Origin of the sequence: Streptomyces sp. NPDC005566 (assembly GCF_040605575.1) — a bacterium.
Lineage (GTDB): Bacteria > Actinomycetota > Actinomycetes > Streptomycetales > Streptomycetaceae > Streptomyces.
Genome location: NZ_JBEXDB010000003.1, coordinates 171,047 through 285,494 on the forward strand (window position 1 = coordinate 171,047; position 114,448 = coordinate 285,494).

At 70.9% G+C, this 114,448-nt stretch carries 102 protein-coding genes, 1 tRNA gene and 1 pseudogene (2 of these 104 cut by a window edge); 44 read left to right on the forward strand and 60 right to left on the reverse strand.

The window, feature by feature from the left end; translation table 11 throughout:
• Positions 1–267 carry the 5' portion of a nuclear transport factor 2 family protein gene (locus ABZS61_RS06090; RefSeq protein WP_356417156.1) on the reverse strand. The gene continues 93 nt to the left of window position 1, outside the view, so the window shows 267 of its 360 coding nt (coding positions 1–267); its start codon is at positions 265–267; the stop codon falls past the left edge of the window.
• A 158-nt stretch (positions 268–425) separates the two neighbouring features.
• On the reverse strand, positions 426–1,262 hold the full coding sequence (locus ABZS61_RS06095) for a class I SAM-dependent methyltransferase (RefSeq protein WP_356416784.1): 837 nt from the start codon (positions 1,260–1,262) through the stop codon (positions 426–428).
• Positions 1,263–1,352: 90 nt separating this feature from the next.
• On the opposite strand from ABZS61_RS06095, the gene ABZS61_RS06100 reads away from it, so the two are divergent.
• Together ABZS61_RS06100 and ABZS61_RS06105 are read left to right on the forward strand one after the other, a co-directional pair.
• Complete coding sequence (locus ABZS61_RS06100; protein ID WP_356416786.1) at positions 1,353–3,167, forward strand: prolyl oligopeptidase family serine peptidase; 1,815 nt, start codon at positions 1,353–1,355, stop codon at positions 3,165–3,167.
• A 224-nt stretch (positions 3,168–3,391) separates the two neighbouring features.
• Positions 3,392–4,171: an SURF1 family protein gene (locus ABZS61_RS06105; RefSeq protein WP_356416788.1), complete on the forward strand. Its 780-nt coding sequence runs from the start codon at positions 3,392–3,394 to the stop codon at positions 4,169–4,171.
• 128 nt (positions 4,172–4,299) lie between these two features.
• Here ABZS61_RS06105 and ABZS61_RS06110 read toward each other — a convergent pair whose 3' ends face one another.
• The 7 genes from ABZS61_RS06110 to ABZS61_RS06140 all read right to left on the reverse strand — a co-directional run bounded on the left by ABZS61_RS06110 (position 4,300) and on the right by ABZS61_RS06140 (position 10,837).
• The gene (locus tag ABZS61_RS06110; protein WP_356416790.1) at positions 4,300–5,634 is read right to left on the reverse strand and encodes a hypothetical protein; all 1,335 of its coding nucleotides are present in this window, start codon (positions 5,632–5,634) and stop codon (positions 4,300–4,302) included.
• Complete coding sequence (locus ABZS61_RS06115; protein ID WP_329215230.1) at positions 5,631–6,206, reverse strand: SigE family RNA polymerase sigma factor; 576 nt, start codon at positions 6,204–6,206, stop codon at positions 5,631–5,633. The genes ABZS61_RS06110 and ABZS61_RS06115 overlap by 4 nt, the downstream gene beginning before the upstream one ends.
• 359 nt (positions 6,207–6,565) lie before the next feature.
• The gene (locus tag ABZS61_RS06120; protein ID WP_356416793.1) at positions 6,566–7,630 is read right to left on the reverse strand and encodes an aspartate-semialdehyde dehydrogenase; all 1,065 of its coding nucleotides are present in this window, start codon (positions 7,628–7,630) and stop codon (positions 6,566–6,568) included.
• Positions 7,627–8,898: an aspartate kinase gene (locus ABZS61_RS06125; RefSeq protein ID WP_351173913.1), complete on the reverse strand. Its 1,272-nt coding sequence runs from the start codon at positions 8,896–8,898 to the stop codon at positions 7,627–7,629. Before ABZS61_RS06125 ends, ABZS61_RS06120 begins: the two co-directional genes overlap by 4 nt.
• A 198-nt stretch (positions 8,899–9,096) precedes the next feature.
• On the reverse strand, positions 9,097–9,756 hold the full coding sequence (locus ABZS61_RS06130) for a DUF5063 domain-containing protein (RefSeq protein ID WP_356416795.1): 660 nt from the start codon (positions 9,754–9,756) through the stop codon (positions 9,097–9,099).
• Positions 9,757–9,827: 71 nt separating this feature from the next.
• Positions 9,828–10,427, reverse strand: coding sequence for a recombination mediator RecR (recR, locus tag ABZS61_RS06135; RefSeq protein ID WP_356416797.1), 600 nt, complete (start codon positions 10,425–10,427; stop codon positions 9,828–9,830).
• Between the two features lie 74 nt (positions 10,428–10,501).
• Positions 10,502–10,837, reverse strand: a complete 336-nt coding sequence (locus tag ABZS61_RS06140; protein WP_277329769.1) for a YbaB/EbfC family nucleoid-associated protein — start codon at positions 10,835–10,837, stop codon at positions 10,502–10,504.
• A gap of 368 nt (positions 10,838–11,205) precedes the next feature.
• On the opposite strand from ABZS61_RS06140, the gene ABZS61_RS06145 reads away from it, so the two are divergent.
• Entirely contained in the window at positions 11,206–11,991 is a 786-nt protein-coding gene (locus ABZS61_RS06145; RefSeq protein WP_356416800.1) for an SLATT domain-containing protein, read from the forward strand.
• A gap of 165 nt (positions 11,992–12,156) precedes the next feature.
• On the opposite strand, the gene ABZS61_RS06150 is transcribed toward ABZS61_RS06145, so the two are convergent.
• The 3 genes from ABZS61_RS06150 to ABZS61_RS06160 all read right to left on the reverse strand — a co-directional run bounded on the left by ABZS61_RS06150 (position 12,157) and on the right by ABZS61_RS06160 (position 15,112).
• Positions 12,157–12,807, reverse strand: coding sequence for a hypothetical protein (locus ABZS61_RS06150; protein ID WP_356416802.1), 651 nt, complete (start codon positions 12,805–12,807; stop codon positions 12,157–12,159).
• A gap of 78 nt (positions 12,808–12,885) precedes the next feature.
• Entirely contained in the window at positions 12,886–13,599 is a 714-nt protein-coding gene (locus tag ABZS61_RS06155; RefSeq protein ID WP_356416804.1) for a GntR family transcriptional regulator, read from the reverse strand.
• 139 nt (positions 13,600–13,738) lie between these two features.
• Positions 13,739–15,112 carry an aspartate aminotransferase family protein gene (locus tag ABZS61_RS06160; protein ID WP_356416806.1) on the reverse strand — a complete coding sequence of 458 codons (1,374 nt, stop codon included), beginning with the start codon at positions 15,110–15,112 and terminating at the stop codon, positions 13,739–13,741.
• A gap of 250 nt (positions 15,113–15,362) precedes the next feature.
• Between ABZS61_RS06160 and ABZS61_RS06165 the strand changes: the two genes are divergently transcribed.
• From ABZS61_RS06165 to ABZS61_RS06175, 3 genes are all read left to right on the forward strand, one after another.
• Complete coding sequence (locus ABZS61_RS06165; protein ID WP_356416808.1) at positions 15,363–15,974, forward strand: DJ-1/PfpI family protein; 612 nt, start codon at positions 15,363–15,365, stop codon at positions 15,972–15,974.
• Positions 15,971–16,441 (forward strand): MarR family transcriptional regulator, encoded by a 471-nt coding sequence (locus tag ABZS61_RS06170; RefSeq protein ID WP_356416810.1) that lies wholly within the window; start codon positions 15,971–15,973, stop codon positions 16,439–16,441. Before ABZS61_RS06165 ends, ABZS61_RS06170 begins: the two co-directional genes overlap by 4 nt.
• Before the next feature lie 88 nt (positions 16,442–16,529).
• Positions 16,530–18,503: a protein kinase gene (locus tag ABZS61_RS06175; protein ID WP_356416812.1), complete on the forward strand. Its 1,974-nt coding sequence runs from the start codon at positions 16,530–16,532 to the stop codon at positions 18,501–18,503.
• Here ABZS61_RS06175 and ABZS61_RS06180 read toward each other — a convergent pair whose 3' ends face one another.
• A complete protein-coding gene (locus ABZS61_RS06180) occupies positions 18,504–20,015 on the reverse strand; it encodes a helix-turn-helix domain-containing protein (RefSeq protein ID WP_356416815.1) in 1,512 nt (503 codons plus the stop codon).
• Between the two features lie 351 nt (positions 20,016–20,366).
• Between ABZS61_RS06180 and dnaN the strand changes: the two genes are divergently transcribed.
• A complete protein-coding gene (gene dnaN, locus ABZS61_RS06185) occupies positions 20,367–21,476 on the forward strand; it encodes a DNA polymerase III subunit beta (RefSeq protein ID WP_356416817.1) in 1,110 nt (369 codons plus the stop codon).
• 28 nt (positions 21,477–21,504) lie between these two features.
• Here dnaN and ABZS61_RS06190 read toward each other — a convergent pair whose 3' ends face one another.
• Positions 21,505–22,017 (reverse strand): hypothetical protein, encoded by a 513-nt coding sequence (locus ABZS61_RS06190; protein WP_356416819.1) that lies wholly within the window; start codon positions 22,015–22,017, stop codon positions 21,505–21,507.
• A 99-nt stretch (positions 22,018–22,116) separates the two neighbouring features.
• Positions 22,117–23,004, reverse strand: coding sequence for a glycoside hydrolase family 19 protein (locus ABZS61_RS06195; RefSeq protein ID WP_356416821.1), 888 nt, complete (start codon positions 23,002–23,004; stop codon positions 22,117–22,119).
• Positions 23,005–23,272: 268 nt separating this feature from the next.
• On the opposite strand from ABZS61_RS06195, the gene ABZS61_RS06200 reads away from it, so the two are divergent.
• Positions 23,273–24,799 carry a substrate-binding domain-containing protein gene (locus tag ABZS61_RS06200; protein WP_356416823.1) on the forward strand — a complete coding sequence of 509 codons (1,527 nt, stop codon included), beginning with the start codon at positions 23,273–23,275 and terminating at the stop codon, positions 24,797–24,799.
• An 89-nt stretch (positions 24,800–24,888) separates the two neighbouring features.
• Here the strand turns inward: ABZS61_RS06200 and ABZS61_RS06205 are convergent, their stop codons facing one another.
• Positions 24,889–26,172, reverse strand: coding sequence for an adenylosuccinate synthase (locus tag ABZS61_RS06205; protein ID WP_356416825.1), 1,284 nt, complete (start codon positions 26,170–26,172; stop codon positions 24,889–24,891).
• Between the two features lie 186 nt (positions 26,173–26,358).
• Between ABZS61_RS06205 and ABZS61_RS06210 the strand changes: the two genes are divergently transcribed.
• Entirely contained in the window at positions 26,359–27,216 is an 858-nt protein-coding gene (locus ABZS61_RS06210; protein ID WP_356416827.1) for a diacylglycerol kinase, read from the forward strand.
• Between the two features lie 335 nt (positions 27,217–27,551).
• Here the strand turns inward: ABZS61_RS06210 and ABZS61_RS06215 are convergent, their stop codons facing one another.
• From ABZS61_RS06215 to ABZS61_RS06290, 16 genes are all read right to left on the reverse strand, one after another.
• Entirely contained in the window at positions 27,552–28,757 is a 1,206-nt protein-coding gene (locus ABZS61_RS06215; protein WP_356416829.1) for a cytochrome P450, read from the reverse strand.
• Between the two features lie 10 nt (positions 28,758–28,767).
• Positions 28,768–29,436, reverse strand: coding sequence for a response regulator transcription factor (locus ABZS61_RS06220; RefSeq protein WP_329209540.1), 669 nt, complete (start codon positions 29,434–29,436; stop codon positions 28,768–28,770).
• The gene (locus tag ABZS61_RS06225; RefSeq protein WP_356416832.1) at positions 29,433–30,749 is read right to left on the reverse strand and encodes a histidine kinase; all 1,317 of its coding nucleotides are present in this window, start codon (positions 30,747–30,749) and stop codon (positions 29,433–29,435) included. The genes ABZS61_RS06220 and ABZS61_RS06225 overlap by 4 nt, the downstream gene beginning before the upstream one ends.
• Positions 30,750–30,823: 74 nt before the next feature.
• Complete coding sequence (locus tag ABZS61_RS06230; protein WP_356416834.1) at positions 30,824–31,699, reverse strand: alpha/beta hydrolase; 876 nt, start codon at positions 31,697–31,699, stop codon at positions 30,824–30,826.
• Between the two features lie 138 nt (positions 31,700–31,837).
• Positions 31,838–33,034 carry a kynureninase gene (gene kynU, locus ABZS61_RS06235; RefSeq protein ID WP_356416836.1) on the reverse strand — a complete coding sequence of 399 codons (1,197 nt, stop codon included), beginning with the start codon at positions 33,032–33,034 and terminating at the stop codon, positions 31,838–31,840.
• Positions 33,027–33,875 (reverse strand): tryptophan 2,3-dioxygenase family protein, encoded by an 849-nt coding sequence (locus ABZS61_RS06240; protein ID WP_356416838.1) that lies wholly within the window; start codon positions 33,873–33,875, stop codon positions 33,027–33,029. The genes kynU and ABZS61_RS06240 overlap by 8 nt, the downstream gene beginning before the upstream one ends.
• A 162-nt stretch (positions 33,876–34,037) precedes the next feature.
• Positions 34,038–34,451, reverse strand: coding sequence for a DUF3151 domain-containing protein (locus ABZS61_RS06245; RefSeq protein ID WP_329209531.1), 414 nt, complete (start codon positions 34,449–34,451; stop codon positions 34,038–34,040).
• Positions 34,452–34,497: 46 nt separating this feature from the next.
• Entirely contained in the window at positions 34,498–36,009 is a 1,512-nt protein-coding gene (locus ABZS61_RS06250) for an MFS transporter (protein ID WP_356416841.1), read from the reverse strand.
• A gap of 189 nt (positions 36,010–36,198) precedes the next feature.
• Positions 36,199–37,359, reverse strand: a complete 1,161-nt coding sequence (locus ABZS61_RS06255; protein WP_356416843.1) for a MalY/PatB family protein — start codon at positions 37,357–37,359, stop codon at positions 36,199–36,201.
• An 85-nt stretch (positions 37,360–37,444) separates the two neighbouring features.
• Positions 37,445–38,476, reverse strand: a complete 1,032-nt coding sequence (gene fbaA / locus ABZS61_RS06260) for a class II fructose-bisphosphate aldolase (protein WP_356416845.1) — start codon at positions 38,474–38,476, stop codon at positions 37,445–37,447.
• A 189-nt stretch (positions 38,477–38,665) separates the two neighbouring features.
• A complete protein-coding gene (pyrE, locus tag ABZS61_RS06265; RefSeq protein ID WP_329209525.1) occupies positions 38,666–39,205 on the reverse strand; it encodes an orotate phosphoribosyltransferase in 540 nt (179 codons plus the stop codon).
• Positions 39,206–39,249: 44 nt separating this feature from the next.
• On the reverse strand, positions 39,250–40,044 hold the full coding sequence (locus ABZS61_RS06270; protein ID WP_356416848.1) for an aldose 1-epimerase: 795 nt from the start codon (positions 40,042–40,044) through the stop codon (positions 39,250–39,252).
• A gap of 105 nt (positions 40,045–40,149) precedes the next feature.
• Positions 40,150–41,136, reverse strand: coding sequence for an SRPBCC domain-containing protein (locus tag ABZS61_RS06275; protein ID WP_356416850.1), 987 nt, complete (start codon positions 41,134–41,136; stop codon positions 40,150–40,152).
• Positions 41,137–41,220: 84 nt separating this feature from the next.
• Positions 41,221–42,819 carry a polyamine aminopropyltransferase gene (locus tag ABZS61_RS06280; protein WP_356416852.1) on the reverse strand — a complete coding sequence of 533 codons (1,599 nt, stop codon included), beginning with the start codon at positions 42,817–42,819 and terminating at the stop codon, positions 41,221–41,223.
• Positions 42,820–42,981: 162 nt separating this feature from the next.
• Complete coding sequence (locus ABZS61_RS06285) at positions 42,982–43,503, reverse strand: DUF2617 family protein (protein ID WP_356416854.1); 522 nt, start codon at positions 43,501–43,503, stop codon at positions 42,982–42,984.
• 314 nt (positions 43,504–43,817) lie between these two features.
• Positions 43,818–44,087, reverse strand: a complete 270-nt coding sequence (locus ABZS61_RS06290) for a hypothetical protein (protein ID WP_356416856.1) — start codon at positions 44,085–44,087, stop codon at positions 43,818–43,820.
• A gap of 127 nt (positions 44,088–44,214) precedes the next feature.
• Here ABZS61_RS06290 and ABZS61_RS06295 point away from each other — a divergent pair, with 127 nt between their 5' ends.
• Entirely contained in the window at positions 44,215–45,396 is a 1,182-nt protein-coding gene (locus ABZS61_RS06295) for a pyridoxal phosphate-dependent aminotransferase (RefSeq protein WP_356416858.1), read from the forward strand.
• A gap of 99 nt (positions 45,397–45,495) precedes the next feature.
• On the opposite strand, the gene ABZS61_RS06300 is transcribed toward ABZS61_RS06295, so the two are convergent.
• The 3 genes from ABZS61_RS06300 to clpB form a co-directional block, all read right to left on the reverse strand.
• Entirely contained in the window at positions 45,496–46,041 is a 546-nt protein-coding gene (locus tag ABZS61_RS06300; RefSeq protein ID WP_356416860.1) for a YbjN domain-containing protein, read from the reverse strand.
• Positions 46,042–46,112: 71 nt separating this feature from the next.
• Positions 46,113–47,378: an MFS transporter gene (locus ABZS61_RS06305; RefSeq protein ID WP_356416863.1), complete on the reverse strand. Its 1,266-nt coding sequence runs from the start codon at positions 47,376–47,378 to the stop codon at positions 46,113–46,115.
• A gap of 387 nt (positions 47,379–47,765) precedes the next feature.
• On the reverse strand, positions 47,766–50,366 hold the full coding sequence (clpB, locus tag ABZS61_RS06310) for an ATP-dependent chaperone ClpB (protein WP_356417157.1): 2,601 nt from the start codon (positions 50,364–50,366) through the stop codon (positions 47,766–47,768).
• Positions 50,367–50,503: 137 nt separating this feature from the next.
• Here clpB and ABZS61_RS06315 point away from each other — a divergent pair, with 137 nt between their 5' ends.
• Positions 50,504–50,905, forward strand: coding sequence for a TIGR03618 family F420-dependent PPOX class oxidoreductase (locus ABZS61_RS06315; RefSeq protein WP_356416865.1), 402 nt, complete (start codon positions 50,504–50,506; stop codon positions 50,903–50,905).
• Between the two features lie 103 nt (positions 50,906–51,008).
• Here ABZS61_RS06315 and ABZS61_RS06320 read toward each other — a convergent pair whose 3' ends face one another.
• Together ABZS61_RS06320 and ABZS61_RS06325 are read right to left on the reverse strand one after the other, a co-directional pair.
• Positions 51,009–51,329 carry a (2Fe-2S)-binding protein gene (locus ABZS61_RS06320; protein ID WP_329209504.1) on the reverse strand — a complete coding sequence of 107 codons (321 nt, stop codon included), beginning with the start codon at positions 51,327–51,329 and terminating at the stop codon, positions 51,009–51,011.
• Positions 51,326–51,586: a 5'-nucleotidase gene (locus tag ABZS61_RS06325; protein ID WP_356416868.1), complete on the reverse strand. Its 261-nt coding sequence runs from the start codon at positions 51,584–51,586 to the stop codon at positions 51,326–51,328. The genes ABZS61_RS06320 and ABZS61_RS06325 overlap by 4 nt, the downstream gene beginning before the upstream one ends.
• A gap of 152 nt (positions 51,587–51,738) precedes the next feature.
• Here ABZS61_RS06325 and ABZS61_RS06330 point away from each other — a divergent pair, with 152 nt between their 5' ends.
• A complete protein-coding gene (locus tag ABZS61_RS06330; protein WP_356416870.1) occupies positions 51,739–52,746 on the forward strand; it encodes a helix-turn-helix transcriptional regulator in 1,008 nt (335 codons plus the stop codon).
• A gap of 85 nt (positions 52,747–52,831) precedes the next feature.
• Positions 52,832–53,839, forward strand: coding sequence for a helix-turn-helix transcriptional regulator (locus tag ABZS61_RS06335; RefSeq protein ID WP_356417158.1), 1,008 nt, complete (start codon positions 52,832–52,834; stop codon positions 53,837–53,839).
• A 40-nt stretch (positions 53,840–53,879) separates the two neighbouring features.
• Here the strand turns inward: ABZS61_RS06335 and ABZS61_RS06340 are convergent, their stop codons facing one another.
• The 4 genes from ABZS61_RS06340 to dnaK all read right to left on the reverse strand — a co-directional run bounded on the left by ABZS61_RS06340 (position 53,880) and on the right by dnaK (position 58,106).
• Positions 53,880–54,326 (reverse strand): helix-turn-helix domain-containing protein, encoded by a 447-nt coding sequence (locus tag ABZS61_RS06340; protein WP_356416872.1) that lies wholly within the window; start codon positions 54,324–54,326, stop codon positions 53,880–53,882.
• Between the two features lies 1 nt (position 54,327).
• Positions 54,328–55,512 carry a molecular chaperone DnaJ gene (dnaJ, locus tag ABZS61_RS06345; RefSeq protein ID WP_356416874.1) on the reverse strand — a complete coding sequence of 395 codons (1,185 nt, stop codon included), beginning with the start codon at positions 55,510–55,512 and terminating at the stop codon, positions 54,328–54,330.
• 93 nt (positions 55,513–55,605) lie between these two features.
• Positions 55,606–56,256 carry a nucleotide exchange factor GrpE gene (gene grpE / locus ABZS61_RS06350; protein ID WP_356416876.1) on the reverse strand — a complete coding sequence of 217 codons (651 nt, stop codon included), beginning with the start codon at positions 56,254–56,256 and terminating at the stop codon, positions 55,606–55,608.
• Complete coding sequence (gene dnaK / locus ABZS61_RS06355; protein WP_356416878.1) at positions 56,253–58,106, reverse strand: molecular chaperone DnaK; 1,854 nt, start codon at positions 58,104–58,106, stop codon at positions 56,253–56,255. Before dnaK ends, grpE begins: the two co-directional genes overlap by 4 nt.
• A 288-nt stretch (positions 58,107–58,394) precedes the next feature.
• Here dnaK and ABZS61_RS06360 point away from each other — a divergent pair, with 288 nt between their 5' ends.
• From ABZS61_RS06360 to ABZS61_RS06375, 4 genes are all read left to right on the forward strand, one after another.
• Entirely contained in the window at positions 58,395–59,066 is a 672-nt protein-coding gene (locus ABZS61_RS06360; RefSeq protein ID WP_356416880.1) for a sugar transferase, read from the forward strand.
• Between the two features lie 74 nt (positions 59,067–59,140).
• Entirely contained in the window at positions 59,141–61,408 is a 2,268-nt protein-coding gene (locus ABZS61_RS06365) for a (Fe-S)-binding protein (RefSeq protein WP_356416882.1), read from the forward strand.
• A gap of 194 nt (positions 61,409–61,602) precedes the next feature.
• Entirely contained in the window at positions 61,603–62,688 is a 1,086-nt protein-coding gene (locus ABZS61_RS06370) for a VCBS repeat-containing protein (protein WP_356417159.1), read from the forward strand.
• A 115-nt stretch (positions 62,689–62,803) separates the two neighbouring features.
• Positions 62,804–63,694 carry a Yip1 family protein gene (locus tag ABZS61_RS06375; protein WP_356416884.1) on the forward strand — a complete coding sequence of 297 codons (891 nt, stop codon included), beginning with the start codon at positions 62,804–62,806 and terminating at the stop codon, positions 63,692–63,694.
• Between the two features lie 68 nt (positions 63,695–63,762).
• On the opposite strand, the gene ABZS61_RS06380 is transcribed toward ABZS61_RS06375, so the two are convergent.
• A complete protein-coding gene (locus ABZS61_RS06380; protein ID WP_356416886.1) occupies positions 63,763–64,263 on the reverse strand; it encodes a phosphoribosyltransferase in 501 nt (166 codons plus the stop codon).
• 6 nt (positions 64,264–64,269) lie between these two features.
• The gene (gene dcd, locus ABZS61_RS06385; protein ID WP_329209486.1) at positions 64,270–64,845 is read right to left on the reverse strand and encodes a dCTP deaminase; all 576 of its coding nucleotides are present in this window, start codon (positions 64,843–64,845) and stop codon (positions 64,270–64,272) included.
• A gap of 476 nt (positions 64,846–65,321) precedes the next feature.
• On the opposite strand from dcd, the gene ABZS61_RS06390 reads away from it, so the two are divergent.
• Positions 65,322–65,395, forward strand: a tRNA-Gly gene (locus tag ABZS61_RS06390).
• Positions 65,396–65,446: 51 nt separating this feature from the next.
• Here ABZS61_RS06390 and ABZS61_RS06395 read toward each other — a convergent pair.
• Positions 65,447–65,617, reverse strand: a pseudogene (locus ABZS61_RS06395) (site-specific integrase); the annotation flags it as partial.
• A gap of 65 nt (positions 65,618–65,682) precedes the next feature.
• Between ABZS61_RS06395 and ABZS61_RS06400 the strand changes: the two are divergent.
• Positions 65,683–66,054, forward strand: coding sequence for a DUF6193 family natural product biosynthesis protein (locus tag ABZS61_RS06400; RefSeq protein WP_356416889.1), 372 nt, complete (start codon positions 65,683–65,685; stop codon positions 66,052–66,054).
• A gap of 335 nt (positions 66,055–66,389) precedes the next feature.
• Here ABZS61_RS06400 and ABZS61_RS06405 read toward each other — a convergent pair whose 3' ends face one another.
• Positions 66,390–67,313 carry a LysR family transcriptional regulator gene (locus ABZS61_RS06405; RefSeq protein ID WP_356416891.1) on the reverse strand — a complete coding sequence of 308 codons (924 nt, stop codon included), beginning with the start codon at positions 67,311–67,313 and terminating at the stop codon, positions 66,390–66,392.
• Between the two features lie 148 nt (positions 67,314–67,461).
• On the opposite strand from ABZS61_RS06405, the gene ABZS61_RS06410 reads away from it, so the two are divergent.
• Positions 67,462–68,586 (forward strand): alkene reductase, encoded by a 1,125-nt coding sequence (locus tag ABZS61_RS06410; protein ID WP_356416893.1) that lies wholly within the window; start codon positions 67,462–67,464, stop codon positions 68,584–68,586.
• A gap of 219 nt (positions 68,587–68,805) precedes the next feature.
• Here ABZS61_RS06410 and ABZS61_RS06415 read toward each other — a convergent pair whose 3' ends face one another.
• Positions 68,806–69,267, reverse strand: a complete 462-nt coding sequence (locus ABZS61_RS06415; protein ID WP_356416895.1) for a hypothetical protein — start codon at positions 69,265–69,267, stop codon at positions 68,806–68,808.
• A gap of 618 nt (positions 69,268–69,885) precedes the next feature.
• Here ABZS61_RS06415 and ABZS61_RS06420 point away from each other — a divergent pair.
• The 3 genes from ABZS61_RS06420 to ABZS61_RS06430 all read left to right on the forward strand — a co-directional run bounded on the left by ABZS61_RS06420 (position 69,886) and on the right by ABZS61_RS06430 (position 72,222).
• A complete protein-coding gene (locus tag ABZS61_RS06420; RefSeq protein ID WP_356416897.1) occupies positions 69,886–70,341 on the forward strand; it encodes a hypothetical protein in 456 nt (151 codons plus the stop codon).
• 196 nt (positions 70,342–70,537) lie between these two features.
• Positions 70,538–71,149 carry a hypothetical protein gene (locus tag ABZS61_RS06425; RefSeq protein ID WP_356416899.1) on the forward strand — a complete coding sequence of 204 codons (612 nt, stop codon included), beginning with the start codon at positions 70,538–70,540 and terminating at the stop codon, positions 71,147–71,149.
• Positions 71,146–72,222, forward strand: a complete 1,077-nt coding sequence (locus tag ABZS61_RS06430; RefSeq protein ID WP_356416901.1) for a nucleotidyl transferase AbiEii/AbiGii toxin family protein — start codon at positions 71,146–71,148, stop codon at positions 72,220–72,222. Before ABZS61_RS06425 ends, ABZS61_RS06430 begins: the two co-directional genes overlap by 4 nt.
• 71 nt (positions 72,223–72,293) lie before the next feature.
• On the opposite strand, the gene ABZS61_RS06435 is transcribed toward ABZS61_RS06430, so the two are convergent.
• Entirely contained in the window at positions 72,294–73,052 is a 759-nt protein-coding gene (locus ABZS61_RS06435; RefSeq protein WP_356416903.1) for a polysaccharide deacetylase family protein, read from the reverse strand.
• 256 nt (positions 73,053–73,308) lie between these two features.
• On the opposite strand from ABZS61_RS06435, the gene ABZS61_RS06440 reads away from it, so the two are divergent.
• Together ABZS61_RS06440 and ABZS61_RS06445 are read left to right on the forward strand one after the other, a co-directional pair.
• The gene (locus tag ABZS61_RS06440; protein WP_356416905.1) at positions 73,309–73,875 is read left to right on the forward strand and encodes a YcxB family protein; all 567 of its coding nucleotides are present in this window, start codon (positions 73,309–73,311) and stop codon (positions 73,873–73,875) included.
• Positions 73,876–74,121: 246 nt separating this feature from the next.
• A complete protein-coding gene (locus ABZS61_RS06445) occupies positions 74,122–75,345 on the forward strand; it encodes a cation:proton antiporter (protein ID WP_356416907.1) in 1,224 nt (407 codons plus the stop codon).
• Between the two features lie 15 nt (positions 75,346–75,360).
• Here ABZS61_RS06445 and ABZS61_RS06450 read toward each other — a convergent pair whose 3' ends face one another.
• Entirely contained in the window at positions 75,361–76,200 is an 840-nt protein-coding gene (locus ABZS61_RS06450) for a hypothetical protein (RefSeq protein WP_356416909.1), read from the reverse strand.
• Positions 76,201–76,469: 269 nt separating this feature from the next.
• Here ABZS61_RS06450 and dacB point away from each other — a divergent pair, with 269 nt between their 5' ends.
• The 3 genes from dacB to ABZS61_RS06465 all read left to right on the forward strand — a co-directional run bounded on the left by dacB (position 76,470) and on the right by ABZS61_RS06465 (position 79,746).
• Complete coding sequence (dacB, locus tag ABZS61_RS06455) at positions 76,470–78,086, forward strand: D-alanyl-D-alanine carboxypeptidase/D-alanyl-D-alanine-endopeptidase (protein WP_356416911.1); 1,617 nt, start codon at positions 76,470–76,472, stop codon at positions 78,084–78,086.
• A 104-nt stretch (positions 78,087–78,190) separates the two neighbouring features.
• Positions 78,191–78,937 carry a DUF1838 family protein gene (locus ABZS61_RS06460; protein WP_356416913.1) on the forward strand — a complete coding sequence of 249 codons (747 nt, stop codon included), beginning with the start codon at positions 78,191–78,193 and terminating at the stop codon, positions 78,935–78,937.
• A 251-nt stretch (positions 78,938–79,188) separates the two neighbouring features.
• Complete coding sequence (locus tag ABZS61_RS06465; RefSeq protein WP_356416915.1) at positions 79,189–79,746, forward strand: DUF1062 domain-containing protein; 558 nt, start codon at positions 79,189–79,191, stop codon at positions 79,744–79,746.
• A gap of 314 nt (positions 79,747–80,060) precedes the next feature.
• Here the strand turns inward: ABZS61_RS06465 and ABZS61_RS06470 are convergent, their stop codons facing one another.
• Positions 80,061–80,654 carry an MBL fold metallo-hydrolase gene (locus ABZS61_RS06470; protein WP_356416917.1) on the reverse strand — a complete coding sequence of 198 codons (594 nt, stop codon included), beginning with the start codon at positions 80,652–80,654 and terminating at the stop codon, positions 80,061–80,063.
• Between the two features lie 82 nt (positions 80,655–80,736).
• On the opposite strand from ABZS61_RS06470, the gene ABZS61_RS06475 reads away from it, so the two are divergent.
• Positions 80,737–81,693 carry a helix-turn-helix domain-containing protein gene (locus ABZS61_RS06475; protein WP_356416919.1) on the forward strand — a complete coding sequence of 319 codons (957 nt, stop codon included), beginning with the start codon at positions 80,737–80,739 and terminating at the stop codon, positions 81,691–81,693.
• Between the two features lie 59 nt (positions 81,694–81,752).
• Here the strand turns inward: ABZS61_RS06475 and ABZS61_RS06480 are convergent, their stop codons facing one another.
• Entirely contained in the window at positions 81,753–82,892 is a 1,140-nt protein-coding gene (locus tag ABZS61_RS06480) for an endo-1,4-beta-xylanase (RefSeq protein ID WP_356416921.1), read from the reverse strand.
• Between the two features lie 338 nt (positions 82,893–83,230).
• Complete coding sequence (locus ABZS61_RS06485; protein ID WP_356416923.1) at positions 83,231–86,542, reverse strand: BTAD domain-containing putative transcriptional regulator; 3,312 nt, start codon at positions 86,540–86,542, stop codon at positions 83,231–83,233.
• A 184-nt stretch (positions 86,543–86,726) separates the two neighbouring features.
• Here ABZS61_RS06485 and ABZS61_RS06490 point away from each other — a divergent pair, with 184 nt between their 5' ends.
• The 4 genes from ABZS61_RS06490 (at position 86,727) to ABZS61_RS06505 (ending at position 91,391) form a co-directional block, all read left to right on the forward strand.
• A complete protein-coding gene (locus ABZS61_RS06490) occupies positions 86,727–87,176 on the forward strand; it encodes an SDR family NAD(P)-dependent oxidoreductase (RefSeq protein ID WP_356416925.1) in 450 nt (149 codons plus the stop codon).
• A 151-nt stretch (positions 87,177–87,327) separates the two neighbouring features.
• Positions 87,328–88,617 carry an MFS transporter gene (locus ABZS61_RS06495; protein ID WP_356416927.1) on the forward strand — a complete coding sequence of 430 codons (1,290 nt, stop codon included), beginning with the start codon at positions 87,328–87,330 and terminating at the stop codon, positions 88,615–88,617.
• Between the two features lie 105 nt (positions 88,618–88,722).
• A complete protein-coding gene (locus ABZS61_RS06500) occupies positions 88,723–90,162 on the forward strand; it encodes an NtaA/DmoA family FMN-dependent monooxygenase (protein WP_356416929.1) in 1,440 nt (479 codons plus the stop codon).
• Entirely contained in the window at positions 90,159–91,391 is a 1,233-nt protein-coding gene (locus ABZS61_RS06505; protein ID WP_356416931.1) for an LLM class flavin-dependent oxidoreductase, read from the forward strand. Before ABZS61_RS06500 ends, ABZS61_RS06505 begins: the two co-directional genes overlap by 4 nt.
• A 31-nt stretch (positions 91,392–91,422) precedes the next feature.
• On the opposite strand, the gene ABZS61_RS06510 is transcribed toward ABZS61_RS06505, so the two are convergent.
• On the reverse strand, positions 91,423–91,950 hold the full coding sequence (locus ABZS61_RS06510; RefSeq protein WP_356416933.1) for a GNAT family N-acetyltransferase: 528 nt from the start codon (positions 91,948–91,950) through the stop codon (positions 91,423–91,425).
• 216 nt (positions 91,951–92,166) lie between these two features.
• Between ABZS61_RS06510 and ABZS61_RS06515 the strand changes: the two genes are divergently transcribed.
• Positions 92,167–92,616: a TetR family transcriptional regulator gene (locus ABZS61_RS06515; RefSeq protein ID WP_356416935.1), complete on the forward strand. Its 450-nt coding sequence runs from the start codon at positions 92,167–92,169 to the stop codon at positions 92,614–92,616.
• Between the two features lie 62 nt (positions 92,617–92,678).
• Positions 92,679–97,322, forward strand: coding sequence for a HEAT repeat domain-containing protein (locus ABZS61_RS06520; protein ID WP_356417160.1), 4,644 nt, complete (start codon positions 92,679–92,681; stop codon positions 97,320–97,322).
• Positions 97,323–97,343: 21 nt separating this feature from the next.
• On the opposite strand, the gene ABZS61_RS06525 is transcribed toward ABZS61_RS06520, so the two are convergent.
• Complete coding sequence (locus ABZS61_RS06525; RefSeq protein WP_356416937.1) at positions 97,344–97,580, reverse strand: hypothetical protein; 237 nt, start codon at positions 97,578–97,580, stop codon at positions 97,344–97,346.
• A 102-nt stretch (positions 97,581–97,682) separates the two neighbouring features.
• Positions 97,683–98,618, reverse strand: a complete 936-nt coding sequence (locus ABZS61_RS06530) for a glycoside hydrolase family 11 protein (protein ID WP_356417161.1) — start codon at positions 98,616–98,618, stop codon at positions 97,683–97,685.
• Positions 98,619–99,284: 666 nt separating this feature from the next.
• On the opposite strand from ABZS61_RS06530, the gene ABZS61_RS06535 reads away from it, so the two are divergent.
• Entirely contained in the window at positions 99,285–100,028 is a 744-nt protein-coding gene (locus ABZS61_RS06535) for an aminoglycoside 3'-phosphotransferase (protein ID WP_356416939.1), read from the forward strand.
• Between the two features lie 216 nt (positions 100,029–100,244).
• Positions 100,245–102,059 carry an alkyl sulfatase dimerization domain-containing protein gene (locus tag ABZS61_RS06540; RefSeq protein ID WP_356416942.1) on the forward strand — a complete coding sequence of 605 codons (1,815 nt, stop codon included), beginning with the start codon at positions 100,245–100,247 and terminating at the stop codon, positions 102,057–102,059.
• 45 nt (positions 102,060–102,104) lie between these two features.
• Here ABZS61_RS06540 and ABZS61_RS06545 read toward each other — a convergent pair whose 3' ends face one another.
• On the reverse strand, positions 102,105–103,439 hold the full coding sequence (locus ABZS61_RS06545; protein WP_356416944.1) for an SGNH/GDSL hydrolase family protein: 1,335 nt from the start codon (positions 103,437–103,439) through the stop codon (positions 102,105–102,107).
• 52 nt (positions 103,440–103,491) lie between these two features.
• Positions 103,492–104,235 (reverse strand): polysaccharide deacetylase family protein, encoded by a 744-nt coding sequence (locus ABZS61_RS06550; RefSeq protein ID WP_356416946.1) that lies wholly within the window; start codon positions 104,233–104,235, stop codon positions 103,492–103,494.
• Positions 104,236–104,557: 322 nt separating this feature from the next.
• Here ABZS61_RS06550 and ABZS61_RS06555 point away from each other — a divergent pair, with 322 nt between their 5' ends.
• Positions 104,558–105,514: an alpha/beta hydrolase gene (locus ABZS61_RS06555; protein ID WP_356416948.1), complete on the forward strand. Its 957-nt coding sequence runs from the start codon at positions 104,558–104,560 to the stop codon at positions 105,512–105,514.
• 12 nt (positions 105,515–105,526) lie between these two features.
• Here ABZS61_RS06555 and ABZS61_RS06560 read toward each other — a convergent pair whose 3' ends face one another.
• Positions 105,527–106,729: a helix-turn-helix domain-containing protein gene (locus ABZS61_RS06560; RefSeq protein ID WP_356416950.1), complete on the reverse strand. Its 1,203-nt coding sequence runs from the start codon at positions 106,727–106,729 to the stop codon at positions 105,527–105,529.
• Positions 106,730–106,770: 41 nt separating this feature from the next.
• Here ABZS61_RS06560 and ABZS61_RS06565 point away from each other — a divergent pair, with 41 nt between their 5' ends.
• The 5 genes from ABZS61_RS06565 (at position 106,771) to ABZS61_RS06585 (ending at position 111,718) form a co-directional block, all read left to right on the forward strand.
• Positions 106,771–108,093: a PHB depolymerase family esterase gene (locus tag ABZS61_RS06565; protein WP_356416952.1), complete on the forward strand. Its 1,323-nt coding sequence runs from the start codon at positions 106,771–106,773 to the stop codon at positions 108,091–108,093.
• 347 nt (positions 108,094–108,440) lie between these two features.
• On the forward strand, positions 108,441–110,102 hold the full coding sequence (locus ABZS61_RS06570; protein ID WP_356416954.1) for an ATP-binding cassette domain-containing protein: 1,662 nt from the start codon (positions 108,441–108,443) through the stop codon (positions 110,100–110,102).
• Between the two features lie 111 nt (positions 110,103–110,213).
• Positions 110,214–110,930: a class E sortase gene (locus ABZS61_RS06575; RefSeq protein ID WP_356416956.1), complete on the forward strand. Its 717-nt coding sequence runs from the start codon at positions 110,214–110,216 to the stop codon at positions 110,928–110,930.
• Between the two features lie 23 nt (positions 110,931–110,953).
• On the forward strand, positions 110,954–111,421 hold the full coding sequence (locus tag ABZS61_RS06580; protein WP_356416958.1) for a cyclic nucleotide-binding domain-containing protein: 468 nt from the start codon (positions 110,954–110,956) through the stop codon (positions 111,419–111,421).
• A gap of 54 nt (positions 111,422–111,475) precedes the next feature.
• Positions 111,476–111,718, forward strand: coding sequence for a hypothetical protein (locus tag ABZS61_RS06585; RefSeq protein ID WP_356416960.1), 243 nt, complete (start codon positions 111,476–111,478; stop codon positions 111,716–111,718).
• A 28-nt stretch (positions 111,719–111,746) separates the two neighbouring features.
• Here the strand turns inward: ABZS61_RS06585 and ABZS61_RS06590 are convergent, their stop codons facing one another.
• Entirely contained in the window at positions 111,747–112,547 is an 801-nt protein-coding gene (locus tag ABZS61_RS06590; RefSeq protein ID WP_356416962.1) for a transglycosylase family protein, read from the reverse strand.
• Positions 112,548–112,671: 124 nt separating this feature from the next.
• On the opposite strand from ABZS61_RS06590, the gene ABZS61_RS06595 reads away from it, so the two are divergent.
• A complete protein-coding gene (locus ABZS61_RS06595) occupies positions 112,672–113,037 on the forward strand; it encodes a PH domain-containing protein (protein WP_356416964.1) in 366 nt (121 codons plus the stop codon).
• A 46-nt stretch (positions 113,038–113,083) separates the two neighbouring features.
• Here the strand turns inward: ABZS61_RS06595 and ABZS61_RS06600 are convergent, their stop codons facing one another.
• Together ABZS61_RS06600 and ABZS61_RS06605 are read right to left on the reverse strand one after the other, a co-directional pair.
• A complete protein-coding gene (locus ABZS61_RS06600; RefSeq protein WP_356416966.1) occupies positions 113,084–113,821 on the reverse strand; it encodes an N-acetylmuramoyl-L-alanine amidase in 738 nt (245 codons plus the stop codon).
• A gap of 73 nt (positions 113,822–113,894) precedes the next feature.
• A protein-coding gene (locus ABZS61_RS06605; RefSeq protein WP_356416968.1) for a ScbR family autoregulator-binding transcription factor crosses the window boundary here: on the reverse strand, positions 113,895–114,448 show its 3' portion. It continues 91 nt past the right edge of the window; 554 of the gene's 645 nt are visible here — the last part of the coding sequence; its start codon lies off the right edge, out of view — the gene reads right to left on this strand; it ends in the stop codon at positions 113,895–113,897.

Sequence of the window (114,448 nt, forward strand, 5' to 3'; positions counted from 1 at the left end):
GAACGTGAAGAAGTGGATGGCGTGCATCCGGTCGGGGCCGTCCGTGACCAGCGTCCGGGCGGCGGCCTGCAGCCCCTCCCCGTCGGCCACGATCCGTTCGATCCGGACGTGCCAGTCCCCCGGATAGTCCCGGTTGAACGCGACGTACCGCTCCTTGCCGCGGATCCGCTCGCAGCTCTGCGGCAGGTCGTAGACCACGTCGTCGGCGAGCGTCGCGGCGAAGGCGTCCCAGTCGCGGGCGTCGGCCGCGGCCCAGTACGCCTCCACCGCTTCCCGCACCTCGGCCGTACCGACAGCCCCGCCGTCGCTGCTTCCGGAACCGCCCGCGGCGCCCGCCCTGTCAGTCGTGCCGACTGTGCCGGCCGTGTCAGTCATGGAACGAGTGTGACCCCCGCCACTGACAATCGGCCGGAAGTCCGGACCGGTCAGCCGCTGACCGGGCGCGATGCCTTGACCGAGTACATCATCGGGATCCGCGGACGGTCCGCCGCGAATCGGTAGTAGCCGTCCGCGTGCCGCTTCAGCGCCGGGTAGCGCGCGAAGAGCGAGGCGTCGTGCTCGTGCAGGAAGTCGATCCGCAGCCCGGCCGCCGCCAGCGCCGAAACCACCTCGCCGACCGGGTGCTGCCATTCGACGCTGCGGTTGTGGACGGTCTGGGCATCGAAGTCGGCGTAGGTGCCCGGCGTCTCGTCCACCCAGGGATCACGGCTGAAGTAGTCGTACGTGATCGTCGAGCCGGTCTCGTCGTCGAGGCAGTCGGTCAGCGGATGGAACTCGGCGAGGTAGAGAAAGCCGCCCGGCGCGACCAGCGAAGCGGCGATCTCCGCCCAACGGTCCACGTCCGGCAACCAGTTCAGCGCACCGAGCCCGGTGTAGACGATGTCGTACGAGGAGTCGGGTACGGCCTGCGCCGCGTCGTACACGTCGGCGGCCACGAACGCCGCTCGCTCCGGCGCCAGTCCCAGCGACCGGGCCAGCCCGCGGGCGGTCTCGACGGCGGGTTCGGAGAAGTCCAGGCCGACGACGTGCGCGGCGCCGTGGCGGGCCCAGGACAGGGTGTCGAGACCGATGTGGCACTGCAGGTGCAGCAGCGTCCGGCCGGTGACGTCTCCGACCTCGGCGAGCTCGAAGTCGCGCAGGGCGTCCTTGCCTGCGCGGAAGGCATCGAGGTCGTAGTAGTCGCCGGCGGCGTGAATGGCCACGCGTTCGTCCCAGCGCGCACGGTTCGCTTCGTGCCAGTCGTCAGGCGTCGGTGCATACATGCCGGGAAAGTTACCCACAGGCTGGGGTGCGTGCGAACAGTTATCCACAGGCCGGCCCGGCTCCGCAGCCGAATCGGGTTGGATGGGGTCATGAGCGACACACAGAACGACGCGTCCGTACCTGAGTGGGAGCAGCGTTTCCGCGCTGCCCGCGTGTCCCTGCCCGACTGGGCGGAGGACGCTCCCGACCGCTCGCTCTTCGTCTCCAACGCGACCGGCACGTACGAGCTGTACGCATGGGACCGGGCGACCGGGGAGCAGCGTCAGGTCACGGACCGGCCCAACGGGACGACCGACGGCGTGCTGACGCCGGACGGTGAGGCCGTCTGGTGGTTCGCCGACACCGACGGCGACGAGTTCGGCGTGTGGATGCGGCAGCCCTTCGGCGGCGGTGCGGACGCGCCGGCCGCACCCGGTCTGGAGCCCTCCTACCCGGCCGGTCTCGCGATCGGCCGCGACGGGACAGCAGTGGTCGGCAGGTCCACGGACGAGGACGGCACGACCGTTCACCTCGTGCGTCCGGGGTCCGAGCCGTCCGTGATCTACCGGCACCGGGAGTCCGCCGGGGTCGGAGACCTGTCGCACGACGGCAGCCTGATCGCCCTCGAGCACACCGAACACGGGGACGCGATGCACTCCGCGCTGCGGGTCGTGCGACCGGACGGTTCGACGGTCGCCGAGCTGGACGACACCGAGGGCGGCACGAAGGAGCTCGGCCTGTCCGTCCTGGGCTTCGCCCCCGTGGCCGGTGACACCCGGCTTCTCGTCGGGCATCAGCGCCGCGGCCGCTGGGAGCCGATGATCTGGGATCCGGTGGCCGGGACGGAGACGGATCTGCCGGTCGACCTGCCCGGCGACGTGGGTGCCGAGTGGTATCCGGACGGGTCCGCGCTGCTGATCGAGCACGACTTCGAGGCACGCAGCGAACTGTGGAGGTACGAGCCGGGAGCGAAGGGCCCGGTGCGCGTCGAGACCCCCGCCGGTACGGTGTCGGGCGCCACCGCCCGCCCTGACGGCACGGTGGAGTACCTGTGGTCGTCGGCCGCCCAGCCGCCCACCGTACGGGCCACGACGGGCGCGGTCGTCCTCGATCCGCCCGGCGCGAAGGCTCCGGCTTCCGTACCCGTGCAGGACGCCTGGGTGGACGGGCCCGGAGGCCGCATCCACGCCCTGGTGCAGACGCCCGCCACCGGTGACGGGCCGTTCCCCACGATCTTCGAGATACACGGCGGGCCCACCTGGCACGACAGCGACGCGTTCGCGTCCGGTCCGGCCGCGTGGGTGGACCACGGTTTCGCCGTCGTTCGGGTCAACTACCGCGGGTCGACCGGGTACGGGCGCGCCTGGACGGACGCGCTCAAGCACCGGGTCGGCCTGATCGAGCTGGAGGACATCGCGGCGGTCCGGGACTGGGCGGTGAAGTCAGGGCTCTCGGACCCTGCGCGGCTGGTCCTCGCCGGCGGCTCGTGGGGCGGCTATCTGACCCTGCTCGGGCTCGGCACGCAGCCGGACTCCTGGGCGCTGGGGCTGGCGGCGGTCCCGGTCGCCGACTACGTCACCGCGTACCACGACGAGATGGAGGCTCTGAAGGCGATGGACCGCACGCTGCTGGGCGGAACACCGGAGGAGGTGCCGGAGCGGTTCGAGGCGTCGTCACCGCTGACGTACGTGGATGCCGTACGTGCCCCGGTCTACATCTCGGCGGGAGTCAACGACCCGCGCTGCCCCATCCGTCAGGTGGAGAACTACGTGGACCGCCTCGCCGCGCGCGGCGCCGTCCACGAGGTGTACCGGTACGACGCGGGGCACGGCTCGCTCGTCGTGGAGGAACGGATCAAGCAGGTCCGGCTGGAGCTCGACTTCGCGCTGAGGCATCTGGGACAGGCCGCCGGAACGGGCAGCTGAAACGGACAGGAGATGCAGGCGCCGCGGACGGGCAACTCAGACGCGCAACGCATGCGGGCAACGCACGCGCGCAACGCATTTGCGGGCAACGCAGGCGGACGAGTCGGAGGGTAACCGCGGCAGACACCTGCGAGGGGTAACTGAGCAGCCCGGCAGGAGTAGGACGCGCATAAATGGGGCACCCCGCTCCGGGCGCCCGGAGCGGGGAACCGTACCGTAGAGGGGTGTACCGGTTCCTGCTGACCCCGCGATGGTGGGGGATCAACCTTTTCGTCGTGCTGGCCATCCCGTTCTGCGTGTTCATGGGCACCTGGCAGCTCGGCCGCTTCGAGGACCGCGTGCAGTCGCACGAGGAGGCCGAGAAGCAGCCCGATCCGGGCACCCGGACCGCTGAGCCGCTCGCCGAGCTGCTGCCCGTGGACCAGAAGACCTCCGGCCGGCCCGCCGTCACGACCGGGACGTACGCCGACCAGTTCCTGGTCCCCGGGCGCAAGCTCGACGACCGTGACGGCTTCTACGTGCTGAATCTGCTGCGTACCGACAGCGGCAAGGCCCTCCCGGTCGTACGCGGCTGGCTGCCCGGCACCGCGGGTCGCACGGATGTGCCCGCGGCCCCGGCCGGTGAGGTCACCGTCACCGGCGATCTGCAGGCCTCCGAGAACACCGGCAGCGACGGTGTCAGCACCAGGGGCGGGCTGCCCGAGGGCCAGCTCGGCATGATCAGCGCCGCATCCCTGGTGAACCTCGTCCCGTACGACGTGTACGACGCCTGGGTGACCCTGACCGAGCCCGAGGCGGGTGGATCGGGCGCTCCGATGAAGCCTGTGCCCGCCGCGGCCGCGCAGGGCAGCGGGCTCGATCTGAAGGCCTTCCAGAACCTCGGCTACACCGGCGAGTGGTTCGTCTTCGGCGGCTTCGTTCTGTTCATGTGGTTCAGGCTGGTGCGCCGCGAGGCCGAGGCCGCGCGCGACGTGCAGCTGGGACTCGCGGCCGACGCCGACTGAGAGTACGGGTGCACGAGGTACGCGAGAGGCCCGCCGGTTCCTGTCCGGCGGGCCTCTCGACGTATGTTCAGTCGTTCAGTCGTTCAGTCGTTCAGTCGTTCAGTCGTTCAGTCGTTCAGTCGTGCGGGCTACGAGGCGTTCAGTACGCCCGTGCGGTAGATCGTTCCCGCGCAGGCGTGGGGAATCGTGGTCTCCGCCGTCGGTGCTCCCGCCTCCGGGGTGTGCGTCACCGCGACACTGCCGTCCGCCGGACCATCGTCCGCACTGCCGAACTGCGGGGCCATGTCCGCCGTCGTCCCCGCTCCTGCGGCACTGCCGCCTCCGTCGCCCTCGGTGGGCGTCGGGCTGGGCGAACCGCCGGTGGTGGGGCAGTTCTCCTTCGGCACCCAGGCGAACTGCACCTCGTACGCCATCGTCGGCTTCAGCAGCACCGTGCCCGGCTCCAGCGACGGATCGGGCAGCCCGGCCGCCGGGTCACCCACGGCGTACTGCACGACCGCGATCTTCTGCGGGTCGGCGGCACCCGTCGCCTGGAAGCCGACCGTGCCGTCGCTGGTCACCGAACAGCCCTTGTCGGACCCGTTGGCAATCCTGAAGGTGCCGTACACCGTGCCGTCCGCTCCCGCCTCGCCCGACTGGGCGGAGATGACGCGGAGCTGGCTGGGTTCGCAGGCCGGCAGGGCCGCCACCTCGGAGTGCGGCAGGTCGTCGATGCCCGTCCCGCTGCCCTCGGTGTCCGAGCCCTCGTCCTGCGACGGCGCCGTGGAATTGCCGGATTCGCCGTCGCTGCCCTCGATCTGCTGATCGGCGGGGCCGGCGTTCGGATCGCTGTCGGACCCGGCACCGGAATCATCACCGTTGCCGCCCTGGGCCTGCTCCCCGTGGCCGGCGATGGCCGGATTGGCGCTGTTCGAGCCGTCCGAATTCGCCACGTGGACGAATGCGGGCACCGCCGTACCGATCAGCAACGCCGCGGCCGCCGCGCCCACAACGGCCTGACGCCGCTTGGCGCGCCGGGCGGGCACCGCACGCTGCAGACGGGTGAGCGCGCTGTCCGGGGGTTCGAGGCTGCGGACCGCGCCGTGGAGCATGCGGCGCAGCGCGACCTCGTCCAGGTCCGTACCGCCGCGGCCGCTCCCGAAGAGCTCGGTCAGCGTGCCGCCCGCGCCGGACGCACCGGCACCGGCCGCGCCGGGCTTTACCGCCCTGGCTGAGGCGCCGGCCCCGTTCGAGGCGCCGTCCCTACCGGACCTGCCGGTGGTATCGGCTCCGTCCGGGGCGTCGGCCCCGTCCTTCGCGTCGGTCCCGCCGGGGGCGGCGACGCCCTCGCCCGCGACCACGTTCTTTTCCTGCTCCCCCTGGCCGCCGTGCTCCGGCTCGGTGTTCGGGGTCTTCTCCGGCCCGTGGTTCACAATTCCGTTTCCAGTCCGGTCATCGTCGTGCCTGTGCTCGGGTCCGCTCATGCCTGCGCCTCCATCACGACGCGCAGTGCCGCAATTCCCCGGGAGCCGTACGCCTTCACCGAACCGAGCGATATGCCCAGCGTCTCCGCGACCTGGGCCTCCGTCATGTCCGAGAAGTAGCGCAGCACCAGCACCTCGCGCTGACGGCGCTGCAGCCCCTTCATCGCCTTGATCAGCGCGTCGCGCTCCAGCTGGTCGTAAGCCCCCTCCTCGGCGCTCGCCATGTCCGGCATCGGCTTGGACAGCAGCTTCAGCCCGAGGATGCGGCGGCGCAGCGCGGACCGGGAGAGGTTGACCACCGTCTGACGGAGGTACGCGAGCGTCTTCTCCGGATCGCGCACCCGGTTGCGCGCCGAGTGCACGCGGATGAACGCCTCCTGCACCACGTCCTCGCAGGACGCGGTGTCGTCCAGAAGGAGGGCCGCGAGGCCCAGCAGCGAACGGTAGTGGGCGCGATAGGTCTCGGTGAGATGGTCGACCGTTGTTCCTGCCGCCACCGTCTCGTCAGCGCCCTCGCGCTGCGACGGCAGCGCGGTGGGTCGCGCAGCGGGCATGGGCGCAATCACCGGCATACCGCCGGCTGCGCGGGGCCGCCGGAGCGGGCGCACCGAAGCGCCTCGCAACGGGCCCACCACTGTGATGTCGAGAACCTCTGCCACGCCAGTTGGACACGCTTCCCCCCGTCAGGGTTGTACGCCAACGGCACCGCGTTCGATGCTGTGCGACATGCCCTCATTCGTACCTGCTCTTCCCCAAATGCCCCGAAAACGCATCCAGCCACGCAAGAAGTGACGGCATAGACGCGCCGCATCCGGCTAGCGGTTGCAGGGGGCCAGGAGATCATCGTCGGATATGGCAATGCCCCAGCTCAAGACGTCCAGACCAGCAAGTTGCTCACAGGGCGCACACAGATCCTACAAAACGGGTTCGCTCAGACCCGAGGGAATTCTTTGGCCACGGCTTCGGCGATCTGCGCCACGTTGAGAGCTGCCCCTTTTCGGAGGTTGTCTCCGCAGATGAACATCTCGACGGCCCGCGGATCGTCCATCGACTGCCGTACCCGCCCCACCCAGGTCGGGTCGGTGCCCACCACATCGGACGGCGTGGGAAAGTCGCCGGCCGCCGGACTGTCGAAGAGCACCACTCCGGGCGCGGTCGCCAGGATCTCGTGGGCCCGGTCCACCGCCACCTCGTTCTCGAAGCGCGCGTGGACGGACATGGAGTGCGTCGCGATGACGGGGACGTACACGCAGGTCGCCGTGACCTTCAGCTCCGGCAGGCCCAGGACCTTGCGGCACTCCCGGCGGATCGCGAGCTCCTCGGACGACCAGCCGTCACCGGCGTCGGCGCCCGCCCACGGCACCACGTTCAGCGCGACAGGGGCCGCGAACGGGCTCTTCTCCCCGTCGCCCAGCGCCCGGCGTACGTCCCCGGGGCGGGTACCCAGCTCCGTGCCCGCCACCAGCGACAGCTGCTCGCGGAGCGCGGCGACGCCGTCGCGGCCCGCGCCGCTCACCGCCTGGTAGGAGGAGACGATCAGCTCCCGCAGCCCGAACTCGGCATGCAGCGCACCGACCGCGACGATCAGCGACAGCGTCGTGCAGTTCGGGGACGCGACGATGCCGCGCGGCCTCAGCCGCGCGGCGTGCGGGTTGATCTCGGGGACGACCATGGGCACGTCGTCGTCCAGACGGAATGCCGCCGAGTCGTCGATGACCACGGCACCCTTCGATGCGGCGACCGGGCCCCACTGCGCGGACACCTCGTCCGGGACGAGGAACAGGGCCACGTCCACCCCGTCGAACACGTCCTCGCCGAGCGCGAGGACCTCCGTCTCCTCACCGCGTACGACCAGCTTGCGGCCGGCCGAACGCGGAGAGGCGATCAGCTTCACCTCGCCCCAGACATCCGCGTGCTCGGAGAGGATCTGGAGCATGACGCCACCGATCGCCCCGGTCGCGCCTACGACCGCGAGCGAAGGGCGGCGCTGCGTCATCGGCCGGTGCCCCCGTACACGACAGCCTCGTCGGAGTCGCTGTCGAGACCGAAGGCGGTGTGCACGGCGCGCACGGCCTCGTTGACGTCGTCGACGCGGGTGACGACCGAGATGCGGATCTCGGACGTCGAGATCAGCTCGATGTTCACGCCGACGTCGGACAGCGCCTCGAAGAACAGCGCGGTGACACCCGGGTTGGTCTTCATACCGGCGCCGACCAGGGAGATCTTGGCGATCTGGTCGTCGTAGCGCAGCGACTCGAAGCCGATGCCCGCCCGGCTGCGCTCCAGGGCGTCGATGGCCTTGCGGCCCTCCGCCTTGGGCAGCGTGAACGTGATGTCGGTCAGACCGGTCGACGCGGCGGAGACGTTCTGGACGACCATGTCCATGTTGATCTCGGCGTCCGCGATCGCACGGAAGATCGCTGCGGCCTCGCCGGGCTTGTCCGGCACGCCGACGACCGTGACCTTGGCCTCGGAGACGTCGTGGGCGACTCCGGAGATGATGGCGTGCTCCACCTGCTGGTCCCCTTGCGGCTCGTTGCTGACCCAGGTGCCGCGCAGTCCGGAGAAGGACGAGCGCACGTGGATCGGGATGTTGTAACGGCGTGCGTACTCGACGCAGCGGTGCAGCAGCACCTTGGAGCCGGACGCGGCCAGCTCCAGCATGTCCTCGAAGGAGATCCAGTCGATCTTCTGGGCCTTCTTCACGACCCGGGGGTCGGCGGTGAAGACACCGTCCACATCGGTGTAGATCTCACAGACCTCGGCGTCCAGCGCTGCGGCCAGCGCCACAGCGGTGGTGTCGGACCCGCCGCGGCCGAGGGTGGTGATGTTCTTGCCCTCCTGGCTCACGCCCTGGAACCCGGCGACGATGGCGATGTTGCCCTCGTCGATCGAGGTCCTGATGCGGCCCGGCGTGACATCGATGATGCGCGCTTTGTTGTGGACCGAGTCGGTGATGACACCTGCCTGGCTGCCCGTGAACGACTGGGCCTCGTGGCCCAGGTTTTTGATCGCCATGGCCAGCAGGGCCATGGAGATCCGCTCTCCGGCGGTCAGCAGCATGTCGAACTCACGCCCGGCAGGCATCGGGGATACCTGCTCGGCGAGATCGATCAACTCGTCCGTCGTGTCGCCCATCGCAGACACCACGACAACCACCTGGTTGCCGTTCTTCTTGGCATCGACGACTCGCTTGGCGACGCGCTTGATGCCCTCGGCATCGGCTACGGAGGAGCCTCCGTACTTCTGCACGACAAGGCCCACGTGCGCTCCTCGCTCAATAATGGTGCGGTCGGCTCAGTTTAACGAGCAGCCCGGAATCGACCCGCTCCTACCAGATGGTGAGATGTCCCGCCCACCACGTGGTCCGGCGTGTCGCTCCGAACTGCTCGTATCGGTCTGCTGCCCATTGCCGTGCTCCGCACGCCCGTTTGTGTCTCAGGCCACAGGAGTGGCCCGGAGTCACTTGACCGGGCGCATGCCCAGGGGTCCCGCGATCTCCTCCGCCATCACGCGGCCCGCCTCCTCGGCCAGGTCGTCCTCGCCCGGGTCCTGGTCCGTGTCCAGGCCGTCGAGCTCCTGGAGGGGCTGGTTCAGCCGGATGTGGGCGATCAGCGACTGGAGGGCACGCAGGGCCGCCGACGCGGTGGAGCCCCAGTTGGAGAAGTACGAGAACTGCCACCACCACATGGCCTCGGCGGTGCGGTCCGCCTCGTAGTGGGCCAGGCCGTGGCCGAGGTCCGTGACCAGGTCGGCCAGGTCGTCGGAGATGCGGTGCGGGACGGGAGATTTGCGGGGCTCGTACGGGTCGAAGACCTCGGAGTAGATGTCGATCGGCTCCAGGAGGGCCGCGAAGCGCTCGCGCAGGCCGTCGGCGTCCGGTTCGGGGCCGAGATCCGGCTCGTAGCGCTCGTCCGGGAGGATGTCCTCGTACGCGCCGAGCCTGCCGCCCGCCAGGAGGAGCTGGGAGACCTGGAGGAGCAGGACGGGGACGGCCTCCTCCGGCTCCTCGGCCTTGGACACCTCGGTGACCGCGACGATGAACGTCTTGATCTGGTCCGCGATCTGGACGGCGAAGTCGTCCGGGTCCTGCGTGACGGAGTTCAGCGTGGCGTCAGACATCGAGGAGACCTCCCGTGGGCACGGTCGCGAACGGTGGGTAGAACATAGCGTCGCCGTACGTAAAGCCGCCGTCAGACATCGAGCAGCCGCCTCCCCTCGAACGCGCGGCCGAGGGTGACCTCGTCCGCGTACTCCAGGTCGCCGCCCACCGGCAGGCCGCTCGCCAGCCGCGTCACCCGCAGGCCCATCGGCTTGACCATCCGCGCCAGGTACGTCGCGGTCGCCTCGCCCTCCAGGTTGGGGTCCGTCGCCAGGATCAGCTCCGTGATGGAGCCGTCCGCGAGCCGGGCCAGCAGCTCCCTGATGCGCAGATCGTCGGGGCCGACGCCCTCGATCGGGCTGATCGCGCCGCCGAGGACGTGGTAGCGGCCCCGGAACTCACGGGTCCGCTCGACCGCGACGACGTCCTTGGGCTCCTCGACCACGCAGATGACCGTGCGGTCGCGGCGCGCGTCCCGGCAGATCCCGCACTGCTCCTGCTGGGCTACGTTGCCGCAGATCTCGCAGAAGCGGACCTTGTCCTTGACCTCGAGGAGGGCATGGGCGAGACGGCGTACGTCGGTGGGCTCCGCCTGCAGGATGTGGAAGGCGATCCGCTGCGCGCTCTTGGGGCCGACGCCGGGCAGCCTGCCCAGTTCGTCGATGAGCTCCTGAACCACGCCTTCGTACAACGGAAAAGCCTTTCCCTATTCGTGCTCGTACCGTAGCCCGTACGCCCGGGTAGCCACAGGTCCCCGCGTGGAGGTCAGAAGGGGAGACCGGGCATGCCGCCCAGGCCCTGCGCCAGCGGGCCCAGCTTCTGCTGCTGGAGCTGCTGGGCGTTCTCGTTCGCCGCCTGCACCGCGGCCACCACCAGGTCGGCGAGTGTCTCCGTGTCCTCCGGGTCCACCGCCTTGGGGTCGATCACCAGGGCGCGGAGCTCGCCGGACCCGGTCACGGTGGCCTTCACCAGACCGCCGCCCGCCTGGCCCTCGACCTCGGTCCTCGCCAGCTCCTCCTGGGCCTCGGCAAGGTCCTGCTGCATCTTCTGGGCCTGCTGGAGCAGCTGCTGCATATTGGGCTGGCCACCACCGGGAATCACTGTCACTCCTGGCATTTCGACGACGAATTGTTTCCGTACGCCGAGCCTACGTGCTCCCCGGACGCAGCGCCCCACCCGCCGGGGACCAACTCTTTCGAGTGAGTTCCGGAAATGCCCTGCTGCACTCCTATACCTGACCAGAGGCCGTGTGCACGCGGGAATCCCGCGATTTCGACCCCATGCCCCACCATTCGGCGGTAGGAAGGGCATGCGTACCCGTACGCACACGCACATCACAGGTAACGCAGAGTTACATGAGTGGGGCCCCGTCATATGCCGGAGTCCGCCCCGACCGTGTCCGGAACCGTGCCGATCCGCGTAGTCATGCGCCGATACGCGCCGAACCCAGAGTGCAGAGGAGTGCCCCGGTGAGTCAGCCGGAGATGCAGCCCGAGGGGCCGCACCGCAAGGAGTCCGGCGGATCCGGTGCGGATACCGGAACTGAACCGTCCGGTTCACGCCACGCCACGGGTTCCCGGGACCTGACCGGTCGAGCCTTCCCCCTCGGCGACTGGGGCGAACCCGCGGAACGGCTCGACGAGCTCTACCGCTGGGTCGAGGCGGGCGCCCTGGACACCGCCGACTGGTACCTGCGCGACCGGATCCGCAAGCGGCGCGCCGCCAGGCTCCTGCGGTTCGGCACGGCGGCGGGGGTGGTCGCGGGCGCCGCCCTCCCGCTGCTCGATCTGACCGGGGAACTGACCGGGTCGGCCGGCTGGGGCTACCTGTCGCTGCTGCTGGGCGCCGCGTGCATGGCGTGCGACCGGTACTTCGGACTGACTTCGGGATGGATAAGGAACCTCGCGACGGCACAGGCCGTGCAGCGGCGCCTGCAGGTGCTCCAGTTCGACTGGGCCTCGGAGTGCGTACGGGAGATGCTCGGGCCGACCGAGGGAACGGCCAGTGAGGCCGCGGAGCGGTGCCTGGGCGTCCTGCGACGGTTCTCGGAGGACGTCACCGAGTTGGTGCGCGTGGAGACCGCGGACTGGATGGTGGAGTTCCGGGCGGGACCCGCGCCCATGGGGATGCAGTCGCTGGTCTCGGGCGGGGCAGGCCCGCGACCGGAGCAGGGCGCACCGCCGGGACGCCTCACCATGCCCTCGGTGACCCGGCCGAACATGCCGCGCCAGCGCCCGCCCGAGCCGCCCCGCTGAACCCTGCCCGCGCGGCGGCCGGACGACTGCCCGCGCGGCGGCCGGACGACCACGCCCGCCGGCCACCGGAGCCGCTCCGCGGGACTTCCGGAGCGGCTCCGGTGGCCGGCGGAGCGGGCACACGGTCAGCCGGTCAGCCGGTCAGCCGGTCAGCCGGTCAGCCGGTCAGCTGAAGATGATCATCGAGCCCTGCGCAAGGCTGCGGGTCGCCGCCGCGTGCAGGCCCAGCCACACGTGCCGCTCGCGGGCGAACGGACTCTCGTCGTACGGAATCGGGCCGGCCGGCTCCTCCAGCGAGGTCGGACCGGTGGGCGGGAGCGGTGCGGCCGGCGGATTCGCCGGGTCGATGCCGATGGACGGGCCGACGAACTCCAGTTCCCTCAGCAGCCCGTGCGACGAGCCCAGCGGGCCACCGCCCTCCAGCAGCTGGTCGTCGGAGAGCGGAGCGGGGAAGTCCACCGGGACGTACGCCCCGGCGTGGTCGTAGTGCCAGACCAGGTGCGACTGCTGTGCGCTCTGCTCGAACATCTCCAGCAACTGCTCGTAGTCCCCGCCCAGTTCGTCGACGGGGGTGACGGCGAGCCCGCTCAGCTGGAGCAGATACGCGCGCCGCAGGAAGTGGAGTGCGTCGTAGTCGAAGCCCGCGACCGGGGCGACGTCCCCCGTGAGGCCGGGCATGTAGGCGTAGACGGGAACGGGGGGAAGCCCCGCCTCGCTCAGCGCCTTGTCGTAGATGGCGATCTCTTCGGCGAACGGATTGTCGGGGCTGTGGCACAGCACATCGACGAGGGGGACCAGCCACAGGTCACAGGCCACGAAGTCTCGCTCTCCAACGGGTTCTTGCGATGGTCGGAACAGCGTAATGCGGCCGGAACCCCGCGCACAGTGCCCGGGTCAGCCCCGGCCCGGGTGCGGGGGGTCGTCCGCGGCCAGCCGGTCCGCCCACTTCAGCCCGTGCGCGTAGTAGCCGTCGAGGACCGCGCGCACCTCGTCGCCGTCCGCGGCGATGATCGCCTCCACCAGCACCTGGTGGCCGTTCCACAACCAGTCCCGCACATCGGTGTCGCCCCGCAGGTACGGGACGGCGAAGACCCACGCCTGCACGCGCAGCCGGTGCAGGAAGTCGGTGACGTAGGTGTTCCCGACGACCGCGCCCAGCTCCCGCCAGAACCGCAGGTCGTATCCGATGAGGATGTCGAGGTCGCCGCAGCGCGCCGCGCGTGCGGCCTCCTCGGCCCGGCGGCGTACGGAGACCAGGGCGTCACGGTGGGCGCCCAGGACCTCAGGAGCCGAACCCGTACCGTCGAAGATCTTCCGGAACACCCCGTCTATGACGAGGGCGCGCGCCTCCACCATCGAGCGGTAGTCGGCGACGGTGAACTGGCGCACCCGGAAGCCCCGGTGCTGATCGGATTCGAGCAGCCCCTGCGCGGAGAGGTCGAAGAGCGCCTCGCGGACGGGCGTCGCGGACACTCCGTACTGCTCGGCGATCTGCTTGACGGTGAACTCCAGCCCCGGCAGGAGACGCCCCGCGAGCACCTCGTCACGCAGCGCGTCGGTGATCTGCTGCCGCAGCGTACTGCGGGTGACACCTCCGCTCGCACACATGACGCCCCCTCCCGGTTCTCGACTCCGGTCACCTTAAGCCAGGGCCCGTGCCCGGATCCGGGCACGGGGCGGCGTCCCGTTCGGTGTCTCCTACATGAGTGCTCGGCCGGGGGTCGTGCCCGGCTGCGCGCGCGCCCGGTCAGACGGTGTGCTCGTCGGCGACCGTGAGGGCCGCGTCCAGGGCGGCGAGACCTTCCTTCACCTCGGCCTCGGTGACGTTGCACGCGGGGACCGCGTGGGTGCGGTTCATGTTGATGAAGGGCCACAGGCCGTTCTTCTTGCAGGCCGCGCCGAAGGCAGCCATGGGGGCGTTGGCCTCGCCGGTCGCGTTGTACGGAACCAGCGGTTCGCGTGTCTCCTTGTTGCGGACCAGCTCCAGCGCCCAGAAGGCGCCGAGACCGCGGACCTCGCCGACCGACGGATGGCGTTCGGCGAGCTCGCGCAGACCGGGACCGAGGATGTGCTCACCGAGGTGTGCGGCGTTCTCGATGACCTTCTCGTCCTCCATGACCTTGATCGTCGCGACGGCCGCCGCGCAGGCCAGGGGGTGACCGGAGTAGGTGAGTCCGCCGGGGTAGGGCCGCGTCTCGAAGGTGGCGGCGATCTCGGCGCTGATCGCGACGCCACCGAGCGGTACGTAACCGGAGTTGACGCCCTTCGCGAACGTCATCAGGTCCGGCACGACGTCGTAGTGGTCGGCTGCGAACCACGCGCCGGTGCGCCCGAAGCCGGCCATCACCTCGTCGAGGACGAAGACGATCCCGTACCGGTCGCAGATCTCACGGACGCCCGCGAGGTAGCCGGGCGGCGGCGTCATGATGCCCGCCGTGCCGGGGATGGTCTCCAGGATGACCGCGGCGACGGTCGACGGACCCTCGAAGGCGAGGGTGTCCTCCAGGTGCTGCAGTGCGCGGGCGCACTCCTCGGCCTCGGTCTGCGCGTAGAACGGCGAGCGGTAGAGGAACGGCGCCCAGAAGCGGACGACACCCGCCGAGCCGTTGTCGGACGCCCAGCGGCGCGGGTCGCCGGTGAGGTTGATCGCGGTGGAGGTGGCGCCGTGGTACGAGCGGTAGGCGGAGAGCACCTTCGTACGGCCGGTGTGCAGCCGGGCCATGCGGACGGCGTTCTCGACGGCCTCGGCGCCGCCGTTGGTGAAGAAGATCTTGTCCAGGTCGCCGGGGGTGCGCTCGGCGATGAGGCGTGCGGCCTCGGAGCGCGACTCGACGGCGAACGCGGGGGCGAAGGTGGTGAGCTTGCCCGCCTGTTCCTGGATCGCGGCGACGACGGTGGGGTGCTGGTAGCCGATGTTGGTGAAGACGAGGCCGCTGGTGAAGTCCAGGTAGCGGTTTCCTTCGTAGTCCCAGAAGTACGCCCCCTCGGCGCCGGCGACGGCGAGCGGGTCGATCAGGCCCTGGGCGGACCAGGAGTGGAAGACGTGCGCGCGGTCGGCGGCCTTCACGGCCGCACCGGCGGCGGAGTCGACGTACGGGGCGCGAGGGGCATGAGGGGTCATACGGCGAGCGTAGGTCGGCGCAGGGGCGGCGCTCCATGGCCACTGTGTATGGCGTGGAGCGTCCGGCTCGGCAGGATGTCGGGTCCGCACCCGAGCCGGGGCCGGACTTCGGGACAGGACCCGGGAGAGCACCGGAACAGAATCACCGGGCCCGCGAGGCCACGCCCTCAATTGACAACATGCTGTCGTCATGACAGTCTTCTGTCATAAGCGTTCCACGAGGGTCCCACATCCCCTTCCGGAGGTCACCATGACCAGCACGAGCGTCCACCTGGCCGTCTACGACACCCTCGCCGACTGGGAGCCGGGCTTCGCCACGGCCCACCTCACCCAGAACGGCCACACCGTGCGCACCGTCGGAGCCACCACCGACCCGGTCACCACCATGGGCGGCATGCACGTCCTGCCCGACCTCGCGCTCGACGACCTGCGTCCCGAGGACAGCACCCTGCTCATCCTCGGCGGCGCCGGCCTCTGGGACATCGGCGACAGCCTCGCCCCCTTCGCACGCACGGCCCGCGCCTTCCTGGACGCGGGGGTTCCCGTCGCGGCGATCTGCGGGGCGACGGCGGGGCTGGCCCGCGAGGGGCTGCTCGACGACCGGGCCCATACGAGTGCCGTCTCCTTCTACCTGGCGGCGACCGGGTACGCGGGCGGCCCGCACTACATCGACGCCGACGCGGTGACGGATGGCGGCAGTGCCTCGCGCGGCGCGCTCGTCACGGCGGGGCCGACCGAGCCCGTGGCCTTCGCCCGCGAGATCTTCGGGCTGCTCGGGGTGTACGAGCCGAAGAAGCTGGACGCCTGGTACCGGCTGTTCCACGACTCCGACGCGAGCGCGTACGAGGTGCTCGAGGGATGAGCAGCGAGAATCAGGACCGGTTCAGCCGGACGGCCATCGGGGTGTTCAGGCTCAACGGGCAGTTCCTCTCCGTGGCGGAGGAACTGGCGAAACCGTCCGGGCTCACGGCGGCGTGGTGGCAGGTCCTCGGTGCCGTCCTCGGCGAGCCGCTCCCGGTGTCGGGGATCGCCCGGTCGATGGGGATCACCCGGCAGAGCGTGCAGCGGATCGCGGATCTGCTGGTGGCCAGGGGCCTCGCGGAGTACGTGCCGAATCCGGCCCACCGGCGGGCCAAGCTCGTCCGGCCCACCGAGGAGGGGCGTGCGGCGGTGAGCCGGATCGGCCCCGCTCACGCGGAGTTCGCCGGGCGGCTGGCCGCGGAGTTGGGCGAGGAGGAGTTCGCGCAGACCGTACGGGTGCTGGAGCGGCTGTCGGAGGCGCTGGCGGCGGTGGATTCCGGGCCGGCGACACCCCAGCCGGAGGGCTGAGGCCGGAACGGGTGCTGGGCAAGGGGGTGGGGGGCGCGGCTATCCTCGACCACGGTCTGCCATGACCGCACGGGGGAGGAAGCGCACCATGGAGAAGCTGGGCTCCGGCGATCCGCAACGCATCGGCGCCTACCGGCTGCTGGGACGCCTCGGCGCCGGCGGCATGGGACAGGTGTACCTGGCGCGCTCCGAGCGGGGCCGTACGGTCGCCATCAAACTGGTCCGGCCCGACCTGGCCGAGGTGCAGCAGTTCCGCGACCGCTTCCGGCAGGAGGTGCAGGCGGGCCGCCGGGTCGGCGGCGCCTGGACCGCGCCGGTGCTCGACGCCGACATCGACGCGCCGGTGCCCTGGGTCGCCACCGGCTACGTCGCCGGCCCGTCGCTCCAGCGCACCGTCTCCGGAGTGCCGGGCACCCCGGTGGCCGCGTCGGGGGCGTACGGTCCGCTCCCCGCGCGTACCGTCCGCATCCTGGGCGCCGGGCTCGCGAGTGCCCTCCAGGACATCCACCGCGCCGGACTGATCCACCGCGATCTGAAGCCCTCCAACATCCTGATGACGATCGACGGTCCGCGGGTCATCGACTTCGGCATCGCCCGGGCGCTGGACACCGTCACCGACGGCGGCCTGACCCGCACGGGCGCGCTGATCGGCTCACCCGGCTTCATGGCGCCCGAGCAGGTGCGGGGCGAGCGCGTGACCGCGGCGTGCGACGTGTTCTGCCTCGGCTCCGTGCTCGCGTACGCGTCCACCGGCAGGCTGCCGTTCGGCGTGGCGGACAGCGGTGTCCACGCTCTGATGTTCCGGATCGCGCAGGAGGACCCGGATCTCACCGGAGTCCCCGCCGACCTGGTGGAGCTCATCCGGGACTGCCTGGCCAAGGATCCGGCGGCGCGGCCCTCCACCGACAGCGTCCTGGATCGGCTGGGCGGTCCCGAGACCGGGGAACCGTGGCTGCCCGGCGCCCTGATCGCCCAACTCGGCAGGCACGCGGTGGAGCTGCTCGATTCCGAGGACCCGGAAGAGGGCCCCGCGCCCACCCCGGCAGGCCCGGTGCCTCCGGCGCCCCCGGCCACCCCGCCCACACCTCAACTGCCGCCCGGCCAGGCGTCTCAGCTGCCGCCCGGACAGGTACAGGTACCTCAGCCGGCGCCCGGTCGGACGCCTCAACTGCCGCCCGGACAGGCGCTCCAGTCGCCTCCCGGCTCTGCACAGGCACCCCAGGCTCCACCCGACCGCCCCGCGCACACGCTGCCCACCATGATCGGCCCGCCCACACCGCCGCCGCAGACCCGCACGCCCCCGGCCTACGGCCATCCGCAGCCGCCCGCCCAGGGGTACGGCCACCCGCAGTCGCCTGCGCCTGCGCCTGGGTACGGCTATCCGCAGCCGCCCGCCCAGGGGTACCGCCCCACCCCCACGTACGGCGCGACTCCCCCGTACGGCCCGCCCCCCTACCTCGCGCCCTCTTCTGCTCCCGAACCGGAGCGCCGCCGCTCCGCGGGTTCGGTCCTGCTGCTGGTCGCGGTCGCCCTGATCGTCGCGGTCGGAGTGGGCTGGTCGGTGTACGCGTTCATGAAGGACGGCGACGGGCACACCACGAGCTCTCCGGACCCCACCCCCGAGCCCACCTCGTCCCGGTCCGTCTCCCCGTCGCCCTCCGGGCCGGACCCCAGCCCCTCCGCGGACGGGAAGAGCGGCGAGGGCGCCGTCCCCACCGGCTACCTGGGTACCTGGTCGGGCACCATCGACAGCGCCTCGGGACAGTCCACCCGTCAACTCGTCATCCAGCAGGGCGAGGTGGGCGACACCGTGCTGTCCCTCACCGCCGAGGGGCCGCTCGACACCGGGGGCTCGTACCACTGCGTCTTCCAGGCGCCCCTGCGGAGCGAGCCCTCCTCCGGCTCCCCGGTCAGCATCGGTCCGTCCACGGTCTCCGTCGGCGAACCGATGGCGTCGTGCACCCCGGGCAAGCCCACTGTCCTGACGCTGCTGCCCGACGGCACTCTGCGCCGCGAGGCCACGGACACCGGCGAGAGCCTCACGTACACGAGGACGGACTGATCACGAGCCGGACCCGGCACCTGTCCGGTCCGGCCCACCCGCCGTCAGGTCCGCCGCCCTGAACGCCAGCCACAGGTCGTAGCGCGCGCTCGGGGTCTGGAGCAGCGAGCGGCTGAGCACGGCTTCGAGCCGGGTCAGGCGCTTGCGTGCCCCGGGTACGGAGATGCCCAGCTCCGCTGCGGTCAGGCCCAGTTGGGCCTCGCACCGCAGCCAGGTCCGCAGGGTCTCCTCTGCCGTCGGGCCGGCCGGGTCGAGGAGGCGCAGCTGCTGGGACGCCCAGTCCTGGACGCCGGGGCCGCGCAGGATCTCGTCGAGGCTCCCGGCCGCCCCGTCAGGTCGCTCACCCGGGCGGCCGGGCCGGATGAGCGTGGGGGTCGCCCTGATGCTGAGTGCCAGTTCGAGAGCCGCCTGGTCCGCGACCCGGTTCAGGTCCAGGCCGAGCAGCTCGCCGATCAGCTTGAGGCGGGCGGCGAGGGTGTTGCGGTGGATCTTCAGGTGCTGGGTGGCGTGCGAGGAGAACGCCAGCCAGGAAGCGAGGGTGGCCGCCAGTTCCTGGCTCCCCGGGTCCTGCGAGCGTCGCGGCAGGTAGGCGAGCAGCGGCGCGAGCAGCGCGTCGGCCCACTGTGCTCCCGCGCTGCCCACGACCAGGGCGGGTTCCGGCGAGGAGCCGAACCGGGCGTGCCGGCCGGGGAGTCCGCGGGCCACGGCCAGGGCGTGGAAGGCCTGCCGGTAGCCCGTCGCCGTGTCGGACAGCTGCACTTCCTCGCTCACGCCGACGACGCAGTCCTCCACCAGCTCGGCGACGGTCCGGTCCAGTGCGGCGCCGACCGGCGTCCCGCCCTCCGGTGCCGCGACGAGTTCCGGGACCGCCGGCATGACGAGGATCAGATGACGCGCGTACACGGGGCACCGGACGATCCACGTCCTGCCGCCGGAGGCGTCGGCGCAGACGCGCGCCACCTCGTCGCGCTGTCCGCCCGAGCACTCGACGACACAGACCCGTACGGGGTCGGGGAGCTTCGGCAGCAGGGCTCCTGCCACCTGGTGGGCGATGGACAGCTGCCCGGTCATGAGCAGGTGCAGGACCGCCTCGCGGCCCCGGGACTCCGCGAGGTCGACCCGGCGCCGCCTGCGTTCGAGGGTCTCCGCCGCCCAGGCCAGTGTCAGGGGCATCATCGCGTCGGCGAGCAGCACGGACAGCCCGCCGGGCAACGGCCGGGGGGCGGCGACGGCGAGAACCGGGGCGCGGTCCTCCGGCTGTCCGTCGAGGGGGAGCACCAGCACGGTGTACCCGTCCGCGTCGAGCGAATGGGCGCGCGCACTACGGGACTTCAGCTCCTGGGCGGCCTCGGCGGCCAGGGCGGCGGCCTCCTGCCCGGGCCACTCGGAGGTCCCTGCCGCGGCCTGGAGCACCGTGCCGTCACCGTCGAGCAGTCCGGCCCAGCCCTCGGCGCGCTGTGCCAGCGAGCGCAGCAGTTCCGGCGATCCGCCTGTCCGGGCGAGCCTGTACATGCGTAGTACGTCGTCGGCCCGTTCCGACCCGTGCACACGTCCCCCGCCCGTACCCGAAAACCGGAGTGCAGAGTACCGGTTCGGCTGTGCGGTCTGATACCCCCGCGAGACCGTCACCGTGCGAATTGAACCTCCCGGTCCGACCCCCCGCCCGCCTAGAGTCCGAGAGGTGTTCCGGGACGTCCGGGGGACGTCGGGGGACGTCAAGGCGTCCCGGATCCGGGGGACGCCGTCAGGCGTGGCGGCAGCGGCTCACGGGGGTGGTCGCTGCCGCCGTCCACCGGTGATTGTCAGTGGCGGCGCCTACCGTGCTTCTCGACCGTGTCGTACACCGGACGAGAGGCCCCTGCCATGGAGTTCAGCATCGAGCGCGGCGCGCTGACCGATGCCGTGACCTGGGCGGCCCGTGTGCTGCCGACGCGGTCGCCCGTGCCCGTTCTGGGCGGTCTGCTCCTCGACGTGTCCGACGGCCGGCTGAGTGTCTGCGGGCTGGACTTCGAGGCCTCCGCGCGCATCGAGGTGGAAGCTCGGACCGTACGGACCGGGAAGGTGCTGGTCATGGGCCGGCGGCTGCTCGACATCTGCAAGGTGCTCCCCGACGGCCCCGTGGAGTGCGCGGTGGAGGGCTCGCGGTTCACGGTGACCGGGGACGGCGCCCGCTTCGGGCTCTCGTTGCTGCCGCTCGACGACTATCCCGCGCTGCCGCCACTTCCCGAGGTCCGCGGCGCGGTGGACGCGGCCGCGTTCGCCGCGGCCGTCGCCCAGGTGACGGTCGCCGCGGGACGGGACGACACCCTGCCGACGCTCACCGGGATCCGGCTCGGGCTCGACGGCTCCACGATGACCCTGGCGGCCACCGACCGGTACCGCTTCGCGGTGCGCACCCTGCCCTGGAAGGCGACGGCACCCGATGTCGCCGCCGATGTCGTGGTCTCCGCCCGCCGACTGACCGAGATCGCCCGGTCGATGGGCCGGTCGGGTCTGGTCAGCGTCGCCGTGGACGCGGGTTCGGTCGGCTTCGAGCACGCCGGGATGCGTACGACGGTGCGCCTGCTGGACGGCCGGCTGCCGCGCCACGACAAGCTGTTCGCGCTGGCGGACCCCGCCCTCGCGGTGACGGACCGGGTCCGGCTGGTGGAGGCGGTGAAGCGCGTCTCCGTCGTGGCGGACGGCGGCAGCCCGCTGCAGATGACCTTCTCGGCACCGGACGGTTCGGTGCTGCTGCAGGCGGGTTACGAGGACGATGTGGCCTCGCAGCGGCTGCCGGCGACGCTGGAGGGCGCCGAGGAGATGACGGTCGCCTTCAACCCCGCCTACCTCCTGGACGCCCTGTCCTCCCTGGAGGAGCCGACGGTCCGGATGAGCCTGATGGGTCCCGGCCGGCGCGCGCTGATCACGGGCTGCGAGGACACGCGGCACCACCAGCACCTGCTGATGTCCGTGAAGCCGGCGCTGCTCTGACTCCGCCCGCCATCCATGCGTTCGCGTTCTATGCGGGCAGCGTCGCGGCTTCGCCGACGGCGGCGAGCAGCCAGATGGGGAACTCGGGGTCGGCCTGGCCCACGGTCAGGCCCAGCCACCGCCCGCCCCGCCGCTCACCGTCATGCGCGCCTTCCGGCTCCCCCCGCGGAAGGCGCCAGACCTGCATGCTGCCGGCCAGATTGCAGAGCTGTCCCATCGGCTCCGGGGCCGGACCGCCCAGGTCCAGATACGGCCACAGGTCGACGGTCTCCGGCTCACCCCACCGCTCCGTCAACGCCGTGGCGAGAGAGCTGAACTCAGCTTCGATCTCCTGCTCGGCCGGTTCGACGAGCTCGGGGGAACGGTCGTCCCAGAAGTCCTGGCTCGCCCTCAGGATCACGAGGTGGTGCCCGGGGCCGCTGCTGCGTACGCCGCTGTCCTCGCTCTCCTCCCCCGCGGGGAAGGGCAGGGCGAGGACGCTGTCGATCAGGGCGAGTCGGGCCCCGGTGCTCGCGGGCGGTGTGCTGCTGTCCGGTGTCATGGTGCGTGATCCTGCCAACCGCCCGCCCCGGAAACCGAATCGGGGGGCGCACCCGGCCTTGGCCGGGCACGCCCCCCGTCCGGGTGGGGGCAACGGACGTCAGCAGCTCAGGTTGCCGCCGGGGGTCGTGCCGAGGATCTGGACGAACGACTGGTACTTGTTGATGCGGCTCTGGACCTGGGCGGGGTTGCCGCCGTTGCACTCGATGCTGCCGTTGATCGACCGGATCGTCTCGCCGAATCCGGCGCCGTTGACGATGGCGTTGTGGGGCGTCATGGTGCCGGGGCCGCTCTGGGTGTTCCAGTACCAGAGGCCGGTCTTCCAGGCGATGGAAGCGTTCTGCTCCACCTGCCACGGGTTGCCGAGCAGGTCGATGCCGAGCGCGTCACCGGCGGCCTTGTAGTTGAAGTTCCAGCTGAGCTGGATCGGGCCGCGGCCGTAGTAGGCGGCCTGGCCCGCGGGGCAGCCGTAGGACTGGCTGGTGTCGCAGTAGTGGGGGTAGTTGGCCGTGTTCTGCTCCACGATGTGGACCAGTCCGCCGGTCTCGTGGCTGACGTTGGCGAGGAACGCCGCCGCCTCCTGCTTCTTCACGGTGTCGCTGCCCGTGTTGGCGAAGCCCGGGTAGGCGCTCAGTGCCGCCGTCAGGCCGCTGTAGGTGTAGAAGGAGTTCCGGCCCGGGAACATCTGGTTGAACTGGGCCTCACTGACGACGAATCCGGAGGGGTTCGGCGTTCCCGGATCCGTACCTCCGCCGCAACTGCCCTGGTCGGCCCAGACGTCGACCGTGCCGGGCCTCTCGTTCTGGGTCCACCACTTCGCGGCCCAGTTGTGCCCGTTGTACGAGGCCGTTCCGCCGCCCCAGTACACGGACGAGGAATTCCAGGCCGGGGCGCACGCCGCAGCCTGGGCGGTGGCGGCGGGGAGAAAGACGAGGGCCGCGACGACCGCACACAAGGCGGTCAGCAGGCTCATGACACGTTTGACCACGTGATCACTCCTTCGGCGCGGCGCCGGCGATGAGCATGCGCCGCCATGGGGGTGACCGATACTCAACCGTCGATGGTCTGGACCTGTCAAGGTCTAGACCAGGATTGACCCCTGCGTGAACCGACCCACCAACTGCCCCGGATTTCATGCAGGTTGAACATGAGGCGAACTTCCCGGGAAGGAATCCGGCCACCCGCCCACCTCCCTGGCCAGGACCGTACGGTGACGCGAACCGGCACACCGCACCCCTGAGGGAGCGCAGGCAACCATGGCGTGGTTCGACCCCGAGAACGTCATCGCCGTCCTCACCGCCGCAGTGGGCGTGGCGACCTCCGCGGGCGTGCTCTGGTACGAACGCCGCGTACCGCGCCGCAAACGCATCGGCTACCGCGTCCAGATGGACACCCCGATAGGCAGCGGTGTCAGCCTGGGCCGGGCCAACGTACGGCTCGGACTCTTCAGCGAGACCCCGGACATGGCCGACGCCACCCTCGTACTGCTGCGCGTCGAGAACGACGGCTCGCAGTCGATCGCCGACGACGACTACACGGGGCGCGGCGAGCAGCTCCACGGCCTCACGGCGGAGTTCACCGGCCGTACCGTCCGCGGCGTCGCCGTGACGCACTCCCCGGGTGCCGACCATCTGATGGACCACTTCACGCCGGCTGCCGGACTGCGGCACACCGGGTCCCTCATCCGGCTGCCTCGCGTCCCGCTCAACCGCAACGAGCACTTCAAGCTCCTGGTCCTGCTCACCGGCTCGCACGTGGGCAGCCCGATCAGGGTCACCGGCGGCATCCGGGACGGCGAGGTGACCCCGAACCAGGCACTCCGGCCGGACGAGAAGCCCCCCGTGTTCAGCCGCTCCGCACGGATCATCACGGTGGCCCTGACCGTCTGCGTCGTCACGCTCGCCTCGATCATCCTCGTTCGGAACGCCCCGCCGCCGCCGATCGAGTGCGCCCCGGGCCGTCTGACGGTCACCGGCTCCACGGCGTTCGGTCCGGTTCTGGAGGCGGTGGAGGAGCAGCTCGAGACGAAGTGCGACGGCGTCAGCATCGAGGTGAAGGCGTTCGGCAGCGCCGAGGGCCTGCGCAGGCTCGCCGGCGGGGCGAAGTCCCGGCCCGACGACGCCGTCGTCGCCTTCTCCGACGGCGTGAGGCCCGCGGCGTACACGGAGCTGAGCGAGACCCCCGTCGGCGTCTCGCTCTTCCACCTCGTCGTCAACGACGACGTCCGGGTACGGAACCTGAGCCTCGACACCATCCGGAGGATCTACCGCGGCGAGATCACCAACTGGAACGAGGCGGGCGGACCCGATCTGACGATCAAGCTGATCAGCAGGGACGCCGACTCCGGCACGCGCGAGGTGTTCGGACGCCGGGTGCTGGGCGGCAGCGAACCCACCTTCTCCTCCCGCGACTGCACCACCAAGGAGGACCCGGCGGTCCCCTACATCCGCTGCGAACTCAACGGCACCCAGGAGGTCCTGGACCAGGTCGCCTCGGTCGAGGGCGCGATCGGCTACAGCGAACTGCGCAAGGGCGAGGACCTGAAGGGGCTGCACCAGCTCGCCATCGACGGGACCACCCCGTCCGTCGACGGCATCGACGCCTCCACGTACCCGTTCCGCGAGATCGAGTACGCCTACACCTACGGCCGCCCGCCCGCCGGCTCGCCCGCCGCGGGCTTCCTCGACTACCTGAGCCGCGGCGGCGGCCAGGGGATCATGCTCAGCCTCGGCCACCTGCCGTGCGCCATGCCCAAGGGGACGCGGGTGTGCGCCGAAGGCTGAACCACGCGCACCCCCGGAAGGAACGCGTGACGGCGGCCGCTCCTGCCGAGGCAGGGGCGGCCGCCGTCACGGCGACTCCAGGACGACTCCTACAGGAAGGAGTTGATCTCGATCGTCTCGGTACGGCCGGGGCCGACACCGATCGCGGAGATCGGAGCGCCCGACATCTCCTCCAGCGCCTTCACGTAGTCCCGCGCGTTCTTCGGCAGGTCGTCGAAGGTCTTCGCCTTGGTGATGTCCTCGGACCAGCCCGGCAGCATCTCGTAGATCGGCTTCGCGTGGTGGAAGTCGCTCTGGTTGTACGGGAGCTCCTCGACGCGCTTGCCGTCGATCTCGTACGCCACGCACACCGGGATCTGCTCCCAGCCGGTCAGCACGTCCAGCTTGGTGAGGAAGAAGTCCGTGAGGCCGTTGACCCGGGTCGCGTACCGCGCGATCGGGGCGTCGAACCAGCCGCAGCGGCGGTCACGGCCGGTGGTGACACCGCGTTCGCCGCCGATACGGCGCAGTGCCTCGCCGTCCTCGTCGAGAAGTTCGGTCGGGAAGGGTCCGGCACCGACGCGCGTGGTGTACGCCTTGAGGATGCCGATGACCCGGCTGATCTTCGTCGGGCCCACGCCGGAACCGGTGCAGGCACCGCCCGCGGTCGGGTTCGACGAGGTGACGAAGGGATACGTTCCGTGGTCGACGTCCAGCAGAGTGCCCTGGCCGCCCTCGAAGAGGACGACCTTGCCCTCGTCGATGGCGTTGTTCAGGATCAGCGTCGTGTCGGCGACGTACGGCTTGATCTGCTCCGCGTACTGGAGCAGCTCCTCCACGATCTTGCCGGCTTCGATCGCGCGCCGGTTGTAGAGCTTGGCGAGGATCTGGTTCTTGAAGTCGAGAGCGGCTTCGACCTTCTGGACGAGGATCGACTCGTCGTAGAGGTCCTGGACCCGGATGCCGACGCGGTTGATCTTGTCCGCGTACGTGGGTCCGATCCCTCGACCGGTGGTACCGATCTTGCGGGAACCGAGGAAGCGTTCCGTCACCTTGTCGACCGTCGTGTGGTACGAGGTGATCAAATGAGCATTGCCGCTGATCAGAAGCTTGGACGTATCGACGCCTCGCTCGTTCAGACCGCTCAGCTCGGAGAGCAGGACCGCCGGGTCGATCACGACACCGTTACCGATCACCGGCGTACAGGTCGGCGACAGGATTCCGGAGGGGAGGAGATGCAGTGCGTACTTCTGGTCGCCGACGACGACCGTGTGGCCGGCATTGTTGCCGCCTTGGTAGCGCACCACATAGTCCACGGATCCACCGAGGAGGTCGGTGGCCTTCCCCTTGCCCTCGTCACCCCACTGAGCACCGAGCAGCACAAGTGCGGGCACAGGCGTACACCCCTTCCGGGCGGGGCATGTCCAAGGTCAGGGGGCGTACGTAAAGGTCGTACCTGCCGCACGACGATGTGCGGCAAAGCCTGAGCCGTCGAACCGGGTGCCCCGGAATAGACGAAGCCCCTGGCGCAATAGCGCAAGGGGCTCTTGCACCAAGATGCTACCCGAGGAAGGACCGAGGTGTCGGCTGCAGAGCCCCCCGGCGACGGCGACCACCAGCTACTGGTACTCATCGACCCCCTTGCCCGCCGGTTCGACGGCGAGTCCGTGCGTATCGCGAAGGACGTGCTGAGCGCGGGTTCGCACGCCAAGATCTGCCTCCCGGACAGTCCGGACGAGTTCGCCCGGGCCCTGTCCCGGCGGGGCGGACGGCGGCCCGTGGTCGTCGGCGACGACCACACGCTGCTGCGTGCCGTGGCCCAGCTCCACCGGGAACGGGAGCTGGCCGACAGTGCGCTCTCCCTGATCCCGGTCGGAGCGCCGCCCGCGCTGGAACTCGCCCATGCCCTCGGCGTGCCCCGGGGCGCCGTGGCGGCTGCCCGTGCGGCGCTCGACGGGGCGGCCCGCCGGCTCGACCTCCTGGTCGACGACAGCGACGGCGTCGTGCTGGGCGATCTGCGCATCCCCGCGCTGAGCCAGGCGCCGGGCCCCGAGGCACCCCACACGGGTGTCACGGCGGTCTGGGACACCTGCCGGAGCCTGGTGGCGGCCCTGGTCCGCCCGGCGCCGCCCTCGTCCCCGCCGCGCGCCCACCGGCTGCGGGTGGAGGCCGACGGGGTCCTGCTGAACGACCTGGACCGACCGGTCGAGGGCGTCTCGGTGACCACGCAGGGCGACGGCGGCCTGGCGGACGTGGTGATCCACACGACGTCCGGGGAAACGGTCACGGTGGAGGCCAAGGCGGTCACGGTCTCCGGCCCGGACTTCCGCTACCGCGCGGACATACAGGTCGCGGGCCCGGTCCGGACCCGGACGTGGACGGTGCGGGCGGGGGCGTGGGGGCTGATACTTCCGCCGGCGACGGCCCCGGGCAGGTGACGTGACGGGTACGGGAGCTGCCGGACACCGGTCCGGCTGCCCCGCTGATCCTCCGGCCCGCTGATCCCCGCCTTCGGATCCCGCGAAGGCGGGGCGTGCAAGCGCGCCGGTGAGCCGGTGTGGCGCGGGTGTGCGCCGACCGCCCCGGGGTTCGTTCCCCGCGGTCGGCTTCCGCCCGCCGCCTCACCCTGATCGCGGCCGCCCTGCTGTGGCTGGGGCTGGAGGGCTTCCGGCGACGGGAACCGGAGACCACGTAGCGGGACCGGGACCCACGGGCTCGGCTCCCCGGCCCCCGGGACCCCGGGCTCCGGGCCCCGGGGAGCTGAGCCCTCTTCTCAGATCTCCACCCGAAGCTCCCGCAGCCCCCGGATCACGTACCCCGGCTTCCACTCCGGCTCCGCCGACAGCCGCATACCCGGCGCCCTGCGCAGCAACTCACCGAACGAGGTGGCCAGTTCGAGGCGGGCCAGCGGTGCGCCCAGGCAGTAGTGGATGCCCGCCCCGAACGCGATGTGCGGGTTGTCCTTCCGGGACAGGTCCAGCGTCCCGGCCTCGGCGAAGCGCTCCGGATCCCTGTTCGCGGAGCCGAAGAGCAGCGCGACCTGCGAGCCGCGCGGGATGACGGTGCCGTCGATCTCGATGTCGTCCAGGACCCAGCGCGCGAACATGGGCACCGGGGTGTCGTACCGCAGCAGTTCCTCCACCGCGGTCGGCAGCAGGCTGTGGTCGCCGCGCAGGGAGGCCAGCGACTCGGGGTGCTGGAACAGCGTCCACCAGCCGTTCACGGTGGCGTTGACCGTCGCCTCGTGGCCCGCGTTGAGCAGCAGCACACAGGTGGAGATGATCTCCTGCTCGGTCAGCCGCTCCTCCTCGTCGTGGGCGGCGATGAGCGCGGTGATCAGATCCGTACCGGGGTCCCCGCGCCGTTCGTCGATCAGCCCGCGCAGATACGCGGAGAACTCGACCGACGCCTGTACGGCGGCCCGCGCCCTCTCCTCCGGCGGGTTCAGCTCGAACATCCCGCAGATCGCCTCCGACCAGGGGCGCAGCAGCCCCCGGTCCGACTCCGGGATGCCGAGCATCTCGGCGATGACCGCCACGGGCAGCGGCTCGGCGATCGCGGTGAGCAGATCGCCGCCGCCCGCCGCGACGAACTTCTCGACGAGTTCGGCGGCCAGCCGCTCCACGGCCGGGGCGAGCATCTCGACCGTGCGCGGCGTGAACGCCTTGGCGACCAGCCGTCTGATCCGGGTGTGGTCGGGGGCCTCCAGGTCGAGGATCCCCTGGCCGTTGAGCGTGTGGAAGGGCTCGTGTGCGGCGGGCGGGGCTTCCAGGCCGAACTCGTCGTGGGTGAAGCGGTGCAGATACGTCCGGCCGAGGCGCCGGTCGCGCAGCAGTCCCGACACATCGGAGTAGTGCGGGATCAGCCACTGCCGGGTCGGCTCGAAGTAGTGCGCCCGGCCGGTGGCGCGCAGCGCGGCGTAGGCGGGGTACGGATCGGCGACGAACGCCGGCGACCAGGGGTCGAAGGACACATGCATGAGCCCGACGCTATCCGGGTGTGACCAGCCTCGCCTCGTACGCGAACACGGCCGCCTGGGTCCTGTCCCTGAGCCCCAGCTTCACCAGGATGCGGCTCACATGCGTCTTGATCGTGGACTCGGCGACCACCAGGTGCGAGGCGATCTCCAGATTCGACAGCCCCTGGGCGATCAGCACGAGCACCTCGGTCTCGCGCTCGGTGAGGTCACCGATCCTGGCCATGGCGGGCGGCCGGGGTGCTTCGGCGAGCTTCGAGAACTCCTTGATCAGCCGCCTGGTCACGGTCGGCGCGAGCAGTGCCTCGCCCGACGCCACCACCCGTACCCCGTCGGCGAGCTGGCGGGCGGAGGCGTCCTTGAGCAGGAAGCCCGAGGCTCCCGCGCGCAGCGCCTGGTACACGTACTCGTCCAGGTCGAACGTCGTCAGGACGAGCACCTTGGCGTCCGCGTCGGCGGCGACGATCTCGCGGGTGGCCTCGATGCCGTTGAGCTCCGGCATCCGGATGTCCATCAGCACCACGTCGGGGCGCAGGGCGGCGACCTGCGAGACGGCCTGCCGGCCGTCGACGGCCTCGCCGACGACCTCGATGCCGGGCATCGCGTTGAGCAGCACGGAGAAGCCTTCGCGGACCATCATCTGGTCGTCGACGATCAGCACCCGGATGGTGGAGTCGTTCATGCGTCCCCACCCTCCCCCGCGCCTGTCTGCGCCGCCGCCACGGGCAGGAACACGGCGACCTCGTAGCCGCCGTCCCCCGTGGCCTCGGCCGTCATCTCGCCGTTCAGCATCGCGACGCGCTCCCGCATCCCCGTGATCCCGTGCCCGGCCCCGGGCGACGGCTTGACCAGCCCGGTCGCCGGCCCGTTGACGACCCGCAGCCCCAGCCCGCCGAGCACGTACCCGATCTCCACCTTGGCCGTGGCGCCGGGAGCGTGGCGCAGGGTGTTGCTCAGGGCCTCCTGGATGATCCGGTACGCCGACAGTTCGACGCCCGGCGGGAGCTCGCGCACCGCGCCGGTGACCGTCTTCTCCGTCTCCAGGCCCGCTTCCCGCACATTGGCCAGCAGCCGGTCGGTCTCGGCCAGGGTGGGCTGAGGGGCGTCCGGTGCCTCGTAGTCGTCGGCCCGTACGACACCGAGGACGCGGCGCAGCTCGGTGAGCGCGGCGACCGCGTTCTCCCGGATCGTGACGAAGGCCTGCTCCAGCTCGGGCGGCGGGTTCTCCACACGGTAGGGGGCGGCCTCGGCCTGGATCGCGACGACGGACATGTGGTGGGCGACGACGTCGTGCAGCTCACGGGCGATGGTGGTGCGCTCCTCCAGGAGCGTGCGCCGGTCGCGCTCGACGGCGGTGACGGTGCGCTGCACGGTCACCTCGCGCTCGGCGTCACGGCGTACCTGCACCACGGTGACGAGGAGCAGGGCGAAGGCGGAGGCGACGGCCATGGGCCCGGTGGTGGGGGAGTAACCGCTTCCGAAGTTCTCCAGGAAGGACCCGGCGACCAGGGTGATCAGCCACATCCATGCGGCCGTACGCGGCCGGGTCCGCGCCGCGACGACGATCAGCACGCCCAGGTGGCAGGCGAAGGCGTTCGGCCCCCACGGCCAGTCCCCGTGGCCCGCGACGGCCACCAGCGGGGTGGCGGCGAGCGACACCCAGAACGCGAGAACGGGGCGGACCAGCGTCATCAGCAGGGCGGCGGACGGCACCACACCGGTGATGAGCGTCGCTATCCCGAACACCGAGTAGGTGTTCGCCTCGAACACGCCGGCCAGCAACGAGATCAGCGCGACCGCCCCGACCACCGCGTGCGGCGTCCAGACCGCCCGCTTCCGGATCGCCCCGGGCAGCCTCTTGATCACCGGACCACCGGTGCCCAGGGGGTCCAGCGGACGGTAGTCGAAAACGTCGTGGAAGAGGTCCTGCCGCAGGCCGTCTATCGCCCCTGCGGCCAGCCGGAACTCGGGGCTTCTGGTCTTCGTCTCGGTCACGCTCACCAAGGTAGGCGCCACCGCGGCCGGGGTCGTCAGCAGTGATGCGGATCCTGCGCCGTCCGTCGCAAGTACTACCAGGCCAGCTGGGCGATCTCCTCCGCCACCACCGCGCACGCGTCGGCCGACGGGTCGATCAGCGGAAAGTGCCCGACCGCGTCCAGCAGCGTGAGCCCGACCATCTCCCCCGCCTTCGCCGCGGCGTCCACGAACGCCTCCGTGACCGCCTGCGGCACGGTGAGGTCGTCGACGCCCTGGACGACGGCCGTCGCGATCCCGGTCGGGAGCAGCTCGGCCGGATCGACGTGCAGTCTGCGATCCTCGAAGTCCGCTTCCTTGCCGAGGAGTTGGTGCACGGCTCCGGAGCAGACGTCGAGCTCGACGGCGCTCGCGAAGTCACCGATCGGCGCCAGCGCGACCACTCCGCGCAGCGGCGGCGGCGCGGGCAGCCGCCACGGCGAACCGAGCGGGAGCACGTGCCGGGCGGCGGCCCACAGGGCCAGCTGTCCGCCCGCCGAGTGCCCGGTGACCACGGTCCGCCGTATGTCGGCCTGCGGCAGCTCCCGGGCGGCGAGCACCGGCAGGGCGTCCATCGCGGCGGCCACGTCGTCGAACGTCTCGGGCCAGCGCCCCGCGACCGGACCGGCCCCGCCCTGCTGCGGGATCTCGCTGCCGCGCCGGTACTCGACGCTGGCGACGGCGAACCCGCGCCGGGCAAGGAAGTCCGCGAACGGCGACACATGATGCCGGTCGTAGGGGGCACGCCAGGCCCCGCCGTGCAGGACGACCACGAGCGGAGCACCGGTCCGGCCGTCGCGCGGAGCGAAGAAGTCGATCACCTGGTCGGGATGGCTGCCGTAGGCGGCGGACCGATCGGGGGCGACCACCGGATGCGCGAACGCCGACTCGGTCTCGGCGGCGTCACGATCACGCGCGGCAGAATCCGACATGCTGCTCCAACCGTCCTACGCATATGCCCAACTGGACTGACCTGCGGGGACGGTATCAGTACGGCGGGCCGTCGTAGGACCGGCGGCAGGACCGGACGGGCCCGGTCCGAGGACCGGGCCCGTCCGGGACGGAAGGCCCTAGGCGGCCAGTACCTCCGCCAGGATCCGCGCGGCGCGCTCGGCGTCCGCGAAGCCGACGTACAGCGGGGTGAAGCCGAACCGCAGCACGTCCGGGCGGCGCAGGTCGCCGATCACGCCGCGCTCGATGAGCGCACGCATCACCGGCTCGGTGTCGTCCGCGTTCTCGCACCGCAGCGAGACCTGGCTCCCGCGCTCGGCGTGGGCGTCCGGGGTGACCGGGACGACCCGGCCCTCGGGGACGTACGCGGCGACGCACTCCAGGAAGAAGTCCGTCAGGGCGAGGGACTTGGCCCGTACGGCCTCGACCGTGACGCCCTCCCACACGTCCAGCGCCGCTTCGAGCGCCAGCATGGAGAGGATGTCCGGGGTACCGACCCGGCCCCGTACGGAGCCGTCCGCCGGGGTGTATTCGGGGGTCATCCCGAAGGGGTCGGCGTGCGAGGTCCAGCCGGGCAGCGGCGAGTCGAAGGCCGCCTGGTGGCGTTCGGCGACGTACAGGTAGGCGGGCGAACCGGGGCCGCCGTTCAGGTACTTGTACGTGCAGCCGATGGCCAGGTCCACCCCGTGCGCGTCGAGGCCGACCGGCAGGGCGCCCGCGCTGTGGCACAGGTCCCAGACCGCGAGGGCACCCGCCGCGTGGACGGCGGCGGTGAGACCCGGCAGATCGTGGAGCCTGCCGGTGCGGTAGTCGACGTGGTTGAGCAGGACGACCGCCGTACGGGGGCCGAGTGCGGCCGGCACGTCGGCCGGGACGACCGGGACGATGCGGTGGCCCGTCATCCGGGCCGCGGATTCGGCGATGTACCCGTCCGTGGGGAACGTCGTGGCGTCGACCAGGATCTCGTCGCGGCCGTCGGCGGCCAGACGGCTCGCGGCGACCATCGCCTTGAAGACGTTCACGCTGGTGGAGTCGCCCACCACGATCTGCCCGGCGGCGGCCCCGACCAGCGGGGCGATCCGGTCGCCGATCCGCTCGGGTGCGGTCCACCAGCCGCTCTCGTCCCAGGAGCGGATACGCAGGGCGCCCCACTCACGGGTGATGACGTCCTGCATGTGTGCGGGGACGTGGCGGGGCAGTGCGCCCAGCGAGTTCCCGTCGAGGTAGACGGTGTCGTCGAGGCTGAACAGCTCGCGGCGGCCGGCGAGCTCGTCGGCGGCGTCGAGCGCCTGCGCGCGCTCCTGGAGATCAGACATGGCTGCGCGCCGTCCACAGCTCGGGGAACACGTTCTTCGTGGCCCGCTTCTCCAGCCAGGCGACCCCGGCCGAGCCTCCGGTGCCGGTCTTCGAACCCATCGCACGCCGGGTGGCTACCAGGTGGTCGTTGCGCCAGCGCCACACGAGCTCGCCGACGTCGGTCAGCACCTCGCCGAGCCGCACGAGCTCGTCGTTCTGGTCGGGACCGGCGTAGATCTCCGCCCAGATCGCCTCGACCACGGGGGACGGCTCGTACTTCTGCGCCAGGTCCCGGTCGAGCACCGACTGCGGCACCGGGTGACCGCGCCGGGCGAGCAGGGCGAGCGTCTCGTCGTACAGGCCCGGCTCGTGGAGCGCCTTCTCCAGCTCGGCGTGGACACGGGGAGCGCCCCGGTGCGGCACCAGCATGGATGCGGACTTGTCACCCAGCAGGAACTCCATCCGCCGGTACATCGCCGACTGGAAACCGGAGCCCTCGCCGAGGGAGCCCCGGTAGGAGTTGAACTGGGCGGGGGTGAGGCCGGCCAGCGGCTTCCAGGAGGCGTTCAGCGCCTCGAGCTCCCGGAGCGAGCGCTTCAGGGCGTCGCGTGCGACGGGTATGCGGTCCTCGCGCAGGGCACGGGTCGCGGTCTCCCACTCATGGACGATGACCGTGAACCACAGCTCCATGACCTGGGTGGTGACCAGGAAGACCATCTCGCCGGGATCGTCCGAGCGGAGGTGCTGGAGGTGGGTCAGGACATCCGCCTGGACATAGTCCTCGTACGGAGTCGTTCCCGCGAAGTCCAGGTGCGGGGTGTCCGCACCGGTGGCTTCGGGGTCGGGGTTGATCGTCGACATTTCTGTCTCCTCGACACGAGCTTCCGGGTAGCGGTCCGCCCCTTCCTCTGAGGTGGTGGAGCTCCGGTCCCCTGCTCGCATCCTAAACCGGGGCCGCGCGGGACGCGTCGGGCCCCGCAGGCGACGGTGCTGCCTGCGGGGCCCTACGGGTGCGGAGAGGGATCAGCCCAGGGTGTCGGCTGCGGTCTGCGAGGAGTCGCGGAGGAACGACGAGCAGCGCTCGTACTCCTCCTGCTCACCGATCGACTGCGCGGCGCGCGCGAGGGCGTGCAGGGCGCGCAGGAAACCACGGTTCGGCTCGTGCTCGAACGGGACGGGGCCGTGGCCCTTCCAGCCCGCCCGGCGCAGCGCGTCGAGACCACGGTGGTAGCCGGTACGGGCGTACGCGTACGACTCGATGACCCGGCCGCCCTCGTACGCCTCGTCGGCGAGCTGGGCCCAGGCCAGCGAGGACGTGGGGTACTTCGCCGCGACATCGGCGGGCGCGGCGCCGCCGGCGAGGAGCTCGCGCGGCTCCGGGTCGTCGGGCAGGTGGGTCGGGGCGGGGCCCCCGAGCAGGTTCTCGTGGATGGACATGGTTCAAGTGTGCCTGGCTCCGCCCGCATCGTGGACACCCGGGCGACTACGTTCCGCCCGCCCGTCCTGCGGTCTGCCGCGCCGGCTCCAGGGGCGGGGCCGTGACCCCGCAGTGCGTCGTGCACTCGGGCCGGCACGCGCGTGTCGCCTCCGGGGTCGTCCGTACCGTCCACCAGGCGATCACCGACCCCGCCACCAGCAGCCCGGCGCACATCGGCATCGCCCGGCGGAAGGTCGCGGCGAATTCCCCGGCATCGCGGTACGCCTCCGGGCCCATCCCCGCGAGCAGCGGCAGCGCGGCCACGGCGAGCAGTCCGGCCGCCCGCGCCGCCGCGTTGTTGATCCCGCTGGCGAGCCCGGCCCGCCCCGTGTCGACGGCGGCCAGGACGGTCGCGGTGAGCGGCGCCACCAGGACGACCATGCCGATGCCCAGCACCAGGACGGCCGGCAGGACGTCCTGCAGGTACGAGGAGAGTGAGGCGCCCGGGCCGACCCGCAGCATGAGCAGCATCCCGGCCGCAGCCAGCAGGGGGCCGACCGTGAGCGGGATCCGTGGCCCGATGCGCCGGCCGAGGTCACCGGCCGACGCGGAGAAGAGCAGCATGAGCACGGTGGTCGGCAGGAGCGCCGTGCCCGCGCCGAGCGCCGAGTAGCCGGCGACGACCTGGAGCTGGATCGCGGAGAGGAAGAAGAAGCCGCCGAGAGCCGCGTACACACAGAACGTCACGATGTTGACGGCGGTGAACTGCCGGGACGCGAAGATCGACGGCGGCACCATGGGGTCGGCCCGGTGGCGTTCCACCTGGACGAACGCCACCCCGAGCAGCACCCCGCCGATCGCCGCCCCGAGGACCGGTGCGGACGCGCCCTGCACCGGCACCTCGATCAGCGCGTAGGTGACCAGAGCGAGCGCCAGGGCCGCGAGCGCGGCTCCGAGCACGTCGAACCGGCCGTGGGCCTCCGGGTCCCGGGACTCCGGTACGTGGCGCAGGGCGACGGGCAGGCAGACGGCGGCGAGCGGGAGGTTCAGCAGGAACACCCAGCGCCAGCCCGGCCCGTCCACGAGCCAGCCCCCGACGAACGGCCCGACCGCGGCACCGACCCCGCCGAGCCCCGACCACAGCCCCACGGCGCGGGCCCGGTCGTCGGGATGGAAACTCGCCTGGATGAGCGCCAGCGAACCAGGGGTGAGCAGGGCGCCTCCGACGCCCTGGAGGGCGCGCGACGCGATCAGGACGGCCGCGTTGGGTGCCAGACCGCAGAGCAGCGAGGCCACGGCGAACCAGACGACGCCGATCACGAAGACCCGCCGCCTGCCGAACCTGTCCCCGAGCGCGCCGCCGAGCAGGATCAGCCCGGCCAGCGTCAGCATGTAGGCGTTGACGGTCCACTGGAGGGCGGCGAGGTCGGTGTCGAGGTCCTCGCCGATCCGGGGAAGGGCGACGTTGATGACCGTGGAGTCGAGCAGGGCCATGCTCGACCCGAGGACGGTCGTCAGCACGATCCACCGCCCGGCGGGCGAGGCAACCCGGATTGTGCCGTCGGCCGCGTCTGTCATACGAGCAGCATCGCGGCTCCCCCCGCCCGGGGCCATCGGGGCGGGCCCACATGAAGCCCTTCCGGCGATCGAGGAGCGAGCCCCGGGAAAGGGCCCCGGTCCGGGAAAGGGGCCGGTTCCGGAAGGGGCGGGCAGGTGAACAGCCCGCCGCAGGCGCACCCCGCGCCCAGCGGCCCCGCACCCGCACCCCTACCGGACCGCCCGCACCCCCCGCACCAGCGCCGCCACCCCGGCCTCGACCTTGCTCCGCGGGCACCCCGCGTTCAGCCGGAGGAACCCCGGCGCCCCGTACACCGCGCCCGGCATGATCGCGACCTTCTCCTTCTCGACCAGCACCCGCTGCAGGGCCTCGTCGTCCACACCCAGTGGACGCAGATCGATCCAGGCCAGGTAGCCCGCCTGGGGCGGCGCCCACCCGAGCTCGGGGAACGCCCCGTTCAGCCGCTCCGCGATCAGCGCGAGATTTCCGGCGACGTACTCCCGCACCTCGTCCAGCCACGCCCCGCCCTCGCGGTACGCGGCGATGTGTGCCGTCAGCGACAGCACGGCCGGTGAAGCGAGCCCCTCCGCCGTCTCCATGCGCCGCAGGTACTCCGTCCGGTCCGCCGGATCGCCGATGATCCCGTACGAACCGGTCAGCGCCGGGAAGTTGAAGGCCTTCGACGCCGAGCTGATCACGGCCCAGCGCCCGTCACCGGCCACCCGTATCCACGGCACGTGCAGGTATCCGTCGTGAACGAAGTCCGCGTGGATCTCGTCGCTGATCACAGCGACCCCGTGGCGCCGGGCGAGCGCCGCCATCTCGCGCAGCTCGGCCTCCGTCCACACCCGTCCCGTCGGGTTGTGCGGGGAACACAGCACGAGCACCTTCGCGTCGGCCCGCTCCAGCTCCCGCTCGAGCGCCTCGGCGTCACCCACCGGCACCCCGCGCAGCTCCCGTCCGAGCCCGGTGATCGCCTTACGGAAGCCGTCGTACGTGGGGGTGTGGACGACCACGCCGTCCCCCTCGCCCGTCCACATCTGGAGCAGCTGCGAGAGCTGGCTGAGCACGGACGGTCCGTAGACGAGCCGGCCGGTATCGAGTTCCGTGCCGTACCGGGTCGCGTACCAGTGCGCGATCGCCGAACGGAAGTCGTCCTGCTGCCAGGTCGTGTAGCCGAGGACCCCGTGGTCGAGCCGGGCGCGCAGAGCGCTCAGCACCTCGGGCGCGGTCTCGAAGTCCATGTCGGAGATCGTGAACGGCAGCAGCCCGTCCACCCCGAACCGGTCGGCGACCCCGTCCCACTGGACGCACCAGGTGCCCCGGCGGTCGATGACGGTGTCGAAGTCGTAGCGCGCAGGCGTACTCACAGCGGATTCCTCAAGGTCCGGTCGGACACGGAACGGGCCCGGCACCCCAGGAAAGGGAGCCGGGCCCGATGCGTCCGTGACGTACTTACTTCAGCTTGGTGCCCGTGGAGCGCAGGTCGGCACAGGCCTGCGTGACACGCACGGCCATGCCCGCCTCGGCGGACTTGCCCCAGCTGCGCGGGTCGTAGACCTTCTTGTTGCCGACCTCGCCGTCGACCTTCAGCACGCCGTCGTAGTTGCGGAACATGTGGTCCACGATCGGGCGGGTGAAGGCGTACTGGGTGTCGGTGTCGAGGTTCATCTTCACGACGCCGTTCTCCAGCGCGGTGGCGATCTCCTCGGCCGTGGAGCCGGAGCCGCCGTGGAAGACGAAGTCGAACGGCTGGCTGCTCGCGGCCTTGCCGTACTTGGCGCCGACGCCCTCCTGGAGGTCCTTGAGGAGCTCGGGACGCAGGACGACGTTGCCCGGCTTGTAGACGCCGTGGACGTTGCCGAAGGACGCGGCCAGCAGGTAGCGGCCCTTCTCGCCCAGACCGAGCGCCTCGGCGGTACGCAGCGCGTCGTCGACGGTCGTGTACAGCTCGTCGTTGATCTCGTGCGTGACGCCGTCCTCCTCGCCACCGGTCGGGGTGATCTCGACCTCAAGGATGATCTTGGCGGCGGCGGCCTTCGCGAGCAGCTCCTGGCCGATGGCCAGGTTGTCGGCGAGGGTCTCGGCCGAACCGTCCCACATGTGGGACTGGAACAGCGGGTTCAGGCCCTTGGCGACGCGCTCCGCGGAGACCTCGATCAGCGGACGTACGTACGTGTCCAGCTTGTCCTTGGGGCAGTGGTCGGTGTGCAGGGCGACCGTGATGTCGTACTTGGCGGCGACGATGTGCGCGAACTCGGCCAGGGCTACGGCGCCCGTCACCATGTCCTTGTTGTGCTGGCCGCCCAGGAATTCAGCCCCACCGGTGGAGATCTGGACGATGCCGTCGCTCTCCGCCTCCGCGAAGCCGCGCAGCGCAGCGTGCAGGGTCTGGGTCGACGTCACATTGATGGCCGGGTAGGCGAACTTGCCTGCCTTCGCCCGGTCGAGCATCTCGGCGTAGACCTCGGGGGTTGCGATGGGCATCTGTCCGCTCCTTGGGATGTGCGGGTGTGCAGTGCTGGTCCCTGACCTGGGGGCGACGTCATCGTCGCCCCCATCTTTCCAGACTCTCGCCCCGGCTCCACCCTGCCCGTGGCCGGAGCATCTTTACGGGCGTACGCGAAGGGCGGCCGGTTTCACGTGAAACCGGCCGCCCTTCGGAAAACGTGCAGGTCAGGCCAGGTCGAGGTCCGCGACCCCGTAGGCGTTGACGTAGGGCAGGCCGGCCTCGGCGATCGCCGGAGCCGCACCCCGCTCCACGATCACGGCAACGGCGACGACCTCACCACCGGCCTCGCGCACCGCCTCGACCGCGGTCAGCGGGGACCCACCGGTGGTCGAGGTGTCCTCGACGACGAGGCAGCGGCGGCCCTTGACGTCCGTGCCCTCGATCCGGCGCTGCATCCCGTGCGCCTTCTGCGCCTTGCGGACGACGAACGCGTCGAGGCTCTTCCCGCGCGCCGCGGAGGCGTGCAGCATCGAGGTGGCCACGGGGTCGGCGCCCAGCGTCAGACCGCCGACGCAGTCGTAGTCCAGCTCGGCGGTGGCATCGAGCATCACCTGGCCGACCAGCGGCGCGGCCTTGCCGTCCAGCGTGATCCGGCGCAGGTCGATGTACCAGTCGGCTTCCAGACCCGAGGAGAGGGTCACTTTGCCGTGCACCACGGCCTTGTCCTTGATCTGCTGGAGCAGCTCAGCGCGTACGTCAGTCATGTCCACGAGGGTAAGCGCTGACGTGACCGCGCCGCGGCCACGTCTCAGAGCCGCACCCAGCTCCACGTCGTCACGATCTCGAGCGGGTCGATCGGGGTGACCAGCCGCGGCGCGGTGTTCAGCCCGTTCGGCGGGCCCGACTGCGGCTCCACGCACACGGCCTCGGGCTGCTCGTCGTAGATCACCACCCACTCGTCCCGGCTCTTCACCGTCAGCTCCAGCTGCTCGGGCCAGGTGAGCTTCACATCGACGCCCTCGGGCATCCCGAAGCAGTCGTCCCAGGGGCCGGGAAGGGGGTCGATCCGGCGGCCGGTCGGCAGATGGTCGTCGCCGCGCTCCTCCTGCCAGGCGGCATCGAAGTCGATCCGCACATCCTGGCCGCCGGTGTTGCGGAGGAACCAGGGGTGCCAGCCTGCCTGCGCCGGGAAGGAATTCCCGTAGGTCTCGACACCCATGCGGAGTGTCAGTGCGTCCTCGGTCAGTTCGAAGGACTGCGTCACCCGGCCCTCGTACGGCCACGGATCGGCCAGGTCGTAGAAGAAGGCCGCCTCGGCCTCGTCCTGCCGGGCAGGCTGCCAGTCCGTGTCGCGGCCGGTGCCGTGGATCGCGTGCGGCGGGGAGTTCACCGGCAGCCGGTGCAGCTCGCTGCCGTTGCGGAACAGGCCGTTCTCAGTGCGGCCGCACCACGGCACCATCGGGAAGCAGCCGTACCGCTCGCCCTGGCGCAGTAGTTCGGTGCCACCGATCCGCAGGCTGCGGATCCGGCAGCCATGGACGGGGTCAACGGTCAACTCGGCGTCGCCGGCGGTCAGCCGGACGTCCTTCGCAGCTCTGCTCACCCCAGAACACTACTGGCGCGGCCGGGGGCTGTCCCGCCGTCCCCGGTGGATCGGCGCACGGCGTCGGATGCGGCGCATCGCACGGTACGAACACCGGGACAGGGGTTACCGCCGGCGCCGCAGAGCCCGGCCCACGACCACGGCGGAGGCGATCGCGAGGGCGGCCGCGGGAGCGATCCAGCGCAGCGTGACGCCGGCGGTCATGTCGTCCTGCGAGGGGACGGGGGCATACCGGCCGCGCGGCGGAGCGTGGTCGACCTCTTCCGTACTCCGGCCGATCATGGTGCGCCGGGCGTGTGCGGCCTCGGCAGGCGGGCCGTCCGGCACGGTGAACTCCAGCTCCGCCGTCGGATCGAGCGAGGGCGGCGGCACGGGGGTATCGAACACCGAGCCCTTGTCGTGCACCTCGCCGGAGGCCGAAGGCTCGGACGGCTCGGACGGCTCGGACGACTGGGATGGCTCGGATGGCTGGGATGGTTCGGACGGCTCGGATGGCTGGGATGGCTCGGATGGCTGGGACGCAGACGGCTCGGTGGCAGGAGGCTCGGCGCCGGAGGACTCGGGCGGTGACGGCTCGGAATGCGACGTGTCGTCCGGGCCCCCGGACTCCCGCCCTGGCCCCGGGGCAGCTCCGGGAGCGGTCTCCTGCGCATCCCGGGCAGCCAGGGACTCCGTCACCAGCTGCTGCGTGAAGCGGTCCAGCAGCCGCTGCGCCGCGGCGAGGGCCGCCGCCTCCTCCAGTTCCACGATGCGGCCGTCGCCGCCCGCCGACCCGCCGAAGGCGACCGTCGTGCCGCCGTCGCTCTCCGTGAGTCCGACGGTCAGGGACAGCTTCGCCGAGCCCCCACCCCGGGCCTCCACGCCCTCCCCGGACACGAGGAAGGCGTCGTCGCCCCGGGCGGTGAGCGTCAGCGCTCCCCGGTACGTGATCGTGTGGCCGTCGATCCGGATCTTCAGCCGGCCGGTCAGGGGACCCGCCGACACATCGGCGTCCCGCTGGAGGCCGGGGACACAGCGCGCCACACGGGCGGGGTCACCCAGCGTCCGACGAAGGGACGCGACCGGAACCGGAACGAACACCTCATGCTCCATACCGACCGAGCCTACTCAGCCCGGGCCGTCCCGTCAGCGCTTCCACACCCCGTACACCGTGAGGTCCACACCGCCCCGTCCCGCTCACGGTTCCTCCCAGTAACGCGGATGCACCAGCGTCGACGGCATCGCACCCCCCAGCCGCACCCGCTCCGCCGAGCGCTCGGCCGCCGGCAGCTCCCGTGCCCCCAAGGAGCGCAGCCCCGGCGCCCGCCCGTCGAGGCCGAGCGGGCCCACCGCGTGCGGAGCGGCAAGCACGAACCCCCAGTCGTGCGGCGCCTGCGACCCGCCCATGGGCCGGTCAGGACCCGCGGCGAAGCCGGTGCGCCTGCCCTCGATGCGGTACGGGCGGGTCGCCAGGCCGCCCGCCCTCATCGACGCCTCCACCGTCCAGAACGTCTCCGGCCTGCTGCCGAGCGGCCCCGCGTGCACCACCAGCCGGCCGCCCGGCTCCAGGGCTTCCCCGACCAGGCCGTAGAACTCCGCCGAGTAGAGCTTGGTACTGGCCGTGATCCCCGGGTCGGGCAGATCCGAGATCACCACGTCGTAGCGGTCACCCGTGGCCCGCAGCCAGTTGAACGCGTCCCCATCGGCCGCTGTCAGCCGCGCATCCCTGTACGCGTGCCCGTTCAGCCCGGAAAGCGCGGGGTCCGTACGGGCCAACCGGGTGACGGCCGGGTCGAGCTCGACCACCACGACGGACTCGACGTCGGGATACCGCAGCACCTCGCGGGCGGCCAGCCCGTCGCCCCCGCCGAGGATCAGCACCCGCTCGTGCCTGCCTCGCATCACCGGGTGCACCAGCGCCTCGTGGTAGCGGTACTCGTCGCGCGAGCTGACTCTCAGCCGGCCGTCCAGATAGAGGTCGAGCGAGCCCCGCCCCACTCCGGTGAGGACGACCTCCTGCACCTCGGTCCGCACGGCGACCCGCACCTCGTCCCCGTACACCGCGCGCCGCGCCGCCCTCTCGAAGTCGTCGACCAGGAACGTGGCCGTGGCCAGCACGGTGACCACGACCGCGTTGACGGCGATCAGCAGCCAGCGCTCGCGGGTGCCGAGGTCCCGCCGGAACACCCACAGCACCAGCGCCCCACCCGCCGCCGCGTTGACGGCGCCGGTGAACAGCGCCCCGGTGAGCTGTCCCATCATCGGCAGCAGCAGGAACGGAAACGCGAGCCCACCGACCAGCGCGCCCACGTAGTCGGCGGCGAAGAGATCGGCGACGGCCCCGCCCGCGTCCTGCCGGTCGACGCGCTGGATCAGGGTCATCAGCAGCGGGATCTCCGCTCCGATCAGGATGCCGATCGCCATCGAGAACCCCACCAGCGCGTGGCGCGACTCCCCGAGCCAGGCGAACGACGCGTACAGCACCAGGGCCGACGATCCGCCGACCAGCGCGAGAGCGGCTTCGATCAGCCCGAATCCGACGGCGGCGCGGCTGCGTAAACGTTTCGCGAGAAGCGAGCCGATGCCCATCGCGAACACCATCACGGACAGCACGACGGAGGCCTGGGTGACCGAGTCACCGATCAGGTAGGAGGCCAGCGCGACCAGTTCGAGCTCGTACACCAGTCCGCAGGCGGCGCAGATGAAGACCACGGCCAGCACGAGGAAACGACCGGTCCTCGGTCGCACGGGAAGCCGCGCCGCGCCCCCTCGCAGCGACACCTGCTGGTCGATCATGAAGCGAACGCTACGTTACGGCGACGTCGCCGCTTGTCACCCACAAGGGTGCAAGTGAGGCACTCCGGAAGCACGTTGAACGCGCCCCGCACCTGCCCGGACCGGCACAGCGCCCGGTCCCGCACCTGCCCGGACCGGCACAGCCATCGGCACAGCGCCCGCTCACAGCGCCGGCGCGGGCATCCGCACACCCACCCGGGTCCGGGTCACCACCAGCTGCCCCTCCTGCGGGTACGCGTGCCAGGTGCGCCACCTCACCTGGCCCTCCGAGAACTGCGCCAGCATGGCCGTGAAGGCGTACGGACTACCGGGAAACGTCCCCGCAAGGCCGTGCGGATGGTCGGCCACCAGCGCGAGCAACTCCTGTGCCCGGCCCGCGAACGAGCCCTCCGAGAGGGTTTCCACGCGCGCCGCGAACTCGTACTCCCACTCACCCATCCGCTTGGCGACACCGAGCGGCAGGGGCGTGCTGCTGCCCGGGATGCAGGCAACGGTCTCGGAACAGGTACCGCGCTCCTCCTCCAGGAGGACCTGGTGGGAGGCACCGAGCAGCCTCATCTGCAGCTTCGCGCAGGGCAGTTGGAGGTCGAGGACGGCGAGGGCCGGCAGTGGCTCGCGCCCCAGCGCCCAGGCCAGATCGGCGGCACGGGTATCGGAATAGGCGGTCTGGAGGGTCGTGAGCATGGGTCGGCTCCGCAAAACACGCATGGACACACGGACAGGAGGTGCCCCCGGTGCGCGGTCGCCCTAGGGGAAGAGGAACGCCTGAGTCGGCCCGATCAGGGTCCGATGGCTGAATGTTCCCTACAGCGAGGGAATCATGAAGTACGCCACACTCACAGCGTTTTTACCCAACATGACGTGGTTTCCATCCCCTCGGGGGCAGCACGGTTCATCTGTTCCAGAAAAGCCCAACGAAAAGGTGCCCGGCGGGAGTTCGGCCCACCGGGCACCTCGCGGACGCAGGGCCCCTCCACCGGCCGCGGGCGGCGGCCCCGTCAGTTGCCGCCGCCGCAGCCACCGCCGCCACCGCAGGACGAGCTGCTTCCCCCACCGCACGAGTGGCCCCCGGAGTGGCCTCCCCCGCTGTCACCGGCCCACCAGCTGCCGCCGTCGGAACCGCTGGAGCCGCCGCTGCCCGAGCCCCGGTTCCCGCCACGCCTGCTGCGTCCCCCCATCGGGTTCTTCCTTCTTCCCGATCCCGACATCAGGGCTCCCGCCCCCACGCACACCAGCACGATGAACACGACGAAGACGAACATTTCCATCGACCTCACATCCTTCTCTTCCCCCGAAGCGAGGTCCCCGCTTCTCACGTGCCAGGGAGATTCCCACGCCCCGCCGCGGCCAAAGCAGACTTGAGCAACTCCAGAGCTTCGGCACAGGATGGCGCCCATGACACAGGGACGACCGCTGCTCAACCGCCGCCTCGCCGACTTCGGCACGACGATCTTCGCGGAGATGTCCGCGCTGGCCGTACGGACCGGAGCGATCAATCTCGGCCAGGGCTTCCCCGACACCGACGGCCCCGAGGAGATCCGGGAGGCCGCGGTCCGGGCGCTGCGCGCCGGCCACGGCAACCAGTACCCACCGGGTCCCGGCGTCCCCGAACTGCGCTCCGCGATCACGGAGCACCAGCAGCGGCGCTACGGACTGGCGTACGACCCCGACACCGAGGTGCTCGTCACGACGGGCGCCACCGAGGCCATCGCCGCCGCCCTGCTGGCCCTCCTGGAGCCCGGCGACGAGGTCATCGCCCTGGAGCCGTACTACGACTCGTACGCCGCCTGCATCGCCATGGCGGGCGGCACCCGCGTCCCCGTCACGCTCCACCCCCACGAGGGCGCCTACCGGCTCGACCTCGACGAACTCCGCGCCGCCGTCACCCCCCGCACCCGGCTGATCCTGCTCAACACCCCGCACAACCCCACCGGCACCGTACTGACGCGCGAGGAACTGGCCGCAGTCGCCGAGCTCGCGTGCGAGCGCGACCTCCTCGTCGTCACGGACGAGGTCTACGAGCACCTGGTGTTCGAGGGCGAGCACATCCCGCTCGCCTCCTTCCCCGGCATGCGCGAGCGCACGGTCACCATCAGCAGTGCGGGCAAGACGTTCGCGTTCACCGGGTGGAAGGTCGGCTGGATCACGGCGAGCCCCGCCCTGGTCACCGCGGTCAGGTCCGCCAAGCAGTTCCTGACGTACGTGTCGGCCGGCCCCTTCCAGTACGCGGTCGCGGAGGCGCTGCGCCTGCCCGACAGCTACTTCGACGGACTGCGCGCAGACCTGCGCGCCAAGCGCGACCTGCTGAGCGGCGGCCTCGCCGAGGCCGGCTTCGCGGTCTACGAGCCCGCCGGAACGTACTTCGTCACCACCGACATCCGGCCGCTCGGCGGCGGACAGGACGGCTTCGCGTTCTGCCGGGCGCTGCCGGAGCGGTGCGGGGTCGTCGCCGTCCCCAACGCGGTGTTCTACGACCACCGCGAGCAGGGCGCGCCCTTCGTGCGCTTCGCGTTCTGCAAGCGCACGGAGGTTCTCACGGAAGCGGTCACCCGTCTGAAGGGCCTCGGCACGGGCTGATCCGCCGGCCGGGCGAGAGCCCGGGCATGAGGAAGCCCGGCGCGGTGGCGCGGTCGCGGTGACCGCCGCCCCCGGCCGGGCTGTCGCACCGGCGCCGGATCAGGCCTCCGGGGACTCCTCGTCCGCGGTCTTGGCCTCGGCGGGCTCCAGGCCCAGGCGCTCGATGAGCCACTTGTCGAACTCGATGGAGGCCCGCACCCAGCTGACCGTCGAGGAGACGAAGTGCTCCAGGCTGACGCCGGTGCCGATGAGCATCTGCGCCTCACCGATCAGCCGCACGGAGGCGGCGGCGCCCTCCTCGCCCTCGTGGGCGTGCGTGTAGACCTTGGGCCACAGGGTGCGGCGGTTCCAGTCGTCGATCGCGTCGAGAAGGACGGCGCGCTGGTCGACGGGGTGGGGGCGGTCGTAGAACGTACGGACCGAGAAGACCTGCTGCTCCTCCTCGCCGCGGAACATGAAGTACGTGCGGAACTCTTCCCACGGCGCTGCGAGGTCGCCCTCGTCATCGACGACGTACTTCAGCTCCATCTGCTCGAGAAGCTGCTTGACGAGGTCCTGGTCAGGGACGACGGGCCCCTCGGGTCCTGCCGCCTGCGGCTCGGGCTGGCCCCCGAAGTTGGGAATCGAGGACGGATCGATAGACATCGCTGGGTACTCCTGTGGATCGCTCGTGGTTTCCTGCCATCGACCCTAGCCGCGATCGGCGGCCAGTAGTCCTACGCCCTCAGGGGAATCGTCCCCGCGCCGGTCGCACGTGCACGCGACCAGGCGACGGCGACCAGGATCGCGCACAGCGTCCCGAGAAGTCCCGCCCCTCCGATCGTGTCCGAGGACGATCCGGACAGCTCCGCGGCCAGACCGCCCGCCGCGACGCCGATCCCCTGCATGGCGGTCAGCCCCGACCTGGCAAGCCCCAGTACCTGGCCGCGCTGGCCGGCCGGGGTCAGCAGGACGAAGGTGGCTCCGGCGGTGATCTGGTAGGCCGAGCACACGCCCGACGCCATCAGCAGCAGGACGGCAACCGCGACACCGGGGCCCGTCCAGTACAGGAGCAGCGGCAGATTCGCGCCGATCGCCAGCGGCCCGAGCAGCCTGCGGCGCCACTCGTCCCCGACGCTCGCCCGCCCGAGCAGGGCCGCGCCCAGCACCATTCCCGCCGGATGCGCGGCGAGCAGGAGCCCCACGGAGGCGCCGCCCCCGCCGGCCTCGTCCGCGAACGGGGCGGCCAGCCCTTCCGGCAGCACGATGAACCCCGCCAGCCATCCCAGGGCGACCAGGGCGCGCAGCCTGGGGTCCGCCCAGATCAGTGCCGCCCCACTCCGGACCTGCATGTGCAGTCGCTTCCGGCCCACATCGTCGCTCGCGATCGGCCGCGCCTTCACACCGAACCTGATCAGGGACGCGGAGAGCAGGAACGAGGCCGCGTTCAGCCCCAGGGAGAGGTGGCTTCCCAGCCACACGACGAGAACACCGCCACCGGCGAAGCCGACCAGCTGCCCGGCCTGGTGGGTGATCAGCATGACCCGCTGGCCACGCTCGTACCTCCGCTCGCCGAGCACCGTCGGCAGCAGAGCGCCCTGCGCGGCGCCGAAGGGCGCCTCGGCCAGCTGCGCCAGTACCAGCAGTCCGGCCAGCAGGGGCAGCGGCGTTCCCGGCAGGGCCATCAGCCCGACCAGGGCCGCGCGCACCAGGTCGCAGCCGACCATGACGGTCCGCCGGGGGAAGCGGTCCGCGAGGCCGGACAGCAGCACCCCGGACAGCAGGGCGGGCAGCGTGGTCAGGGCGTACGTCGCCGCGGTCCAGCCGGCCGACTCGGTTCGTTCGAAGACCAGCAGCGACAACGCCACCCGCGCCAGCTGGTCACCGAGGACCGACTGAGCATAAGCCGCCCAAAGAGTGCGAAATTCGCTGAGGCGAATTAGATTGTCACTTTTGCAATCCTTCGACTCCGGGCTTATCTCATCAGGTATGCGCTCCGTCATGCGCGTACCTTACCGGCTGCCGAATTCCGCATATACCCCCTCCGGCAGACCATGAAAGGTGGTCCGGAGTGTCCGGATATTGAGCGGAAAACGGTCTGTTGCCTGGCCGTTGACCGTAAGGCGATCGGGATAGGGATATGCGCCGGCCTCGCCGGGAGAGCAACCGGGGGCAGCAAGCCGCGCTTGTCATCCGGCCACGGAATGGAAATTTTCGGCTCGATTTAGTGGGCAACCGCCGGTACGGCCCCCACTTACTTCTCCGGCACATGACCAGGGCACTTCATCAATCAAGGGTGTCGGATGCACGCATCAATGCAAACGACTCCGCGCACGAACGTGCCCCCGGCCCGGACGCGGGGTCCGGGGGCCGGGGGCACGACGAGTGGTCTACCTGGCCTTCTCCGGGGTGACGGCGCCCACGAGCAGCCCGTCCCCGGCCCGGTCCACCCGCACGGTGTCGCCGTCCTTGACCTCGCCCGCGAGGATCTCCTTCGCGAGCCGGTCGCCGATCGCCGTCTGGATCAGCCTGCGCAGCGGCCGGGCGCCGTACGCCGGGTCGTTGCCCTCCTCGGCCAGCCAGGCCAGGGCGTCCGGGGTCACATCGAGGGTGATCCGGCGGTCGGCCAGCCGGCCTGCGAGGCGGCCCACCTGGAGGCCCGCGATGTGGGCGAGCTCGTCACCGGACAGGGCGGAGAAGACCACCAGGTCGTCGAGCCGGTTGAGGAACTCCGGCTTGAAGGACGCCCGTACGACATCCATGACCTGCTGCTTCTTCACGTCCGGCTTGGTCAGGGGATCGACCAGGAACTGACTGCCGAGGTTCGACGTGAGGATCAGGATGGTGTTGCGGAAGTCCACCGTCCTGCCCTGCCCGTCGGTGAGCCGGCCGTCGTCGAGCACCTGCAGCAGGATGTCGAAGACCTCGGGGTGCGCCTTCTCCACCTCGTCGAGCAGGACGACACTGTACGGGCGGCGGCGGACCGCCTCCGTGAGCTGGCCGCCCTCCTCGTAGCCGACGTAGCCGGGCGGGGCGCCGACGAGCCGGGCGACGCTGTGCTTCTCGCCGTACTCGCTCATGTCGATGCGGATCATGGCCCGTTCGTCGTCGAACAGGAAGTCCGCGAGCGCCTTGGCCAGCTCGGTCTTGCCGACCCCGGTCGGGCCGAGGAAGAGGAACGAGCCGGTGGGCCGGTCGGGGTCGGCGATCCCGGCGCGGGTGCGGCGTACCGCGTCCGCCACGGAGCGCACGGCCTCGGTCTGGCCGATGAGCCGGCGGCCCAGCTCGTCCTCCATGCGCAGGAGCTTCTGGGTCTCGCCCTCCAGGAGGCGTCCGGCCGGGATGCCCGTCCACGCTCCGACGACGTCCGCGATGTCGTCCGGTCCGACCTCCTCCTTGACCATGGTGTCCTGGGAGGCCTCCTGCTCGGCCTCGGCCGCTTCGGCCAGTTCGCGCTCCAGGCCGGGGATCTCCCCGTACAGCAGCTTGGACGCGGTGTCGAAGTCGCCGTCGCGCTGGGCGCGTTCGGCCTGGCCGCGCAGTTCGTCCAGGCGTTCCTTCAGCTCACCGACGCGGTTGAGCCCCTGCTTCTCCTTCTCCCAGCGGGCGGTCAGGCCCCGCAGCTCCTCCTCCTTGTCGGCGAGGTCGCGGCGGAGCTTCTCCAGGCGCTGCCTGGAGCCCGCGTCGGTCTCGTTCTTGAGGGCGAGCTCCTCCATGTGCAGGCGGTCGACGGCCCGCTGGAGCTCGTCGATCTCCAGGGGGGAGGAGTCGATCTCCATACGGAGCCGGGAGGCTGCCTCGTCGACGAGGTCGATGGCCTTGTCGGGGAGGAAGCGGGAGGTGATGTAGCGGTCGGAGAGGGTCGCGGCGGCGACCAGCGAGGAGTCCGCGATCTGGACCTTGTGGTGCGCCTCGTACCTGCCCTTGAGGCCGCGCAGGATCGCGATCGTGTCCTCGACGGACGGCTCGGCGACCAGGACCTGCTGGAAGCGGCGCTCCAGCGCGGGGTCCTTCTCGATGCGCTCGCGGTACTCGTCCAGCGTGGTGGCGCCGACCATGCGGAGTTCGCCCCGGGCGAGCATCGGCTTGAGCATGTTGCCCGCGTCCATCGAGGAGTCGCCGCCGGCGCCCGCGCCGACGACGGTGTGCAGCTCGTCGATGAAGGTGATGATCTGGCCGTCGCTCTCCTTGATCTCGGAGAGGACGGTCTTGAGGCGTTCCTCGAACTCGCCGCGGTACTTCGCACCCGCGACCATCGCGCCGAGGTCGAGGGAGACGAGCCGCTTGTTCTTCAGCGATTCGGGCACGTCCCCCTTGATGATCCGCTGGGCGAGCCCTTCGACGACGGCGGTCTTGCCGACGCCGGGCTCCCCGATGAGCACGGGGTTGTTCTTCGTACGGCGGGACAGCACCTGGACGACGCGGCGGATCTCCTGGTCGCGCCCGATGACGGGGTCGAGCCTGCCCTCGCGGGCGGCGGCCGTGAAGTCGGTGCCGAACTTCTCCAGGGCCTTGTACTGGCCCTCCGGGTCGGGTGTGGTCACCCGGCGCCCTCCCCTGCTCTTCTCGAATGCGTCCAGCAGCTTCTTCGCACTGGCTCCCTGCTGAGTGAGGATCTCACCGGCACGGCCGCCCCTGGCGGCGACACCGATCAGCAGGTGCTCGGTGGAGAGGTATTCGTCGCCGAGTTCCTTCGCCCTCTGTGCGGCGTCGGAGATGACGGCGAGCAGCTCACGGTTGGGCTGCGGCGGGGCGACGGTGGATCCGGTGACGCTCGGCAGCGCGCCGAGAAGCCGCTCCGTCCCGGCACGCACGGCCACCTGGTCGGCGTCGGCCGCGGCCAGCAGGTCGGTGATGTTCGCGTTGTCCTCGCCCGCGAGCAGTGCGAGCAGCAGGTGCCCGGGGGTGAGGTCGGGGTGCCCGTCCTTGACGGCCCTGCTGGTGGCCGCGTTGAGGGCGTCCCGGCTCCTGTTGGTCAGCTCGGCGTCCACGGGCGCTGTCTCCTCCTTGTGCTGGTGCTTCTCGGCTTCACTGAAGTATGACTCGAACAACGGGTACAAAGTTGAGTCTATTCCACTCAAGCCTGACCGGGTGCGGATGTCGGGACCGTTATCTCTAGGCTGACCCCATGCCTGACGTTCGCAACCTCGGCCCCGAGTACCTCGCCTTCTGGCGGGAGCGCCATGTGTGCACCCTGACGACGCTCCGCCCGGACGGCACCCCGCATGTGGTGCCGGTCGGCGTGACGTACGACCCGCAGACACGGCTGGCACGTGTCATCACCAGCGGGAAGAGCCGGAAGGTCGCCCACGTCCGGGCAGCGGGCCCCCAGGGCGCGCGGGTCGCGGTCTGCCAGATGCAGGGACGCCGCTGGGCGACCCTGGAGGGACTCGCGACGGTCCGCACGGAGGCCGGGCAGGTGGAGGACGCGGTACGCCGTTACGCGGAGCGGTACGAGCGCACTCCGGCACACAACCCCGAACGGGTCGTCATCGAGATCGCCGTGGACCGGGCGCTCGGCAGAGGCTGAGAAATTCCACCCGGGCAGCACAACGGCGCCATCGTGTTCAGGTCACGATGGCGCCGTTGTGTGGGGGAAGCACCTGAACGACATGGAACGACGGGGGAATCGTTCAGGCACTGCGGGGGGTGGCGGAGATGGCTTCTTGTTCGAACAGCTCGTGGTCCCGCTGATCGAGATTGACGAAAATCATGCCGTACCTCACGGCACAGCGAACCGGTTGCGGCGCCCCGCGGGGCCGGCGCAGACAGCGATAGGCGCGGACGTCGTCGTCCGTTTCCATCACCACGACGATCGGCTCTCCGAACAGGGTGACCATCAACGAATCGCCACGGCCGGTGAGCGCCGTGAGCAGATCGATGAAGTGCCACCCTGACCGATAGGCCGTGGCCATCTCCCGCCGGAAGGTGCGGTCGTCCGGTGGGGTGGTCATGCGCCGGTAAGGGCCGGAGCGGACCAGGCGATGTCACCCGGTGCCGGAGCAGCCTCTGCACCCCAGGCGATGTCTCCCGGTGCGGGCGCGGCCTCGATACCCCAGGCGATGTCACCTGGTGCCGACGCTGCCGGAGCGCCCCAGGCGATGTCTCCCGGTACGGACGCGGCCCCGGCACCCCAGGCGATGTCACCCGATGCCGCGACGGTCTCCCCGCCCCATGCGATGTCGCCCCCGCCCGCCAGTCCAATGCCCAAGGCTGCAACGAACGAGGCGGCAAGCGCCGAGCGAAGCATTCGCTTATACATAGTCGGCTTCGTCCTCACTTGTGGATTCTTCTCCCCCGCACTTAAGACGATGTCTCACCCAGGCACTCGAACACCACTGAGTCGATGCATCATGTTCCTGCATGTTCAGGAACCTGGGGGGTGGAGATATGACCACAAGCTACACAAAGCCGACACATCCTCACGGGATCACCGAACTGTGCGAAGAGGGAGGGCGCCTTTACGCCGGCGCATTGCGCTCCGGGCGCATCGCCCGCGCCGAGGTCGCGGCTGCTCCGTGCCTGATCGACTTCGCTCTACTGCACCCCGATCCCGACGACGCGGACTGGCTCAGGCCGGTACCCCCGTCCGCCGCGCTGGCCAAACACCTGCACCCGCTCGAACGCGAGATCACGGAACGCCGCCGGCGCTCCGTCCTGCTCACGGAGTCCTTCGAGCCCTACATGGACATCAGCGCCCAGGACCCGCCGACCACCCACGCGATCACCGTGCTCGAAGGCGCCAACCGCATCAACGCGGCGCTGGACCTCGCCACGGCCGAGTGCCGGACCGAAGTCCTGACCGTCCAGCCGGGAGGCGGCCGGAGCGAGGACCGCCTCATCGAGGCCCTTGAGCGGGGCCTGTCCGTCGTGGACCGCGGCGTACGCATCCGCACGCTCTACCAGCACACCGTGCGGCACAGCCCCAGCACCCTGGCCTACGCCGAGCGCATCGCGGACGCGAACGTGGAAATCCGCACGCTCGAGGAACTCATCGAGCGCCTGATCATCTTCGACCGCACGGTCGCCTTCATCCCCGCCACGGACGACCGTCAAGTCGCCCTGGAACTGCGGCACACGGGACTGGTCGAATACCTCGCCAAGGTCTTCGAACAACTCTGGACCCGAGCCGCTCCCCTGCGGGAGGAAGTCAAGTACAACCCGACGACCCTCGGCATCAGTGGAGTTCAGCATGCGATAGCCCAACTCCTCGTCGAGGGACACGTCGACGACTCGATCGCGCGTCGTCTCGGCATGAATGTCCGCACCTGCCGCGCACATGTGGCCAAACTGAACGCCGCGCTCGGCAGCAACAGTCGCGCCCAACTCGGCTATCTGATCGCACAGTCAGGGATTCTGGAACAGGAGTGACCTGCTCCCGGCGCACAACGATTCCTCCGGATCCAGGCTTCCGCCACCGTCATCTTGTTGCAGTGCAAAAAAATGAGGGCCTCAAATCGACGCGGAAAAGGCAAACCCGACCCATTCGCATGGGAATCGAGAGCTGTGCGACCCGGCGATACGCCTGTACGAGGAAGCGCTGCGCGCGGGACGTCTCCCCCGCGACGGCCTGGACTCCGCCCCGTGCCTGCTGGAGATGGCCCTCGTCCAACCCGACCCGGGCGACGACGCGTGGCTCCGCCCCGTCCCGCCGTCCGCCGCTCTGGCCCACCTGCTGCAGCCCATCACCAGGGAGATAGACGAGCGGATACGGCTGACCTCCGCGCTGTCCGGGGCACTGGCGCCGCTCATGGCCGTCGCCGACGAGGACCCCAACCACGCGATCACCGTGCTCGAAGGGCGGTCGCTGATCATCTCCGTGCTCCGGGAAGCCTCCACCCATGCCAAGGAGGAGGTCCTCACCGCGCAGCCAGGGGGCAACAGACTCACGCACAACATGCGTCAGGGGCTGGAGAACGCCCGCTCCGCGATCGCCTCGGGAGCCCGGCTGAGGCACCTCTACCAGCACCCCGCCCGCTACAGTCCCGGGCTCAAGGACTACGTGGCGGAGATACCGTCCGACCGCCTCCAGGTGCGGACCGTCGAGCAGACCGTCGAACGGCTCATCATCTTCGACCGCGCCGTCGCCTACATCCCCGCCACTCCCACGCGGGAGACGGCACTGGAAATCCGCCATCCCGCCCTCGTCGCCTATCTCACCCAGGTCTACGAGGTCCTCTGGGCGCAGGCCACCCCCCTCACCCAGCAGCTCCCGGCGACCGTCCCGGGCGCCCCCGTCACCGCCGCCCAGCAGAGCATCGCCCGGCTGCTGGCCGAGGGCCACGTCGACGACGAGGTCGCCCGCAAGCTGGGCATCAGCGTCCGCACCTGCCGCTCCCACATCTCCAAGCTCATGCAGACGCTCGACGCCCGCAGCCGTACCCATCTGGGGGCGCTCATCGTCCGGTCCGGGATCGCCGAGGCGGGCACCGGGACAGCGCAGAGGCCCGCCCCGGGGCCATGAACGGGTCATGACCTCCGAGAGCGGGCCTCCGCAGCCGGTCTCAGTCCTTCGGCCTCTTGGGCCGCCAGACGACCAGTGCGCTGGTCTGCTGCACATCCTGGTACGGCACCAGGTCGCGCCGGTACGAGGCGTGCACCTGGGCCTCGGCCTGCTGCATGGCCACCGCCGCACCGTCCACCGCCGCGGAGAGCTCGGCGACGCGCTGCTGGAGCGCGGCGACCTGGTTCTCCAGCTCGATGATGCGCTTGATGCCCGCCAGGTTGATGCCCTCGTCCTGCGACAGCTGCTGCACCGTGCGCAGCAGTTCGATGTCACGGGCCGAGTAGCGCCTGCCGCGTCCGGCCGTACGGTCCGGCGAGACCAGGCCGAGGCGGTCGTACTGGCGCAGCGTCTGCGGATGCAGGCCCGAGAGCTGGGCCGCGATCGAGATCACGTACACCGGTGATTCATCGGTCAGCTGGTACGGATTGCGTCGACGGCCGTCCATCTCAAGCTCCCTTCGCAGCCTGGAACAGCTCCGCCCGCGGGTCCTCCCCCGCGGTCGCCTTCCGGTAGGCCTCCAGCGCTTCCTGAGCCTCTGCGCCGAGATCCGTGGGCACGGACACCTCGACGGTGACCAGAAGGTCGCCACGAGTGCCGTCCTTGCGCACGGCGCCCTTGCCGCGGGCCCGCATCGTACGCCCGTTGGGTGTGCCGGCCGGGAGTTTCAGGGTGACCGGAGGCCCGCCGAGCGTGGGGACCTTCACCTCGCCGCCGAGTGCCGCCTCCGCGAAGGTGACGGGCACGGTGACGGTGAGGTTGTCGCCCTTGCGGCCGAAGACCGGGTGGGCGTCGACGTGGACGACGACGTAGAGGTCGCCGGCCGGGCCGCCGCGCTCGCCCGGGCTGCCCTTGCCGCGCAGCCGGATCCGCTGGCCGTCCAGGACGCCCGCCGGGATCCGCACCTGCATGGTGCGGGCCGACTTCGCCCGGCCGCTGCCCTTGCAGACCTCGCAGGGGTCCTGGGCGATGAGGCCCCGGCCCTTGCAGTCCACACAGGGATCGGTGAGCGAGAATCCGCCGCCGGTGCCGCGCGACACCTGACCGGTGCCCACACAGGTCGGACAGACCCTCGGGGTGCCGTTCTTGTCGCCGGTGCCCGAACACGCCTTGCAGGGAGCCTGGCTGGACATCCGCAGCGGGACCGTGGCCCCGTCGACCGCCTCGGTGAAGCTGAGCGTCACCTCGGACTCGATGTCCTGGCCGCGGCGCGGCTGGACACGTGTGCCACCGCCGCCCCGGTTGAACAGCCCGCCGAAGACGTCGCCGATGCCGCCACCGCCGAAGCCGCCCGCGCCGGCGGTCTGGCCGCCGCCCGGGGCACCCCCGAAGAGGTCGCCCAGGTCGAAGTTGAAGTTGCCGCCCGCGCCGCCGGGACCCGCCCGGAAGCCTCCGTTGCCGAAGAGGGCGCGCGCCTCGTCGTACTCCTTGCGCTTCTTGGGGTCACCGAGGACGTCGTTCGCCTCGGAGATCTCCTTGAAGCGCTCCTCCGCCCTGGCGTCGCCCTTGTTGGCGTCCGGGTGGAACTCGCGGGCGAGCTTCCGGTACGCCTTCTTGACCTCGGCGTCGGTGGCGTCCTTGGGGACGCCGAGGACCTTGTAGTAGTCCTTCTCGACGAAGTCCTTCGTGCTCATCGACGTCCCTCCTTCCGGACGATCGGCCGTGCGGCCGGCCCAGTGGCCGGCCGCACGCCCCGTCGGTGTTCACCGCAGTGGTCGGACTGGACGTCAGACCTCTTCGGTGCCACCGCTCTCCTCGTCGTCTGCCTTCTCTTCCTTCGCCGCCGCGGGCGTCGCACCCGGCTGCGGCTCGGCCACGGCCACCCGCGCGGGGCGGATGGTGCGCTCCCCGATGCGGTACCCAGGCTGCAGGATCGCCACGCAGGTCGTCTCGGTGACGTCCGGCGCGTACGAGTGCATCAGGGCCTCGTGGATCGTCGGGTCGAAGGGCTCGCCCTCCTTGCCGAACTGGTGCAGGCCCAGCTTCGCGACGACCGTCTCCAGCGATTCGGCCACCGACTTGAAGCCGCCGACCAGCTCGCCGTGCTCCCGTGCGCGGCCGACGTCGTCCAGCACGGGCAGGAGCTCGGACAGGAGGCCCGCGACTGCGACCTCCTTGACCTGCACCCTGTCCCGCTCGACCCGCCGGCGGTAGTTCTGGTACTCGGCCTGGAGCCGCTGGAGGTCGGCCGTGCGCTCACCGAGCGCGGTACGGACCTGGTCCAGCTGCGCCGTCAGGGCCGCTGTCTGCTGTACGTCCCCGGCCGGGGCCGCCGCCTCCTCGGAGGAGGGGGTGGCGGCCTTCGGCTCGACGTCGTCGGAGTTGGCGCCGGAGGGGACGTCGGGCTTCTCGTCGAAGCCCGGAGTCTCCTCGGTCACGCCGCACCGCCCTTGTTGTCCTTCTCGTCGTCCACGATCTCGGCGTCGACGACATCGTCGTCGGCCTTGGCGCCGTCGTCACCCGGGGTGTCGGCGCCGGGCGTCGCACCTTCGGACTGCGCGTTGGCGTACATCGCCTGGCCCAGCTTCTGGGAGACGGCCGCGACCTTCTCGGTGGCGGTGCGGATCTCGGCGGTGTCCTCGCCCTTGAGCTTCTCCTTCAGCTCGGTGAGCGCGGTCTCCACCTCCGTCTTCACGTCGCCGGGGACCTTGTCCTCGTTGTCCTTGAGGAACTTCTCCGTCTGGTAGACGAGCTGCTCGCCCTGGTTGCGCGACTCGGCGGCCTCACGACGACGGTGGTCCTCGTCGGCGTACTGCTCGGCCTCTTCGCGCATCCGGTTGACCTCGTCCTTCGGCAGCGAGGAGCCACCGGTGACGGTCATCTTCTGCTCCTTGCCGGTGCCGAGGTCCTTGGCAGCGACGTGCATGATGCCGTTGGCGTCGATGTCGAAGGCGACCTCGATCTGCGGCACGCCACGCGGGGCCGGCGGCAGACCGGTGAGCTCGAACATTCCGAGCTTCTTGTTGTACGCCGCGATCTCGCGCTCGCCCTGGTAGACCTGGATCTGCACGGACGGCTGGTTGTCCTCGGCCGTCGTGAAGATCTCGGAACGCTTGGTCGGGATCGTGGTGTTGCGCTCGATGAGCTTCGTCATGATCCCTCCCTTGGTCTCGATACCGAGGGACAGCGGGGTCACGTCGAGGAGCAGGACGTCCTTGACCTCACCCTTGAGGACACCGGCCTGGAGCGAGGCGCCGATGGCGACGACCTCGTCCGGGTTCACACCCTTGTTGGCGTCCTGACCGCCCGTGAGCTCCTTGACGAGCTCGGCGACGGCCGGCATACGGGTCGAGCCACCGACGAGAACGACGTGGTCGATCTCGGAGAGCTGGATGCCCGCGTCCTTGATGACGTTCTGGAACGGGTTCTTGCAGCGGTCCAGGAGGTCGGCGGTGAGCTGCTGGAACTGCGAGCGCGTGAGCTTCTCGTCCAGGTGCAGCGGGCCCTCGGCCGACGCGGTGATGTAGGGCAGGTTGATCGTGGTCTCGGTCGAGGACGAGAGCTCGATCTTCGCCTTCTCCGCGGCTTCGCGGAGGCGCTGGAGAGCCATCTTGTCCTTGGACAGGTCCACGCCGTGACCGTTGGCGAACTGCTTCACCAGGTAGTCGACGACACGCTGGTCCCAGTCGTCACCACCGAGGTGGTTGTCACCGTTGGTGGCCTTCACCTCGACGACGCCGTCGCCGATCTCCAGGAGGGACACGTCGAAGGTGCCGCCACCGAGGTCGAAGACGAGGATCGTCTGGTCGTCCTTGTCGAGCCCGTACGCCAGCGCGGCGGCCGTCGGCTCGTTGACGATGCGCAGGACGTTCAGGCCCGCGATCTCGCCGGCCTCCTTCGTCGCCTGACGCTCGGAGTCGTTGAAGTACGCCGGGACGGTGATGACGGCGTCGGCCACCTTCTCGCCCAGGTACGCCTCGGCGTCACGCTTGAGCTTCTGCAGGATGAAAGCGCTCATCTGCTGCGGGTTGAAGCCCTTGCCGTCGATCTCGATCTTCCAGTCAGTGCCCATGTGGCGCTTGACCGAACGGATCGTCCTGTCGACGTTCGTCACTGCCTGGCGCTTGGCGACCTCGCCGACGAGCACCTCGCCGTTCTTCGCGAAGGCGACGACGGACGGCGTGGTCCTGGCGCCTTCGGCGTTGGTGATGACGGTGGGCTCGCCGCCTTCGAGAACGCTCACGACGGAGTTAGTCGTGCCCAGGTCGATGCCGACCGCACGTGCCATTTCGATTCCTCCAACTGACTACTTGAGTGGATCTGACTCAAGGATGCATGACACCCGCCGCCGAGTCAAAGGACCTGAGTCACCTGGACTCAACTAACGTGCTCAGACCCACCACCACCTGGGATTTTTATCTGATGCACACAGAAACCCCGCATCGGTGGCGCGCGCGACACCCCGCACTCTTGTCACGCCAGGCACCTCCGCCCCACGATCGCATCGTGGGATCGTTCTGTCACAAAATGCAGCGAGACGGTCATAACGGCACGTCACGGATTCCGGGCAGGTGCGATGCAGAACGCGAAGCAGACCGCGGTACGAAGGACGACGCACCCCGCCACCGCCGCGGCGGCACGGGCAGCGGCCCGCGCGGCCCGGTTCACGGCGGCACAGCTGGCAGCCATGACGGCCAAGCGGAGCCTGGACCTGGTGCTCGGCTCGGTCCTGCTGGCCCTGGTCTCCCCCGCACTCGCCCTCGGCGCCGTCACCCTCGCGCTCCGGGCGGGCCGCCGGCCCGGAGGCGTACTGAGACGCGACATCCGGGCCGGTCTCGGCGGCCGGCCCTTCGAGCTGCGCTCCCTGCGCACCCGCCGGTTCCGCCTCGACCTGCTGTCCCGGCTGCCCCACGTCGTACGCGGGGAACTCTCCCTGGTCGGCCCGGCACCCCTCGCGCCCGGCGATCCCGCGGCCGGCGGCCCGGGATGCCACCACTGGCGGCAGGAGCTGCGGCCGGGCCTGACCGGCCTGGCGCAGGTGCGCGCCGGCTCCGGAATGCCGTGGGACGAACCCGCCCTCCTGGACGCGTACTACGCCGAGCATCATGGGACAGGACTCGACCTGGCGATCCTGGCTCACACCGCACGCATCCAGCTGCGCACCGCACTCCACGGGCTCGCCCGGCGGAGGAAGGCTCGCCTGAGCGACACAAATCACCGCCTGCCCCGCTACAGCACGGCGGAATAAGTGGATAGTGTCAGCACAGACTCATTAAGTTACCGCTTAGTATCCCACCCTCGCAGGCCCGAGGAGCCCCCAAAATGCAACTCGCCGCGATCATCGTGTCGCTGGTCATCACGGTGGTGGCCGTCGCACTCTTCGGCCGCGCCATCGCGCAGATCTACCGCTACGTGCGACTCGGTCAGCCCGTGCCCGCGGGCACCCGCACGGGTGATCCCACGCAGCGCACCATCACGCTGGCCAAGGAATTCCTCGGCCACACCCGCATGAACCGCTGGGGCATCGTCGGCTTCGCGCACTGGTTCGTGGCGGTGGGCTTCTTCTCGCTGCTGCTCACGATCGTCAACGCCTTCGGCCAGCTCTTCCAGGCCGACTGGCTGATCCCGTTCATCGGCGACTGGCTGCCGTACGAGATCTTCACCGAGTTCCTCGGTCTGATGACGGTCCTCGGCATCGTGACCCTGATCGTGATCCGCCAGCTGAGCAGGCCGGGCAACGCGGGCCGCAAGTCCCGCTTCACGGGCTCGAAGACCGGCCAGGCGTACTTCGTCGAGGCCGTCATCCTCATCGTCGGCCTCTGCATCATGACGCTGCGCGGCCTGGAGGGTGCCCAGCACCACGTGACCGGCTGGGAGCCCGGCTTCTTCGCCTCGTACCCGCTGGTCGCCGCCTTCGACGGGCTGAGCATCGGCACGCTCCAATACATCACCTACGCCGTCGCGGCACTCAAGATCGTCACGTCCTTCACCTGGATGATCACGGTCTCGCTCAACACCAACATGGGTGTCGCCTGGCACCGCTTCCTCGGCTTCCCGAACATCTGGTTCAAGCGGAACGCCGACGGCGCGGTCGCCCTGGGCGCGCTCCTGCCGATGACCTCGGGCGGCAAGGAGATCGACTTCGAGGACCCGGGCGAGGACGACGTCTTCGGTGTCTCCCAGGTCGAGCAGTTCTCCTGGAAGGGCATCCTCGACTTCTCCACGTGCACCGAGTGCGGTCGCTGCCAGTCGCAGTGCCCCGCCTGGAACACGGGCAAGCCGCTCTCCCCGAAGCTCCTGATCATGTCCCTGCGCGACCACGCGCACGCCAAGGCCCCGTACCTGCTGGCCGGCGGCGGGAAGGACATGGAAGGCAACGAGAAGGCCACGGAGGAGCAGCTCAAGGACGTTCCCGCGGCCGCCCTCGCGGAGGCCGAGCGCCCCCTCATCGGCACCGCCGAGGAGAACGGCGTCATCGACCCGGACGTGCTCTGGTCCTGCACCACCTGCGGTGCGTGCGTGGAGCAGTGCCCGGTCGACATCGAGCACATCGACCACATCGTCGACATGCGCCGCTACCAGGTGATGATCGAGTCCGCGTTCCCGTCCGAGGCGGGCACGATGCTCAAGAACCTGGAGAAGAAGGGCAACCCCTGGGGGCTCGCCAAGAAGCAGCGCGTCGAGTGGACCAAGGAGGTCGACTTCGAGGTCCCGATCGTCGGCAAGGACGTCGAGGACCTCAGCGAGATCGACTACCTGTACTGGGTCGGCTGCGCGGGCGCCCTCGAGGACCGGGCCAAGAAGACGACGAAGGCCTTCGCGGAACTCCTCCACATCGCGGGCGTCAAGTTCGCGATCATGGGCGGGGACGAGAAGTGCACCGGCGACTCGGCCCGCCGCCTCGGCAACGAGCCGCTGTTCCAGCAGCTCGGCCAGGAGAACGTCGCGATGCTGAACATGGCGTTCGGCGAGGACGACGAGGACGACTCGACCAAGAAGGCGAAGTCGGCGAAGAAGATCGTCGCGACCTGCCCGCACTGCTTCAACACCATCGCGAACGAGTACCCGCAGCTCGGCGGCGAGTACGAGGTCATCCACCACACGCAGCTGCTCCAGCACCTGGTGGACGAGGGCAAGCTGATCCCGGTGACGCCGGTCGAGGGTCTGATCACGTACCACGATCCCTGCTACCTGGGCCGTCACAACAAGATCTACACGCCCCCGCGCGAGATCATCGCGAAGGTCCCGGGTCTGCGGAACGAGGAGATGCACCGCCACAAGGAGCGCGGCTTCTGCTGCGGCGCCGGTGGTGCCCGGATGTGGATGGAGGAGCGGATCGGCAAGCGCATCAACAACGAGCGCGTCGACGAAGCCCTCTCCCTCAACCCGGACATCGTCTCCACGGCGTGCCCGTTCTGCCTCGTCATGCTGACCGACTCGGTCAACGGCAAGAAGAACGACGGCCAGGCGAAGGAGTCGATCCAGGTGGTCGACGTCTCGCAGCTCCTCCTGGAGTCGGTGAAGACCCCCGCTGACCCGGCGGGCGACACGGAGCCGGCGGACCAGCCGGAACCCGAGCCGGTGAAGTAACACACGCTGTCGCGCGGCGGAAGCGGCCGGACCTGCCTCGGGGGCAGGACCGGCCGCTTCCGCCGTTTCATGCATCATGTGGGTCGCACAGAACCCACAGAGACGTACGAGACGGATGAGGTGCCCCCGTGCGCATACGGACCGCGACGGCGAAGGCCGCGACGGCAGCACCGCTCGCGGCTGCCTGCGTCGGCATGCTCCTGCTGTCGGCCTGCTCGGGCCCCTCCGAGGCACACGCACCGTCCTCGGCGTCCGCCTCCCCGACGGGCAAGAACGGCGACGCCCCGCCCGAAGCCCTCGCCGGCCGGGCGGACACCCCGCAGCTGCCCGTCCCGCGCGGCAGGGGCAGCCGTACCGCCGACGACTTCAACGGGGACGGCCACCGGGACCTCGTCATCGACGACCTGGTGAAGGCACCCGAGGACAGCCACGGCGACGACGCCGGCATCGGCATCGTGTACGGCTCCGCCGGCCGCGCCCTCGAACCCGCCACCCGCCAGCTGCTGAGCGCCCGCACCCACGCGGCGAAGTTCGGCGACACCCTCCCCGCCGCGTTCGACGCCCAGACGGCGTGCGACCTCGACGAGGACGGCTTCACCGACCTGATCGTGGCCACGGATCCCCCGTACGACGGCATAGGCCGCCCTCCCGTGCCGCTCCAGGTCCTCTTCGGCTCACCCGGAGGCCTGACCGGCAGGGCCGTCACCCTCCGCATCCCGGACACGGCCAGGTACGGCAACGAGTGGCCCGACCACCCCGTGTGCGGCGACTTCGACGGGGACGAGCACACCGACCTCGTCGTGACGGCGGGCGAGGGCCGGGTCAGCAACCTCCGCGGCCCCTTCACCCGCACCGGTGCGCCGCGCGGCGGCGAGTCCCTCCCCGGCGGCGGACCGTACCTCTTCGCCCCCGCCCCGAAGGCCGACACGAACGGCGACGGCTACGACGACCTCGTCCACGCCCGCAAGCCCCACGAACCCGGCGAGGCGGCCAGGGGCACACTGCTGCTCGGCACCCCGAACGGCCCGACCCGCCCCGGCGGCACGTACCGCTTCGAGGCCCCGCCGAACGGCATCCCGACGGCGCCGGTCCGCCGCTCCGGTTCCGCCGCGCCCGCGGAGACGGCACTGCTCGGCCACGCGGACTTCGACGGCGACAAGAAGCGGGACACCGTGGTCCGTACGCACCGGGGCGAGGAGACGGACCTCATCGCCCTGTACCCGGCCGGCACTCCCGACCGCCCCGCGATCAGCTTCTCCACGGCCCTGTTCCTGCGCTGAGCCCCTGCGGCAGACCCCCCGGGGTTCCCCTAGGGGATGTCACAGGTAGGCAGCAATGGCACCCGTGTTCCCCTGCCACCGCACCACGCCCGTACGGACCAGGTACGTTCGATACGTGGCTGGATTCAGGATCGGACGCGGCCGGGACAACCGCACACCGCAACAACACCCGCAGCAGCAACAGCCGTACGGCACGCAGGCACCACCGCAGCCGTACGGCCGGCAGTCGTGGCCTCCGGCAGGCGGCAACGGCGCCCCGTACAACGGCGGGCACGGCGGCAACGGACACGGGCAGGGGGGCGGACACGGCGAACCCGAGTACTTCGGCGACCCGTACCACCAGCCACCCCAGCAGGACCCGTACGCCAACGCCCCGGGCCACACACAGGCCTTCAGCATCAACGAGGACCCGTACGGCGACGGCAACACGTACCACGCCGGCCAGGCTCCCGCCCAGCCCGCAGGCCCCCGCCTGCGCTGGAAGCAGCTGCTGAGCGGCATCGTGATGCGCCCGGGTCCCACGTTCTGGCAGATGCGCGACTACCCCGTCTGGGGCACCGCGATCGTCGTCACGTTCGTGTACGGGCTGCTCGCACTCTTCGGCTTCGACCAGGCCCGCGACGAGGCGATCCACGCGGAGGTCTCCACGGCCGTCCCGTACGTCGTGATCACGGGCATCGGCTTCGTCATCGGCGGCCTGGTCCTCGGCGCGGTCACCCACACCCTGGCCCGCCAGCTCGGCGGCACGGGCTCCTGGCAGCCGACCGTGGGCCTGTCCATGCTGATCATGTCGATCACGGACGCCCCCCGCCTCGTCTTCGCCCTGTTCCTGGGCGGCGAGAACTCCCTGGTGCAGATCGTCGGCTGGCTGACCTGGCTGGCGGCCGGAGCGCTGTTCACCTCCATGGTGAGCAAGTCGCACGACCTGCCCTGGCCGAAGGCGCTGGGAGCTTCGGCGATCCAGCTGATCGCCCTGCTGTCGATCATCAAGCTCGGCACCATCTGACCCGGACGACACGCGGAAGGGCCCCGGTGCGCGAAGCACCGGGGCCCTTCCCACGTCCGCCCGCGGGTCTACGAGTCGAGAACCTGCCCCGTGCGGCGCACGACGGGCCTCTCGACACTCCACGGGAAGTTGATCCACTGATCGGTCTTCTTCCACACGTACTCGCACTTCACGAGCGACTGCGGCTTCTCGTAGATGACCGCGCTGCGCACCTCGGCCACGTGGTCGATACAGAAGTCGCGCACCAGCTTCAGCGTCTTGCCCGTGTCCGCCACATCATCGGCGATGAGGACTTTCTTCCGCGTGAAATCAATGGCGTTCGGCACGGGCGCCAGCATGACGGGCATGTCCAGGGTCGTCCCGACCCCGGTGTAGAACTCCACGTTCACCAGGTGGATGTTCTTGCAGTCCAGCGCGTACGCCAGGCCACCCGCCACGAAGACCCCGCCGCGCGCGATGCTCAGCACGACATCCGGCTCGTACCCGTCGTCGGCCACCGCCTGCGCCAGCTCACGCACGGCCAGCCCGAAGGCCTCGTACGTCAGATTCTCCCGCGCGTCGTCAGCCATGCCGCATCACACCTGGGTCCGATGGAAATTCATGTACGAACGCGAGGCCGTCGGCCCCCGCTGGCCCTGGTAGCGCGACCCGTACCGCTCCGAACCGTAAGGGAACTCGGACGGCGAGGTCAGCCGGAACATGCACAGCTGCCCGATCTTCATCCCCGGCCAGAGCTTTATCGGCAGCGTCGCCAGATTCGAGAGCTCCAGAGTCACGTGCCCCGAGAACCCGGGGTCGATGAAGCCGGCCGTCGAATGCGTCACCAGCCCGAGGCGCCCCAGGGAGCTCTTCCCCTCCAGCCGCGACGCGAGATCGTCCGGAAGCGAGATGACCTCGTACGTCGACGCCAGTACGAATTCGCCCGGGTGAAGGATGAACGCCTCGTCACCCTCCGGCTCGACCGTACGCGTCAGGTCCACCTGCTCGACCGCTGGATCGATATGCGGATAGCGGTGGTTCTCGAACACCCGGAAGTAGCGGTCCAGCCGCACATCGATGCTCGAGGGCTGCACCATCGAAGCGTCGAACGGATCAATGCGAACCCGCCCGGCATCGATCTCGGCCCGGAGGTCCTTATCTGAGAGAAGCACTCACCGAGGATACGCAGAACGCGCGGGCCCGCCCCAACCGGACCGCCCCGCGCGCCTGCTCCACCACTCCCGCCGCCGCTACCGCTCGCCGAGCACCACAGGAACGGCCTGCCTCAACCGGGCACAGCGCGGACAGCGGATGAGCCGCCCGGGACCGATCCGGTCGGACCCGAGCTGCTGCATCGGGAACGACGAGGTAGCAAAAACGTGCCCTTCGGCACAGCGGACGACGGTGCGCTCCATCGACTCCATCAAGTCCCTTCCCCAACCAAGCCTTGGACGAGACCGCCACATTAGGGGATGAACAGGACGCCACTCCAGGCGGCACTCCGCCCACCCACGCTACGCCCCCAACTCCCGCCCCCCGCACCCGCATCCCGGCGGCGAAACGCCGGACAGACCCCGCGGCGAACACGTCGGGGGCCTGCCATGAGGTAGAGTGTGCGGCGATGCACTGCCGATCATCGGCGCGCTTCGCGGGTGTAGTTTAATGGTAGAACATGAGCTTCCCAAGCTCAGAGCGCGAGTTCGATTCTCGTCACCCGCTCCATGAAAAAGCCCCAGGCCAGCGGCCGGGGGCTTCTTTGTTGTCTGGACCAGTTCAAGCGTCTCGTGCCATATCCGTGCCAGATGCCTGGTCATCCGCCGCTTCACGCCGGGCCCGCACGAGCTGGTCGAGGCCGGCCGCCACCTCACGCTGCCGCTCCAGGTCGGAATGCTGATAGATGAGCGCGGCCCGCTCGGTCGACTGCCTCGCACGCACCATCGTGTCGAAGTCCCGAAACCGGACATTCCTGAGATACAACCCCCCAAGCCCAGAAAGTGATGGCCTGACAAATGGCAAAGGATGAAGGCCTCACACAGGCTGCGAAAATCGTCGCGGATAAATGGAGGGCCATCCTCGACTCCGGAGACAGCCTGATCGACCCCTCCATGCCTCGGGCAGCCTATGTAAACCCTCGCCTGCGGGAACTGTTTCCGACGGTCAGCCACGGCGCCCTGTACCTCAGCCGTTGCATTCGCTACCCGCGGCCACACGACGTGGGCAGCCTGTTCCCACGTGCCGGTGGCGGGTTCATGGTGGTCCGCCAGTCCGACGGCACCATCCTCGGGGAGCCCGACACGGTGGAGGAGGCGATCGATCTGATCGTCGCGAACCTTCCTGCCGGATGCGGGCCTGCCATCGACGGAACAGCGCACGACCTGTAAGCGGAGACCTTCGGCGCGCACTCATGGGCGTCGAGGGCAAGGGGTTCATGATTGGGCGGGGCACGTCGGTCGCTGGCCATACACGACTGCCACCCGCTCGACATGCTCGCAGACTGCCCTTCGTGGGCGCCGTGTGCCGCATCCGTGCCCAGCGGAGCGGACAGCAGCGGTCAGGTGCGGCATCCAGAGACCTCGCCAACCTCGCCCGATCCGGGCAAGCATGCAGGTCAGAGCCACTGCGGCAGTCCAAGCACCGGTGATTCCCAAGCTCAGGGCGCGAGTTCGATTCTCGTCACCCGCTCCACGCAAAAGCCCCAGGCCAGCGGCCGGAAGCTTCAGCGTTGCCCAGACCCCGACGGAGGTTCAGAGCCGGGCGATGCCGTGACCTCGCAGACGGTCTCGACGAAGGCGCGTACCCGGGCCGTCTCGCCGGACGTCGGCCACAGAAATCGGTACTCGATGGGAGGGGCGTCACTGAAGGGGACCCAGGCCACGTCAGGGCGGGCGTAGTAGCGCTGCGCGCCCTTGCAGGCGGGTGAGACGCCCTTGCCCCGGCCGACGAGGTTCAGCACCTCGGTCCAGTAGGTGGAGGGGTGGCCGTGCGGGATCGGCCTGCCCTGCGGGGTCTCCCGGGGGAAGTGGTGGTCCAGCCAGTTCTGCGGCACGGGCCCGGCGAAGGCGAGGAGTGTCGACTCCGCGAGATCCTCCAGCGACACGGACGCGCGCCGGGCGAAGGGATGCCCGGTGGGGACCATCAGCATGCGTGGCTCGGAGAGCAGGACCGGGCCGAGCGTGAGATCGGCTTCGTCCACCGGGCCCTCGCTGACCTGGAGATGGAACCGACCACTCCTGATCCGGCCGAGTGGATCGGAGATCTGCACCTCGTGGATCTCGATCTCGCAGTCCGGGTAGCGAGAACGGAAGCTCTCAATGGCTTTCAGGAGGACTGCGGCGACCATAGGGCTCGAGTACCCGACGTGGAGGACCCCCGTGATGCCCCGTCCCATGGCCACCGCGCGGTCGACAGCGCGCTGGAGTTGCTGACGGACCGGGAGCAGATCCTCGCGCAACTGGTGCCCGACCGGGGTCAGAGCGACACGGCGGCTGGTGCGCTCGAACAGGGGCGCGCCGATCCGGCGCTCCAGTTTCTTGATGGTCTGGCTGACCCGCCCCTGGGCCAACCCGAGCCGCTCGGAGGTACGCCTGAAGTGCAGCTCCTCGGCCAGTGTCAGGAACGCCTCGATCTCGTGTCGCTCCATCGCCGGTCTCCATCGATGAGTCTGAGTCACCGATCGTAGAACGATTCGAACTTGTTCGGCTCGTCGGACCGTTCGAGAGTGGACCCGGCCCCGCACCCACACGCCCCTGCCGCTCCAGTGGGGCGCCGACCACGATGGGACGATCACCATGACCGACGTCTTCGACTCCACCCGACTCGGCACGCTGCACCTGCCCAACCGCCTGGTGATGGCGCCGATGACCCGCAACCGTGCCGCTGACGACGGCGTCCCGACATCGATCATGGCCACCTACTACGCACAGCGCGCCTCTGCGGGGCTGATCATCGCCGAAGCCTCGACGCCGAACGCCGTGGGGCAGACGTACCCGAACATCACCGCGATCCACAACGAGGCGCACGTGGCCGGCTGGCGTCGCGTCACCGAGGCAGTGAGCGCCGCCGGTGGCCGGATGTTCCTGCAGCTGCAGCACGGCGGCCGGATCGGCCACCCCGACAACAGCGGCGGGCTGTGGCCGGTGGCACCGTCACCGGTCGCGCTCCCCGACACGATCTTCACGCCCGTCGGACACCAATCCGCCGTCCTTCCACGCGAGATGACCCTCGACGACATACGTTCCACCGTGACCGACTTCGCCGCCGCCGCCCGCAGAGCCGTCGCAGCCGGCTTTGCGGGGGTGGAGGTGCACGGGGGCAACGGCTATCTCCTCCACCAGTTCCTGGCATCCGGAACCAACCACCGCAACGACGCCTACGGCGCCTCGGTGGCCGGCCGCATCAAGTTCGTGCTGGAGGTGGTCCATGCCGTAGCCGACGCGATCGGTCCCAAACGGGTCGGCCTGCGCATCGCCCCCGGAGTCACGGCCAACGGCATGCACGAAGACGACATCGAAAGCATCTACCCCACGCTCGTCGACGCCCTCTCCGACACCGGCCTCGCCTACCTGCACGTCGTCTTCGCCGACCCGGACCAGCCCCTCTTCCAGCACATCCGCAAGCGCTGGGCGGACGCCCTGATCGCCAATCCGGCGCTGCCGTGGCCAGGGCCGCTCCCCGTCGACGGCGGCAGGCACGCGGCCGAGCGTCTCCTGGCCACGGGAGCCGATCTTGTCTCCCTCGGCCGTGCCTTCCTGGCCAACCCCGACCTGGTCGAGCGGCTGCGCCTGGGCGCACCGCTCAATCCCGTGCGGGACGAGGGCCTGATGTACGTGGGCGGAGAGACCGGGTACACCGACTACCCCGTGCTGGATGACATCCACCATGGGACCGAGGAACCCGCACAGGCCACTCCCTGACCATTCCGAGCCGAGCAAGCTGTCCGATGATCGCTGCGAGGCGGAACTGGCGCACCTCATCGCTCGCCGTCGCGCTGCCCTACCCGGCCTGGGCCGGGCGCCTGGAACGGGCGCGGAAGCTGATGCGCGAGAGGGGGACACCGAGGAACCTGTCGCTCGTTGCTTCCGTGATCATGAACTCGCCCATCGCCGTGGAGACGGGAAGATGCCGACTGCCGGTCAGCCGTGCATCGCGGTGCTGTAGACGTAGAGCGCGACCACACCGGCGATGCAGGCGAGGACCACCCATGAGCCGAAACTGGTGTGTCTCCCCCTGCGCTTGGGCCGCGCGGCCTTCCCGGACCGACGGGACCGCGCGGGCGCTGCCCGTCCCGGAGCGACCGGTGCCACATCGGCCGCCGCCTCGGCGAGCAGCCGTCGGCAGGTCGCGGCGAGCACGCCCGTACCGGCGGAGAGCGGCACCACGGCCTCCGAACGCGCCGGAGCGGTGGTCCCGCCGTCCAGGATGCGCCCCGCCCGTACGAGGACCTCGTCCCGGCCGCCCGCCGGAGCGAGGCTGATCCATCGCCGTACATGCTCACCCCGGATGACCACACCGCCGGACCGCTCCCGGTACACGGTGTGCTCCCGCCACAGAATTTCCGCCAACTGCTGCGCAGTAGTTCTCAGTTGTGTGCCCACGACCCCTCCCCCTCCGCCTCTCGGCGAATCGAACAAGCATCGCACTCTAGTAGGAGACGCAGAGCGGGGGTCAGCAGCCCCCGCCGTGACCGCGCCCTGCGTCGGCCGAGACCGCACAGGTCCCCGGCTCCACCCCCCTGGGCGGCCTCGGGGGTTGAGGCGCGCTTCCGCCCCGACACCGCTCAGGCACGGCAGAGGGCGCCATCTCGCTGCTGAGCAGGAGCCAAGCTCAGATGGTCCTCAAGACTTGCCGCTTGGGGTTCCGCAGATGGGGACCGGCTGCCATGTTGATCTCCACGCGGAACACGATCGTGTGTCGCGGGCTACTGCCACCAAACAACAAAGGAGACGCAGATGTTCGGATTGCTGGGTCCGGGAGACATCATCGGTATGGCCGTCGGGGTGGTTGCCATCGCCGGTGTCGCTGTTGTGGCCGTCAGGTGGTTCGGGACGGGTACGCGGTAGGTGGCGACCGACCACGTTGGAGTGGTCCTGCGCGAACCAAGGGGCATGGCCGTGCGGAGTTGCAAGCCCACGAGGGGAAGCCCTCAGCCCGCGGGCTGACCTGGGCTTGTCCGCTACGTCCACAAGAAGTCCGCAGCTCGGGGTGGGGGCACCATGGACACGAAGCACAAGCTGGCTCTGGGCGTACTGGCAGCACTGCTGGCCGCCGTGCCGGTCACGTCGTTGATGCACGACCGGGCCGAGGCCGCAGACCGGAAGTCGCTCGAGCAAGCGGCTCTGAGCATCTTCCAGCGCGACGCGAACCGCGCCACGGCGGAGTGGCGGAGCAATGAGCCACCGGCGGGCAGGGTGTGGAACAAGGCCGTTGCCAGCGCAGCCGTCTCCGACGTCGAGAAGCAGGGTGACCGGGCGAAGGTGTGGGTCGACGAGTACACGACGCCGTACGCCACCGATCCGTCCGGCAAGGACTCGCAGCCGACCGCACCCTACGTGGCCTCCCACCTCCTTCTCTTCGAACCGGCGGGAGACGGCTGGCGGCTCGCCGAGGATCTGACCGAGTCCGATTCCTACGACGGCTGGCGTGCCGAAGCACGGCCGCCCAAAGGCTGATCGCGCCGGTGTTGATCACTATGTGCGGCCCGACAAGCGGACCGGTGTGCGAAGACCGGTCTGTGCGTAGCCGTTCGGTGGACACCTCTCTCCCGGCGATCCACTCCGCGTCACGCTCATCGCGAGGTGCATGCCCTGGTCGGGGCCACGCGTAAATCCGGATGCCGGTCGGGATGGGGTGGGGCATGCTGCAGCGGTGTACGAGAGCCATATGACGGTGCTGTGCGACGGGGACGAGCTCCGCAGACTCCAACGGTGGGCGGAGCAACGGGGCGGTGTGAAGTTCACCCACATCCAGTTGGCCCAGGGGCTGACCGCTTCGCAACCGATGCTGACGCTGCGCGGAACACGGTCGTCCTACGGTGAGGAGGTCTCGGCCGTACGGAAAGTCGCCAAGTCCCTCGTAGGGCGCGGTTTTGACGTGGCACGGATGAAGGTCGAGTGCGTGCCATGGGCGGCGGAGGTTCCCCGGACCGACGCCGACGCGGCCGAGGAAGCCGGGACACGTCACTTCGAGCACCATGTGAAGCTGCTGCTCGATCCGTCGTACGACCCGCAGGCCTTGATCGCCACAGCCGTGCGGCACAGGGCCCATGTCTCCTGGAACGCACGGCGTCGGCACACGGACGGCCGCGAGGAACGGTTTGTCACCCAGCGCTGCCACGGGGTGGGAGCCGCGAGTGCGGTGCTCGCGCTGCATGCTCTGCTTGCGGATCTGACGGCGTACGAGGTTGTCGAAGTCGAGCAGGAATACGTCCTGCTCGACAGTGGTCCAAGGCTGGATGAGGGGTGGCTGGAGCCGCTATGAGCACGGAGGACGACGCCGGGGCGAGCGGTACCGCCCGACAGGGCGCGCAGACGCGCCGGGCGCCACAGCACCCCCCGGTTCGCCCTGCATCCGAGGTGCCCAGGACCCTGCTGCGGGTGATGGACACCGAAGCAGTGCAGAAGGAAGTGTTCGATCCTGCCCTCAAGCAGTTCCCCTACGCCTTCCGCGCTTCCGACCCGGTCTTCCCCTCCCCCGAGGCGACGCGGGCGTGGCAGACCGCCCGGGCGGAGGCTCTTGCCGCCGTACGGGACGGGGCGGCCGCCTCTCCGTGGGCCCAGTCGCTGGTGCTCCGCGGCAGCACGCTGATGGCTCTGTGGTTCGGCAAGCAGGCACGGGAACCCGGCGATCTGGACTTCGTGGTCGTTCCAACGCTGTGGGGGATGGAGGAGGAGCGGACTTCGGCGCTCCTGGCCGGCGTCGCGGCGGCGGCCGAGGCGCAGGCTGCGGCGAGCGCGGGCAGGGTCCGGATCGATGCTGCAGGCGCCGTGTGCGAGGACATCTGGACCTATGAGCGCGTTCCGGGGCGTCGAATGATGCTGCCCTGGCACGCGCCGGGCACCCCGGGTGGCTGGGTGCAGCTGGACTTCGTCTTCGGCGAGTCGCTGCCCGAACCACCGGAGCGGACCCCGTTGCCGTCCGGCGGTCTCCTGCAAGGGGCGACCCCTGCGCTGTCGCTGGCTTGGAAGGTGATGTGGCTGGTCAACGACGGTTGGTCACAGGGGAAGGACCTCTACGACGCCGTCCTGCTGGCCGAACGGCACCCGCTACCCAACTCCCTGCTCCAGGAGGTGTTCCGGCTGACCGGCGAGTGGCCGGTGCTCGGTCGGCAGCGGGTGCTGGGTGAGGACGTGGCCGATGCCCTGCGCTACGTCGAGTGGCACCACTTCGTCCATGACTACCCGCAGTTCGCGGGGCGGGAGCAGGAGTTCACCGCACGGCTGCGGGCGGCGCTGGCACCGACGTTCGTTGACGATCCTCCACCGGGGCAGGACGACGACGTCCTCCGCGACGGCGGGTCGACTGACGAAGGCGTGTCAGATGTACGCAGTTGAGAGGTTGTCGATTCTGACGCCGGGGAGGTCATCGTGCCCGGAGCGCGGACGAACCTCCCCGCGAGCCGCACTCACCGCACGGGGAAGCCGAAGGAGTAGCCCTGCTGCCTCAGCCACGGCAGGATCTCGCGCAGGGCGGCCACGGTCTCCGAGCGCTCCCCTCCCGCGTCGTGGAAGAGGACGGTCGGCCCGTTGGTGATCTCACTCTTGACGGTGGCGACCATGGCGTCCACGCCGGGGTGCTCGAAGTCCTTGGTGTCGACGTTCCAGCCCAGCGGGCGCATGCCCCGGGACGCGGCGAGCTGTCGGCTGTACGGGGTGAACGCACCGCCCGGGGCCCGGTAGTACTGCGGCCGGACGCCCCCCGACGCCTTGGTGATCATGCGTTCGGCATCCAGGATCTGCTGGGACTGGTAGGCCTCGGACTTCTTGTCCATGGTGGTGTCGTGCGAGACGGTGTGGTTGCACAGCCGGTGCCCGCCCGCCACGACCGCCTTGACCAGGTCAGGGTGAGCCTGGGCCTGCGTGCCCACCATGCAGAAGGTGGCCTTCACACCGCTTTCCTCAAGCAGTTGCAGCACCTGCGGCGTCCAGACCGGGTCCGGGCCGTCGTCGATGGTGATGTTGACGCCTTGGGGGCCACGGTCCGAGGCGTGCGCGATGTCCGCCGCGACCTCGGCCACGGGCTGGGCGACACGCGCTTGAGGCCGGCGCTCTCCGGCGGGGTCCGCCTGCGCGGTCCACACGGAGGTGGCAGCGGCCAGGGTGGTCACCCCGAGTGCCGCCGCGAGAAGTTTGCCGTTCCATCCCCTTCCCTTGTGCTTTGCCATGTCCGCCCGCCCTCTGTCGTCTCCGCCGATGCCGTGCGCCCATGAAGACATACGAACGCCCTTGCGGGCTGCCTCTGTTACCGACCGAGGACGAATCCACAGGGGGCCGGCGACAAACACCGGAGTTCCGCGACAGACGGCCGGTCAGGAGTGCCGGGACATCACCGGCCGGGTCCAAGGGGACCGTGGGACATGCCGGCCCGTCAGTGCACCGGCGTTCGATAGGATCCGCGGATCTTCGTACGGGGGAGGAATCGTGGCCGAGGGCAGCAGCACCGAAGGCACCGACAGCACGGCGGAAGCCTCTGACGGTCTTGTGGACGGACGGTCCGCGGTCCGGTTGGTCTACTTGCCACAGGCTGCCGACACGCTGGCCGGCCTGCGGGTCCGCGAGCGGATCAAGCGGACCGGGCTGATTCTGCGGTGGGTGTTCCTCGCGCTGTGGGCGGGGCAGTGGCTGATCTTCGCTGTCGGCCGCGGACGTATCGACGTGGTCTCGACGGTTCTGTTCCTGTTCGTCGTCCTGGCCGTGTGGGGGTACCCGCGGCTGCAGGCCGCCCACGTGCAGAAGCTCGTCGGATGGCAGGGCGAGTACCACGCCACCGTGTCCCCGGACGGGATCACCTGCCGCAACGACCACAGCACCCTGATCCAGAAGTGGTCCCTCTTCCAGGGCTACCGGGAGACGGCCGGTCACTTCGTCCTGCTCAGCCGGGACCCCAACATCATGTGCCTGGATGTCCTGCCCAAGCGGGCCGTGCAGGAGGCCGGGGGCGTCGACCGGCTGCGTGCCGTCCTCGACGAGCACACCGCGCGCGTGTGACGGTCGCCCGCGGGTTCACGGTCGGCGCGCTTCGTTCCCCCTGACGGCCTACATCCGGTAGTCCCCTCCTGTCACGCGGGCGAGAGTGGCAGGAGGCGTGCGCGACGGTACGCCGACGGCTTCCGCGCACCGTGGACCAGGGAGAGACGATGTCCCCCTCAGAATCGAGGCTCGCGGAGCCGTCGATCGCGGAAGCCACTCCCCGCCCCGTCGTCACGCCGTGAGCCCGCGACACGGCGGCGCGCCATGACCCACCCGGGCACGCTCGTCCTGATCATGGCAGCGGCCGTCCTCGCGCCCGTCCTCGTACACGCCACGGGCCGGTGGATCCGCATCCCCCTGGTGATCTTCGAGATCACCCTCGGCATCCTCATGGGCCCCGATGTCCTGGGCTGGGCGCACCCCGGCGACGTCGTCGACACACTCGCCGACCTCGGGCTGGCCATGCTGATCTTCCTCGCCGGGTACGAGATCGACTTCGCGGCGGTCCGCGGCGACACCCTGCGCCGTTCCCTGTGGTCCTGGCTGATGTCCCTCGCCCTCGGTATCGGACTGGCCGTCCTCATCAGCGGCGGTGACATCTTCGAGGCGTTCGTCATCGGCACCGCGCTCACCAGCACGGCGCTCGGCACCGTCCTGCCGATGCTGAGGGACAGGGGGGAGCTGCGCGGCCGGTTCGGAACGGTGATGTCGGCGTTCGGGGCGGTCGGCGAGTTCGGCCCCGTCGTCGCCGTGGCGCTGCTGCTCAGCGGGCGCCGGCCGGCCGAGTCGGCGGCCCTGCTGGCCGCGTTCGGGGCGATCACGGCCGGCGCGGTGTTCTGGGCGCTGCGTCCCCGGCCGGCCTGGTTCGCCCGGCTGACCGAACGGACCCTGCACAGCAGCGGCCAGTTCGCGGTCCGGTTCGTCATGCTGCTGCTCGCCTGCATGCTGGGCCTCGCCGAGGTCTTCGGCCTGGACGTGCTGTTGGGCGCCTTCGCGGCCGGCGTCCTCACCCGTCTCGTCATGCACCGAGCGGCGCCCGCGAGCAGCGGGGAGGTCCTCGGCAAGGTGGAGGCGATGGGCTTCGGCTTCCTCGTGCCCCTGTTCTACGTGGTCACGGGCATCGAGTTCGATCTGGACGCTCTGCTGCACGACCCGGAATCGCTGTTGCTGGTGCCGGTCTTCCTGCTGCTGGTCCTGCTGGTGCGCGGCGGACCGGTGTTGCTCCTCGCCCCGAAGGATCTCGGCCGTACGGACCGGGTGGCCCTGTCGCTGTTCGCCTCGACGTGCCTGCCTCTGGTCGTCGCCATCACGACCATCGGTGTCGATCAGGACCTCCTGGGCTCGGACGAGGCGGCGTCGCTGGTCGGCGCCGGGATGATCTCCGTACTCGTGCTACCGCTGCTCGCGATGCGGATCCGGTCGAAGGCCGGCGGGACGGCACGGCCGGCACCCGCGGCGGACGCGGCCGGCGGCACGGAGGCGTGGTGAGGCCCTCGTCGGTGTTCAGGGGCGCTCGAAGAACTGGAGGACCCCTCCGGCGGCGAAGCAGAGTGCTCCCGTGAGGGTGCCCCAGTTGGCGATGTCGACGTTCACGACGCTTCCCGTCGCGGGGCGGGTGAAGTCCGCCAGTGCCGCTACCAGGAAGAGCACGGACCCGAGTTGGTTGACGGCGACGATCCACCAGCCGAGGTCGTGCGCACGGATGCCCGGTCGGCCGTGGCAGACCTCGGCCAGGGCAAGGTGCCCCGAGAGGAGGAACAGGGTGCACCCGACCATGTCAGGGGCCCAGACCAGCCTGTTCACCTGCTGCACCGAAAGCCCCTGCACCAGGGAACTCAGCAGGTTGATCCCGAACACGAGCGTTCCCACGAACAGCAGGAAGGTGCTCAGCCAGTCGATCCGGCCGGGCTCGTAGCTCCACCAACTCCAGCGCCGCGCGGGAAGCGCCCCGGTTCCGCTGTCCTGGCGGGGGGCGTTGACCGCCTGGAGAAGTGACGCGTAGCCACCCGTGTTGAAGAACAGGCCGCCGGCGAAGTAGATCCAGGCACCCGTCAGGCCGCCCGTGCTGAAGAACTGGCCCACCGCGGCCCCGGAGGCGAACAGGCACCCACCGGCCGTGAACGCACCCGCCGCAATGGCATTCAACCTGCCCAGACGGGCGACCGACCCGCTGTCCGCTCTTCGGGAGCGGGACTTCGACTCGCCTGCGGCCCGCACGGTGAGCAGGCCGCGCTTGCGTGCCGGTCGCGACTCCCAGACCGCGGTGCCCCCGTCGCTGAGGCGCCAGGTCAGCCGGGTCGTGAACGGCCCAGCGCCCTCGGCGTTCCTCGCGATTCGGCTCACCCGGCGACCCTAGCCTTTGGTGTGTGTCTGTCCTGGTTGCGGCTCGGCCACGCACAGGCCACCGGGACGGGCCCTGGCGTCCCGGTGTCCGCGCGGAACCGGCCGCGGCCGCCGACCGGCTGCCCCGACCGGGCGTTCACTGCGCATTTCGACGAATGCGCCGTGCCGTTCGGGTGACTGCCGTTCGCGCCGCCCGTATCCGACGCCCGTCGGGGGCCATACCTGACCCCATGGACAGGAAACTGCCGAGACGAACGGTGCGTGCTGCAGTGCGACGAGAGAACTTCGGATCATTTCGGCGACGCGTGGTCGCCGGATGCTGTGCCCTGCTGCTCCTGGCCCTGACGTCGAGCGCGGCGGCACAGGCGGCCTCGTCGCCCGACGACGACGGTTCCGACCGCCTCGACCCGCGGATCACGGACATCATGGAGAAGCCGGACTACCCCAACGCCCAGTGGGGCCTGCTCCAGCAGGATCCGGACAGCGGGCAGGTCGTCCACAGCAGGTTCGCCGAGCAGTTCTTCATCCCCGGGTCGGTGGCCAAGCTGTTCGGCACCTCCGGGGCGTGGGACACCCTCGGCGGCGACCACCGCTTCAGGACGCCGGTCTACGCGGTCGGTGATCGCCGCGGAAGCACGCTGAACGGCGATCTCGACCTCGTCGCCCAGGGCGACCTGACCATGGGCGGCCGGACCCGGCCCGACGGCACGGTCGACTACACCGACCTCGACCACACCTACGCCAATGACTTCCCCGGCGCCACGCTCACGCCGGAGAACCCGCTCGCCGGGATCAACCGGATCGCCCAGCAGGTACGGCGCTCCGGCATCACCCGCGTCAACGGGAACGTGATCGTCGACAACCGGCTCTTCCAGCCCGAGCCGGTCTTCATCCCCGTCCCGACCCCGCTGATGATCAACGACAACCTCATCGACCTGCTGTCCACCCCAGGCGCCCGCCCCGGTGCGCCCGCGCGGCTGGACTGGCGGCCGAAGGTCGCCCCGTACCGGGTCACCTCGACGGTGAAGACCGTGGCAGCCGGGCAGCCGACGGACATCGACGTGACGACCTCCGAGAACGGCACCCGGATCAAGCTGTCCGGCACGATCGCGGCCGACTCCGAACCCGCGCTGAAGGTCTCCGCCATCACCGACCCGGCGGCCTTCGGACGCACCGCGCTGATCGAGGCGCTCGGCCGGGCCGGGGTGAGGGTCACCGCCGACCCGACGGGAGCCAACCCGGTCGGCAGGCTGCCCGACGGGTACGAGGGCCGGCCGCGCGTGGCCCAGTACACCTCCCCGCCCTACTCCCAGTACGCCAAGCTCATCTTCAAGGTCAGCCACAACCTGGGCGGGAACCTCGCCATCTGCCTGATGGCCGTCGCGAAGGGCAGCCAGGACTGCATGGACGGCTTCCCGGTGCTGGCCGACTTCCTGGACCGCGCGGGCGTCGACCGCACACAGGTCCAGCTCCTCGACGGCCGGGGCGGCAACCCCGTCGACCGGACCACGCCCACGGCCGTGGTGCAGATCCTGACGTACTGGCACCGCACCCCCGAAGCCGAGGTCTTCCGTAACGCGCTGCCCATCCTCGGCGTCGACGGCCTGCTGGCCGACAACTGCACCGACTGTCCCGCCCGCGGCAAGGTGTTCGCCAAGACCGGCGCCGCCGTCGGTCTCGACGCCCTCAACAACCGCCTGGCCATCGGCGCCATCACGATCGCCGGCTACCTGGACAAGGGCAACGGCCGCTTCGACGTCTTCTTCGCCGGCGTCAACGGCGCCTCCACCCCGACGACCGACGTCAACGGCGTGCTGGACATCGCCGACGACCTCGCGATGATCTCCGCCTACCTGCAGGAGGATGCGGAGCGGCGAGAGGACTGAGAGCAGCACCGCATCGTCGAGAAGCCCCGGGCCGACGGCCCGGGGCTTCTTCGCTGAGGCTGTTTCCCGCCCGGCAGGGACAGATGTCGCGCAGAGTACTCCGTATGACCGCACCCGCAGAGCTGCTCCGCGCCTTCGCCCGCACCCGCGCCTCGCTCGACGGCGAGGAGGTCACGTACTGGTGGTCGGGAGACGTGTACTCCTGGGCCCCCGACGAGCCCTACCGGCGCGTCCTCGGCTTCGAAGGGCTGAACGTCGCCCGCCTGGTGCAGGACGCCGAAGACGGACCCGACGCCTACCGACTGCTCACCCGCGAGGCCGCCTTCTACCTGGACCCCGCCACCCGCGAGATCCTGGAGACCTGGCAGGACCTGCCGGTGGTGCACGTCTGGAACGACCCGGCGAACCAGAAGTGGCGCCCCTTCCCGATCCCGACGACCGAGCTCGGCGAACAGCTCTGCTTCAGCCTGGAGATCCCGCTCGCCTACCCCTCGCCGCTGCCGGTCGCCCAGTACCCCGTCCACTCGGCCGGTGACACGTACAAGGCCCTGGAGCTGTTCCAGTTCTTCGCCGACCGGGCCGACCTGGCCGGCCCGGCTCCGAGCGTCCCGGCCACCATGTCGTGGACCCGGATGTCCCCGTGGCTCCCGTGGATGGCCCGCGGTCAGGAGCCCGGCGGGCTCACCTTCCACTGCCGGGGCCGCAAGCTCGGCTCGTACGCCGAGGTCCCCGAGCGGACCCGTGCGTACATCGCCGACCGGCAGCCGGAGTTCGCCCGGGCCCCCGAGAAGTGGAGCGAGCCGAACGAGACGAGCTGGACGTACTTCCGCAAGCTCAACCCGCCGCAGTAGCCGCCGGGCACCCTCACCGCGCGGGGTGCCCCGTGCGGTGCGGGTGCCCTCCGCGAGGTGGCGCCGCCCGCCCGAAAACCGGTGGAGCCGCGTCCCCGCCTGCCGATACCGTTCCTGCGCCCGCAGTCGCCCCGTCAAGGACGTGCCGTTGTACACCAAGTGAGACCCCCCGAGCGCTGATCCGTCGCGCGTCGCACCTGTGCGCCGTGCTCCTTTTCGCTGCGGTCCTCTCACTGAACCGGTGTACTTCTGTGTCCAGAACCTGGGTGGTTGTGCCCACCTGCCTGCCGACAGTCCTCCGCCGTTGCCACAGGTGCGCCTCCGGGCGCTTCCGGGCGAACGGCAAATTCCGCGTCAACGCGAACCACAAGCTCCTCGACGCCTGGCTCCTCGCCCTGTGCACGGGATGCGGGGACACCACCAAGCTCACTGTCCTGGAGCGGATGAACGTCCGCTCCGTGCAACCGGAGTTCCTGAACCTGCTGCACGACAACGACGCGGGCCTGGCGGCCGATCTGCTCCAGGACCCGGTCGTACGGCGCCGCAATCGCATCGCCCTCGACTGGGACGACGCCTGGCGCCTCGACAGCGGCGCGCCCGACCGGCCGGATCAGCCGGAGGGTGAGGCGATCGAGGTCTCGGTCCGCTTCACGGCGCGGATACCCGTGCGGCCGGTGCGACTGATCGCCGAGGGCTTCGGCCTTTCGCGAGCCGAGGCCGGGAGACTGCTCGCCGAGGGGAACCTCGTGTCGACGGTCCGCCTGAGCGGCAAGCTCTCGGGCGACTTCACCTTCACGCTCAAGCGCTGAACTCCAGGGCCTGTCCGGCAGTGCGCGATCCGCCGGGCAGGCCCTGCTGGGGTCCTGCATCCGCCAGGTCCCGGAGGGTCGCGGAACGGCAGCCGGTCACCCGTGACCGAGCGCCGTGGACGGCACCGCCGGTCACGGCGTGGGGGCTGGGCCGGTTCTGCACGGTGCCGCAGCTCGCCGGTCCTGTCCGGGAAAGCAACTCGTTGAGCGGATCTCGGCAATAGCTCGAATTCCATCGGAATGGGAATCGAATTATCACCTCCTCTGAATACAGGTAAAACCATCCCACCCGGCACGGACGAAGTCGTCGACGATCAGCGCGGTGCGGTGTCGTCCGCGGGGAACGCGGGGCCGTGGCCGGGCACGATCAGGTCGGCCGCGGCGAGCACCCGGAGCCGGGATGCCAGCAGCATGTCCTGGTCCGGGGCCACCGGGTCGTCCACCGGGCCGTTGGGGCGCCACCACAGGTCCCCGACGAAGGCCACGACACCCGAAGCCGTACCTGCCAGCAGGGTGATGTCCTCGCGGCTGTGCCCCGGGGTGCGGATCAGCCTGAGCGAGGGGGTCAGTTCGTAGCCCTCGGCGTCGCGGTCGGTCCACTGGTCGTTCCGGTAGATCGCCTTGTGGTCGTGGACGCGGGCTTCGCCGAAGAGGCCGACGTTCATGGTGTTGTCCGGGTGGTGGTGGCTGAGCACCACATCGGTGATGTCATCGGGGCCGATTCCCGACTTCGCGAGCGGCCCGAGGATCCGCTCGCGGCCGGCGACCATGCCCGGGTCGACGATCACGCGAAATTCCCCGTCACTGATGCAGGAGACGGTGGCGGCCACCCCGGGCCCGGTGGAGAGCGTGTAGCCGGTGGTCAGGATCTCGTACGTGGCGCTGCGGCCGAGCGGTGCGTCTGTCATGTCCCCAAGTCTTCGCGGCAGCACCCTTCTTCACGAGTGGCCGTGCTGCCACTGATCGCATGAATCGTGCCAGACTGCCTCCATGCCGCCCTTCGTGACCGTCGCCGCCTACGCCCCGCCCGGTGTCGGGATGCTCGGAGCCGGGATCGCCTCCGAGGTGTTCGACGCGCGCGGCCAGGACCTGCCCCGCTTCGACTTCGCCCTGTGCACCGACCGGCCCGGACGGATCCGCACCGATGTCGGGCTCCCGGTCGTCGTCGAGCACGGCCTGGACCGGCTGGCCGCGGCCGACCTGGTGATCGCCCTGCCCTGGGCGGACTTCCGTACGCCGCCGGGACCCGCCGTGCTCGATGCGCTGACCTCCGCTCATGAGCGCGGCGCGCTCGTCGCCGGACACTGCGTCGGTGCCTTCGCACTCGCGGCGGCCGGGCTGCTCGACGGGCTTCGCGCCACCACGCACTGGCGGTTCACCGGCCTACTGGCCGACCGCCACCCGGACGTCACCGTCGAACCCGACGCCCTGTACATCGACGAGGGCCGGATCGTCACCGGTGCGGGGGCAGCCGCCGGTTTCGACCTGTGCCTGCACCTCCTGCGGCGGGAGTACGGCGCCACCACGGCCAACGCCATCGCCCGGGACCTGGTCCTGCCGTCCCACCGCGACGGCGGACAGGCCCAGTACCTGACCGCACCCGCCCCGGAGGACTGCCACGACGACCGGCTCGCCGAGGTGCTCGCCTGGGCCCGCGAGCACCTCCACGAGTCGCTTCCGGTGGCGGAGCTGGCGCGCCGGTGCCTGATGAGCAGGCGCTCCTTCGCACGCCGGTTCGCCGCCTCGACAGGCACCACCCCTCACGCCTGGCTCCTCGGCCTGCGGCTCAGCCGCGCCGAGGAGCTCCTGGAGACCACTGACCTCCCCGTCGAGGAGATCGCCCGCCTGGTGGGCTTCGGGAGCGCGGCGGTCCTGCGCTCACAGTTCGTACGGCGCCGGGGAGTTCCGCCCCGCTCCTACCGCCGGTCCTTCACCCGCACGCCGTAGCCGGAGGACCCCTCGACGGGGCCGGGTGACCCCGCCCACGTCCACGGCGTCGGGAGCGCTCAGTGCTTCCGCGCCTCCTTCAACGTGGACTGCAGGGCGAAGAAGGCGGGCTTGCGGGTGAGGTCGTCCCTCATCACCGTCGCGGAGCCCTCCCCCTCGAAGAACACCGGGACCCAGGAGTACTTGTCGGTGAAGCCCCAGATCGTGAAGGAGTTGCAGTCCTTCACGGCCAGGCATGCCGACAGGGCCTGCTGGTAGTAGTCGGCCTGCTGCTGCAGCTGCGCGTCGGTGGGCTCGCCACCCTCCGGCAGGTCCATGCGCACGTCCAGTTCGGTGATGGCCGTCTCGAGGCCGAGCTTGTCGAACCGGCGCAGGCTCTCCTCGAGGCCGCCCGGGAAGCCGTAGCGCGTGCTCAGGTGCGCCTGCGAGGAGAAGCCGTCCACGGGCACCCGCTGCTTGAGCAGGTCCTTGACGAGTGCGTAGTACGCGTCGCTCTTGGCGTTGACGTCCTCGACGCCGTAGTCGTTGAAGAACAACTTCGCCTTGGGGTCGGCCTCGTGCGCCCAACGGAAGGCGTCGGCGATGATGCCCGGGCCGAGCTCGCGGATCCAGATGTTCTCCTCGGTGCGCAGCTTGCCCTCGCCGTCGAAGATCTCGTTCGCCACGTCCCACTGCTGGATCCGGCCGGCGTAGCGGCCGACGACGGTGGTGATGTGCTTGCGCAGGATGGCGCGCAACTCCTTGGCGGAGAAGTCGCCCTCCTCGAGCCATGCCGGGTTCTGGCTGTGCCAGAGGAGCGTGTGCCCGCGCACGACCTGGTTGTTGCGGTCGGCGAAGTCGACGATGGCGTCGGCCATCGCGAAGTCGTAGCGGTTCTGCTCGGGGTGGATGTACTCCCACTTCATCTGGTTCTCGGGGGAGAGCGAGCTGAACTGCTGCCCCATCGTCTTCCGGTACTTCTTGTCCGAGGTGAAGGGGTCCGGGTAGTCCTGCTCGAGGTGGTGGCCGCCGCCGGCCACGGCGGTGCCCACGTAGAACCCGTCGGGAGCGGCCCTGCGCAGCTGGTCGGACGTGCCGTGGGAGTGGTGGTGCGCGTCCCGGTGGCCGGAGGACGGGTCGGCGGTGGCCGAGCTCGCCGCCAGTGGCAGCGTCAGGGCGGCCGTGGCGAGGGCGGCGGTGGCGAAGCGGAGGTATCTCATCGGAGGACTCTCATTCCGGTCGGCTTTTTCGAAAGTTTCGATAAAATTTACGAACAAGCGCTCACGGACGTTAAGAGCTATCGGCCAGGGCGTCAATACGTTGCGAAGAACCTTCTGTCCTCGGGGCGTTCGCGGGACAGCCGCCGGGAGTTCCTCACGCATCGGCGGGGTCACCTGCGCGGAAGAGGCCGTAGGGTCGTCCAGGTCGACGGGCACAGGTCGCCGGCCGAAGAGAGCAGACCGCCGGTCGAAGGTCGCAGGCAACGGCGGATCACGGCTGCACCGGGAGGGCGTGCGCTACTTCCACACGGTGGAGAAAGGCCCGACAGGGGTGTCCGTCACGAACAGGTTTCTGTCGCTTCAGCGATCCGGTCGAGAACACCCCGGGTGTGGAGTACCGCTTCCTCGACGCTCAACCGGGCGCCGTGGTCGAACGATTCCGCGAAAGCGCAGTCGCCCAGGGCGGCTCGTGCCGATGACGTGATGCGGTCGACGTCGGCGCGTTCGGCGGGTGGGAGCGGCGCTCCCGCGCGGCGGCGGGCCGCGGCAGCGGCGCCCAGGAGTACGGCCGAGCAGTCTGCGGACTCTTCGCCGTGCAGGGCGGCCGCGCCGGCCAGACCCTCCAGGGAGAGGGCGAGGGCGCGTGGCTCGGCGAGGGACCGGGCGGTGTCCAGACCGCATAGGTGATGCACCGCGGCCCGGCGCGCATCGCCCCGCAGTTCGGCGACGAACCCGAGCTCCGCGAGAACCAGATGGTCGCCCGCCTCGGACGACACATCGGCGTAGCCGTCGCGGAGGTGAAGCAGGTGCGCCTCGGCGGCATCGAGGTCGCCGGAGCGGCGCGCGCCCAGGGCCAGGCCCATCCCGGAGTGGATCTCGCCGTACGTGTAGCCCTGTTCGGCGGCGATGCGGCGCGCCTGTTCGTGCAGGTCGCGGGCCCGTTCCCAGTCGTGGGCGAACAGTGCCAGCCGTCCGAGACCGGAGAGCCGCGCCGAGACCTCCGCCTCCAGGCCCAACTCCCGCGCCATCCGTAGCCCCTCGTGCTGGCGGCGCGCCGCGTCCGCGTACTCGCCCTTGATCTCGGCGAGCGCGGAGAGAGCCGACACGGTCTGCAACTCTCCCCATCTGTCGCCCAGTTCGCGGAAGCTCATGGCACTGCGCAGCCCGTCACGGCCGAGTCCGGCGAGGTCGCCGCGGACCAGCGCGAGGGTCGCCCGCAGGCCGAGCGCGGCCGCGGTGCCCCACTGGTCGCCCGCGTCGGTGAACAGGGTGAGGGCACGGGTGTTCAGCTCGTTGCCGTCGGCTGTGTCGCCCGCGCTGAACAGGCCGTACGCACACAGCCACATGGCGCGGGCGCGGCGCACGGGGTCCGGGACGGCGTCGGCGGTCCCGGTGGCAGCGCCATCGGAGCGGGTGATGGCCGCCGGGTCGCCGGTGAGGAGCGCGAACGCGGCGTGGAGGAGGGTGAGTTCAGCGGGTGCTTCCGTGGTGGCGGCGGCAGGCCCGGAGACGGCGGCCAGGACGGACCGCAGGCTGCGGCGGGCCTCGGTGAGACGGCCGCGCAGGAGCCACCACCAGGCCAGTGCCGTGGCGAGCCGCACCGCCTCGTCCGCCTCACCCGCGCCGGCGCGCCGCACCGCCTCGTCGAGTGCCACGCGCAGATTGCCGGCCTCGGCGTCCAGACGGGCCAGCCAGGACCGCTGCCCCGCACCGCGCAGCTGGGGCTCGGCGCGTTCGGCGAGCGCGAGGTGGTGGCGCAGATGGCGGTCGCGTACGGCGGCGAGGTCCTCCATCTCGTGCAGCCGCTCCGTCGCGTACGCGGCGACCGACTCCATGAGCCGGTAGCGGGGCCCGGTGGGCCCGTCGACCACGACGACGAGGGACCGGTCGACGAGCCGCGTGACGAGGTCGAGCACGTCGTCCCGGTCGACGCCGTCGCCCGCGCACACCGCTTCGGCGGCGTCCAGGTCGCAGCCGTCGCTGTGCACGGCGAGGCGGCGCAGGACGATGCGTTCGGGCGCACTGAGCAGCTCCCAGCTCCAGTCGATCACCGCCCGCAGGGTCTGCTGACGTGCGGGTGCGCCGCGCTGCCCGGTGGTCAGGACCCGGAACCGGTCGCCCAGACGGGCCGCCAGTTCCCGTACGCCCAGCACGTGTACGCGGGTGGCGGCGAGTTCGAGGGCGAGCGGGATGCCGTCGAGCCGGCGGCAGATCCCGGCGACGGCCTCGCGCTCCGAGGCGTCCGGTTCACGCGGGAAGCCCGGCGCGGAAGCGGCGGCGCGTTCCATGAACAACTGGACGGCGTCCGCGGTCGGGAGGGGTTCGACCAGGAACACCGCCTCGCCCGCCAGGCCGAGCGGCTCCTGGCCGGTGGCCAGGACGCGCAGGCCGGGGGCCGTGCGCAGGAGCAGCTCGGCGAGTTCGGCGGCGGCGTCGACGACGTGCTCGCAGTTGTCCAGGACGAGCAGGGTGCGGCGGTCCCGGAGGGCGGCGGCCAGGCGGTGCGGCGGCGAGGGGGTACTGGTGCCGGTGCCCGGCAGGGCGGAGGGGGCGTCGTCCCGGATGCCGAGGGTGGCGGCGACGACCTGGGCGAGGTCGGCGGGTGTACCCGCGCGGACGCCGGCGAACTCGACGAGCCAGATCCCGTCGGGGAGTTCACCGCCCTGCGCGCTGTCCCGTTCCGCGGCGGCGGCCGCCACCGCCAGGCGCGTCTTGCCGACGCCGCCGGGGCCTGTGAGAGTCACCAGCCTGGTCTGTCCGAGGAGCTGGGACAGGTAGGTGAGGGATCGGCCGCGACCGATCAGGGGGGTGAGGGGGACGGGAAGGTTCGAGTGCGCGTGCGCACCCGCCGTGGGCAGGTCCGGTGCCCCCGCGGGGACACCCTCGGCGCCGTCGGCTGCCGTCGGCCCGGGGAGCAGCACCGGATCCTGCCGGAGCACCGCCTGGCGCAGTGCGCCGAGCTCGGGGCCGGGGTCGACCCCCAGCTCCCCTGCGAGCCGGGCCCTCAGGTCGTCGTACGAGGCGAGAGCCTCGCTCTGGCGGCCCGCCGCGTACAGCGCCCGTATCTGTACGGCGCGCAGCCGTTCCCTCAGCGGGTACCGCGACACGAGGTCGGCGAGTTCACCGCCCAGGAGCACATGGTCGCCGGCCTCCGTACGGGCCTCCGCCTGCTCCTCCAGCACGGTCAGCCGCTGCTCCGCGAGGCGCTGGGTCGCCCCCCGTACGAACTCCTCGTCCGCGAAGTCCGCGTACGCCGGGCCCCGCCACAACTGGAGGGCCTCGGTGAGCAGTGCGGCACGGGCGTGCGGGTCCCGCAGGGGGCGGGCCTCCGTCACGAGGGCGCGGAACCGTGCGGCGTCCACCTCCTCGGGACCGTCGCCGAGCCGCAGGCGGTAGCCCGGCGGCTGCCGCACCACCCGGTCCCGTCCGATGACCCGGCGCAGCTGGGAGACCTTGGCCTGCAGCGCACCCGTGGGCCTGCCCGGCGGATCGTCGCCCCAGAGATCGTGGATGAGACGGTCCGCGGAGACGGGGCCCCCGTCGTGCGCGAGCAGATCGGCGAGCAGCGCCCGGACCTTGGCCTCGGGGACCCTGACTTCCTGTCCCTCGTCGTCCCACACCACCAGTGGTCCGAGCACCCCAAACCGCATACGCGCCACCGTACATGTCCCGGGTCCGCGTCCCGGAGCCGTCGGGATCCCGCGCCCGGGGCGGTCAGGCGTCCGGACCGTCAGCGCTTCCGAAGGTTTCCCGAAGCGCCGCGGCGCACAGTCGTCCCCACCGGGCGGCACCACGCACCGGCAGGAGAGGACAGCCCGGGAGGGAGCGGCAGCCGTGACCAGGTACGCGAGCAGGAAGGCCCTGATCGTCGGTGCGGACACCGGCATCGGCCTGGCCATCGCCAAGCGCCTCGTGGAAGGCGGTGCGACGGTCCTGCTGACCGCCCGCACCGCGCAGGACCGCGTCGACGCGGGCTCCGAACTCGGTTTCGCCGCACGCGTCCTGGCCCCGGACGCCGTCGAGGACGGTCTCGGCCCCGACGCTGACATCGACCTGCTCCTCGCCGACGCGGTACCCACCGTGCTGCCGCTGCTGCGGCGTCTCGGGGACGGCGGCGCGATCGTGCTCACGGCTTCCGCCCCGTCCCCGAGCGCCGTCACGGCGCTCGCCGCGGAGCTCGTCCCGCGCGGCATCCGCGTCAACGCGGTGGCCCCGGGCTTCATCGCGGTGCCGGGGACCGGCGCCGTGCCCCTGCCGCCGATGGGCCGTCTCGGTGCCGCCTAGGAGGTGGCCCGTGCCGCGCTCTTCCTGGCCACCGAGGCGACCTTCACGACGGGCGCCCGGCTCCCCGTCGACGGTGGCCTCGGCCCGCCGTGACCCGGAGCACCACGTCCCCAGATTCCCAGGTTCCCCCAGAAGATCCGGAGTCCACCACATGAGCACCGTGCCCGACACCGCGGCCGATTCCGCCGAGGCACCGGAAACGAGGAGGGGCGGCCAGGAGCAGCAGAAGCTCCCCCTCCTGGCCCTGCTCGCCCTCGCCACCGCCGTCTTCATCACCTGCCTCACCGAGACGCTCCCCGCGGGCCTGCTCACCGCGATGAGCGACGACCTCCGGGTGAGCGAGTCCGCGACCGGCCAGACCGTGACGATCTACGCGATCGGCACCGCCCTGACCGCGATCCCGCTGACCGCGGCCACCGCGGGCCGGCGCCGCAAGGGACTGCTGCTTGCCGCCATGGCCGGATTCGCCCTGGCCAACACCGTCACAGCGGTCTCGTCCGTCTACGAGCTGACGATGGTGGCCCGGTTCGTCGCGGGTGTCGCTGCCGGTCTGGCCTGGGCCCTGCTCGCCGGGTACGCGCGGCGTCTCGCGCCCGTGCATCTGCAGGGCAGGGCGATCGCCATCGCCATGGCGGGCATTCCCGTCGCGCTGTCCATCGGCGTACCCGCCGGGACCTTCCTCGGCGAGGCGCTCGGCTGGCGCGTGGCGTTCCTCTCGATGACGGCGCTCACGGTGGTGCTCCTGCTGTGGATCTTCGCGGCCGTGCCGGATCACCCGGGACAGGAACGCGGCGAGCGGCCGAAGATGCTGCGCACCCTGCGCATCCCCGGCGTGGCCCCGGTCCTGTTCGTCACGCTCGTCTTCGTGCTGGCCCACACCATCCTGTACGCGTACATCGCCGCTTTCCTCGACGACCTGGGCCTGGACGACAGCACCGGACTGATCCTTCTCGTCTTCGGCGCCGCCTCGCTGGCGAGCATCTGGATCGTCGGCGCCCAAATCCAGCACCGGCTGCGCAGCCTCACCGTCGCCGGCGCCCTGCTGGTCGCCGTCGCCGCCGCACTCCTGGCCGTCGCCTCCGACACGACCGCACTCGTGTACGTCTCGGCCGTCCTGTGGGGCCTGGGCTGGGGCGGGGTGCCCACCCTGCTGCAGACCGCGGTCGGTGACGCGGGCGGCGCATCCGCCGACGCGGCCCAGGCCATGCTCGTCACCCTCTGGAACGTCGCCATGGCGGCCGGCGGCATCATCGGCGGCGTCCTGCTCGACGTGGCCGGCAGCGAGTCCTTCCCCTGGACCGTCCTGCTGCTCCTGCTGCCGGTGATCGCGGTCGTCCTCCACGCACGCGGCGCCGGCTTCCCCGCCACCCGCCAGGTGCCCCGGGGCGCCGGCCCTCTCGCCACGCCGGCCGCGACACCCGCGGCAGACCCGACGGCGTGAACAGCTCATGAAGGAGGGCCCTTCGGCCTGTCCACCCCACCACCGGCCCGTGCACGCTCTGAGGACCCCACCCACAGCCGGACCTTCGCAGGAGGAGACCGCACCGTGCCCGTCACCGGAAAGAAGCAGGTGCACCTCGCCGCGCAGCTGCCCGGCATCCACAACGTGACCGTCTGGTCGGACCCCCGGTCCGGGAGCCAGATCTCCGTCGACTCCTTCATCCGGCTCGCGCAGACCGTCGAACGCGGCAAGTTCGACTTCTTCTTCCTCGCCGAGGGGCTGCGGCTGCGCGAGCACAAGGGCCAGGTCTACGACCTGGACATCGCCGGGCGCCCGGAGAACCTGACCGTGCTCAGCGCGCTGGCCGCCGTCACCACGCACCTCGGCCTCGCCGCGACCGTCAACGCCACCTTCAACGAGCCGTACGAGGTGGCGCGCCGGCTCGCGACGCTCGACCACCTCAGCGGCGGGCGGTCGGCCTGGAACGTGGTCACCAGCTACGACGCCTTCACCGGCGAGAACTTCCGCCGCGGCGGCTTCCTCGACGAGGCCGACCGCTACACCCGTGCAGCCGAATTCCTGGCCGCCGCACGCACGTTGTGGAACAGCTGGGCGGACGGGGATCTCCGCGCCGACGCGGCTGCGGGAGAGTTCGTGCGGTCAGGGGCCGGCCGGTTCGCCCATCACGGGGCGCACTTCGACATCTCCGGCCGGTTCACGACACCGCCGGGCCCGCAGGGACACCCCGTGATCATCCAGTCGGGCGAGTCCGACGCGGGCCGCGAGTTCGCCGCGTCCGATGCGGACGTGATCTTCAGCAAGCACAACCGGCTCGATGCGGCCCGTGACTTCTACCGGGATGTGAAGCGGCGCCTGGCCCGGTACGGGCGCACCCCGGACGAGCTGAAGATCATGCCCACCGCCGACGCCGTCATCGCCGACACCGACGAGGAGGCCGTCGCGTACGCCGCCGAGGTCAGCCGTGACCTGGTGAGCCCGCAGACCGCGATCGCCCACCTGGAGGCGGTCTGGGGCCGCGACCTGTCGGGGTACGACCCGGACGGGCCGCTGCCCGGCATCGAGCCCGAGGACGACGCCCATCTCCTCAAGGGGCACTCGGTGTTCCGCAAGGGCCGCGCCGAGACGGCCCGGCAGTGGCGGAAGCTCGCCGAGGAACGGAACCTGAGCATCCGCGAACTGGTCATCGAGATCGGTGGCCGCCGAACGTTCGTCGGCAGCCCGCAGACCGTCGCCGACGCCATCGACCACTTCGTGCAGACCGAGGGCGCCGACGGCTTCGTCCTCGTCCCCCATCTCACCCCCGGCGGGCTCGACGACCTGGTGGACCGGGTGGTGCCGCTGCTCCAGGAGAAGGGCGTGTTCCGCGAGGACTACGCGGGAACGACGCTCCGGGACCACCTGGGCCTCAGCACCCCCGACCGCGCCGGACGGCCCGTGGACCGGAGGCCCGCGGACCGGAAGCCCGTGGACCAAAAGCCCCTGGACGACAAGACATCCGTGGACAACGCGAAGGAGGCCCCGTGACCGGCACGACCGGCAGCACCCCGCTCCACCTCGCCGTCGCCCTCGACGGCGCGGGGTGGCACCCGGCCGCCTGGCGAGCCGCGGACGCCCGGCCCGGCGAGCTGCTCACGGCCGCGTACTGGGCCGGCCTGGTCGCCGAGGCCGAGCGCGGACTGCTCGACTTCGTCACCTTCGAGGACGCCCTCGGACTGCAGTCCGCGGCCTTCCACCTGCCGGACGACCGCACCGACCAGGTCAGGGGCAGCGTGGACGCGGTGCTGCTCGCCGCCCACCTCGCCCCCCTCACCCGGCGCATCGGCCTGGTCCCGACGACGAACGTCACGCACACCGAACCGTTCCACCTCGCCATCGGCATCGCCACGCTCGACCACGCGAGCAGGGGCCGGGCCGGCTGGCGCCCGCAGATCTCCTCGCGCGCCGCCGACGCCTCCCACTTCGGCCGCCGCACCACACCTCAGCTCACCGACGACGACGTAGGCGACTCCGAACTGATCGCCGCACGGCTGCGCGAACTCTTCGCCGAGGGCGCCGAGGTGGTGGACGCGGCACGGCGGCTGTGGGACAGCTGGGAGGACGACGCGGAGATACGGGACGCGGCCACCGGCCGCTTCATCGACCGCGCCAAGGTGCACCACATCGACTTCCGGGGAACGCGGTTCGGCGTGAAGGGCCCCTCGATCACGCCGCGGACCCCGCAGGGGCAACCCGTGGTGGTGAGCCTCGCGCACGCCTCCACCCCGTACGAGTTCGCGGCGCTCGGCTCCGACCTCGTCCACATCACCCCGCACGACCGTGCGGGCACCGCGGCGATCCTCGCGCAGGTCGACGAGGCGGTGGAGCGCACCGGCAGGGACATCCGGGACCGGCCCCTGCGGAGGTTCGCGGAGCTCCTCGTCTTCCTGGACGAGGAGCCCGGCGCGGCCGCACACCGCAAGGCCCGCCTGGACGGACTGGCCGGCGCCGAACTCGCCTCCGACGCCGAGATCTTCGCCGGCACGCCCGGAGAGCTCGCGGACCTGCTCCTCGACCGGCGTACCGCCGGCCTCGACGGCTTCCGGCTGCGGCCCGGCACGCTGCCGCACGACCTCACCGCGATCACCCGCGGCCTGGTCCCGGAACTGCAGAGGCGCGGTGTGTTCCGTACGGCCTACGACGCCGCGACCCTGCGCGGCCACCTGGGCCTGCCGCGCCCCACCAGCCGCTACGCGGCGGCGGAACCCCGTCGATGACGGCCGGGCGCGACCGGTCCGCCCCACGGTGTCAGCGGGCCGCCGGGGTGGCGCGCAGGTCGAGGGTCCAGTTCTGGCCGACGAGGTCGTGGCCGAAGCTGTGATGGGGCTCCTCGTCGGTGAGGGTGAAGCCGAGGCCCTGGTAGATCCTGCGGGCGGCCACCAGGACGTCGTTGGTCCACAGCGTCACCTGCCGGTAACCGGCTTCGCGCGCGAAGGCGAGGCACTCCTGGACGAGGCGGGTACCGAGGCCGAGGCCCCTGGCCTTCCGGGTGACCAGCAGGATGCGCAGCTTGGCGACCCCGGGTTCGTCGCCGGCGACGAGGAAGACGCAGCCGGCGCGCTCGCCGTCGACCTCGGCGATCCACGCGGCGTCCTTCGCCGGGTCGTGGCCTGTGCCGTAGTCGGCGACGATCCTGGCGACCAGGGCCTCGAAGTCGGTGTTCCAGCCGAACTGCTGGTCGTAGACCTCACCGTGGGTCATCACCACCCAGCCCAGATCCCCGGGGCGGTCGGCGCGGCGTACGACGACGTGCGGCTGGTGTTCCCGCTGCGACATGGGTATTCCTCTCCTGGCCACCGTGCGACGTCAACGCTACTGACACAACTGTTTCAGTAGAGTTGGGCTACCTCTGGGCCCCAGGAAGCGGCAGTTCCCTCCGCCCGGCAGGCCGAGCTGCTGGAAGCCGCCTACCGGTACGCGCTCGCGCACGGTCTGTCCGACCTGTCCCTGCGCCCGCTCGCCGCGGCTGTCGGCTCCAGCCCCCGCGTCCTGATGTTCCTGTTCGGACACAAGGACGGCCTGGTCAGGGCGCTGCTCGCGCGGGCACGCGCAGACGGGCTGACGGCTCTGGAGCAGCTCGGGGACGCCGACCGGCCCATCGGCCCGGCTCCTGCGGCGGGGCGGATCTGCTCCTGGCTCGCCGCCGGGGAACACCGTCCGCTGCTGCGCTTGTGGGCCGAGGCGTACGCACGGTCCCTCGTCGAGCCCGAGGGCGCGTGGGCCGGCTTCGCCCGCGCCACCGTGAACGACTGGCTCGACGTCCTGGCCGGCTGCCGGCCCGCGTCCGAACGCCACAGCGAGGACGGCGTCACCCGGCGCACCGTGGCCCTGGCCGTGCTCCGCGGCGCGCTGCTCGATCTCCTCGCCACCGACGACGAAGCCCGCACCACCGCCGCCGTCCACCACCGGCTCGCGAACCTGTCCGCCCCGGCGACCGAGTAGGTCCCCGCGTGAAATCCCGCTGGTGGAGCCGGGGTCGCCCTGGCTAGCATCCGATGGTGACGATGCCGGCGGACCAGCCCTTCCACGACGCCGTACGCCGAGCCGACGTCGGCCGGCTGTCCGGACACCTCGACGCGCACGCCTGCCCGCCGGCCGTTCTCGGGCGTCTGGTCCGGCACGAGGACCCCCGTATGCGGTACCTGGGCCTGGTCCTTCTCGCCGAACGAGTCACGTCGGGCCCGGCCGTCGCGCGTCCCGAGACGGCTGCGCTCGCGGCGCTCCTGCCGGTGTCGGTGACCGGGCCGCCGGAGACCGCACTCGTCCTGGCCGGGCTCTACGAACAGCTCGGGCCGTTCCTGGAGGGACGCTCCTGGCCGTCGTGGCGTACGGCCGAGTTGCCGGTGCGCGTGCGGATCGCCTGGCTGCGCGCCGAGCTCCTCAACGACCCCGCGGTCATCCGGAGAGAACCTCCCGGCGAACTGCTCTACCAGGCCGTACGGGAGGCGAGTGCCGCCGGCGCGCACCGGCTCGCGCCCCTCGTGGACGAACTGGCCGACAGCGGTGACCCGGTGCTGCGGTCCGAGGCCCTCCGGCTGGCCCGGCAGGGCCTCCACGCGGGACTGCTGGCCCCCGCCCGGGTCCGCGAAGCCGTCGCCCGCCTGCTCACCGGCGGCGGCGCGGTCGCCGTGTCCGCCCTGGAGGAACTCGCCCAGCCCTGGGCGACGATGGACCCGGTCCCGCCGGGGCGCCTGTCCCCCTTCCTCGCCTCCGGTCCGGCGAGGGAGAGGCCCGGAGTCGCCGACGCAGCCCTCGTGGCCGCCGCCCGCCACGGGCACGGTGGCCTGCTGCGGCAGGTCGTCGGCGATCCGGAACTGCCGCCGGGCCTGCGCCGGAGAGGCATGGAACTGCTCGGTGACCTCGCGGACCGAGGTGACATCGGTGACCTGACGTCCATCGCAGCACAGGACCCGCTGCTGTTCGGCGGGCCCCTGGTGACCTGCCTGCGCGGGCTGCACCGGCGGGGGCACTTCCCGGACGACCTGCACGCCCCGTCCGTGGTCGGCCTGGCTCTCGCAGACCATTCGATTCCGCCCGGCGAGGTCGCGTCGGTCCTCTTCACCTGCCGACAGGTGGTGTTCCGGGCGCTGATGGACGCGGCCGCGGAGGATCCCGGCTGGCCGCGGCGGCTCGACCTGCTGGTCGCCCTGGCCGGGCAGGGGGCGAAGGAGCTCCCGATCGGGGAGGCGATCACACGGTTGCTGCCGCGCGCCACCACGCCGGGGCCGTTCCTGGCCGCGATCCGCGAGCTTCGCCATGCGGACGCCGAGGAGGCCGTGCTCGCCCTGCTCCCGACAGCGCCCGCCGCGGCCCTGGAGGCACTGGAAGCCGTCGGCGGGCAGCGAACGGTGCCGGCGCTGAGGGAAGGGCTCGGCCTGAGCGGACCCGGGAGCTCGGGGGCTGTAGCTCCTGGCAGCGCGGGCGGGATCGCTCCTGGCAGCGCGGGCGTGATCGCCCCCCATCTCCGATCCGTACGAAACCACGCCCTGGAGCTCCTGTGGCATCTCACCGGAGACCCGGCACAGCGGCGCGACCTCCTCGTCCGCCTCGATCCCGCCGACCTGCCGCCTCGCATCGCGAGCGACCTCGGCGGGCCGGACGAGCAGGAATTGGCGCTCCTCAGCTCCCACCCGGACCCGGGCAAGCCGGTCGCGGCCCTGTGCGGACTGGCGGTCCACGGCGGTGCCGGCACCCTTCCGGTCATCGAGGACCTGCTCGGGCGCATCGTGAGCGAACTGGCGGCGGCCTGGGAATCGGGTGCCACGGACCCGGGGCTCGACAGCGGGCACGCGGCCGGCGAACCCGCCGTACCTCAGGAGGTGGTGGACGCCATCCACGCCTTGGGCAGCCGTCTCCACGAGCGGGGGCGGATCAGGCCCTCCTGCCTGCTCGACGCGTCGGACGCACTCACGGCCGGCCATGCACTCGTCGCGACGACGGCGCTGAATCTGCTGGACCGGCCGGGACTGTCCGCCGTTGAGCAGACGATCCTGCTCGAACTGCTGCTCCGAGCCCCCAGCACGCGCACCCGCGCACGGGTGCACCGCATGCTGCGGCACCGCGACGGCCACGTACGCAAGCACGTGATCGCGTTGCTCGCCCGCGATGCCCGGGGGGACGACGCGCAGACGCTGTCGGCGACCTTGATCGCGCTCACCACCGCCCAGGACGTCCGGACCGTCCGGCAGGCACTCCTCGCCCTCGGGCACGCGAGGGCCCGCTGGGCCAGTGGCGCGATCGCGGCCTGTCTCGGCCACCCGAACATGAACATCAAGAAGACCGCCGCCGCGGTCCTGGCCGAGGTCGGCACACCAACGGCCGTGCCCGCACTGCTCTTCCGCCTCGGACACAGCGACAACCCCGGTCTGCGCGCCGCACTCGTCGACGCGCTGCGTGCCGTCCTCGAGGAGGCGTACGCCGCGACCCTGCTGGCCGCCGCCGAGCACAGCGACAGCAGCCGCGCCCGCGAACTGCTGCTGGAAGGACTCGACGGCGCGCTGCCGGTCCGTTCGGTGCTCGCGCTGGACGAACAGGCCTCACCGGTCGTACCGGCCCTGCTCACCCTGGTCGCGGGCGGCACGGTCCGTCTCGCCTCCGGGACGGTGGCGGACCTCTCGGCGTCACTGGCCGAGCACGGCATCACCGCGCCCGCCGTACGCCGGCGGGCAGCGGACGAGGACGGCGGGCCGGACCCCGACGTCACGTGGCTGGTGAGGGAGGGCTGGGATCCGGTGCTCGCGTTGCGCGTCGCCGGGCGGGAGGAGAGTCCGCACCCCGACCGGGTGCGCGGGCTGCGGCCCATGCTGGCGGACTGGCTCCGGCTCGCCGACGCCGAACCCGCCGCCCGGGACCGGGTGGTGCGGTTCACGCTGCGGCTGTGTCCCGCACCGTGGGCGGCGGAGGAGCTGACGGTACTCGCCCGGTTCGCCCAGCTCCTGACCGATGTGCTCGCCGAGTCCTCGGACGAGGTCCGGCACGACCTCATCGCCGTGCTCGAAGCGATCGCACCGAACCTCGGGGCGGTCAGGAAGGCGCTCGTCGCCGACGCCGTACGGGCACTGCCTCCGGCGCCTGCGGGACGCCGGTCCACGCTGACGCTGCTGCGCCGCCTCGACGCTGTGCTGGTCCGCGCCGATCTCGATTCCGCACTCGCCGCGGCCCGGCTCGGGGCCGACCCCTGGCTGGCCGAGGCCGCCGTACTGCGGGAGGCATTCACCGTCCCGGAGCCCACCAAGGGCTCCGTACCGGCCGAGGCCGGAGCGTGGCGGGCCGCACTGGAATCCGCGGTGCGCACACCGGGCGCCCTGGACGAGTTCGGCCGTACGGACGCCACCGGGGTCCGCTCCGGGGACCGTCTGAACGCGCTGATCGAGGTCTATCCCTCGGCCGGACCGGAGGTCCGCGCCGCGCTCGTCGACCGGATGGAAGACGTCCAGCCCCTCGACGCACCCCCGTGGACCATCACCGAGAACGCACACGTGCCCACGCCGGCAGCACGGAACGTCCACGCCGACGATCTCGACCAGCCCCGTTCGGCCGCACTTCGCGAACGTCTGCTGACCATGCTGCGGGGGTCCGCTCCCGATCGGAGAACGACCGCGGCACTGGCACTCCTGAAGTGGCCCGAGCCCGAGGCCCGGCTTTCCGTGCTGCGGGCGTTTCTCCGCGGCCGCGTCGACATACCCGTCGACGCCTGCCTGGCCCGCATGCTCAGCGCCCTCGACGGGACGGAGCTCCGCGCCGACGGCATCCTGCGCGACCGGGTGGCTCTCGCGGCCCTGCGACTCGACCCCGAGGAACTCGGTCCGCTGGTGCCGCTGCTGCTCGAATGGTGGGAGGACGACCGGACGACGGCCGCGGCAGAACAGGCGCTGCTCACGGTCCCGGCCGATGCCCTGGCGGAACACCTCGGCGACCGCCTGGGCCGTGGGGCCTGGGGGTACCTCGACCTGCTCGTCGGCCGTCCGCTGCTGCGCACGTCCGCGCTGGTCACGGTCTGCCGACGGCTGCGCGCGGAGGGACGTGACGACCTCGCGGACAGGATGCGCCTCGTCGGGGGCCCGCTGCGCGGACCCGACGCCGCCCGACAGGACGCGGCCGCACTGGAGGCGCTGCGCGTTCGCGCGCCGCACGCCGTGCCCGCCGAAGTCCGCCCATCCCGGCAGGAGTTGCTGGACCAGGCCCGTACCGACGATCCGGACCGCGTACGCCGGGCACTCACCCGGCTGGCCGAGCTGTACCCGGGCCCGGACACGGTCGGGGACCCCGAGCTGCGGGACCTCATCGGTGAGTTGCTGCACCACCCCAGGACGAAGGTCCGCCTGCACGCCCACCGGGCCTCGCGGGCGATGCTGGACCGGCAGACCTACCTGCGGCACACCGAGGTCCTGCTCGACGACCCCCGGCACGACGTCGTCCGGACGGCGGTCCGCGCCCTCTGCCACGCCTCCTGGACGCCCGCGGTCCCTGCGGTGACCGGCCTGCTCGCGCACGCACACCCGGTGGTCCGCAGGGCCGCGGCCGAGGGACTCGTCGGGATGGGCGCCTTGGCGGTCCCCGCTCTCCGGCGTGCCGCCGACCACGCCCGTCCCGACAGGCGGTCGCTCTACACGGACGTCCTCGACCGGATCACAGCCTCCCAGGAGTGACCGTCGCTACTTCGCAGGGGTTCAGGTTCGCCGATGGTCCAGGAACTCCGCTCCGAAGCCGGCCACGACGAGCAGGCATCCCAGCCAGAAGAGGGACATGCTCTCGCGCTCCACCCCGCCGAACAGGATGGCCGCCAGGCCGACGGACGGCAGAACGACCCCGGCGGCCGCCCACCAACGGCCCTTCAGGGCGAAGTTGACCGCGGAGGCCGAACTGAGCACGAAGAGCACCGTCATCACAACCAAGGCTATGCGCATGCCGGCAGTCTGCCGGGTCGCCGGCCGCCTGCGCCGATCGGGGCGGCGGCCGGGTGCCGCCGCCCCGCTGGTGCGGTGTCACGGGTGTGCTCTACGGAACTGTCAGCCTGCGCTGCAGGAGGCCGTCGGCCAGGTCCAGGATCCGTTGGCCTGGAGGGTGACCCCGAAGTTGTTGCCGCTGCCGTTGGATTTGGCTGTCAGTACCTGGGCGCTCGGGTAACTGGCGGTCGTGTTCCAGGTGGAGAGGACCTTCTGGGGGGACGGGACGTTCATCGTCACGGTCCAGTTGCTGGAGCCGGAGACCGCGACGTTGAGGTTGTACCGGTCGCTCCACTTGTCGCCTGCGGACAGGGTGGCGGTGCAGCCGCCACCGCCACCGCCACCACCACCACCGCCGCCGCCGCCGCCGCCGCCGCCGGAGGAGCTGCCCAGCGTGATGTTGGAGTTCCCGCTGCTCTGGTAGCCCTCGGTGGCCATGATCATGTAGTTGAAGGTGCCCAGGTTCATGCCCTTCTGGGCCCAGGCGTCGAAGTGGTTACCGGTCGTGATGGTTCCGCCGGTCCTCTTCGCCTGTCTGACGCTCCAGAACTGCTTGAACGTCTTGGTGCCTTCGATGGAGGGGGCGTTGGTCCGCGTCGTCTCGTAGATGTCGTACGTTCCGCCGTCGCTGGAGACCGTGCCCTTGAACGTTCCCGTGGGCCGGTAGGTGCCCCAGTTGTCGACGATGTAGTACTCGACGAGCGGGTTCGTCGACCAGCCGTAGAGCGTCAGGTACGCGTTGCCGGACGGGTTGAAGGTGCCCGAGTAGGTCACGCTCCGGCGTCCGCCGGTGCTCCAGCCCTTACCGGCCACGAAGTTCCCGGTGTTGCTCCATGACGTGCCGTAGGTGCCGCCCGATCCCAGGTTCATCGAGACCGTGCCGGCGCTGTCGGTCCAGAACGAGTAGTAGTAGCCGTTGTTGGTTCCGGTCTGGTTCGAGTTGATGACCGTGTCGGCACTGGCGGTGCCGGGCAGCGCAATTGCGGCCACGCAGGCCATCGCCACGGCGAAGGCACTGCGGATGAACAGCCTGAAGCGGCCGAATGACCTGGTGCGGCCGAATGACCTCGTGCGGCCGCTTGCACGGCTCGTCGCACGTGCGGGTGCGTCGTTCATGTGCGTACTTCCTCCTCGTCCTCGTAAGGCCGTTGGGGCCGGGCAGCGCGACACGCCTCGCGGAGATGCCGGTGAACGGGCGGTGGCGGCGCGTGCGCGTCGGTGTGGCGCGGTCCGGCCGAACTCGGGGCCGTTCGTGGTGTGTTCGGCGGCCCGGCCCCACTGACGGGTCGTGGTGGACCCGGATCGACAGCGATGGAGCTCTGCCGACGGCGCTCAGTGTTGATCTGACCTCGTCAACTGTCAATAGTTTCGGCATGAGTTACGAAACAGTCGATCGACAGAGGGCTATGTATGGCGCTCGTATTGCCTGCTCATAGGCACAATCATCTTCACCGATTTAACGATGGTCACGTAGGGCGCAATTGCTGGATCAGAATCAAAGATCTTCGTGACCGAAAGTTTCGAAAGCTTTCGGAATGCGTTGCGCGGAGAAGCGTGCACACGCCGGGCGGGTGACAGGAATGACAGGAACCACGGTCACCGCCGGTGATGCCGCGCCCGGAAAACCACTCGCTCGGGCCGCGCCGTGGAGGAGACCATGGGTCCATGGCCTTTTCCGGACCTCCGCCCTCCCCCGTGCGGGTACCTGCGCGAATCGCCGAACTGGCCGGGAACCAGCCCCTGCTGCCTGTGTGGCAGAACGAGTTGGGCGGACTGACCTTCCGTATCGGCAACGGGGACGGCCGGCTCTTCGCCAAGTGGGCCCCGGCGGGCTCCGGGCTGGACCTGACCGCCGAGGCGGACCGTCTGCGGTGGGCCCGCCGTTTCACGCCCGTGCCCCTCGTACGCGAGTACGGAGCGGACCGGGACGGAGCCTGGCTCGTCACCCACGGGCTTCCCGGCGAGAACGCCGTCGCTCCCCCATGGCAGGCGGATCCCGGCACGGCCGTGCGCGCGCTGGGTACGGGGCTGCGGGCCCTGCACGAGCGGCTGCCCGTGGCCGACTGCCCCTTCGGCTGGTCCGTCGAGGACCGCCTGACGCGCGCCCGCCGCGCAGGCATCCAGGTGCCCTCGGACCTGTCCGTGCCCCCGCCCACCGACCGCCTCGTCGTGTGCCACGGCGACCCGTGCGCACCGAACACGCTGCTCCACGAGGACGGCACCTGGTCCGGCCACGTGGACATGGGGGCCCTCGGTGTCGCCGACCGCTGGGCGGACCTGGCCGTTGCCACGATGAACACCGAGCGCAACTACGGCCCCGGCTGGGAGGACGCCCTCCTCGACGCCTACGGAATCGGCCCCGACCCGCACCGGACCGAGTTCTACCGCCGTCTCTGGTCCGCGACGTGAGCGCCCCCGGACGGCGGTGCCGCGGCTTCCGTGGCTGATTCGAGCCCGTCTGCATGCAGGGCACAGGGACCGATGCGGCGTGCCAGGGTGCCGGGTGAAGTCCGACTCCGCCACGGCTGCCCCCGCATCGCCGGGCACCCGGACGGCCCACATCCCCCGGGCACGGCGCCTGCCGCGCCCCCAGGATGAACCCAGTGCCAACCCTTGGAGGCCCGCGTGACCAGCGTCGACGTCATCCCCGACTTCGAGGACCGAACCGACTTCGAGGACGCCGATCGCGGGCTGGTCGCACCCCCCGCAGCCGGGACGATCACGGCTGCCGACGGCAGAGTGGTCTGGAGCTTCGACGACACGGCCTTCCTGGACGGCGACTGCCCCGGTACGGCGAATTCCAGCCTGTGGCGGCAGTCCCAGCTGTGCGCCCGCGCCGGCCTCTACGAGGTGACCGACGGGGTGTACCAGGTCCGCGGATTCGACCTGTCGAACATGACGCTCATCGAGGGCGACCGCGGCGTGATCGTCGTGGACCCGCTGGTGTCCGAGGAGACGGCAGCCGCCGCGCTCGCCCTCTACCGGGAGCACCGCGGTGAACGGCCCGTCACCGCCGTCCTGTTCACGCACTCCCACCTCGACCACTTCGGCGGCGTCCACGGCGTCACGCGCGCCGGTGAGGACGTCCCCGTGGTGGCTCCCGAGGGCTTCATGGAGAGCTCCGTCGCGGAGAACGTCTACGCCGGGACGGCCATGCTGCGACGCGGTGCCTACTACGCGGGCTCCAACCTCGACCGCGACCCCGAGGGCCTGATCGGCATGGGCCTCGGCTTCACCGCGTCCGCCGGCCTGCCGGGGCTCCTCGCGCCCACGATCGAGATCAAGCACACCGGCCAGGAGCTGACCCTCGACGGGGTCCTCCTCCGCTTCCAGATGACTCCGGGCACGGAGGCACCCTCGGAGATGAACTTCCTCCTCCCCGAGCGGCATGCCCTGTGCATGGCGGAGAACGCGACCCACAACCTCCACAACATTCTGACCTTGCGCGGTGCACTCGTGCGTGACGCCCGCATCTGGTCCCGCTACCTCAACGAGGCCCGAGAGCTGTTCGCGCACGACGCCGACGTGCTCTTCGCCTCCCACCACTGGCCCACCTGGGGCAAGGAGCGCATCCGGACCTTCCTCGCCGAGCAGCGCGATCTGTACGGATATCTGCACGACCAGACGCTGCGCCTCGCCAACCAGGGGTACACCGGCACCGAGATCGCCGAGGTACTCGAACTCCCGCCGGTGCTGGCGCGCGCCTGGCACGCCCGCGGTTACTACGGCTCCGTCAACCACAACGTCAAGGCCGTCTTCCAGCGCTACATGGGCTGGTACGACGGGCATCCCTCATCCCTCTGGGAGCACCCGCCCACCGAGAGCGCCCAGCGGTACGTGGACTGCATCGGCGGTCTCGAAGCGGTGCTCGACAAAGGACGCGCGTACATGGCGGAGGGCGACCTGCGCTTCGCCGCCCAGCTGCTCAAGCACGCCGTGTTCGCGGCTCCGGACAGCACCGACGCCAAGGACCTCCTGGCACAGGTCTACGAGCAGCTCGCGTACGGCGCCGAGTGTGCGACCTGGCGCAACTGCTACCTCACGGGGGCCGCCGAACTGCGCCACGGCATCACACCGACCGCCGTCACGGCCGGCACCATGGCCACCGCCCTGTCCGTGGAACAGCTCTTCGACTCCCTCGCCGTCCGGGTCAACGGCCCCGAGGCGTGGGACCACTCCTTCACGGTGCACTGGCAGCTCACCGACCTCGGTGAGGCGTACCGCATGACCCTGCACAACGGTGTCCTGATCCACTCCCGCACCTCGCAGCCCGGCGACGGCGCGGATCTCGCCCTCACCCTCACCAAGCCCCAGCTCATGCGGCTCCTCGGCGGCACGGGGCTCGACGGAATCGAGCACACCGGCGACCCCGGTGTGCTCGGGACCATTCTCTCCGTCCTGGACGATCCCGACCCCGACTTCGCCGTCGTCACGCCCTGAGGGGCCGGGTCCGGACCGCCGCCCGCCGTCGGCCCCCGAGAGGGCTCAGCGCAGCAGGCGGAGGGGGACGGCCCGGGCCATCGCCTCGGCTCCGGCGTCGTCGGGGTGCAGGTGGTCGCCGCTGTCGTAGCGCGCCAGGAGGCGTTCCGGGTCTGCCGGGTCGCGCAGCGCCCTGTCGAAGTCGATCACCGCGTCGTACGCACCGCTCGTACGGATCCAGTGGTTCACGGCCTGCCGGGCTGCCTCGTTCTGCGGGGTGTGGAAGCCGAGGGTGTCGTCCTTGAACGGCAGGATCGTGCCGCCGTACGCCTTGAGGCCGCGGTCGTGCGCGCGGGCGATGATCTGGCGGTGGGCGTCGACGATGTCGGCCGCGGTGACCCTCTCGGACTCCGGTGCCACCGTTCCGGGATGGCCGAGGTCGTTCACGCCGAGGAGCACGACGAGGTACTCGGCTCCGGGCTGGGAGGCGACGTCGCGGTCGAAGCGGCGCAGTGCGCTCCGGCCGAAGTACGCCGCGAAGTTCTCCGCCTCGGATCCGGCCGGGGGGTTGGGGTCGTGCAGGAGGCGGTTGCCGCTGATGCCCTGGTTGAGCACGCCCACGGCATGCGGACCGAATGCGGCATTCAGTCGCCGGGCCAGGAAGTCGGGCCAGCGGTGGTCGGCGTCCACGCCGGTCCCGGCGCCGTCCGTGATGGAGTCGCCGAACGCGACGACGGCCGCGGAGCGCGCGGAGCGGCCGGTGCTCACGCTCACTCCGGTCAGGAAGTACCAGCGGTCGGTGGTGGTGGTCGCTTCGATGTCGCCGCGCCCTGTGACGTTTCCGGTGGCGACGTAGGTGTGCTGCAGGGCGAACGCGTGGAGCGTCGAGCCCTGCGTGTGTTCGGGCAGGTGGATGCTCACCACCAGATCGGAGCCGGCGGGCACCCGCAGGGAGACCGGGTCGCTGAGCGCGGGGGCGCCGGCGGGGATCGTCACGGAGGCACGGCCGCCGAAGGTGAGCGGTCGGTCGGTGCGCGGGTCGGTGCGGGAGGCCGGTCCGTCGACGGCCCGGCGGGCGACGTGCGCCTCACCGATGACCAGGGGCCGACTGCCGAACTCGTTCGAGAATCGGATCCGCACCCGGTCGCCGCCGATGCTGGTGCGGACGGTCTGCCGGATGGTCTCGTCCTGGAACGCCGTGGTGTCCGATGCCGGGGTCTCCGTGGGCGTGGTGGCCCAGGTGCCGGTCCATGCGGCGTCGGCGGCCCGGTGGGACACGTGCCGGACGGAGGGTTCGGCGGACGTGGCCGGCGTCGTGGCCAGGAGCAGGGCTCCCGTGAGTACGGCCACCAGGTGGCGGCCCGCACGCCGGGCGCCGGGCCCTGCGGATTGTGGTCTCATACGGATCTCCTGAAGGGGTGTGAGGAGGCGCGGCGAGCGGCTCGGAGCCGCGTCAGGCTCTGCGGGCGGGCTGGTCGAAGCGCCAGTGGGCCGCCCGTAGCGCGGGAACGATCCGGTCGACGGCCTCGACGGTCTGGCCGCGGTCGCCGCCACCGTCGTGGAGCAGCACCACCGCCCCGGGGGTGACGCCCTCCTCGATGCGGCGGACCAGTTCGTCGGTGCCCGGCGGCTCCCAGTCCCCGATCGCCAGCCGCCACCCCAGGGGCTGCATTCCCAGGCCGGCCGCCACCTGCGGGGTCTGCCCCCAACTGCCGTACGGGGCACGGAAGTAGGGGATGCGTGCACCGGGTGCGGCGCGGCGGATCTCGGCGTTGGTCCGCTTCAGGTCCGCGCGGATGTCCGCGGCCTGCCAGACCGCCATGTCGTCGTGGCGCATCGTGTGGTTGCACAGCGTGTGGCCGCCCGCGACGATCGCCCGCACCAGTTCGGGGTGCTCCTTCACGTGGTCGCCCCACAGGCAGAACACCGCCTTGACGTGGCGCTTGCGCAGCACTTCCAGCAGCCGCGGGGTGTCGGTGGGGTTCGGTCCGTCGTCGAACGTCAGGGCGACGGCCCTGCCGCCGTGCCGGGTGGAGTCGACGATCCCGGTGCCCGCCTGCTGCCCGGCGTGCGCCGGTCCCGTTGCGGTGAGGGCGGCCAGGCACAGCCCCCCGGAGAGCAGCAGGGGCGTCACACGGCGGCGCAGGCGGATGCGGGCACGGGCACGGGTACGGGTACGGGTACGGAAAGTGGTCAAGGCTGGTCCCTCTCGGAGGCGTTACGCATCGCGGGACGCGAAAGTTTCGGGCAGTTCCGCGATCGGGCGAGCAGACGGTAGAGAAGCCGCCCGGTCGTCGTCAAGAAGGCCCAATTCCCCGAACGTGCGCGCCTTTTCGCTGGTCAAGGCCGGTAATCACGGTCGTTCGAGCACCCTCGGGGCCGAATACGGCGTGAAAGACGTACAGGTGTCGGACGAGTGCGGCCATTGACCCGACACATGTCGGATGACCTGGGGGAACGCCCCGTGACACCGTCTCACTCACGACGCCGCCGTCCGCGGCCTGGACCGGAGGAGGGGCATGCTCTCGCACCACCGTTTCGATCCGGAACTGCTCGCCGCGCTCACGATGATGCCCGAGGTCGACATCACGGACGTGGGCGCCGCCAGGGCCGCACAGGCCCGGCAGCTGACCGCGTCCCTCGTGTCGGCCGACACCGCGGGGGTGGACGTCCGGGAGATCACCGTCCCCGGCCCGGACCGTGCGCCGGACGTCGCGCTGCGGCTGTACCGGCCCCGGTCCGCCCAGGGGCCGCTGCCCGCCGTCTACAGCATCCACGGCGGAGGCTTCGTCCTGGGCTCGCCGGACGTCGACCACGACTGGAATCTGCTGCTCTGCCGGGAACTGTCGGCACTCGTGGTCTCCGTCGACTACCGGCTCGCCCCCGAGCACCCCTTCCCCGCAGCGCTGGAGGACTGCTACGCCGGACTGGCCGGGCTCGCGGCGAACGCCGTGGAGCTGGGCGTCCGGACCGGCCGGATCGCCCTGTGGGGCGACAGCGCCGGAGCGGGTCTCGCCGCCGCCCTCGCCCTGCTCGCCCGGGACCGCCGGGGGCCCGCCATCTGCTTCCAGCACCTGTGCAGCCCCGCGCTCGACGACCGGCTGGAGACGTCGAGCGCACGGCAGTTCACCGACACCCCCGTATGGAACCGGCGCAGCGCCCACCTGAGCTGGGAGGCCTACCTGGGGGAAGGGGTACGGGGCACGGCCGGCGTCTCCCCGTACGCGGCCCCGGCACGGGCCGGGGCCGCCGCACTGTCCGGGCTGCCGCCCGCCTATGTGTCGGTGATGGAGTTCGACCCGCTGCGGGACGAGGGCGCCGACTACGCCCGCGCGCTGCGGGCCGCCGGCGTGCCCGCGGAGCTGCGGCTGTTCCCCGGCACCTTCCACGGCGCATGGGCCGTGGAGCACGCCGCCGTCATACGGAACGCGACCGCCGAGGCGGTCGCGGCGCTCCGCACGGCGCTGGGGCGGTAGGCCGGTGCGCGCTCATCCGTCCGCGACGTCACTGTCCTCGCCGTCGCCGCCGTCAGCCGCCCGCGCCAGCCGCCACGCGTACAAGGCGAGTTGGGCGCCGAACCGGTCCTGCGGGTCGCGCAGCCGGAGACCGAGTTCCTTCTCGACGTGGGCCAGCCGAGCGGCCACCGAGCTGTGGTGCAGGTGGAGTTCCACGGCGGCCTGCCGCAGCGAACCCGTACGGCAGAAAGCGGCCAGCGCCGCCAGGAGGTCGCCGCCCTGTCCCGCCCCCTCGCCGCAGGCCAGCTTCGTCAGCCGCCGCACGTCCTCCTGGGCACGCAGCCGCTCCACCGGGATGTCCGCCAGGAGCGCCACCGGGCCGAGTTCACCATGGTCCGCCACCGACTCCTCGGGGGTGCCCGCCACGGTGAACCGCAGGGCGGAACGTGCCTGTTCCCACGAGAGCCGTGCGTCCAGCGGGGCGGCGGACCCGCCGACCCCCACCCGTACCGCGTGCGCGGGGAGGTGGGCCGTCCCCCGCTCACGGCCCCGTTCGTGCAGGGCCGACCGCAGTTCCGCAGTCGTCGACGCCGTACGGGAACGGGGCCCGGCCGCGTCCGGACCCTGCACCAGCACCGCCCCCAGCGCACCGGCCCTCGCCACCCGGACCGTGCCCCGCACAGCACCCCGCCCCAGCAGCGCCACCGCCTCCAGCCCGGCGTCCGTCCCCGGCCGGCCGGTCATCGCGACCACTCTGAGCGGCACATCGGGGGCGAGGCCCAGCAGCCGCAGCGCGCGGATCCGGTCCGTGGCGTCCTCGCGCCCGGACAGCACCAGTTCCACCAGGGCCGGATCGGCCGCGGTGGGCACCCGGGGCTGCCAGGGGCGGCCCGCGAGCACCCGGGCGGTGATGGCCATCCACTCCAGGACCAGCTCGTCGAACGGCCCCGGCGCACCGGGCCGTTCCAGCCAGACACCCCCGGCCGGCTCCAGCTCCACCCGGCCGGAGACCCGCGCGGGTGCGCCCGGCAGGGCGAGACCGTCCGGACCGAACCGTGCCGCCCGCCCGTCGGGCAGCTCGAGGCCCGCCGCACAGCCCGCCAGGCCCGCGGTCGACCGCGTCAGGGACACCGGATCCGGGCCGCCGCCGAGCAGTGCCTCGAAGTGGGCGATCACGCGCACGGCGGTGGCGGCGTCCGCGTCCAGCGCCGACAGCCGCAGCAACAGTCCCTTCACAGCAGTCCCTTCACAACAGGCAGTTTAGAAAGGACAGTTACATGACCGACAGATCCCTGCACGCGCCGGTGGCCGGAAGGCGACCGGTGAGAGCGCTGCTGACAGCCCTCCTCGCGGGCGTCCTCCCCCTCGTCTCGGCGCTCCTCCTCGCCGTCGCGCCCCCGGCGTCCGCCGCTTCGCTGACCGAGGTGACCGACTTCGGCAGCAACCCGAGCAGTCTGAAGATGCACCTGTACGTGCCGGACACCGTCCAGCAGCGGCCGGCCGTCCTGGTGGCGGTGCACTACTGCACAGGATCGGGCCCCGCGTTCTACTCGGGCACGGAGTTCGCCTCGCTCGCCGACCGGTACGGGTTCATCGTCGTGTACCCCTCGGCGACCAGGAGCGGCAACTGCTTCGACGTCTCCTCGCCGCAGGCCCTCAGACGTGACGGGGGCAGCGACCCCGTGGGCATCAGGTCCATGGTCACGTACGTCCAGCAACAGTACGGCGCCGACTCCGGGCGGATCTTCGTCACAGGAGCCTCCTCGGGTGCCATGATGACCAACGTCCTGCTGGGCAACTACCCCGACGTCTTCAAGGCCGGGGCCGCCTTCATGGGCGTACCGCACTCCTGCTTCGCCACCACCGACGGATCGGGCTGGAACAGCGCCTGCGCCAACGGCACGGTCGACAGGACGCCGCAGGCATGGGGCGACCTGGTCCGCGCGGCGTATCCCGGGTACAGCGGTGCCCGGCCCCGGATGCAGATCTGGCACGGCACCGAGGACAGCACACTGCGCTACCCGAACTTCGACGAGCAGATCGACCAGTGGACCCATGTCCACGGCGTGAGCCGCACCCCCGCGGCCACCGACACCCCGCAGTCCGGCTGGACCCGCACCCGTTACGGCGCCACCGGCAACCAGGCCCCCGTGGAGGCCATCAGCATCCAGGGTGTCGGCCACTCCCTGCCGACCGGCGGCATGGCGGCGCGGGCCCTGACGTTCTTCGGCCTGGACGGCACCACGACCACCCCGCCCGACCCGGGTCCGGACCCGGAGCCGGGTGCCTGCCGGGTGGGGTACACGACCAGCGCCTGGAACACCGGCCTGACCGCGACCCTCACCCTCACCAACACCTCCGCCGCGGCGATCGGCAGCTGGTCGCTCGCCTTCACCCTGCCCGCGGGCCAGACCATCACCTCCGGCTGGGGAGCGACGTACAGCCCCGGCAGCGGTGCCGTGACAGCCAGGAACGTCGCGTACAACGGCACCATCGCCCCCGGAGCCTCGGTCCAGTTCGGCCTCCAGGCGAGCCACACGGGTAACACCGGGCAGCCCGCTTCCTTCACGCTGAACGGATCCGTCTGCTCCAGAGCCTGACAGCGCCCCGGTCCCGGCAGGACGTCCCCGCTGCCGGGACCGGGCATCCCCGCGCGCCGGCGGGCCCCGGCCCCGTTGCGCTACTCTCGAAGAGTCCTGTCGTCTCCGATAGAGGTGGACGTTGCGCATCTGAGGTTCGCGATCATCGCGCGGTACGGCACTTGCCGTAGCCCTGTCACGCTGCCGTCGGCTTTCCTGCCGCCCCGTGACCCCGCGTGGATGCGACCTCGGTGCATGAGCCGTCCCCCGCGCTCCGGAGGACCGCACCCCTTTTCCCATGGCCCGGTCGCCGCGTGGTGCTCGCATACGAAGCCCCTGTTCCTGTGCTTGCGACTGCGAGGATCACCATGTCCCACCCCCTCACGACCACGGCTTCCCTGACCTGCTCCGCCCTGTCCTTCCGCTGGCCGGACGGCACGGAGGTCTTCGACGGGCTCTCCCTCGGCATCGGCCGGGGACGCACCGGCCTCGTCGGCGGCAACGGCTCCGGCAAGTCCACCCTGCTGCGTCTGCTGGCCGGCCGGCTGCGCCCCGCCCAGGGTTCGGTGACGGTGGGGGGCAGCCTCGCCTACCTTCCGCAGAACCTCACCCTCGACACCGGACTGCGCGTGGATGCGGCCCTCGGCATCGCCGAGCGGCGCACGGCGCTGCGCGCCATCGAGTCCGGCGACGTCGCCGACGAGCACTTCGAGGCGGTCGGCGACGACTGGGACGTCGAGGAAAGGGCCCTGGCGACCCTGGGCTCGCTCGGACTCGGCGGCATCGACCTCGACCGCACGGTCGGGGAGCTGTCCGGCGGCGAGACCGTACTGCTGCGCCTGGCGGCCCTGCTGCTGGAGCGCCCCGACGTGCTGCTGCTCGACGAACCGACCAACAACCTCGACCTGTTCGCGCGCCGCAGGCTCTACGAAGCCGTCGAGTCCTGGCGCTCCGGCGTGCTCGTCGTGGTCAGCCACGACCGCGACCTGCTGGAGCGCGTCGACCGCATCGCCGAGCTGCGGTCCGGATCCGTGACCTGGTACGGAGGCGGCTGGTCCGACTACGAGGAGGCGGTGGCCACCCAGCAGGAAGCGGCGGGACGCATGCTGCGGTCCGCCGAGTCGGACGTGCGCCGTCAGAAGCGCGAGCTGGAGGAGACCCGGATCAAGGTGGCCCGCCGACAGCGCCACAACAAGAAGATGGACGCCGAGCGGCGGGCCCCGCGCATCGTCGCCGGGGCACACAAGCGGTCCGCGCAGGAATCGGCGGGCAAGCTGCGCGGCCTCCACGAGGACCGCCTGCAGGAGGCGCGCGAACGGCTCGACGACGCCGCGGACGCGATCCGCGACGACGCCGAGATCCGGGTGAGCCTTCCCCACACCGCCGTCCCCGCGGGACGCACCGTCCTGAGCGTGCACGGGCTGCATCCGCGGTTCGGCACGCTGCGCGACGGCGAGCTCCAGGTGAAGGGTCCCGAACGCATCGCCCTGGTCGGACGCAACGGCGCGGGCAAGACGACGCTGCTGCGGACCCTCACCGGGGAGCTCGCGCCGCTGTCGGGCGAGGCCAGGACCTTCGTACCGCTGCGCTTCCTGCCCCAGCGCCTCGATGTGCTGGACGAGGAGCTGAGCGTCGCGGCGAACGTGGCCCGGCTGGCTCCTGGGATCACCGACAACCACATCCGCGCCCAGCTCGCACGGTTCCTCTTCAAGGGGGCGCGTGCCGAACAGCCGGCGGGCACCCTCTCGGGCGGCGAACGCTTCCGTGCCGCCCTCGCGGCGACGATGCTCGCCTCGCCCGCCCCTCAGCTGCTGATGCTCGACGAGCCGACCAACAACCTGGACATGGCGAGCGTGCGGCAGCTGGCCGGCGCGCTCGACGCGTACGAGGGAGCGCTCGTGATCGCCGGCCACGATCTGCCCTTCCTGGAATCGGTCGGCATCACCCGCTGGCTGCTCGTCGGGGAAGAGCTCCAGGAGATGACGGCGGAGGAGGTGCGCGACCTGCTCGCAGCTCCGGGGACCGGCTGAGCGGGACCCCGCAGGGGAGCGCCCGACCGGGTGGCGGTGGTGTACTGGGAGGAGCGGACCGTGGACCGCGGTCCGCTCCGGCACCTGCCGACAACCGATCCGGATCTCCCCATGCACAGTCTCCGAAGAGTCCCCCGGGCGCTCGCGGGCGCGATCATCGTGGCGCTGGCCGCAGGCTGCTCGGCAGCGACGGCCGGGCAGGCCACGGCACCGGCCCCCGTCGTGGCCGCAGCACCGGCCGCACCGGCACAGGCACCAGCCGCGCCGGCACCGGCCGCGACCCCGGCACAGCCACCGGCCGACCGGACCGATCCGCGGACCGAGACCGCGACGCTCTCGATCCCGTCGATCGGCCTCACCGACCTGCGCGTGGTTCCGTACGAGGGGACGACGGACGACTGGCCGGGGACCCGCATCCAGAACCGCGGTGTCGCGGCCAGCCCGTACGGCAAGGACGGCGGCGTGGGCCCGGGTGAGGTCGGCAACTATCTCGTGACGGCCCACCGGCTCTCCGCGGGCGGACCGCTGCGTGAGCTCCCGTCCGTGGGCGAGGGCGACTCCGTCTTCGTCACGGAGGACGGCACGGTGTACGAGTACCGGATCACCGAGTCCAGGACGACCTCCTTCCGGTCCGAGCGCTCCCTCGCCGAGCAGCGCGCCGAGGTCCCCGGCTCTCCGGGGGAGAACCCGACCAAGGCGATGATCACGCTCTCCACCTGCGCCACGCCCGAGGACAACGCGGCGGGCAACTTCTGGCGGGACGACAGGGACAATCCGGAACACCGCATCGACAGGATCGGCGTACTGGTGGCTTCGCGGCCGTCGTGACGCCTCACAGGAGCGAGGCCCTCATGCCGAAGACCAGGAGTCTGCTGGACGCGCTCCCGTCCGAGGGCCGGGCCCGCCTGCTCGCCGAGGCGTCGCACGAGGTTCCGCTGGTGCGGGACGCGCGCGTCTTCGAGGAGGGCCGGCGTGCCGACCGCTTCTGGATCATCCGGTCCGGCCGGGTCGAGGTCGACCTCCGGGTACCCGGGCGGCGTGCGGCGGTCGTCGAGACGCTGGGCAGGGACGAGCTCCTCGGCTGGTCGTGGCTCTTTCCTCCCCATGTGTGGCACCTGGGCGCGCATGTCGTGCACGCGGGACGGGCGGTGGAGTTCGACGCGGCGGCCGTCCGTGCCCTGTGCGAGGACGATGCGGAGCTGGGCCGTGCGGTGTACAAGTACGTCGCCGAGGCGGTCGCTGAGCGGCTGTACGGAACGCGCACACGACTGATTCAGCTGTACGGGCCTCAGAACGGGGCAGCAACCTCGGAAGATTGAAGTAAAAACCATGGAAAAGTTTCGACTTGTCCGGTGTAGGACTACCGTAAAAGCATGGCCAGAATCGAGCGTAAGCACGAACGACAGGCGGAGCACGCATGTCCGGCCTGCAAGGACCACGTCGAGACCGAGCTGAAGCGGCACAAGACCCTCGGAATCTTCGTCCCCGTATGGGGTCCGGGTCCGTGCCGGAATCCCGAGTGCACGGCGTACGTGGCCGAGGCGGAGGAGACCGGGGCACCGAGGTCCGGTAGGGCCGCCCGCAACCACGGGGACACTGCCGTCGCCGACCGATGACCGGCACCACAAGCCGGGCCTGCCTGGCTCAGATGGTCAGCCGGAGACGCTGACCCGGGTAGATGAGGTCCGGTCCCGCGTCCAGCATGTCGCTGTTGATCACGTACAGCGCTTCCGTGCCACCGGGTACGTCCGCACGCTCGGCGATCACGGACAGACAGTCTCCCGGCTGGACGACGTAGGTCCGCTTCCCGGCGAGTTCGTGGGAGTCGACGGCTTCCGCGGCCTCGGAGGCTTCGACGGCTCCACCGGTTTCACGGGCTTCGGACGCCTTGGGGGAATGACCCTGCGAGTTGCTCGAACTTCCGCTCGACTGCCGGCGGTTCGGGGTGACCGGTGCCGCCTCGTGCCGCTGGGCGGTGCTGCCGGACTGCGGAGTCGACGTCCGGTTGGCGCCGAGGCGTCCGCAGGTGGGCCAGGCGGACAGTCCCTGCGAACGGGCGACGCGTTCACCGACGGCGATCTGTTCGGACCGGGTGGCGAGGTCGGCGCGCGGTGCGTACTGCCCGCCGCCGTGCGCCCGCCAGGTCGAGGGGGCGAACTGCAGGCCTCCGTGGTAGCCGTTGCCGGTGTTGATGTTCCAGCGGCCGTTGCTCTCGCACTCGGCGATGCGGTCCCAGTCGGTGCCCGTGACGAAGGCCGGAGCGGCGGCAGTCTGCACGGTGGCTGCCCGGGCGGTGACCGCCTGAGCCGGGGCCACCTGGGCCGGGGCGACCCGGGCCGGGGTGTCCGCGGCGCTGCGACCTGCCAGACCCAGCACGCTCAGCAGGATCAGCAGAAGGGCGAGCGCCGATTCGACGGGCCGCTTGGCGAGGGGTGATGCCGGCATGACGGTATTCCTCCGCTGTGCTCCGAAAGCTTTCAAGGGCACGTACAGATAAGCCGCCGATATGCTTTTTGATGGGCTTTGACGCGTTCAACGCCCGCACATTCACTCGGGTGGAGGCTTTCGCATGGCACTGTTCGGCAACGCTCACACGGTCGACCCGGCCGCAGCACAGCGGGACTACGCACGGCTGCTCGGCCAGGGCGAGCAGGTACACGCCGCGTACCTGCTGATCCGCGACACGATCCTGTTCACCGACCGCAGGCTGGTCCTCGTCGACAAGCAGGGGATCACGGGCAAGAAGGTCGAGTACCACTCCGTCCCGTACCGCAGCATCACGCACTTCGCGGTGGAGACGGCCGGCACGTTCGACCTCGACGCCGAGCTCAAGATCTGGGTCTCCGGCACCTCCGTGCCGATCCAGAAGACCTTCACCAAGGGCGTCGACATCTACGAGGTGCAGGCGATCCTGACGCAGTTCGTGGCGCGCTAGGGTCTTTCGTTCGGATCGGGCCGGAACGGGGTGCGGGGGCCGGGCGTTATGCGTACGGCGCCCGCAGCCTGGCCATCTCCTCGCGGATCGCGGGCAGTTGCGCGTACAGCTCCTCGCCGGGGCAGCTGGTCTGGTAGGTGTCCCGGTGGCCGGACACGGCGTGGAGCCGGACCACCTCACCCCGCTCGTACAGGCTCTCGTCGTTCGTCGAGACCATCCGTACGGTACCCGTGGGGTCGATGCCCCGGCGCAGCTTCCACGCGCCCACCTTCGCGATCCCCTCGATGAGCGCCAGCGGTACCGGCACGCCGGGCCCGAAGTTCCCCAGGGCCGCGACCCCCACGCTGTGGGCGTTGAACCCCGTGGCGTGTGCGCCGCGCACGGACCGTCCGACGCCGCCGGCCCTGCCCTCGTATATGGTCCCGCAGCGGTCGACGACGAAGTTGTAGCCGATGTCGTCCCAGCCCTCGCCGGAGACGTGGTCCTCCTCCATCGCCCGGAGCATCCTGGGGGCATCGGCGCAGTCGTAGTGGTTGGTGTGGTTCGTGTGGTGGACGAAGACCGCGTTGACCGCGCCCGTGTACGTCGCGTGCTCCTTGACCAGGCTCTCGTCCGCGTGCCAGGCCGCCCGGCTGACGATCGTCGGCCGCGGGGCGGCGGCCGGCGGCGCCGCGGGCTCGGCAGTGGCCGGCTCGGGCGCGACAAGCCGCACGGGCGCATCCCGGAACACCAGGACGGTCAGCGGCACCACCATGGCGCCCAGGGCTGTTCGACGAAGCCACATAGGGCCACCCTGCCCCCTGACCAGCCACTTCGCAGTCGTGCGGCATCCAGTCGGGTGAAGCCGGAACGCCTGGTCAGGACGCGGCGGCCGTCCTGCTCTCCTCGAGGAGGCGCTGCGCCCGGTGCGGGGAGATGTCCAGCCGGGCCAGCACACCGGGAACGGCGTTGTTGGGGAGGATGAGCTCGAAGAGGGCGGAGATCTCGGCGACCAGGTCGGGCGGCTCCGCCATCGACTCGGTCACCAGCTGGACCCCGGTCCAGGCACCGACGAACAGCCGCGACGTCATGACCGGATCGACGTGCGGGAGCAGCTCGCCCCGCTCCTTGGCCTCGGCGAGCATCTCGCTGCCCAGGGCGATCCAGTCCGGCCAGCGGGTGCCGAACAGCCCGCGCGCCCGAGGGTCCACGGACAGCCGGATCGAAGCACTGAGCAGGGGTTCTCTGGGCAGCCGATAGGCGAGCAGAAGGGCTGTGTCCACCCATTCCTGAAGCTTGAACGTCTGGGGGGTGACACCCTCCGCGGTCACCGCCTCCTGGAGAACGCCGCGGGCCAGCTCTTCCTTCGAGGTGAAGTGGAAGTACAGCGCACCCCTCGTGAGCCCTGCCCGTTCGAGGATCGCGGCGATCG

Coding starts and splice junctions, on each gene's coding strand:
- ABZS61_RS06095 (WP_356416784.1), bottom strand. CDS start 1,262: ATGTATGCACCGACGCCTGACGACTGGCACGAAGCGAACCGTGCGCGC.
- ABZS61_RS06100 (WP_356416786.1), top strand. CDS start 1,353: ATGAGCGACACACAGAACGACGCGTCCGTACCTGAGTGGGAGCAGCGT.
- ABZS61_RS06110 (WP_356416790.1), bottom strand. CDS start 5,634: ATGAGCGGACCCGAGCACAGGCACGACGATGACCGGACTGGAAACGGA.
- ABZS61_RS06115 (WP_329215230.1), bottom strand. CDS start 6,206: ATGCCGGTGATTGCGCCCATGCCCGCTGCGCGACCCACCGCGCTGCCG.
- ABZS61_RS06120 (WP_356416793.1), bottom strand. CDS start 7,630: ATGACGCAGCGCCGCCCTTCGCTCGCGGTCGTAGGCGCGACCGGGGCG.
- ABZS61_RS06130 (WP_356416795.1), bottom strand. CDS start 9,756: ATGTCTGACGCCACGCTGAACTCCGTCACGCAGGACCCGGACGACTTC.
- ABZS61_RS06155 (WP_356416804.1), bottom strand. CDS start 13,599: ATGTGTGCGAGCGGAGGTGTCACCCGCAGTACGCTGCGGCAGCAGATC.
- ABZS61_RS06160 (WP_356416806.1), bottom strand. CDS start 15,112: ATGACCCCTCATGCCCCTCGCGCCCCGTACGTCGACTCCGCCGCCGGT.
- ABZS61_RS06165 (WP_356416808.1), top strand. CDS start 15,363: ATGACCAGCACGAGCGTCCACCTGGCCGTCTACGACACCCTCGCCGAC.
- ABZS61_RS06170 (WP_356416810.1), top strand. CDS start 15,971: ATGAGCAGCGAGAATCAGGACCGGTTCAGCCGGACGGCCATCGGGGTG.
- ABZS61_RS06175 (WP_356416812.1), top strand. CDS start 16,530: ATGGAGAAGCTGGGCTCCGGCGATCCGCAACGCATCGGCGCCTACCGG.
- ABZS61_RS06180 (WP_356416815.1), bottom strand. CDS start 20,015: ATGTACAGGCTCGCCCGGACAGGCGGATCGCCGGAACTGCTGCGCTCG.
- dnaN (WP_356416817.1), top strand. CDS start 20,367: ATGGAGTTCAGCATCGAGCGCGGCGCGCTGACCGATGCCGTGACCTGG.
- ABZS61_RS06190 (WP_356416819.1), bottom strand. CDS start 22,017: ATGACACCGGACAGCAGCACACCGCCCGCGAGCACCGGGGCCCGACTC.
- ABZS61_RS06200 (WP_356416823.1), top strand. CDS start 23,273: ATGGCGTGGTTCGACCCCGAGAACGTCATCGCCGTCCTCACCGCCGCA.
- ABZS61_RS06215 (WP_356416829.1), bottom strand. CDS start 28,757: ATGCATGTGTCCTTCGACCCCTGGTCGCCGGCGTTCGTCGCCGATCCG.
- ABZS61_RS06220 (WP_329209540.1), bottom strand. CDS start 29,436: ATGAACGACTCCACCATCCGGGTGCTGATCGTCGACGACCAGATGATG.
- ABZS61_RS06230 (WP_356416834.1), bottom strand. CDS start 31,699: ATGTCGGATTCTGCCGCGCGTGATCGTGACGCCGCCGAGACCGAGTCG.
- kynU (WP_356416836.1), bottom strand. CDS start 33,034: ATGTCTGATCTCCAGGAGCGCGCGCAGGCGCTCGACGCCGCCGACGAG.
- ABZS61_RS06240 (WP_356416838.1), bottom strand. CDS start 33,875: ATGTCGACGATCAACCCCGACCCCGAAGCCACCGGTGCGGACACCCCG.
- ABZS61_RS06245 (WP_329209531.1), bottom strand. CDS start 34,451: ATGTCCATCCACGAGAACCTGCTCGGGGGCCCCGCCCCGACCCACCTG.
- ABZS61_RS06250 (WP_356416841.1), bottom strand. CDS start 36,009: ATGACAGACGCGGCCGACGGCACAATCCGGGTTGCCTCGCCCGCCGGG.
- fbaA (WP_356416845.1), bottom strand. CDS start 38,476: ATGCCCATCGCAACCCCCGAGGTCTACGCCGAGATGCTCGACCGGGCG.
- pyrE (WP_329209525.1), bottom strand. CDS start 39,205: ATGACTGACGTACGCGCTGAGCTGCTCCAGCAGATCAAGGACAAGGCC.
- ABZS61_RS06275 (WP_356416850.1), bottom strand. CDS start 41,136: ATGGAGCATGAGGTGTTCGTTCCGGTTCCGGTCGCGTCCCTTCGTCGG.
- ABZS61_RS06280 (WP_356416852.1), bottom strand. CDS start 42,819: ATGATCGACCAGCAGGTGTCGCTGCGAGGGGGCGCGGCGCGGCTTCCC.
- ABZS61_RS06285 (WP_356416854.1), bottom strand. CDS start 43,503: ATGCTCACGACCCTCCAGACCGCCTATTCCGATACCCGTGCCGCCGAT.
- ABZS61_RS06290 (WP_356416856.1), bottom strand. CDS start 44,087: ATGGAAATGTTCGTCTTCGTCGTGTTCATCGTGCTGGTGTGCGTGGGG.
- ABZS61_RS06295 (WP_356416858.1), top strand. CDS start 44,215: ATGACACAGGGACGACCGCTGCTCAACCGCCGCCTCGCCGACTTCGGC.
- ABZS61_RS06300 (WP_356416860.1), bottom strand. CDS start 46,041: ATGTCTATCGATCCGTCCTCGATTCCCAACTTCGGGGGCCAGCCCGAG.
- ABZS61_RS06305 (WP_356416863.1), bottom strand. CDS start 47,378: ATGACGGAGCGCATACCTGATGAGATAAGCCCGGAGTCGAAGGATTGC.
- ABZS61_RS06315 (WP_356416865.1), top strand. CDS start 50,504: ATGCCTGACGTTCGCAACCTCGGCCCCGAGTACCTCGCCTTCTGGCGG.
- ABZS61_RS06320 (WP_329209504.1), bottom strand. CDS start 51,329: ATGACCACCCCACCGGACGACCGCACCTTCCGGCGGGAGATGGCCACG.
- ABZS61_RS06330 (WP_356416870.1), top strand. CDS start 51,739: ATGTTCAGGAACCTGGGGGGTGGAGATATGACCACAAGCTACACAAAG.
- ABZS61_RS06340 (WP_356416872.1), bottom strand. CDS start 54,326: ATGGACGGCCGTCGACGCAATCCGTACCAGCTGACCGATGAATCACCG.
- dnaJ (WP_356416874.1), bottom strand. CDS start 55,512: ATGAGCACGAAGGACTTCGTCGAGAAGGACTACTACAAGGTCCTCGGC.
- dnaK (WP_356416878.1), bottom strand. CDS start 58,106: ATGGCACGTGCGGTCGGCATCGACCTGGGCACGACTAACTCCGTCGTG.
- ABZS61_RS06360 (WP_356416880.1), top strand. CDS start 58,395: ATGCAGAACGCGAAGCAGACCGCGGTACGAAGGACGACGCACCCCGCC.
- ABZS61_RS06365 (WP_356416882.1), top strand. CDS start 59,141: ATGCAACTCGCCGCGATCATCGTGTCGCTGGTCATCACGGTGGTGGCC.
- ABZS61_RS06370 (WP_356417159.1), top strand. CDS start 61,603: ATGCTCCTGCTGTCGGCCTGCTCGGGCCCCTCCGAGGCACACGCACCG.
- ABZS61_RS06380 (WP_356416886.1), bottom strand. CDS start 64,263: ATGGCTGACGACGCGCGGGAGAATCTGACGTACGAGGCCTTCGGGCTG.
- ABZS61_RS06400 (WP_356416889.1), top strand. CDS start 65,683: ATGGCAAAGGATGAAGGCCTCACACAGGCTGCGAAAATCGTCGCGGAT.
- ABZS61_RS06405 (WP_356416891.1), bottom strand. CDS start 67,313: ATGGAGCGACACGAGATCGAGGCGTTCCTGACACTGGCCGAGGAGCTG.
- ABZS61_RS06410 (WP_356416893.1), top strand. CDS start 67,462: ATGACCGACGTCTTCGACTCCACCCGACTCGGCACGCTGCACCTGCCC.
- ABZS61_RS06420 (WP_356416897.1), top strand. CDS start 69,886: ATGGACACGAAGCACAAGCTGGCTCTGGGCGTACTGGCAGCACTGCTG.
- ABZS61_RS06430 (WP_356416901.1), top strand. CDS start 71,146: ATGAGCACGGAGGACGACGCCGGGGCGAGCGGTACCGCCCGACAGGGC.
- ABZS61_RS06435 (WP_356416903.1), bottom strand. CDS start 73,052: ATGGCAAAGCACAAGGGAAGGGGATGGAACGGCAAACTTCTCGCGGCG.
- ABZS61_RS06445 (WP_356416907.1), top strand. CDS start 74,122: ATGACCCACCCGGGCACGCTCGTCCTGATCATGGCAGCGGCCGTCCTC.
- ABZS61_RS06460 (WP_356416913.1), top strand. CDS start 78,191: ATGACCGCACCCGCAGAGCTGCTCCGCGCCTTCGCCCGCACCCGCGCC.
- ABZS61_RS06470 (WP_356416917.1), bottom strand. CDS start 80,654: ATGACAGACGCACCGCTCGGCCGCAGCGCCACGTACGAGATCCTGACC.
- ABZS61_RS06475 (WP_356416919.1), top strand. CDS start 80,737: ATGCCGCCCTTCGTGACCGTCGCCGCCTACGCCCCGCCCGGTGTCGGG.
- ABZS61_RS06480 (WP_356416921.1), bottom strand. CDS start 82,892: ATGAGATACCTCCGCTTCGCCACCGCCGCCCTCGCCACGGCCGCCCTG.
- ABZS61_RS06485 (WP_356416923.1), bottom strand. CDS start 86,542: ATGCGGTTTGGGGTGCTCGGACCACTGGTGGTGTGGGACGACGAGGGA.
- ABZS61_RS06495 (WP_356416927.1), top strand. CDS start 87,328: ATGAGCACCGTGCCCGACACCGCGGCCGATTCCGCCGAGGCACCGGAA.
- ABZS61_RS06510 (WP_356416933.1), bottom strand. CDS start 91,950: ATGTCGCAGCGGGAACACCAGCCGCACGTCGTCGTACGCCGCGCCGAC.
- ABZS61_RS06515 (WP_356416935.1), top strand. CDS start 92,167: ATGTTCCTGTTCGGACACAAGGACGGCCTGGTCAGGGCGCTGCTCGCG.
- ABZS61_RS06520 (WP_356417160.1), top strand. CDS start 92,679: ATGCCGGCGGACCAGCCCTTCCACGACGCCGTACGCCGAGCCGACGTC.
- ABZS61_RS06525 (WP_356416937.1), bottom strand. CDS start 97,580: ATGCGCATAGCCTTGGTTGTGATGACGGTGCTCTTCGTGCTCAGTTCG.
- ABZS61_RS06530 (WP_356417161.1), bottom strand. CDS start 98,618: ATGGCCTGCGTGGCCGCAATTGCGCTGCCCGGCACCGCCAGTGCCGAC.
- ABZS61_RS06535 (WP_356416939.1), top strand. CDS start 99,285: ATGGCCTTTTCCGGACCTCCGCCCTCCCCCGTGCGGGTACCTGCGCGA.
- ABZS61_RS06545 (WP_356416944.1), bottom strand. CDS start 103,439: ATGAGACCACAATCCGCAGGGCCCGGCGCCCGGCGTGCGGGCCGCCAC.
- ABZS61_RS06555 (WP_356416948.1), top strand. CDS start 104,558: ATGCTCTCGCACCACCGTTTCGATCCGGAACTGCTCGCCGCGCTCACG.
- ABZS61_RS06565 (WP_356416952.1), top strand. CDS start 106,771: ATGACCGACAGATCCCTGCACGCGCCGGTGGCCGGAAGGCGACCGGTG.
- ABZS61_RS06570 (WP_356416954.1), top strand. CDS start 108,441: ATGTCCCACCCCCTCACGACCACGGCTTCCCTGACCTGCTCCGCCCTG.
- ABZS61_RS06575 (WP_356416956.1), top strand. CDS start 110,214: ATGCACAGTCTCCGAAGAGTCCCCCGGGCGCTCGCGGGCGCGATCATC.
- ABZS61_RS06580 (WP_356416958.1), top strand. CDS start 110,954: ATGCCGAAGACCAGGAGTCTGCTGGACGCGCTCCCGTCCGAGGGCCGG.
- ABZS61_RS06585 (WP_356416960.1), top strand. CDS start 111,476: ATGGCCAGAATCGAGCGTAAGCACGAACGACAGGCGGAGCACGCATGT.
- ABZS61_RS06590 (WP_356416962.1), bottom strand. CDS start 112,547: ATGCCGGCATCACCCCTCGCCAAGCGGCCCGTCGAATCGGCGCTCGCC.
- ABZS61_RS06595 (WP_356416964.1), top strand. CDS start 112,672: ATGGCACTGTTCGGCAACGCTCACACGGTCGACCCGGCCGCAGCACAG.
- ABZS61_RS06600 (WP_356416966.1), bottom strand. CDS start 113,821: ATGTGGCTTCGTCGAACAGCCCTGGGCGCCATGGTGGTGCCGCTGACC.